This window comes from Flavobacterium indicum GPTSA100-9 = DSM 17447 (genome assembly GCF_000455605.1).
GTDB classification, from domain to species: Bacteria; Bacteroidota; Bacteroidia; order Flavobacteriales; family Flavobacteriaceae; genus Flavobacterium; species Flavobacterium indicum.
This window is the reverse complement of record NC_017025.1, coordinates 288358-403700: the sequence shown is the minus strand read 5'-3', so window position 1 is coordinate 403700 and position 115343 is coordinate 288358. Positions and strand designations below refer to the sequence as shown.

General features: G+C 32.1%; 83 protein-coding genes, 1 tRNA gene and 1 pseudogene (2 of these 85 only partly in view). 46 read left to right on the top strand and 39 right to left on the bottom strand.

The window, feature by feature from the left end:
• The 9 genes from KQS_RS01695 to KQS_RS01655 form a co-directional block, all read right to left on the bottom strand.
• Positions 1 to 216, bottom strand: the 5' portion of a protein-coding gene (locus KQS_RS01695) for a DUF4286 family protein (RefSeq protein ID WP_014387477.1). The gene continues 111 nt to the left of window position 1, outside the view; only the first 216 of its 327 coding nucleotides appear in the window; its start codon is at positions 214 to 216; the stop codon falls past the left edge of the window.
• Between the two features lie 102 nt (positions 217 to 318).
• Complete coding sequence (locus KQS_RS01690; protein WP_014387476.1) at positions 319 to 2085, bottom strand: cytochrome c oxidase subunit I; 1767 nt, start codon at positions 2083 to 2085, stop codon at positions 319 to 321.
• Between the two features lie 34 nt (positions 2086 to 2119).
• Positions 2120 to 3262, bottom strand: a complete 1143-nt coding sequence (locus KQS_RS01685) for a cytochrome c oxidase subunit II (RefSeq protein ID WP_014387475.1) — start codon at positions 3260 to 3262, stop codon at positions 2120 to 2122.
• 19 nt (positions 3263 to 3281) lie between these two features.
• On the bottom strand, positions 3282 to 4832 hold the full coding sequence (locus KQS_RS01680; RefSeq protein WP_084642269.1) for a quinol:cytochrome C oxidoreductase: 1551 nt from the start codon (positions 4830 to 4832) through the stop codon (positions 3282 to 3284).
• Between the two features lie 25 nt (positions 4833 to 4857).
• Positions 4858 to 5403 (bottom strand): c-type cytochrome, encoded by a 546-nt coding sequence (locus tag KQS_RS01675; protein WP_014387473.1) that lies wholly within the window; start codon positions 5401 to 5403, stop codon positions 4858 to 4860.
• 9 nt (positions 5404 to 5412) lie between these two features.
• Positions 5413 to 5934 carry a DUF3341 domain-containing protein gene (locus KQS_RS01670; RefSeq protein ID WP_014387472.1) on the bottom strand — a complete coding sequence of 174 codons (522 nt, stop codon included), beginning with the start codon at positions 5932 to 5934 and terminating at the stop codon, positions 5413 to 5415.
• Between the two features lie 11 nt (positions 5935 to 5945).
• On the bottom strand, positions 5946 to 7379 hold the full coding sequence (gene nrfD / locus KQS_RS01665) for an NrfD/PsrC family molybdoenzyme membrane anchor subunit (RefSeq protein ID WP_041251953.1): 1434 nt from the start codon (positions 7377 to 7379) through the stop codon (positions 5946 to 5948).
• Between the two features lie 29 nt (positions 7380 to 7408).
• Positions 7409 to 10465, bottom strand: coding sequence for a TAT-variant-translocated molybdopterin oxidoreductase (locus tag KQS_RS01660; RefSeq protein ID WP_014387470.1), 3057 nt, complete (start codon positions 10463 to 10465; stop codon positions 7409 to 7411).
• Between the two features lie 31 nt (positions 10466 to 10496).
• Positions 10497 to 11831, bottom strand: a complete 1335-nt coding sequence (locus KQS_RS01655) for a c-type cytochrome (protein ID WP_014387469.1) — start codon at positions 11829 to 11831, stop codon at positions 10497 to 10499.
• Positions 11832 to 12045: 214 nt separating this feature from the next.
• Here KQS_RS01655 and KQS_RS01650 point away from each other — a divergent pair, with 214 nt between their 5' ends.
• The gene (locus KQS_RS01650; protein ID WP_014387468.1) at positions 12046 to 12438 is read left to right on the top strand and encodes an SPOR domain-containing protein; all 393 of its coding nucleotides are present in this window, start codon (positions 12046 to 12048) and stop codon (positions 12436 to 12438) included.
• Positions 12439 to 12468: 30 nt separating this feature from the next.
• On the opposite strand, the gene KQS_RS01645 is transcribed toward KQS_RS01650, so the two are convergent.
• The 13 genes from KQS_RS01645 to rimP form a co-directional block, all read right to left on the bottom strand.
• Entirely contained in the window at positions 12469 to 13218 is a 750-nt protein-coding gene (locus KQS_RS01645) for a maleate cis-trans isomerase family protein (RefSeq protein WP_014387467.1), read from the bottom strand.
• A 1-nt stretch (position 13219) separates the two neighbouring features.
• A complete protein-coding gene (locus KQS_RS01640; RefSeq protein ID WP_014387466.1) occupies positions 13220 to 14128 on the bottom strand; it encodes a fumarylacetoacetate hydrolase family protein in 909 nt (302 codons plus the stop codon).
• 55 nt (positions 14129 to 14183) lie between these two features.
• Positions 14184 to 15296: a cupin domain-containing protein gene (locus KQS_RS01635; RefSeq protein WP_014387465.1), complete on the bottom strand. Its 1113-nt coding sequence runs from the start codon at positions 15294 to 15296 to the stop codon at positions 14184 to 14186.
• 12 nt (positions 15297 to 15308) lie between these two features.
• Complete coding sequence (locus tag KQS_RS01630; protein WP_014387464.1) at positions 15309 to 16289, bottom strand: carbon-nitrogen hydrolase family protein; 981 nt, start codon at positions 16287 to 16289, stop codon at positions 15309 to 15311.
• Positions 16290 to 16351: 62 nt separating this feature from the next.
• On the bottom strand, positions 16352 to 16771 hold the full coding sequence (locus tag KQS_RS01625; RefSeq protein ID WP_014387463.1) for an acyl-CoA thioesterase: 420 nt from the start codon (positions 16769 to 16771) through the stop codon (positions 16352 to 16354).
• Between the two features lie 21 nt (positions 16772 to 16792).
• Positions 16793 to 18376, bottom strand: a complete 1584-nt coding sequence (locus KQS_RS01620) for an FMN-binding glutamate synthase family protein (protein WP_041251952.1) — start codon at positions 18374 to 18376, stop codon at positions 16793 to 16795.
• Positions 18377 to 18443: 67 nt separating this feature from the next.
• On the bottom strand, positions 18444 to 20024 hold the full coding sequence (locus KQS_RS01615; RefSeq protein ID WP_014387461.1) for an AMP-binding protein: 1581 nt from the start codon (positions 20022 to 20024) through the stop codon (positions 18444 to 18446).
• 56 nt (positions 20025 to 20080) lie between these two features.
• Entirely contained in the window at positions 20081 to 20395 is a 315-nt protein-coding gene (locus tag KQS_RS01610) for a four helix bundle protein (RefSeq protein ID WP_014387460.1), read from the bottom strand.
• A gap of 27 nt (positions 20396 to 20422) precedes the next feature.
• A complete protein-coding gene (locus KQS_RS01605; protein WP_014387459.1) occupies positions 20423 to 22732 on the bottom strand; it encodes an oxidoreductase in 2310 nt (769 codons plus the stop codon).
• A 4-nt stretch (positions 22733 to 22736) separates the two neighbouring features.
• Positions 22737 to 23342, bottom strand: coding sequence for a flavin reductase family protein (locus tag KQS_RS01600; protein ID WP_014387458.1), 606 nt, complete (start codon positions 23340 to 23342; stop codon positions 22737 to 22739).
• A 173-nt stretch (positions 23343 to 23515) separates the two neighbouring features.
• Positions 23516 to 26425, bottom strand: a complete 2910-nt coding sequence (infB, locus tag KQS_RS01595; protein WP_014387457.1) for a translation initiation factor IF-2 — start codon at positions 26423 to 26425, stop codon at positions 23516 to 23518.
• 71 nt (positions 26426 to 26496) lie between these two features.
• On the bottom strand, positions 26497 to 27738 hold the full coding sequence (nusA, locus tag KQS_RS01590; RefSeq protein ID WP_014387456.1) for a transcription termination factor NusA: 1242 nt from the start codon (positions 27736 to 27738) through the stop codon (positions 26497 to 26499).
• An 11-nt stretch (positions 27739 to 27749) separates the two neighbouring features.
• The gene (rimP, locus tag KQS_RS01585) at positions 27750 to 28217 is read right to left on the bottom strand and encodes a ribosome assembly cofactor RimP (protein ID WP_014387455.1); all 468 of its coding nucleotides are present in this window, start codon (positions 28215 to 28217) and stop codon (positions 27750 to 27752) included.
• Positions 28218 to 28400: 183 nt separating this feature from the next.
• Here rimP and KQS_RS01580 point away from each other — a divergent pair, with 183 nt between their 5' ends.
• Positions 28401 to 29225, top strand: a complete 825-nt coding sequence (locus KQS_RS01580; RefSeq protein ID WP_014387454.1) for a universal stress protein — start codon at positions 28401 to 28403, stop codon at positions 29223 to 29225.
• A 100-nt stretch (positions 29226 to 29325) separates the two neighbouring features.
• Here KQS_RS01580 and KQS_RS01575 read toward each other — a convergent pair.
• Positions 29326 to 29396, bottom strand: a tRNA-Gln gene (locus KQS_RS01575).
• A 151-nt stretch (positions 29397 to 29547) separates the two neighbouring features.
• Between KQS_RS01575 and KQS_RS01570 the strand changes: the two genes are divergently transcribed.
• Positions 29548 to 32775, top strand: a complete 3228-nt coding sequence (locus KQS_RS01570; RefSeq protein ID WP_014387453.1) for a protein O-mannosyl-transferase family — start codon at positions 29548 to 29550, stop codon at positions 32773 to 32775.
• A gap of 41 nt (positions 32776 to 32816) precedes the next feature.
• Positions 32817 to 33440 (top strand): polysaccharide deacetylase family protein, encoded by a 624-nt coding sequence (locus KQS_RS01565; RefSeq protein WP_014387452.1) that lies wholly within the window; start codon positions 32817 to 32819, stop codon positions 33438 to 33440.
• Here the strand turns inward: KQS_RS01565 and KQS_RS01560 are convergent.
• Positions 33437 to 33733, bottom strand: coding sequence for a thioredoxin family protein (locus tag KQS_RS01560; protein WP_014387451.1), 297 nt, complete (start codon positions 33731 to 33733; stop codon positions 33437 to 33439). The genes KQS_RS01565 and KQS_RS01560 overlap by 4 nt on opposite strands.
• A gap of 75 nt (positions 33734 to 33808) precedes the next feature.
• Entirely contained in the window at positions 33809 to 35035 is a 1227-nt protein-coding gene (locus tag KQS_RS01555; protein ID WP_014387450.1) for a metallophosphoesterase, read from the bottom strand.
• A gap of 118 nt (positions 35036 to 35153) precedes the next feature.
• On the opposite strand from KQS_RS01555, the gene polA reads away from it, so the two are divergent.
• From polA to KQS_RS01525, 6 genes are all read left to right on the top strand, one after another.
• Positions 35154 to 38000, top strand: a complete 2847-nt coding sequence (polA, locus tag KQS_RS01550; protein ID WP_014387449.1) for a DNA polymerase I — start codon at positions 35154 to 35156, stop codon at positions 37998 to 38000.
• A gap of 107 nt (positions 38001 to 38107) precedes the next feature.
• Complete coding sequence (locus KQS_RS01545; RefSeq protein WP_014387448.1) at positions 38108 to 38839, top strand: nicotinamide mononucleotide transporter family protein; 732 nt, start codon at positions 38108 to 38110, stop codon at positions 38837 to 38839.
• A 10-nt stretch (positions 38840 to 38849) separates the two neighbouring features.
• Positions 38850 to 39956, top strand: a complete 1107-nt coding sequence (locus tag KQS_RS01540; protein WP_014387447.1) for a hypothetical protein — start codon at positions 38850 to 38852, stop codon at positions 39954 to 39956.
• Positions 39957 to 39963: 7 nt separating this feature from the next.
• Positions 39964 to 41274: a serine hydrolase domain-containing protein gene (locus KQS_RS01535; protein WP_014387446.1), complete on the top strand. Its 1311-nt coding sequence runs from the start codon at positions 39964 to 39966 to the stop codon at positions 41272 to 41274.
• Between the two features lie 81 nt (positions 41275 to 41355).
• Positions 41356 to 42468, top strand: coding sequence for a lipid-A-disaccharide synthase (gene lpxB / locus KQS_RS01530; protein ID WP_014387445.1), 1113 nt, complete (start codon positions 41356 to 41358; stop codon positions 42466 to 42468).
• 38 nt (positions 42469 to 42506) lie between these two features.
• Positions 42507 to 44519, top strand: coding sequence for a ComEC/Rec2 family competence protein (locus tag KQS_RS01525; RefSeq protein WP_014387444.1), 2013 nt, complete (start codon positions 42507 to 42509; stop codon positions 44517 to 44519).
• Positions 44520 to 44525: 6 nt separating this feature from the next.
• Here the strand turns inward: KQS_RS01525 and KQS_RS01520 are convergent, their stop codons facing one another.
• From KQS_RS01520 to KQS_RS01500, 5 genes are all read right to left on the bottom strand, one after another.
• Positions 44526 to 44990, bottom strand: coding sequence for a thioredoxin family protein (locus KQS_RS01520; protein WP_014387443.1), 465 nt, complete (start codon positions 44988 to 44990; stop codon positions 44526 to 44528).
• A gap of 52 nt (positions 44991 to 45042) precedes the next feature.
• The gene (locus KQS_RS01515; protein WP_014387442.1) at positions 45043 to 46554 is read right to left on the bottom strand and encodes a peptide MFS transporter; all 1512 of its coding nucleotides are present in this window, start codon (positions 46552 to 46554) and stop codon (positions 45043 to 45045) included.
• Positions 46554 to 48212 carry a peptide MFS transporter gene (locus KQS_RS01510; protein ID WP_014387441.1) on the bottom strand — a complete coding sequence of 553 codons (1659 nt, stop codon included), beginning with the start codon at positions 48210 to 48212 and terminating at the stop codon, positions 46554 to 46556. Before KQS_RS01510 ends, KQS_RS01515 begins: the two co-directional genes overlap by 1 nt.
• 78 nt (positions 48213 to 48290) lie before the next feature.
• Positions 48291 to 50009: a peptide MFS transporter gene (locus KQS_RS01505; protein WP_014387440.1), complete on the bottom strand. Its 1719-nt coding sequence runs from the start codon at positions 50007 to 50009 to the stop codon at positions 48291 to 48293.
• Between the two features lie 37 nt (positions 50010 to 50046).
• The gene (locus KQS_RS01500; protein WP_014387439.1) at positions 50047 to 52218 is read right to left on the bottom strand and encodes a S9 family peptidase; all 2172 of its coding nucleotides are present in this window, start codon (positions 52216 to 52218) and stop codon (positions 50047 to 50049) included.
• 238 nt (positions 52219 to 52456) lie between these two features.
• On the opposite strand from KQS_RS01500, the gene KQS_RS01495 reads away from it, so the two are divergent.
• From KQS_RS01495 to KQS_RS01485, 3 genes are read left to right on the top strand one after another with little or no spacing between them, the layout of a single operon-like run.
• Positions 52457 to 56779, top strand: a complete 4323-nt coding sequence (locus KQS_RS01495) for a PAS domain S-box protein (protein WP_014387438.1) — start codon at positions 52457 to 52459, stop codon at positions 56777 to 56779.
• 44 nt (positions 56780 to 56823) lie between these two features.
• Entirely contained in the window at positions 56824 to 58140 is a 1317-nt protein-coding gene (locus KQS_RS01490; protein ID WP_014387437.1) for a hydroxymethylglutaryl-CoA reductase, degradative, read from the top strand.
• Positions 58141 to 58176: 36 nt separating this feature from the next.
• Complete coding sequence (locus KQS_RS01485; RefSeq protein ID WP_014387436.1) at positions 58177 to 59094, top strand: GYDIA family GHMP kinase; 918 nt, start codon at positions 58177 to 58179, stop codon at positions 59092 to 59094.
• Here KQS_RS01485 and KQS_RS01480 read toward each other — a convergent pair.
• Positions 59087 to 59980: a CPBP family intramembrane glutamic endopeptidase gene (locus tag KQS_RS01480; protein ID WP_014387435.1), complete on the bottom strand. Its 894-nt coding sequence runs from the start codon at positions 59978 to 59980 to the stop codon at positions 59087 to 59089. The genes KQS_RS01485 and KQS_RS01480 overlap by 8 nt on opposite strands.
• A gap of 290 nt (positions 59981 to 60270) precedes the next feature.
• Here KQS_RS01480 and KQS_RS01475 point away from each other — a divergent pair, with 290 nt between their 5' ends.
• Positions 60271 to 63681 (top strand): hypothetical protein, encoded by a 3411-nt coding sequence (locus tag KQS_RS01475; protein WP_041251951.1) that lies wholly within the window; start codon positions 60271 to 60273, stop codon positions 63679 to 63681.
• Positions 63682 to 63712: 31 nt separating this feature from the next.
• Here the strand turns inward: KQS_RS01475 and KQS_RS01470 are convergent, their stop codons facing one another.
• Both KQS_RS01470 and KQS_RS01465 read right to left on the bottom strand, forming a co-directional pair.
• Positions 63713 to 65458 (bottom strand): DUF6029 family protein, encoded by a 1746-nt coding sequence (locus KQS_RS01470; RefSeq protein ID WP_014387433.1) that lies wholly within the window; start codon positions 65456 to 65458, stop codon positions 63713 to 63715.
• Positions 65458 to 65940 (bottom strand): TlpA family protein disulfide reductase, encoded by a 483-nt coding sequence (locus KQS_RS01465; RefSeq protein ID WP_014387432.1) that lies wholly within the window; start codon positions 65938 to 65940, stop codon positions 65458 to 65460. The genes KQS_RS01470 and KQS_RS01465 overlap by 1 nt, the downstream gene beginning before the upstream one ends.
• Before the next feature lie 102 nt (positions 65941 to 66042).
• Here KQS_RS01465 and KQS_RS01460 point away from each other — a divergent pair, with 102 nt between their 5' ends.
• The 3 genes from KQS_RS01460 (at position 66043) to KQS_RS01450 (ending at position 71186) form a co-directional block, all read left to right on the top strand.
• Entirely contained in the window at positions 66043 to 66873 is an 831-nt protein-coding gene (locus KQS_RS01460) for an Omp28-related outer membrane protein (protein ID WP_014387431.1), read from the top strand.
• A 97-nt stretch (positions 66874 to 66970) separates the two neighbouring features.
• A complete protein-coding gene (locus KQS_RS01455) occupies positions 66971 to 70438 on the top strand; it encodes a T9SS type B sorting domain-containing protein (RefSeq protein WP_014387430.1) in 3468 nt (1155 codons plus the stop codon).
• Between the two features lies 1 nt (position 70439).
• Positions 70440 to 71186 (top strand): enoyl-CoA hydratase/isomerase family protein, encoded by a 747-nt coding sequence (locus KQS_RS01450; RefSeq protein WP_014387429.1) that lies wholly within the window; start codon positions 70440 to 70442, stop codon positions 71184 to 71186.
• A 158-nt stretch (positions 71187 to 71344) separates the two neighbouring features.
• Here KQS_RS01450 and KQS_RS01445 read toward each other — a convergent pair whose 3' ends face one another.
• Positions 71345 to 71947, bottom strand: a complete 603-nt coding sequence (locus KQS_RS01445; protein WP_014387428.1) for a 2OG-Fe(II) oxygenase — start codon at positions 71945 to 71947, stop codon at positions 71345 to 71347.
• Between the two features lie 79 nt (positions 71948 to 72026).
• On the opposite strand from KQS_RS01445, the gene KQS_RS01440 reads away from it, so the two are divergent.
• The 22 genes from KQS_RS01440 (at position 72027) to KQS_RS01330 (ending at position 97456) form a co-directional block, all read left to right on the top strand.
• Positions 72027 to 72476 carry a 6-pyruvoyl trahydropterin synthase family protein gene (locus KQS_RS01440; RefSeq protein WP_014387427.1) on the top strand — a complete coding sequence of 150 codons (450 nt, stop codon included), beginning with the start codon at positions 72027 to 72029 and terminating at the stop codon, positions 72474 to 72476.
• A gap of 218 nt (positions 72477 to 72694) precedes the next feature.
• A complete protein-coding gene (xerA, locus tag KQS_RS01435; RefSeq protein WP_014387426.1) occupies positions 72695 to 73732 on the top strand; it encodes a site-specific tyrosine recombinase/integron integrase in 1038 nt (345 codons plus the stop codon).
• 159 nt (positions 73733 to 73891) lie between these two features.
• Positions 73892 to 76408, top strand: coding sequence for a metallophosphoesterase (locus tag KQS_RS01430; protein WP_041251949.1), 2517 nt, complete (start codon positions 73892 to 73894; stop codon positions 76406 to 76408).
• A 36-nt stretch (positions 76409 to 76444) separates the two neighbouring features.
• The gene (locus KQS_RS01425; RefSeq protein ID WP_041251948.1) at positions 76445 to 76924 is read left to right on the top strand and encodes a hypothetical protein; all 480 of its coding nucleotides are present in this window, start codon (positions 76445 to 76447) and stop codon (positions 76922 to 76924) included.
• 169 nt (positions 76925 to 77093) lie between these two features.
• The gene (locus KQS_RS01420) at positions 77094 to 79760 is read left to right on the top strand and encodes an ATP-binding protein (protein WP_014387425.1); all 2667 of its coding nucleotides are present in this window, start codon (positions 77094 to 77096) and stop codon (positions 79758 to 79760) included.
• Between the two features lie 182 nt (positions 79761 to 79942).
• Positions 79943 to 80110 carry a hypothetical protein gene (locus tag KQS_RS14290; RefSeq protein ID WP_014387424.1) on the top strand — a complete coding sequence of 56 codons (168 nt, stop codon included), beginning with the start codon at positions 79943 to 79945 and terminating at the stop codon, positions 80108 to 80110.
• A gap of 76 nt (positions 80111 to 80186) precedes the next feature.
• On the top strand, positions 80187 to 80336 hold the full coding sequence (locus tag KQS_RS14285) for a hypothetical protein (protein WP_157868379.1): 150 nt from the start codon (positions 80187 to 80189) through the stop codon (positions 80334 to 80336).
• A gap of 145 nt (positions 80337 to 80481) precedes the next feature.
• Positions 80482 to 81012 carry a hypothetical protein gene (locus KQS_RS01415; protein WP_014387423.1) on the top strand — a complete coding sequence of 177 codons (531 nt, stop codon included), beginning with the start codon at positions 80482 to 80484 and terminating at the stop codon, positions 81010 to 81012.
• A 162-nt stretch (positions 81013 to 81174) separates the two neighbouring features.
• On the top strand, positions 81175 to 82017 hold the full coding sequence (locus tag KQS_RS01410; protein WP_014387422.1) for a toxin-antitoxin system YwqK family antitoxin: 843 nt from the start codon (positions 81175 to 81177) through the stop codon (positions 82015 to 82017).
• A gap of 162 nt (positions 82018 to 82179) precedes the next feature.
• The gene (locus KQS_RS01405) at positions 82180 to 82518 is read left to right on the top strand and encodes a hypothetical protein (protein WP_014387421.1); all 339 of its coding nucleotides are present in this window, start codon (positions 82180 to 82182) and stop codon (positions 82516 to 82518) included.
• A gap of 146 nt (positions 82519 to 82664) precedes the next feature.
• Complete coding sequence (locus KQS_RS01400) at positions 82665 to 83663, top strand: hypothetical protein (RefSeq protein ID WP_014387420.1); 999 nt, start codon at positions 82665 to 82667, stop codon at positions 83661 to 83663.
• Positions 83664 to 83848: 185 nt separating this feature from the next.
• On the top strand, positions 83849 to 84511 hold the full coding sequence (locus KQS_RS01395) for an endonuclease/exonuclease/phosphatase family protein (protein ID WP_014387419.1): 663 nt from the start codon (positions 83849 to 83851) through the stop codon (positions 84509 to 84511).
• Positions 84512 to 84687: 176 nt separating this feature from the next.
• Positions 84688 to 85398, top strand: a complete 711-nt coding sequence (locus KQS_RS01390) for a hypothetical protein (RefSeq protein ID WP_014387418.1) — start codon at positions 84688 to 84690, stop codon at positions 85396 to 85398.
• A 788-nt stretch (positions 85399 to 86186) separates the two neighbouring features.
• Entirely contained in the window at positions 86187 to 86804 is a 618-nt protein-coding gene (locus KQS_RS01380; protein WP_014387416.1) for a hypothetical protein, read from the top strand.
• A gap of 14 nt (positions 86805 to 86818) precedes the next feature.
• The gene (locus KQS_RS01375) at positions 86819 to 87172 is read left to right on the top strand and encodes a hypothetical protein (RefSeq protein ID WP_157868378.1); all 354 of its coding nucleotides are present in this window, start codon (positions 86819 to 86821) and stop codon (positions 87170 to 87172) included.
• A gap of 89 nt (positions 87173 to 87261) precedes the next feature.
• Positions 87262 to 90405: a T9SS type A sorting domain-containing protein gene (locus tag KQS_RS01370; RefSeq protein WP_014387414.1), complete on the top strand. Its 3144-nt coding sequence runs from the start codon at positions 87262 to 87264 to the stop codon at positions 90403 to 90405.
• Positions 90406 to 91269: 864 nt separating this feature from the next.
• The gene (locus KQS_RS01365; protein ID WP_157868377.1) at positions 91270 to 91869 is read left to right on the top strand and encodes a hypothetical protein; all 600 of its coding nucleotides are present in this window, start codon (positions 91270 to 91272) and stop codon (positions 91867 to 91869) included.
• 262 nt (positions 91870 to 92131) lie between these two features.
• Positions 92132 to 93400 (top strand): DNA cytosine methyltransferase, encoded by a 1269-nt coding sequence (locus tag KQS_RS01355; protein ID WP_014387412.1) that lies wholly within the window; start codon positions 92132 to 92134, stop codon positions 93398 to 93400.
• The gene (locus tag KQS_RS01350; protein ID WP_014387411.1) at positions 93397 to 94473 is read left to right on the top strand and encodes an HpaII family restriction endonuclease; all 1077 of its coding nucleotides are present in this window, start codon (positions 93397 to 93399) and stop codon (positions 94471 to 94473) included. The genes KQS_RS01355 and KQS_RS01350 overlap by 4 nt, the downstream gene beginning before the upstream one ends.
• Before the next feature lie 205 nt (positions 94474 to 94678).
• A complete protein-coding gene (locus tag KQS_RS01340; RefSeq protein ID WP_014387410.1) occupies positions 94679 to 95236 on the top strand; it encodes a hypothetical protein in 558 nt (185 codons plus the stop codon).
• Between the two features lie 183 nt (positions 95237 to 95419).
• The gene (locus tag KQS_RS14280) at positions 95420 to 96883 is read left to right on the top strand and encodes a ligand-binding sensor domain-containing protein (protein WP_014387409.1); all 1464 of its coding nucleotides are present in this window, start codon (positions 95420 to 95422) and stop codon (positions 96881 to 96883) included.
• Positions 96884 to 97051: 168 nt separating this feature from the next.
• Entirely contained in the window at positions 97052 to 97456 is a 405-nt protein-coding gene (locus KQS_RS01330) for a hypothetical protein (protein ID WP_014387408.1), read from the top strand.
• Between the two features lie 152 nt (positions 97457 to 97608).
• Here the strand turns inward: KQS_RS01330 and KQS_RS01325 are convergent, their stop codons facing one another.
• Positions 97609 to 98604: an IS110 family RNA-guided transposase gene (locus tag KQS_RS01325; protein ID WP_014387407.1), complete on the bottom strand. Its 996-nt coding sequence runs from the start codon at positions 98602 to 98604 to the stop codon at positions 97609 to 97611.
• A gap of 417 nt (positions 98605 to 99021) precedes the next feature.
• On the opposite strand from KQS_RS01325, the pseudogene KQS_RS14705 reads away from it, so the two are divergent.
• From KQS_RS14705 to KQS_RS01295, 6 genes and pseudogenes are all read left to right on the top strand, one after another.
• Positions 99022 to 99264, top strand: a pseudogene (locus KQS_RS14705) (c-type cytochrome); the annotation flags it as partial.
• 160 nt (positions 99265 to 99424) lie between these two features.
• Positions 99425 to 99994 carry a hypothetical protein gene (locus KQS_RS01315; RefSeq protein WP_014387405.1) on the top strand — a complete coding sequence of 190 codons (570 nt, stop codon included), beginning with the start codon at positions 99425 to 99427 and terminating at the stop codon, positions 99992 to 99994.
• A gap of 201 nt (positions 99995 to 100195) precedes the next feature.
• On the top strand, positions 100196 to 100891 hold the full coding sequence (locus KQS_RS01310) for a CPBP family intramembrane glutamic endopeptidase (RefSeq protein WP_014387404.1): 696 nt from the start codon (positions 100196 to 100198) through the stop codon (positions 100889 to 100891).
• 642 nt (positions 100892 to 101533) lie between these two features.
• The gene (locus KQS_RS01305; RefSeq protein WP_157868376.1) at positions 101534 to 101803 is read left to right on the top strand and encodes a hypothetical protein; all 270 of its coding nucleotides are present in this window, start codon (positions 101534 to 101536) and stop codon (positions 101801 to 101803) included.
• A 45-nt stretch (positions 101804 to 101848) separates the two neighbouring features.
• Complete coding sequence (locus KQS_RS13915; protein WP_014387402.1) at positions 101849 to 102565, top strand: GLPGLI family protein; 717 nt, start codon at positions 101849 to 101851, stop codon at positions 102563 to 102565.
• Positions 102549 to 105218: a peptidase associated/transthyretin-like domain-containing protein gene (locus tag KQS_RS01295; RefSeq protein ID WP_014387401.1), complete on the top strand. Its 2670-nt coding sequence runs from the start codon at positions 102549 to 102551 to the stop codon at positions 105216 to 105218. The genes KQS_RS13915 and KQS_RS01295 overlap by 17 nt, the downstream gene beginning before the upstream one ends.
• A gap of 85 nt (positions 105219 to 105303) precedes the next feature.
• On the opposite strand, the gene KQS_RS01290 is transcribed toward KQS_RS01295, so the two are convergent.
• The 3 genes from KQS_RS01290 to KQS_RS01280 form a co-directional block, all read right to left on the bottom strand.
• Entirely contained in the window at positions 105304 to 107169 is a 1866-nt protein-coding gene (locus tag KQS_RS01290; protein ID WP_014387400.1) for an OmpA family protein, read from the bottom strand.
• 21 nt (positions 107170 to 107190) lie between these two features.
• The gene (locus KQS_RS01285) at positions 107191 to 108111 is read right to left on the bottom strand and encodes a PorP/SprF family type IX secretion system membrane protein (protein WP_014387399.1); all 921 of its coding nucleotides are present in this window, start codon (positions 108109 to 108111) and stop codon (positions 107191 to 107193) included.
• Positions 108112 to 108179: 68 nt separating this feature from the next.
• Entirely contained in the window at positions 108180 to 113870 is a 5691-nt protein-coding gene (locus KQS_RS01280; protein ID WP_014387398.1) for a choice-of-anchor L domain-containing protein, read from the bottom strand.
• Positions 113871 to 114033: 163 nt separating this feature from the next.
• Here KQS_RS01280 and KQS_RS01275 point away from each other — a divergent pair, with 163 nt between their 5' ends.
• On the top strand, positions 114034 to 114774 hold the full coding sequence (locus tag KQS_RS01275) for a UDP-2,3-diacylglucosamine diphosphatase (protein WP_014387397.1): 741 nt from the start codon (positions 114034 to 114036) through the stop codon (positions 114772 to 114774).
• Positions 114775 to 114915: 141 nt separating this feature from the next.
• Here the strand turns inward: KQS_RS01275 and KQS_RS01270 are convergent, their stop codons facing one another.
• On the bottom strand, positions 114916 to 115343 hold the final stretch of the coding sequence (locus KQS_RS01270; RefSeq protein WP_014387396.1) for an MFS transporter. It continues 829 nt past the right edge of the window; 428 of the gene's 1257 nt are visible here — the last part of the coding sequence; the start codon falls outside the window, past its right edge; it ends in the stop codon at positions 114916 to 114918.

The window sequence follows — 115343 nt, the reverse complement described above, 5'->3', positions numbered from 1 at the left end:
CGTATAATAATCCTCTAATTTTTGTTTAGAATCTGTAAAATATTGAATTGAATAAGTTGTACCGCCCATTTCTTCTTCTACTAAAACTTTTATCATTTTAGCTTTATGGAAAAGTCCCGTTGCTAACACATCATCAATATGTTTTGTTTTCATCCAATTCACCCATTTATCATGTACTGAATCATCAATATTTATGGTAACATTATATATTATCATCTCACACTTTTTTTTGCAAAGATAGACATTAAAGTTATAGTTAAAATATATAAAATGTAATGCATAAAAAAAGACCTCAAAATGAGGTCTTTTAACTATATTTTAGTGATGTAATTCTTCTTCACCTTCTTTCATTGGGACATTTTGAGGAACAAAATCATCGTCATGTCCAGGTTTACTATAATCGTAAGCCCATCTATGAACTTCAGGAATTTCACCTGGCCAGTTGCCATGGATATGTTCAACTGGAGCAGTCCACTCTAATGTATTAGATTTCCAAGGATTCATAACTGCTTTTTTACCTTTAAAGATACTGTAGAAGAAATTCCAGAAGAAAACAATTTGGAAAGCAGCACCTACTAAAGCAAATACAGTAATTAATACGTTAGTATCAGCTAATTCATCAAATAAAGGGAACGCTGAATTTGTATAATATCTTCTTGGTAAACCAGCCATACCGATAAAGTGCATTGGGAAAAATACACCATAAGCACATACTGCAGTTACCCAGAAATGAACATAACCTAACGTTTTATTCATCATTCTTCCAAACATTCTAGGGAACCAGTGGTATACACCAGCGAAGAAACCATATAAAGCAGAGATACCCATTACTAAGTGGAAGTGAGCCACAACGAAATATGTATCATGTACGTTAATATCTAACGTAGAGTCTCCTAAGATAATACCTGTTAGCCCTCCTGTAATAAAAGTTGAAACTAATCCGATTGAGAACAACATAGCAGGATTTAACTGTAAGTTACCTTTCCATAATGTTGTAATATAGTTAAACGCTTTAACAGCAGAAGGAATTGCAATTAACAAAGTTGTAAAGGTAAATACTGAACCTAAGAAAGGATTCATACCTGAAACGAACATATGGTGACCCCAAACAATTGTTGATAAAAATGCAATTGCGATAATAGAAGTTACCATGGCTCTATAACCAAAAATTGGTTTTCTAGCATTAGTAGCAATGATTTCAGAAGTAATACCTAAAGCAGGTAACAATACAATGTATACTTCAGGGTGACCTAAGAACCAGAATAAATGTTCAAATAAAACTGGAGAACCACCTTGATAATGTAAAACTTCACCTTTGATAAAAATATCAGATAAATAGAATGAAGTACCAAAACTTCTATCGAAAATTAATAACAATGCAGCAGAGAATAATACTGGGAATGAGATAACACCAATAATAGCTGTTACAAAGAAAGCCCAAACCGTTAAAGGTAAACGTGTCATGGACATACCTTTAGTTCTTAAATTAATCACTGTTACTATATAATTCAAAGACCCCATTAAAGAAGATGCAATGAAAATAGCCATTGATACTAACCATAAAGTCATACCTAAACCTGAACCTGGTATTGCTTCTGGTAATGCTGATAAAGGAGGATAAATTGTCCAACCAGCAGAAGCAGGTCCTGATTCAACGAATAGAGAAATAATCATGATAACACAAGAAACGAAGAACATCCAAAAAGATAGCATGTTCATAAATCCTGAAGCCATATCACGTGCACCAATTTGCAATGGAATTAATAAGTTACTAAAAGTACCTGATAAACCAGCTGTTAATACAAAGAATACCATTATAGTACCGTGAATTGTAACTAAAGCTAAGTAAATATCGTTTCTCATTACACCTCCTGGTGCTAATTTTTCACCTAAGAAAATTTTGAAAACTTCAAAAGATTCCTCAGGCCATGCGATTTGCATACGGAAGAATAACGATAATACAATTCCAACAATCCCCATTAATAAACCAGAGATAAGGTATTGTTTAGCAATCATTTTGTGGTCAATACTAAAAATATATTTAGTAATGAAAGTTTCTTTATGATGACCGTGATCGTGTGACATACTTTTTATATTATAATTTTAATCTTATCTAAATTTATTTTACTGCTTGAGCCATAGTTTTAGTTGAATCTACAACTACTTCTACAGGAGCTGCAGGATCAACTTTAGGAGCTGAAGCTTCTTTAACTTGTGCTGCAATAGTTTTTTGCTCTTTTACCCATTTTTTATAGTCCGCTTCAGACTCAACAATAATTTTAATTTGCATATTGTAGTGAGAAGCACCACATATTTTATTACATAACAATAAGTAATCAAATGTGTAAGGTTCTAAAGCCGGTTGCCCTTTTGCAACTAATTCAGCGCTTTTCTTAGCTCTAATTTTATTAATATCTGCAACTTTAGCAATAATTTTAGGATCATTTCTCATTTCTGCAGTTGTAATAGTAGGGGTGAATGCAAATTCAGTTACCATACCAGGCACACAGTTCATTTGCGCTCTAAAATGAGGCATATAAGCTGAGTGTAATACATCTTGAGAACGCATTCTGAAATGAATTTTCTTACCAACAGGAATATGTAATTCTGTTACTACTTTATCATCTTGAGCAGCAGGATCAGACAAATCAACTCCTAATGTATTTACATCTTTAATGTAACGTACGTTAGCTTTACCTAAAGTATTATCTTCACCAGAATATCTAGCTTCCCAACTAAACTGTTTAGCATATAATTCAATATTGATTACTTCCTCACCTTTTTCAACATTCATGATGTTGTTCCAAGTATACAAACCGTAAAGAATTAATCCAGCTAAAACAATTACCGGAATAACAGTCCAAATCATTTCTAATTTGTTGTTATCAGCAAAATATAAAGCTTTTTGACCTTCTTTACCTCTATATTTAAACGCGAAATAATGTAATAAGAATTGAGTAATAGTTTGTACAATAAAAATGATAACCATTGAAATGTACATTAAGTTATCATAATCAACACCATGTTCAGAAGCCGGAGTTCCTAATACAAAATGACCCCATTTAACTAAAGAGTAAATTGTAAAAATATAGATAAATCCAACAAAAGCAAACATTAAATAACCATTAACATTATTATCTCTATCATTTGCGATTTCTGAGTCATCAGAAGATTTTTCTGTTGTCAGGTTAAATATTTTAGATAATTGCCAAATAGCAACACCTAATAAAACTACAATTATAAGTACCAATAAACTGTTCATTTGTTTATTACTTTAAATATTAATAATGAAAATGTTTGCTTTCTTCAATATAAGGATTACCTTCTGAAACTAAAGATGTTTTAGTTAACGAAGTAAATACTACAAATATAAATAATCCTAAGAAGAATAATACTGAACTAATTTCAGACACACCAATAAACCATTGGTCACCCACAGTTGCAGGCATAATCATATTATAGAAATCTAGATAATGACCAGCTAAAATTACGATACCTGCCATTACAATAACCCAAGTTAAACGTTTGAAATCAGCGTTCATTAAAATTAATAATGGGAATAAGAAATTCATAGCAACCATTCCGAAGAAAGGTAAATTATAATTTTCAATTCTTGTAATGAAATAAGTAATTTCTTCAGGAATATCAGAGTACCACATTAACATAAATTGAGAAAACCATAAATATGTCCAGAAGATACTAATACCAAACATAAATTTAGCTAAGTCGTGAATATGACTCTTATTTACTTGAGGTAATAAACCTTTAGATTTTAAGTATAGTGTAATTAAAGTAATTACTGTAATACCACTTACAAAGAAACTTGCAAATACATACCAACCAAACAAAGTACTATACCAGTGAGGATCTACAGACATAATCCAATCCCATGACATTATAGATTCTGATACGATAAAGAATACCAAAAACGTTGCAGCAGCTTTATAATTCTTTTTAAAGAATGATAAATCTTTAGTTTCATCTAACTTAATAGAATTCTTTCTAGAAATAAATCTGTAAAGATTCCAACCAATTAAGAATATTGCAGCTCTAATTAAAAAGAATGGTACATTTAAGAAACCAGATTTTCCTTGAATTAAATGATCGTTTTTAACAACCTCTTCATCCATCCATACGAAAATATGATTATTATTTACATGAAAAGCAGCCATTAACAACAATACAAAGAAAATAATAGAACCTGGTAATAAATAACTAGAAACACCTTCCATTACTCTGAATACAATTGGAGACCAACCCGCTTGAGCAGCCCATTGAATAGCATAAAATGCTAAAGCTCCAACAGCAATCAACATAAAGAAAATACAAGCTACATATAATGCAGACCAAGGTTTATTTTGTAATTGATGTTTTACATGTTCTACATGCTCTTTATGTTCTGCAGCATGATCAACAGCAATTTCTTTAGCTTTTGTCACTACTACTTCATTATGATTAGAATCATCATTAGAAACAACTGGAGCAATTGCAACTACACTTGAATCATGAGCAACAGTTGTAGAATCAACACTTGTATGAGCTTCAGAAGCATGAAGTTTTGATGTTAAAGTATCTTTAACCTCATGTGATATAGTAGTTGCAGATGCATCTGCATTAGCATGTGATTCTTCAGCATGAGCAGTTGAACCATGTTCAGCTGTTGCATGTGCTTCATGATGACCACCTCCGTGGTGAGCTTCTTGCTCTTTTAATATTTTTTCAACATCTTCAGTTGTTTTAGGAGTAGTAAGGAAGCCGTAACCGATTCCTAAAGCTCCAACAACCATAAGGATGAAAGAAAAAGTTTTTAATTTACTTGAAAACTGGTACATATCTATTATTTTCAAAAATGTAATACTATTTTAATTCTGCTTTAAGTTTTAACACGTAATCAGCCACTTGCCATCTTTCTTCTTTTGACAATTGATTTGCGTGAGAACCCATTGAGTTTAATCCATAAGTTATAACATGGAAAATACTTCCTTCTGTGATTTCTCTATCTTTATAGTTAGGCACACCAGCAAATTTTTCTCTTTTTGCTAAGTTTCCTTTACCATCACCAGCCTCACCGTGACAAATAGCACAGTAGATATTAAATAATTCTTTACCTTTATCAGAATCAATTGTTATATCTGCAGGTCTTTTTAAAGAAGCTTTAGCTAAAGCATATCCTTCTGGTGTGTTTGGAATCTCATAAGGAGTAAAGCCACGTTTAACAGTTCCTTGAGCAGGAATTAAACCTTCTTTACCTCCAGGAAATACACTATGCTCTGAGTAAGTTTCATAAGGAACTGGCTCATACATATTTGGAAAAAACTGGTAGTTTGGTTTTGACTTATCAAAACATGAAGTAGCCAATAAAGACAAACCAGCTAATGCTAATATATTTAAAACATTTCTCATATTCTCTTACTATTTTTCAATTACTTTTACTTCAACAGCTCCAGTATTTTTGAAAAAAGAAACTAATTCTTCTTCATTACCGTGCACTCCAACTTCCATTAAGAAGTGGTCGTCTGTTGTTCTAACATCTGGATTTTCAGCTTGTTTGAAAGGCCATAATTTACTTCTAAGGAAGAAAGTAATAACCATTAAGTGAGCTGCAAAAAAGACAGTTCCTTCAAACATAACAGGCACAAAAGCTGGTAAATTTTGATAAAATGCAAAACTTGGTTTACCTCCAATGTCCTGAGGCCAATCAACAATCATAATATAGTTTAACAAATTAGCATAAATTGTGAAACCAGTAATACCATACAAGAATGCACAAATTGCTAATCTAGTTGGCGCCAATCCCATAGCTTTATCCAAGCCATGTACAGGGAAAGGAGTATAAACTTCCTCAATATGATGATGTGCAGCTCTTGTTTTTTTCACTGCATCTAGTAAAATATCATCGTCGTTATAAATAGCGTGTACTACTTTATTACTCATAATCTTAAATATTAATGATGATCGTGTCCTTCATGTCCATGAGAATCGTGGTGTTCTGGTTTAGCATCACCTCTTTCTCTTTTATAATTCTCACCAGAAGATTTTAAGATAGTCTTAACCTCTGCTTGTGCAATTACAGGGAAACTTCTTGAATATAATAAAAATAATACGAAGAAGAAACCGATAGTCCCGATATAAATACCAGCATCAACAAAAGTTGGTTGGAACATTGTCCATGAAGATGGTAAATAATCTCTGTGTAATGAAGTAACAATAATTACAAATCGTTCAAACCACATTCCGATGTTTACAACAATAGAAATAATGAAAGAAAATGCAATACTTGTTCTTAACTTTTTAGACCACATAAACTGCGGAGAGAATACATTACATGTCATCATTAACCAGTAAGACCAAGCGTAAGGACCAGTAGCTCTATTTAAGAAAGCATATTGTTCATATTCTACACCTGAATACCAAGCAACGAATAACTCAGTAATATATGCACAACCTACGATTGAACCTGTAATCATAATTACAATATTCATTAACTCGATATGTTGTATAGTAATATAATCTTCTAAATTTGATACTTTTCTCATAATAATCAACAAGGTATTAACCATTGCGAATCCAGAGAAAATTGCTCCAGCAACGAAGTAAGGAGGTAAGATTGTTGTATGCCAACCTGGAATTACTGAAGTTGCGAAGTCAAATGATACAATTGTATGTACAGAAAGTACTAATGGAGTAGCTAAACCTGCTAAAACTAAAGAAACTTCTTCAAATCTTTGCCAATCTTTAGCTCTACCAGACCAACCAAAAGATAAAATTGAATAAACACGTTTTGTAAAAGGAGTAACAGCTCTATCTCGAAGCATAGCAAAGTCAGGTAATAAACCAGTCCACCAGAAAACTAATGAAACAGATAAATACGTAGAAATTGCAAATACGTCCCATAATAATGGTGAGTTAAAGTTAACCCATAGTGATCCAAATTGATTCGGAATAGGTAATACCCAGTAACCTAACCATGGACGACCCATGTGAATAATTGGGAATAGACCCGCTTGAACTACAGAGAAAATTGTCATTGCCTCCGCAGAACGGTTAATAGCCATTCTCCATTTTTGACGGAATAATAATAATACCGCTGAAATTAATGTTCCGGCGTGACCGATACCTACCCACCAAACGAAGTTAGTGATATCCCAAGCCCAACCAATTGTTTTATTTAATCCCCATGTTCCAATACCGGTAGAAATTGTATATACCATGCAACCTAATCCCCAAAGGAATGCAGCTAATGCAATTGTAAATACAGTCCACCATTGTTTATTAGCTCTACCTTCTACAGGACGAGCAACATCTACTGTTATATCGTGATAAGATTTATCACCAATAACTAGAGGTTTTCTAATGGGTGCTTCGTAATGAGACATAATCCTTTATATTGTGTTTCTGTTATTAATTATTATTTATCATTTCTTACTTTAACGTGGTAGAATACATTTGGTTTTGTACCAATATGCTCTAATAAATGATACATTCTATCAGACTCAGCTAATTGAGCCACGGCTGATTCTTTATCATTTACATCACCAAAAATCATAGCACCAGAAGTACAAGCAGCAGAACAAGCAGTTTCAAATTCATCACTCTTCACCATTCTACCTTCTTTTTTAGCTTTCAACTTCGTAGCTTGAGTCATTTGGATACACATAGAACATTTCTCCATAACCCCTCTTGAACGCACGTTTACATCTGGATTTAATACCATACGACCTAAGTCATCATTCATATGATAATTAAATTCATCATTCTTGTTATATAAGAACCAGTTGAAACGACGAACTTTATATGGACAGTTGTTAGCACAGTAACGCGTACCAACACAACGGTTATAAGCCATATGGTTTTGACCTTCACGACCATGAGAAGTTGCCGCAACTGGACAAACAGTTTCACATGGAGCATGGTTACAATGCTGACACATTACTGGTTGGAATACAACTTGTGGATTTTCTGATGGGTCTTCCATACTTGTAAAAGTAGAAATTGAACTCATTAATCCATCTGCCGCTTCTTTTTTATCAACATCACCAGCAAAAGTTTCTTCTGAAGAATAATATCTATCGATACGTAACCAATGCATATCACGACTTCTTCTTACTTCAGATTTACCAACTACTGGTACATTATTTTCAGCATGACATGCAATTACACACGCACCACAACCAGTACAAGCATTTAAATCGATTGATAAATTAAAGTGATGACCCGTACTTCTATCAAATGAAGTCCATAAATCAACTTTAGAAGCTAAAGTTTCTTTGTGATCTAAAGAAACAACAGGAAGTGGATTATACAATTCAACTTCACCAGTTTCATTAGCTTTATTGAATACAGATAAAGTAGTATCTTTAACAATATCTCCTCTACCCATTAATGTTCTTTGTAACTGAACACAAGCAAACTCATGTTCTCCTTCAGCTAAAGTAATTGAAGCTGATTGATTTGCATTAAAATTAGAATACAACGTATAAGCATTAACCCCTACTTGCATTTCTTCTTTCATTGCTTCTTTTTTACCATATCCTAGCGAAAGACCTAATGTACCAACAGCTTGACCAGGTTGAATAAATACAGGCACTTTTTCTAAAGTTACGTTTCCTACTTTAATCGTAGCATATGAACCGTTTAATCCTCCGTTAGCAACATTAAAGTTAACTAATTTAGCAGCCTCAGCATCCTTTTTAGAAATGGTTACATAATTATCCCATGATACTCTCGTAATTGGATCTGGAAACTCTTGTAACCATGGGTTATTAGCTTGCTGTCCATCACCCATTCCAACTTTGGTATACAACACTAAATCAAGTCCATTTGATTTTGCAGCAGCTAATTTATAAGCAGAAACACTAGCATTAACACCATTAGCAGTAAGAGCACCAGCCCCTACAACAGCAAAACCATCATGTAACGCTTGATTCCAAGTTTTTCCTGCTAAATTAGAAGCAGCAAATCCTTTTAAATAATCATAATATGAAGATGGATTATCTGTCCAAGCTAATAATGCTTCTTGGAATTGTTTTGTATTGAATAATGGTCTAATAGTAGGTTGAACTAAACTATAATTAGAACGTGTAATAGTTACATCACCCCATGATTCTAAGAAATGTGAAGCAGCAGCAGCAATTTTAGATTTTTTAGCTGTTTCATCCTCTTTAGTAGAGAAAGCAACTGACATTTTTACTTTTCCTAAACCAGCTACAAATTCTTTAGAATTAGGCAAAGAATAAACTGGATTAACACCATTCATAATTAATGTATGAACTTTACCAGCATTCATTTCAGCAACCAACTGATTAACAGCTTTTGCATCACCTTTTCTAATTAATTTAGCATCTGATGGATTAAATGCCTCAGATTTTAATGCAATATTAATACCTAAAACTAATAATTGAGCATCAAAATCATCTAAACCTGTTACAACAACCCCTTTTGAACCAGAAGCTTTTAACTGCTGAGCAGCTTTTGCAACATCTTTATTATTTAAACCTGTAGCAACTGAAGAACCAGTTACTGCATTATATAATTCAACTAATGCTTGTTTTTGTTTAGCAACAGTTAAAGGAATTCTTTTATCAGCACTAGCACCAGCTAATGACATGTTAGCTTCAATTTGAATATGCTTAGACATTTTTCCATTTTTAGGAATACGTCCTTTTGCATAACCAGCATCAAAACCACCACCTTGCCAATCACCTAAGAAATCAGCACCAACAGAAACAATTGTATCTGCCTTAGAAAAATCATAATTAGCTAACGCTCTAAAACCATATACAGACTGGAATGCATCTAAAGCATTTGATTCAGAAACTGCATCATAAATAACATGCTTAACGTTACCGTACTTAGCAGTTAAATCAGCAATTAATTTATCAGTAGAAGGACTTGCCATAGTGTTCGTTAAAACTACAACACTACCTCCTTTTGCTTTAGCATCAGCCAAACTAGCTTTAACTTTAGCGTTTACATCATTCCAAGAAGCATCTTTACCCTCAATTTTTGGAGATTTTAATCTCAAATTGTCGTATAAAGAAAGTACTGAAGCGTGAACTCTTGCGTTTGCCCCAGAAACTGCACCTTGTAATTTGTTATTTTCAACTTTTATTGGACGACCTTCACGTGTTTTAATCAAAACATTTGCAAAATCAAAACCATCAGCAATTGTAGTAGCATAATAATCTGCAACACCAGGAATAATTTCTTCTGGTTGTACTACATAAGGGATTGATTTAATCACTGGACCTTCACAAGCAGCTAATGAAGCTGCAGCTGTACTGAATCCAACATATTTTAAAAAGTCACGACGTGAAGTAGACGAATTAGAAAGAGATTCTTTATCTCCTAAAAATTCATCAACTGGAATTTGTTCAACAAATTCGTTGTTTTTTAGCGTCTCAACAATAGAACTATTTTCATTTAGTTCTTCAACACTTTTCCAGTATTTTTTGTTTGATGCCATTGTATATAGTTATTAGCTTCTTAAATTAATATTAATAGTGACATTTACCACATTCTAAACCACCCATGTCAGCAGCAGTTAACTTAGTTTTGCCATATTTCTTAGACAATTGAGCGTGGATTTTCTCATAGTAACCATTATCTTCAACTTTCACATTAGTTTCTCTGTGACAGTTAACACACCATCCCATAGTTAACGGTTGATCTTGTTTCATGATTTCGAATGTTTCTACTTTACCGTGACATTTTTGACACTCAATTCCTCCCACAGTAACGTGTTGAGCGTGATTGAAATAAACAAAGTCAGGTAAGTTATGAATTCTAACCCATTTTACTGGTTTAGTTTTTCCTGTATATTTTTGTGTAGAAGGATCCCAACCTACAGCATCATATAATTTTTTGATTTCCCCAGTATAGAACTCTTTAGAATAATCAACATAAGTTGAATCCTTATCACCTTGGAATTCTGAAATGTTTTTATGACAGTTCATACAAACATTTAAAGATGGAATACCAGCATTTTTAGAAACTCTTGCAGAAGAGTGGCAATATTTACAATCAATTCCATTATCACCAGCATGAATTTTATGTGAATAGTGAATAGGCTGAATTGGCTCATACCCTTGATCCACACCTATTTGCATAAAATATCCATACATATAGTAAGCAGAAATCAACAAGAATAAGATTGCTGACACCAAAACTAAAAATTGATTTTGAGCAAATGCTTTCCAAATTGGCAATGATTTTGGTTTTTCTTCAAATTCTAAGCCTTTAGAAGCAATTACGTTTTTCAATAATTTGTTTACCGTAAACAACATGAAAACTAATACTGCTAAAACTAATGCTAAAGCACCCAAAATTACAGAATTTGACAACCCACTGTTATCTACTCCTTCAGCACCCGCAACTGCACCTGCTGGTTTAGCTGCTTCTTCTTTAGGCTGCATTGTGTATGCAATGATATTATCAATATCAGCATTTGATAACTGAGGGAAAGCCGTCATAGCTACTTTACCATTCTCCTCATAAACTTTAACAGCTTTTGCATCTCCAGACTTAATTAAGTCTGCACTGTTTTTAATCCATTTGTACAACCATTCTTTGTCATACTTATCACCAACGCCCCTTAGCGCAGGACCAGTTGCCTTCGCATCTAATTTGTGACAAGCCGCACAATTGGTATTAAACAATTCTTTTCCTTTTGCAGGATCTCCTGCTCCAGCTGCTGGAGCTGCCGCTGCATCAGCCGCAGGTGCCGGAGCAGCTGCTGGTTCTTGTGCATTTACAGCAAAAGCGAAAACTAAAGTTAACGCTAACGAGAAGAAAGTTTTTGAAAACGATTTAGGGTTACCCACCTTTTTCATATTAAAATTAATTACTAACTGATTGGTATGATTTTTGAATTATTTCACACAATACAGAAACCACACTTTTTTTAAAACTCCGACAAAAATACAACATTCGAATAATTATCAAAACCTTAAATTTATCTTAAAATGTAATTTATTTTAATTCTAAATAAGGATTATGCAAATATTCCAAAATGTTCTTATAATTTTGCTTTAAACATTATTCATTATGAAGACTTTAAAAAATAATATTCAGATTTTGCTAATTATCACAACTCTATTTATTTGGCAAAATATTTTCGCTAAAACAAGAAACATTTCCGTACAGCAGGACCCAAAAATTGATCAATTATTAGCTGAAAAGAGAAAAAATAATTCTTCTATTACCATAAATGATAAATATAAAATTCAAATTTTTTTTGGCAGCATAGAAGAATCCAAAAAAACGCTTACTAGCTTTAAGAAAGACTTTAAAAACATGGATGGAACTATCATTTTTAGCAATCCTTCATATAAAGTATGGGTAGGCAGTTTTAAATCTAAAATTGAAGCAGAAAAAGCCCTTCTTTCTATCAAGAAAAAATATCCGTCTGCCAACATTATTAATCCTAACAAAAAATAAAAAAATGCGAATCAAATGATTCGCATTTTTTTAATATTTTCCACTTAATAATTCGCCACCAATTGGTGCTTTTGCTTCCAAATTGAGTTTTTTCATCATTTCATAAGTAGTACAAATAGCAGCGGATGTAACAGGTATTCCACATGCTGCCTGAATTAAATCAATTGCTTCCAAAGAAGGCATTTGTACACAAGCAGAAGCTACTAAAACGTCCACATCTGTTAAATCTAATTGTTTGTAAATTTCTAATAAATTCAATGGATTTTGAGCTGCAACTTCTAAATTATCTGGTATTTCTAAAGCAATACTCTCTTTTACTTTTATCCCTTGATGTTCTATATAATCCACAACTTTATCAGTTAAAGGGCGCATATAAGGTGTTATGATAGAAATTTGTTTCGCTCCTAACACTTTTAAACCATTTATTAATGCACCTGCAGAGGTTACAATTGGTGTTGGAAAATCATTTGCAACCGTTTCTTGATGTAAATTCACTTCTGAAACACAATGATATCCACGACCCATACTCATAATAGCAACCAAACAAGCATAACCCATTACATCAACATGAGCATCTGATAATTCTTGGGCGCATTTTAAACTCATAGCATCCATAGCTTCTAATTCTTCCTTGGTTACTTTTTTCATTCGCATTCTACTGCTATGAAACGTAAATTGTTCGGGTAAAATGGTTTCACGTGAACGGAAAATCGCCGGTATTTCGGTTTCCATCGTAACGTTTGACGAGGGAACTATTTGTCCTATTCTGTATTTTTTCATTTTAAATTTCTTTAACTGTATTTACAATAGTACCAATTCCTTCAACAGTAGCTTCTACTACATCACCATCGAACATCCATTCTTGTGGATCTCTTCCCGCCCCTACTCCAGCAGGGGTTCCTGTTGCTATAATGTCTCCAGCTTCTAAAGTAAAAACCGTACTCAAATCTTCAATTAAATCATTGATGTTAAACAACATAAATTTCGTATTCGAATTTTGCTTCTCAATTCCGTTTACTTTTAATGATAAATTCAAATTGTGTGGATTTTCAATTTCGTCTTTTGTTACTAAAACTGGACCCATAGGTGCAAAAGTATCTTGACCTTTCGACACAATCCACTGACCTTCTCTACGACAATCTCGAGCCGAAATATCGTTGATAACCGTATAACCAAACACATAATCTAAAGCCTCTTCTTTAGCCACATATTTTCCTTTTTTACTTATAATAACCGCCAATTCACATTCCCAATCCAATTGAGAAGTCAATTTTGTATTTTTAATAATTTCTGTATTCGTTGCAGTAACCGTCGTTGGAGGTTTTGAGAAAATAATTGGTTTAGCAGGTAATTTTCCTGTAGTATCCAATGACCTAGCACTTTCAGCTACATGTTCGGTATAATTCAATCCTATACCAATGATGTTTTTTCTTGGTTTTGGTATTGGTGCTAAGAACGTTACTTCCTCCATTTCATAAGCAATTTCTTCGAAGAAGTTAGCGGGTGTTTCCGAAATTAATTCTGTTATTTCAGCAATAATTTCATATCCCATATCGATTAAATCCAACATATCATTAGGCAAAGGAAAATTAGAAATCTCTCCAAAATCTTCCATATCGATAACTTGATTGTTGTATATAAAACCTAAACGTGGTTCTGAATCTTCTATTGAATAAGTAAGTAGTTTCATATTTATGCTATTAAGACGCTAAAGCGTCAACTTTTATTATTGATAATTGAATTGGTTATTGAACTTGTTGATGTCCGTTATTTTCTTCTAATACTCTTGATTGAAACAAGCCCAAGCTTTCTATTACTGGTAAATCATTGAAATTGAATAGACAAGCATCTTCAGTTTCGGACAAATTATGATGTTCATGCCATGCCCAAGAAGGCACACAGAAAATATCACGCTCTTTCCAATCGAAACGTTTTCCATTGATAATGGTATATCCTTGTCCTTTGGCACATTGGTATACAAAAGAACCGGTATGGCGGTGAGCTTTACCTTTAAAACCTGCAGGTAATAACTGCATAGCCGCACCCATAGTTTGCATTACATGACCACCCGTTAAAGGATTGGAATATTTCATAAAAATACCATCAAATGGATTTATGTCATTTACTTTTAGTGCTTCAATAAGTGCTGGATAAACTTTAGACCATGAATATTTAAATAAAGGAGAATAAGGTTTATCCCAATGCGTTTCATTTGGCACAAGTCCGGCACAACCATACGTAATTGGACTATAATTTAATGGCTTTTCAAGCGGTTGTTTACCATCATAAACGGCATAATCATTCGCTTCCAACATATTGACCAAAGGAATATCTAAACCATCTTGCCATATACAGGTTTCACCATCTTCTTCCACACCATGTTCGTGCCAAGTTGAATTAGGAGTAATGACAAAATCATTGACTTCTAACATAATTTTATTACCATCGACAACGGTGTAACCATTTTTACCTTCCATAATAAAACGCAAAGCGGAAGCCTTGTGTTTGTGTGCCGAGGTACTTTCACCAGGTCGAGTCACTTGAATACCCGTGTAGAGTAATCCGACAGCCGCACTAATATGCTTTAATTTATCATTTACCAAATAAACCACACGTCTTCCAGCTTGTTCTGGAGTTACCAATTCCGAGGATTTCAACACCAAACTACGTAAATCATCATATTTCCAAAGCATTGGTATACAATTTGCTCGAGGTTCCCAAGGCTCAATATCGTTGGCTACTGTCCATAATGCCCCCGCACCAAGTGTTTCGAGTTCTTTATAATATGCCTTTAGTTCGTCGGAATCTTGTACACGGGCACGTCCGTAAACGTCGTCTGAATATTTATTTTCTTCCATTTTATTGGTACTTTATCTTTTATTAAACTCTTCGTGATTATCAATAAATGTAATTTTTCGCGTAGGAGCTACATTTACTCTTAAATCGAAAATATCAAATCGGTTATAATGTCCTAAGATATCATGCATTTGTTTAGGTTGAATACATTTTGATAAATCAATATCAGCATATACCATTCCTTCATCATCAATTAATGGTGTTCCTATAACAGCACCGTTAGGACCTATGAAACCAGAGAAAGCTGAACTTTTTCTATCTAACAATTCATCAACATTGGGCACATCCTTTCTTAACGCATCTTTTATTTCTTGGGAAACGGTAGAACATGAAACAATTGTGAATAATTTACCTTCAAACGAATGGGCCGCTGCACGAATTTTAATAGCTTCTGCCATATCATAATCAGGAGGTGCAACTGGTAAAGAAATATAATTAGCGATATGAATTAATTCCCCTTGAGAGAGTAGCGTGAAACGTGCCAATGTATTCGTGTTTTCTCCACAAGCCAAAGTACCGATAGGTCCAACTTCCGTATTATATACTTTTAATGAAGAACCATCACCCGAAGTCCAAGTTAACTTTTCTGCCCAAGTTGGAACTAGTTTTCTATGTTTACCGATGATTACACCTTTATTATCAATAATTAAATTTGTATTATAAATTTCACCAAAACTTTTACCTCTTTCATTTATACCCATTACAATATGGATATCATATTCTTTAGCAATTAGGCATAATTTTTTAATTTCGGGTCCGGAAACATCTACAGAATTCTTATATAATTCTTCATACCATTTACTCCCTTGAACGGGCGTCATAATCCAATTCCAATAGGGATAACCTGAAATAAACACTTCAGGGAACGCGATTAATTTTGCTCCATTGTTAGCCGCTTCTTTCACAAAAGAAATGGCTTTATCTACTGTTTTTTCAACATTTAGAAAAACTGGCGCGGTTTGTACTGTAGCGGCCTTTATTTTTTTGAATTCCATTTTTTTATAATTATAAATTGAGAATTACCAATTATGAACAAAATAAGTTACTAAACTGTAATTTATAATTGATAATTCATAATTTTTGACTTTATTACTTCAGAAAAAGCTTCTGATTTAATTTCGTTTCTATCCTCAGCAATTTTAACATTGACTAAGGTTACTTCACCTTCTAATACTGTAGTATTATTATCTTTTACGAATTGAAATCCACATAAAACTGACGAATTTCTAAGTTCTTTCACCCACAGTTTTTTAGTTATAACTTCTCCTAAACGAGCAGGAGCTTTAAATTGCACTTTTAAATCTACCGTAGGGATTCCGTTGGTCTCATGCATCTTAGAAAATGGTCTATCTAAGGCTTCTTCAAACCAATCTTCAACTAAATCATTCACCATTTCTAGGAATCGTGGATAAAAAACGATTCCGGCATAATCAATATGTTTAAATTTTATTTTTTCTTGTTTAGTAAAATAACTCATTATTTCTTGATTTAATTCTTATTAAAAAGATTCCGTGGTAGCTTTTTTCCAAAAATACAAATAGGATTTAGGAACTGAATTTTCATTCAACAAACATCCTTTTTCTAATTCTGGAAAAGTTTGAGCAAATGTTTCAACTACATTACGTTCTACTCTAGTACTCACCACATCTCTTGTTACATCATCTGGATGACTTAAACCAGCAGAAGCCATTAATTCCATGGCACTTTTAACTGTTTCTTCTTGGAATCGTGCTACACGTATACTTTTTTCTTCGGGCACCAAACCTTTTGTCAACTTAGGATCTTGTGTAGCAACGCCTGTTGGACATGTATTTGCATGACATTCTAAGGCTTGAATACACCCTAATGCAAACATCATTCCTCGAGCCGAATTGCACAAATCGGCACCAATAGACAAACACCTGATAATATCAAATCCAGAAACAACTTTTCCACTGGCTATGATTTTAATTTCCTCTTTAATACCAAATCCATTTAGGCAATCATAAACAAAAGCTAAAGCATCACGTAAAGGCATGCCCACATGATCAGAATACTCGGGTGGAGCAGCTCCGGTTCCGCCTTCACCCCCATCGACTGTGATAAAATCTAAATAAGTATTGGTTGCAACCATAGCTTTACAAATTGCAATAAATTCAGATTTATTACCAATACATATTTTAATACCAATAGGTTTACCTCCCGAATGGTTACGCAATAATTTTACAAAATCCATTAATTCTAAAGGAGTTGTAAACGCACTGTGTTTTGGAGGTGAAACAATATCATTGCCTTTAGAAACTAAACGAATCGCTGCAATTTCATCGGTCACTTTTTCCTTTGGAAGAATTCCTCCGTGACCTGGTTTAGCACCTTGTGAAAATTTAATTTCAATCATTTTCACATTTTCTAACGTTGCCCTTTTTGTAAATTCTTCAACCGAAAATTTTCCGTCTGGAGTACGCGTACTAAAATAACCGGTACCAATATTCCAAACTACATCTCCACCAGGTTCTAAATGGTACGGCGACAAACCACCTTCTCCTGTATTATGATAAAAACCTCCTATTTTAGCACCTGCATTCAAAGCAAGTATAGCATTTTTACTAAGCGAACCATAACTCATGGCACTAATATTAAACATACTAGCATTATAGGGTTTAGTACATTGTGAAGATCCAATTTTTACTTTAGGATGAGCATCAACTTCATGAAAAGGAATTGCTTTGATGCTGTGATTGATCCATTCATAACCCACGTCATAAACATTTAATTGAGTTCCAAATGGCTGGGTTGATGTTTCTTTTTTACTTCTACTGTAAACCAAAGCACGTTGCAGGCGATTAAATGGTTTTCCATCGGTATCTGTTTCAATAAAATACTGACGCATTTCTGGACCTAGAGATTCCAACAAATACCGCATTCTACCCAACAAAGGAAAATTTCTTCGAATGGTTCGTTTGGATTGATACATATCAAAAAGCCCCATTGCAATTAAAGGAAGAAAGATCAACAATAAAAAGGCAAACTTCCAGTTGACATAAATTAATATTCCAGTCAATGAAAGTAAAGTTACACTACTAATTAAAAATGCTTTTCTCATTTCTATAATCAAGATTATAATTTTAATAATGAGATTCTGAAACCCGTTCAGAACGACAAAATTGTGTTTATTTTAGTTTAAATCGTTGAATTTTTCCAGTTTCTGTTTTTGGTAAAGCTTCTACAAAATGAATAATTCGAGGATATTTATAAGGAGCCGCATTTTCTTTAAACCAATGTTGAATGTGATTTTTATGCGCATCATTTGCTTTCGCAGCATCTTTCAAAACGATATGTGCACAAACCAACATTCCTCTTTCACTGTCGGGCATCCCCACAACAGCGCACTCTAAAACATCTTCATGAGTTAAAAGCACACTTTCCACTTCTATAGCGGCAATATTGTATCCTGATGAAATAATCATATCATCTCCTCGGGCTACAAAATGAAAGTAACCCTCTTCATCTTCCTTAAAAATATCACCTGTAATATTCCAGCCGTTTTCAACATATTCCTTTTGTTTATCCTCTCTATTTAGGTACTTGCAACCTGTAATTCCTTGAACTGCCAAACGACCAGGTGTATTTTTAGCCACTTCTTTCCCGTTCTCATCAATTATTTTTGCGACATAACCTGTAATTGCTTTTCCAGTAGTTCCTGGTTTCATATTTTCTTCATTAGAAGATATAAAGATATGCAACATTTCGGTAGCACCAATTCCATCAATGATTTTGAGTCCCGTTACTTCATACCAATCTTGCCAGACTTTTAACGGCAATGTTTCCCCCGCTGATACACATTTTCTTAAGCTAGAAATATCAAAATCTTCCACTTTTGTAGTCAAAACACGCCAAGCCGTTGGTGCGGTAAAACAAATGGTAATTTTGAAATCCTGAATTGCTTTTAATAAAATATCTGGAGTTGGTTTTTCGATTAAAAAAGTAGATGCTCCAAAATAGAAAGGAAACAAAACCAAACCTCCCAAACCAAAGGTAAATCCGATAGGAGGACTACCTGTAAACACATCTTCACTGCTTGGTTGCAAAGAATACATTGGAAATGCTTCACAAATATTCAATACATCTTTATGATAATGAGCCGTCATTTTTGGCAAGCCCGTAGTTCCTGATGTAAAACCAATTAAAGCAATATCATCCGCCTTTGAATTGTAATTTATGAAATTCTTGGGTTTAGATGCCATTTTACTTTCTAAGTCACTATTTCGATAAAAGGTGGTTTTTTGCAAGTACTCACTTTTAACCAATCGCATTTCATCAGCCAAATCATGGTCGCAAATAACATGTGTAATTTCGGCACAATCAATTATTGTTTTTAATTCTTTCGCTCGTAATAAAGGCATGGTTGCTACCACAATGCCACCTGCTTTAATAATTGCAAACCAACAAGCTACCATCATGGGGTTATTGGCTGAACGCAACAAAACTCTATTCCCTGATTGTAACCCTAAATCATCAATTAAAACATGTGCGATTTGATTTGCTTTATCAAACAAATCTTGATACGTCCATGTTTCATCAAAAGTATGCATGCATATTTTAGAACCATTACCGTTTTCGATATGAAAATCTAATAATCGATAGGCACAATTAAGCTTTTCTAGACGAATGAATTGGGGTAAATCCAAAAAATTATAATTTGGTTGTAACTCTTGATTGGGTAAATTTTTATGTGCAAAATTGTCTAACATTAATTACGAATTTTAAATTATGAATTACGAATTGTTTTTTGAATAGAACCAATTATTCACAATAATTCTTCTACATCTTTTAACAAACTATCAGCTTCATCAACCGACAAATAGTTCGTATCTTTTAATAATCTAATCCAATAATGCGTTTCTCTTGCTTCTTTATATGATATAGTTAATTTTGCAAAAAAATCTTTTCCAGATTGCCCTCCAATGGCTTTTTCAATATTTACACCAATTGAAGTACCGCATCTTAAAAGCTGTTTACTTAAAATAAATTCTTTCTTTTGTTCTGATAAAAATTTAAAAACTTTTATTATTCGAACAGCAAAAGCATAACTTTTAATTTGAACGACATTGTCATTTTTCATAATTCGTAATTTTCAATTCGTAATTATTTATTTTTTATTACTCTTTGGTTTCAACGCTTTTTTCATCCCTTCCATTTGTTTTCTTTCCGAAGCTTTCAACGGATACAAATGCGATATTCCCGCTTGATAAGAAACATCAATATCATTAGCCTTAAAGTTTTCATAAGCTTGTGCGTTTCTCACAAAATAGGGATCTAGCAACAATGGTCTTCCTAGCGCAACTAAATCGGCACGTCCATTTAAAATAATAGTATTTATTTGATCAATATCTTGAATATAACCAGCAGTAATAGTAGGTATATGTATGGAATTTCGAACGGCATCAGAAAAAGGCGTTTGCCACATTCTACCCACAACTGGATTTTGATTGGCAACTGTATTTCCTGTGGAAACATTAATTACATCAGCTCCAGCCTCCTTAAACGCTTGTGCCATTACTAATACTTCATCTTCTGAAATTCCACCCTCAGCCCAATCAGCAGCAGAAATACGAACCGACATGGGTTTGTCGTTTGGAAACACAGAACGCATTTCTTTAAATACTTCTAAAGGATATTTCAATCTATTTTCAATTGTACCGCCAAATTCATCCGTTCGAATATTAGTCAAAGGAGATAAGAACGAAGCCAATAAAAATCCATGATGGGCTTGTAATTCAATCATATCAAACCCAGCTTGTTCAGCATTGATAGCTGCTTGTTTGAATTGCATTTTAACTTCAGCCATCTCTTGAACAGACATTTCTTTAGGAACCGAAAATTCTTCTTTAAAAGGTAGTGCAGAAGCAGCTACAAGTTCCCAAGGCGTATTCATGGGTTGGTTATTACCCTTCCAAGGCTCTAAAGTTGCACCCTTTCTCCCGGAATGTCCAATTTGGATTCCAATTTTAGTCTTCGAATGAGAATGCACAAATGCCGTAATTCGTTTCCATGCTTCAATTTGTTCGTGTGTATAAATTCCGGCGCAAGATTCAGTAATTCTTCCCGTTTCTGAAATAGCTGTCATTTCAGTCAAAATCAGCCCAACTCCTCCTAAAGCTCTTGACGAATAATGTTGAAAATGCCAATCATTTACTATTCCATCAACTGCTTTGTACTGTCCCATAGGCGCCATAACAATTCGGTTAGCAAATTCTAAATCTCGAAGTTTGAAAGTAGTGAAAGCGGCAGGTGTTGAATTAGATTCTGTAACTAGTTCAGAATGACAATTCATATTAAATTCTTTCAAAACTTTATCAGTAAACGATTTATCTCTTATTTGAAGATTTTCATAAGTTACTTTTTTGGAGCGAGTCATACATCCAAAGGCAAATTGGTAAAAAGGATGTTGGTTATTACGATCCATATTTTCAAACCAATCTAACGAAACTAAAGCCGCGTACTGAATCATTTCAACTGGATTTCTTCGAATTGCTTCATACTGTTGAAAAGCTGCTTGTACATTTGTAGGATTTGCAATAACCGCATCAGACAATCCAATAGCACAATCCATTGCTAATTTGGTTCCTGACCCAATAGAATAATGAGCCGTTGCTTTAGCATCACCTAATAAAACAATATTTTTATAGTACCAATTTTTATTTACCACATGTGGAAACTGTCGCCAATGCGATTTATTTGAAATCAAAGGATGACCGTCTAATTCTTCCTTAAATAATTCTTGAATTTTTGAAATAGTATCTTGTTCGTTAGTCACTTCAAACCCATGTTTTTGCCAAGTTTCATCGCTACATTCGAAAATCCAAGTACTCATTCCAGGTTCATATTGGTAACTATGAGCCACAATTACACCGTGTGGTGTAGTTCTAAAAAAATACGTGAAGGCATCTAATGGTTTCGTTGAACCCAACCAAACAAATCTATTTTTCTTCAACGTAATTTGTGTACCAAACTCTTTTTGATATTTAGTTCGAATAGCACTTCCAATTCCATCAGCGGCCAAAATAATATCCGAATCAGCAAAAACCGATTCATCTGGAATTTCAGCTTCAAAATGCAAGCTCACCCCTTCTTCCCTACATCTTTGGTGTAACAATTTCAATAGTGTTTTTCTTGAACAACCACAAAAACCGTTTCCTGCAATACTGACTTCTTCACCGTCTCGAGCAATTATGATATCATCCCAATAGGCAAAGTTGCTTCTTATTAATTCATAAGATTCCATATCGCGTTTCAGAAATTCACCTAAGGTTTCATCGGAAAAAACGACTCCAAAACCAAAACTATCATCCGGTTTATTTCGTTCATACACATCAATTTGACAATGTGGCATTGCCTTTTTGGTCAATATTGAGAAATACAGCCCGCCTGGACCTCCACCAATTACTGTTATTTTCATGTACTTAATTTCTTTTAATGGAAAATATTTCTCCTAATTTAGAATAATTTGAACCTGCTAAACGAGCTACAGGTTTATAAATATCCATGTTTATTTTTGTTCCTTCTAAGAGTACTTTTTCGTCGACATGAAAGAGTAGCACTTTACCGATTATAATGCAAGCGCCGCCATTTTTATGGTCTTCTAAAAAATAATGATGCACCATTTCACATTCTAGGGTCACTAAACATTCTTTGACACGTGGTGCTTGCACAAATACAGATGGAATAGGTGTTAATCCAGCCAAATCAAATTCACTTTCATCAGAAGGAATGGCCTGCGCAGTCGTATTCATTTTTTCCACTAAATCTTCTGTAACCATATTGACAACAAATTGTTTCGTAGCCAAAACATTATTTAGTGTATCTTTATTTTTATCTCCAGTTCGAACTGTAGAAAACATGACATGTGGAGGATCTTCTCCTACGGCATTAAAAAATGAGAAGGGAGCTAAATTATATTCACCTGTTGAACTTACAGTAGAAATCCATCCAATAGGTCTTGGTATAATTATACCGGTAAGTAATTTATAAGTATCCGAACCACATATTTTAGAGGGGTCAAATTGCATGCTGTATTGTTTTTTGTTCCTTTTCAAAAATAAAGGAAAAAAATTATAAGATGCTAATTTTTTAAGTGAATATATTATTGATTTTACAAAAATATGTTAGAATTTATAGATTTGAAATCTATAAAATAAAAAATCCCGAGAAAACTCGGGATTTACTACTTGTATTTAAAAATTTATTTCAATTTCTTTTTAACTTCAACTTCATGGAATCCTTCGATTACGTCGTATTCTTGAAGATCGTTGTAGTTTTTAATTTGAATACCACAATCGTAGCCTTTAGAAACTTCTTTTACATCATCTTTGAATCGTTTTAATGCTGCTAATTCACCCGTGTAGATAACTACACCTTCGCGAATTAAACGGATCTTAGATTTACTGAAGATTTTTCCATCAGTAATCATACATCCAGCAATTGTTCCCACTTTAGAAATTTTGAATAACTCACGAATTTCAGCAGTACCCGTAATTTCTTCTTTCATTTCAGGCGATAACATTCCTTCCATTGCATCTTTTAAGTCATCAATTGCAGCATAGATGATTGAGTAGTTTCTGATATCGATTTCCTCTTTTTCAGCCAACATTTTCGCATTTCCTTGCGGACGAACGTTAAATCCGATGATAATTGCATCTGAAGCAGAAGCTAATAATACATCTGATTCTGTAATGGCTCCAACACCTTTATGAATGATATTGATTTGAATTTCTTCTGTAGATAATTTTAAGAATGAATCTGACAATGCTTCTACCGAACCATCCACGTCACCTTTTAAGATAATGTTTAATTCTTTAAACTGACCTAAAGCAATACGACGACCAATTTCAGATAAGGTAATGTGTTTTTGTGTTCTTACCGATTGCTCACGAATCAATTGTGTACGTTTTGCAGCAATTTGTTTTGCTTCTCTTTCATCTTCATACACATTGAATTTATCTCCAGCTGTAGGCGCACCATCCAAACCTAATACAGAAACCGGTGTTGACGGACCTGCTTCTTTAATCGCATGACCACGTTCATCAAACATTGCACGGATTTTACCATGGTTTTTACCTGCTAATACATAATCACCAATTCTCAACGTACCGGCTTGAACTAAGATTGTAGACACATAACCACGACCTTTGTCTAATTGTGCTTCTACCACTGTTCCTTGTGCTGGCTTATTTGGATTCGCTTTTAATTCTAAAATTTCAGCTTCTAATAAAACTTTTTCTAATAATTCGTTAACACCCATACCCATTTTAGCAGAAATATCATGTGATTGGTATTTACCACCCCACTCTTCTACTAACAAGTTCATTGCTGCTAATTTTTCTTTAATTTTATCTGGATTTGCCGTTGGCTTATCTACTTTATTGATGGCAAAAATCATTGGAACTCCAGCAGCTTGTGCGTGACTAATTGCCTCTTTTGTTTGTGGCATGATATCGTCATCGGCAGCAATTACAATAATCGCAATATCGGTAACTTGTGCTCCACGTGCACGCATAGCCGTAAACGCCTCGTGACCCGGAGTATCTAAGAACGTAATTCTTTGACCGTTCTCTAATTTTACTGCATAGGCTCCAATATGTTGTGTAATACCCCCTGACTCACCAGCAATTACATTGGTCTTACGAATGTAATCCAATAAAGACGTTTTTCCGTGGTCAACGTGACCCATAACAGTAACGATTGGCGCTCTTGATTTTAAATCTTCTGGACGATCTTCTACAACTTCAATATTTTCTTCAATATCAGTTGTAATAAATTGTACTTCATATCCAAATTCATCCGCAACAATTGTTAATGTTTCCGCATCTAAACGTTGGTTCATAGTTACCATGATACCTAACGACATACACGTCCCGATAACTTTAGTAATTGGCACATCCATCATAGAAGCAATTTCTCCAACGGTAACGAATTCTGTTACTTTTAAGATTTTGCTTTCTAATTCTTGTTGTAATTGTTCATCTTCTGAACGCTGACGGTGTGAATCACGTTTGTCTCTTCTATATTTTGCCGCTTTAGATTTATTACCTTTTCCTTGTAATCTTTCTAAAGTTTCTTTAATTTGATTTTTAACTTCTTCTTCTGTTGGCTCTACTTTAGCCACAACTGGTTTTTGACCTTTTTTGAAACGATCATTTCCGCCAAATGGCTTTTTAAATCCACCTTGCCCTTGATTGTTCCCTTGTCCGTTTTGTCCACCTTGCCCTTGATTATTTCCTCCAGGCGTGTTACCTGTTGGCTTCGTGATTCTTTTACGTTTATTTTTGTTATTTGCACCTGCAGCACCACCATTTTGGCTGTTTGGTGCACCACCAGGTTTGTTGTTATTGTCTTTTTTAAAGTCTTCTTTTTTCTTTTTAGGCTTATTAAATTGAGACAAATCAATAGTTTGACCTGTAAAAGTTGCACCTGAAAGTTTTTGATATTGTGTTTCAATTTTTTCTTCAGCTACAGGCGCATCAGCATCCACTTTTTTAACTTCTTGCGTTGGAGGCACAATCTGTTTTTTCTCTGTAAATACAGGATTTTGAACAGGTTTATTTTCTACAACTGGTTTAGCCGTTTCAACTTTAGGTTTCTCTTCAACAACTTTAACTTGTTGTTCAACAACAGGTTTTTCTTCTATTTTTTTCTCCTCAACAACAGGAGTTTCAACTACTTTTTCTTCAACAACTTTAGCAACAATTTCTGGCTGAACTTCAGGTTTTACTTCCTCTTCAACTTTTTTAGGATTTAACTCGATTTTACCAAGCGTTTTTGGACCTGTAACTACAGCTTTTGCTTTGATAATTTCTTGTTTTTGTCTTTCCTCTTCTGCACGACGCTTTTCTTCGAGTTCCTTTTCGATTTCACGTTTTATTGCTTCTTTTTCCTTTTTCTTTTCTTCGCCTACTTCTTTAGAAGCGACTTTATTTCCTTTATCAGCCGAAAAAGTATTGCATAAGACGTCATATTCCAATTGAGATATTTTCGCGTTAGGACTATGTTCAATAGTATGACCTTTATCCTTTAGTGTTTCCACGGCTCTATCCAATGAAATATTAAATTCTTTTAAAACTTTATTAATTCGTATTGCTCTTTCTTCAGACATATATTCTATTTTGCTAAAATTTAGTTGTTGCGTTGTTGTATCTACTTCAGTAGTTATTTTGTTTTAAAGGATTAACCTTCTAATTCTTCTTTTAAAATTCTAATTACGTCTAAGATAGTTTCCTCTTCAAGATCAGTTCTTCTTACCAAATCCTGAACATCTTGATCAATGATACTTCTTGCAGTATCTAAACCAATTTTTTCAAACTCTTCAATGATCCACTCATCAATTTCGTCTGTAAACTCTCTTAATTCCACATCATCTTCTTCCTCAACTATACCTTCACGGATTACATCTAACTCATAACCTGTTAACTGGCTAGCTAATTTAATGTTTTGACCATTACGTCCAATAGCTTTAGAAACTTCTTCAATTTTTAAGAACACTTCTGCTTTTTTATTTTCTTCATCAATTTTAACTGAAGAAACTTTTGCAGGACTTAATGCTCTTGTGATGTATAATTGCGTATTTGTTGTATAATTAATTACATCAATATTTTCGTTTCCTAATTCACGTACAATTCCGTGAATACGGGCTCCTTTCATTCCCACACATGCTCCTACCGGATCAATTCTATCATCATAAGAATCTACAGCTACTTTTGCTTTTTCACCCGGAATTCTCACTACCTTTTTCACATTGATTAAACCATCAAAAACCTCAGGAATTTCTTGCTCAAATAACTTCTCCAAGAACAATGGAGACGTTCTAGACATAATAATTTGAGGTTTATTTCCTTTCAATTCAACATTCTCAATAATACCTCTAACATTTTCTCCTTTTTTAAAGAAATCATTTGGAATTTGTTTGTCTTTCGGTAAAACGATTTCATTTCCATCATCATCCATCAACACTACCATTTTAGGACGCACATGATGTACTTCTGCTGTATAAATATCACCAATTAAATCTTTAAACTGCTTGTAAAGATTTGTATTATCGTGCTCATGAATTTTTGAAATTAAATTTTGACGCAAAGCCAAAATAGCCCTTCTCCCTAAATCAATTAATTTAACTTCTTCAGAAACATCTTCTCCTACTTCAAAATCTGGCTCAATTTTTCTTGCGTCTGACAATGAAATTTCAGAATTTGGATCTTCTACTTCACCATCAGCAACAACTACACGATTTCTCCAAATTTCCATATCTCCTTTATCAGGATTAATGATAATGTCAAAATTGTCGTCTGAACCATATTTTTTCTTCAACGCATTTCTAAACACATCTTCTAAGATTACCATAAGGGTAACTCTATCTATAAGTTTATCATCTTTAAACTCTGAAAATGATTCTATTAATGCAATATTCTCCATGATACGCTATATTAAAATGATATAATTACTATTGATTCTTTAATGTCTTCATAAGGCACTTTAACCGTTTTTTCCACAGTTACTTTACCCTTCCCAATTTCTTTTGGTTCTCTAGCTTTCCATGAAAGTGTAGCACCTTCATCATCTGCTTCTGTTAAAACAGCTTCAATTTCACCTTGAGAAACCGTCTTAACTTTTAACTTCCTACCTACATTTTTTTTATATTGTCTAACAAATTTTAATGGACTTGACACTCCCGCCGAAGCCACATCGATAGAAAATTCTAAACCCTCTTGATCAAGTTGACCTTCAATCGCTCTACTTACATCAATACAATCTTGCAATGTTACACCAGTGTCGCCATCTAAAACCACATTGATTTTATTGGCTTCAGAAACCATCAAGTCTATTAAAAACAAATGTTGTTTTGTTTCTAACACACCATCTAACACACTCTTTACCTTTTCTTTAAATGTCATTCTTATAAAAAGAGGCACGCATTGCGTGCCTCATTATTTGGTTGATTACTAAATAACTGCACAAATATACAAATATTTTTTTGAATTTTTAACAAAATATTCTTTTTTAAGATTTTTACAATTAGTTTAAAATAAATTTTGTAATTTTATACTATATAATATACAAACCAAAATTAATATAATATGAAAACCATTTTAGTCCCAACGGATTTTTCAAAACACGCCGAACACGCTCTTAAAGTAGCTGCTCAAATTGCAAAGAAAAACAACGGAAAAGTAATTTTATTACACATGTTAGAATTACAACAATCGGGGAATGACGCTATTACAACCGCTCATGACATTCCTGAATTGATGTTTTTTAAAAACGCAGCAGTAAGTAAATTAGACGAATTAGTTGATTCACCATATTTAGACGGAATTGAAGTTACAAGTATAGTTCAGTTTCACATGGCTTTTCATGGAATTATTGAGAATGCAGAAAAACACAATGTTGATTTAATCGTAATGGGATCTCATGGTGCAAGCGGATTCCAAGAAATGTTCATCGGTTCAAATGCTGAAAAAGTAGTAAGAAATTCAACAATACCTGTACTAATCATCAAAAAAGACGAAGAAAACTTCAAAGTAGACAATTTAGTGTTCGCTTCTGATTTTTCAGATGAAATTAAAAAACCTTTTGCTCAAGTTATTGAATTTGCAAAAAGTTTCGATTCTCATATAAAATTAGTTAACATTACAACACCAAACAATTTCACACCATCTAGAGTGGCTGAGAAAAAAATGAATGACTTTATAGCTGATTTTAATTTTACCAATTATTCAACTCACATTTATAATGACATCAATGTAGAGAAAGGAATTTTACATTTTGCAAAAGACTCTAATTCTGATGTAATTGGAATGTGTACTCACGGAAGAAAAGGATTAGCGCATTTCTTTAACGGAAGTATTTCTGAAGATTTAGTTAATCACTCAAAAAGACCAGTGGTTACGTTTAAAATCTAACTCCCGATACAAACCAACAAAAAACTCGGCAATGCCGAGTTTTTTTTATTTCAATAACTTGTAAAAACAAAAAAACCTGAGTCAAAACTCAGGTTTTTTGTTGGTCTACTAGGACTCGAACCTAGAACGACTGAACCAAAATCAGCTGTGTTACCATTACACCATAGACCAGTAAAGATTGCAATACTTCATCATTGCGGGTGCAAATGTAATACAAATATTTTTTTCTCCAAACATTTTTTTAGAAATATTTAAAAAAAATTAATTGGTTATGTCTAGTATAAATAGTTTCTTTGTAGGGCAAAATACAATATATCAATATATGATTTCATTCAATTACAGTAAATGGAACACCCTTATGGGTTGGACTGCGTTCGCTATCGCATTGATAACCTATACCTTAACAGTTGAACCAACCATGAGTTTTTGGGATTGTGGTGAATACATTGCAACCGCAGCAAAATTGGAAGTTGGCCATCCACCAGGTGCTCCTTTATTTCAAATGATAGGCGCATTTTTTGCCATGTTTGCTTCAAACAAAGAAAATATTGCCTTAATGGTTAACATGATGTCAGTGTTTTCAAGTGCATTTACTATTTTGTTTATGTATTGGTCAATGACAAAAATTATCCGTAAAATTTCAAATCATGTAACAGAATGGGATGATAATCAAGCGAAAATAACTTTAGGTAGCGCTATGATTGCCGCGCTAAGTTTTACTTTTACCGATAGTTTTTGGTACAATGCAGTAGAGGCTGAAGTATACGCAATGGGTTCATTATTTATTGCTGTATTAGTTTGGCTTGGTTTAAAATGGGAAGAAGAATTAGACACATCTAGAGGAAACAAATGGTTAGTATTGATTTCTTTAGTAATTGGACTTTGTTTTGGTGTACACTTTTTATCAATTTTAGCTATACCGTCTATTGGATTACTTTATTTCTTTAAGAAATATAAAACCATTACAGTAAAGAGTTTTATCATTGCTAATATTATTATTGTTGCTATTTTATTGTTTATCTTCAAATTTCTTTTACCCTATACTCTTGCTTTTTTTGCAAAAACAGAAATTTTTATGGTAAACTCACTTGGATTGCCTTTTAATTCGGGAACTATATTTTCATTCTTATTGATTATTGCTTTTTTCTATTTTGGATTAAACTACACGAAGAAAAAAGGCCTTGTACAATACAACACACTACTATTATGCGTGTTATTTGTATTAATAGGGTTTTCTACTTGGATAATGCTTCCTATAAGAGCTAATTCAAACATTAATATTAACGAAAACAAGCCAAGTGATGCTGCCGAAGTTTTGGCCTACTATAATCGTGAACAATATGGTGAGCAAAAATTATTTTATGGTTCGCAATTTTCAGTAATGTATTCAGGTTTAGACGAAGAAACCCCTTATGTTGATGACAAACCAAATTACGAAAGAGATCCAAAATCAGGCAAATACATCATCACAAATAACTACAAAAATGCAAAACAGAATTACGATTCTAAACACAGTGCCTTTTTACCTAGATTATGGAGTGAAGAACACGCTAAAAATTACATGACGTTTACAAAACCATTAGAATTCAGAATTAACCCAGATGCATTTGTAGATGAAGAAACTGGTGAATTGAATGAAGCGCAAATGGGTCAAATGACTGAAATTGCATCTGATTTCAGAAAACAATTTGCAGCAGGCAAAATTGATTTAGACATGTATGATGAATTCCTTAAAACATATGGTGATTATTTAATTATTGAAAAACCCTCTTTCTCAGACAATATCAAATTTATGTTTGAATACCAATTTGGCTATATGTATTTTAGATATTTAATGTGGAACTTTGTAGGTAGACAAAATGATTTACAAGGTAATTACGAAAGTTTAGAAGGCAATTGGCTAAGTGGCATTCCGTTCATCGATAATATGCTTTTAGACAATCAGAGCGAGTTAACCGAGGACATGAAAAACAACAAAGCAAGAAATACATATTTCTTTTTACCTTTTATTCTTGCATTAATTGGAATGTATTTTCACGCTAAATATGAATGGAAATCATTCTATGTATTATTAGCATTATTCTTATTTACTGGTTTAGCGTTAAAGATTTACCTAAATGAAAGACCATTTGAACCAAGAGAAAGAGATTATGCCCTAGTTGGTTCATTCTATGTATTTGCTATGTGGATTGGCGTAGGAGTTTATGGAATTTACCAATCTGCTTTAAGATATTTATCCCCTAAAACTGCTTTTCCTGTTGTATTGGGTGTTAGTTTATTAGCATCTCCAATTTTATTAGCAAACCAAAACTGGGACGATCACGATAGAAGTGGAAAATACACAGCTGTTGCCATGGCTAAAGCCTATTTAGATTCATGCGATAAAAACGCCATATTATTTACTATTGGAGATAATGACACCTTCCCGCTTTGGTATTTACAAGAAATTGAAGGCTACAGAACAGACGTAAGAATTGTCAATACAAGTTTATTAGCGACCGATTGGTATATTGACGAAATGAAGATGAAATCTAACGAGTCTGAACCGTTACCAATTTCATTTAATCATAATGATTACGTAGGAGACAAACGAAATTATTCATTATTTATAGAAAGAACAAAAGACACTTTATTATTAAGTGAAATGTTGGATTTCTTAAAAGACGAACGTTCTAAACAAGAAATGAAAAACGGACAGTTTGTACATTATTATCCGAGTGACAATATTAAAGTCAAAATAGACCGAGCAACTATCATTAAAAATAAAGTTGTAAATCCTAAATATTACGACTCAATTGTACCTGAAATCAATTTAAGATTAAAAGGAGGAGCATTATATAAGAATCGTTTAATGATGTTAGACATTTTTAATGAAAACAACTGGAAGAGACCAATCTATTTTTCCCCAGGAAGTTTTGGAGCGGACGATTATATTTGGATGAAAGAATACCTTCAATTGGATGGAATGGTGTACAAATTAGTACCTATTAAAACCCCAATTAACGAAGAAAACCCATACGAATTAGGCTATATCGATACAGATAAGATGTACAACAACGTGATGAAGTGGTATTGGGGCAATTCAGGTAGTGACAAAATTTATCACGACCCTGAAACGCGTAAAAATGCACTTTCTTACAGAGGTAATTTATCAAGATTAACGAAAGCTTTAATTGAAGAGAAAAAATTTGATAAAGCCCAAAAAATAATTGACATAGCCATGAAAAACATGCCAATCAATTATTTTGAATATTACACTACTGTAGAACCTTTTGCTGATGGCTATTACAAAATGAATAAAAAGACAGAAGCAAGATCTATTTTAAATCAGTTAATTAAAAAGAGACAAGAAAAATTAAAATTCTTTAAGTCACAGAGTGAAAAACAAAAATCTTTCTATAGAAATGAAATCCTTAGAGAAATTGAATTGTATAGATCCTTATTGTACATTGCAAAAGACAACGAAGATATTGAATATTACAATGAACAACGTGTAAAGTTCAACAACTATAATGAATCAATGGGACATTATAAAAGAGAAAATGAATAAATTTACAAGCCATTTAGTTAATTCTAAATGGCTTTTTTACTATGATTAAAGTACCTAAATACATCCAACGCTTATTTAAACATCAAATTTGGAACATCAAAAATGATGAAAATGCTGTGTATTTAACTTTTGATGATGGCCCAATACCCTATGTTACAGAAGAAATTTTAAAAATACTAGAACAAGAAAAAGTTAAAGCTACTTTTTTTTGCATAGGCGACAACATAAAAAAACACCCCGATATCTTTCTAAAAATCATACAAGCAAAACATGCGATTGGGAATCATACTTTCAACCATTTAAAAGGATGGAACACAAAATTACAAGAATATGTTTCCAATGTCGATTTATGCCAACAAGAATTAGAACAACTAAATATTAACTCGCGTCTGTTTCGACCACCTTACGGCAAAATATCTATTAAACAATCACGTTTCTTAAGAAAGAAAGGATATAAAATAATAATGTGGGATGTACTAAGTAAAGATTACGATTGCAAAATAAATGCACAAAAATGTTTTGACAATGTAGTTAAAAACACAAGCTCAGGAAGCATAATAGTTTTTCATGACAGCTTAAAAGCACAACAAAACGTACTAAAAAGTCTACCAAAAGTTATTCAAGCGCTAAAGGCAAAAGGCTTTACTTTTAAAAAATTAAGTTAAGCTTGTTCCTGAATAATTGTGATTAAAGTATTCGCATCAAATTCACCACTTTGTCGCCATACCATTTGACCATTTTTGTAAATCATAAAAGTAGGCAAGCCTTTAATTCTTAATGCTTCGGCTAATTCCTTATTTTTATCTACATCAATTTTGATTACTCTTGCTTTATCACCTAAAGCAGCAGCAACGTGACGAATGGTTTCGTTCATTGAAATAGATTGCTCATGCCATTCTGTAAAAAAATCAATTAGAACAGGCACTTGAGCATCGATAAGTTCTCCAAATTTTGACATAAATTGAAGTATTTAATAAACAAATGTATATAATTTTTTATAAAATATACATACAAAGGTATTATTTTTAATAGTTTAAGTTAATTTTTTAGATTTTTTTAACTCAATTACGGTAATTTCAGGCATAATTCCCACTCTTCCTGGATAGGCATGAAAACCAAAACCACGATTTACATAAATAAACCTACCCATGTTTTCATACAAACCTGCCCACTGCTTGTAAATATATTGCACCGGACTCCATTTTATTACACCTGGGATTTCAATTCCAAACTGCAATCCATGTGTATGCCCTGATAAAGTTAAATGATAATGATTAGGATGCTCTTTAACTTCATATTCCCAATGGCTTGGATCATGACTCATTAATATTTTAAAATCATTTTTACTTAATCCTTCTGAAGCTTTTTTCAAATCACCTGCTTGCTTAAATTTCACACCCCAATTTTCAACACCTACTAGGGCAATTTCACTTGCCCCTTTTTTAATTTTCACATGTTCATTTAACAACAATTTGAAATCAATTTGACGATGTAAATCTTTAATATCCTCAAAGTTTTGTTGTTTTTCTGCCTTAGTTGGCCAACTCACGTATTCACCATAATCATGATTCCCTAAAACAGAAAACTTACCCAAATTAGGGTTATGAATTTTTTTAAAGGTTTCAATCCAAGGATGCATTTCAGCAGCATGGGTATTTACTATATCACCCGTAAACAAAACGATATCAGAATTTTGTTGATTTATCAAATCTATTGCATACTGTATTTTTTCAGGATTATCAAAACTTCCACTATGAACATCCGAAATATGTGTAATTTTTACTCCATCAAAATCTTCAGGTAAGTCATCAAAAGACAACGTCTGTTTAATAACTTTAAAATTATATTTACCAATAGTAATTCCATAAAGTAAGGAAGAAAAAGGTATTGCCGCTAACCCTAAAGCAATCTGACTAACAAACTTTCGCCTTTCTGGCAAGAAAGCACCTTTGTGTTCATCAACAAAATACTTTATTGCGCCTTCAAATACTCTAAAAATATCTTCTAATATTAAAATTAATGATGCAAATAACTTAGGAACATAAACCAACAAAAACAAACCAATAACAAATAACGTATATTTATTTTGCCCTTTACTTCTATCAAAAGTTGAAAATGAATAGATTAAATAAAAAAACAATACCGCAGATACAATCAAATAAATAAGCAACACCCACTTGTTTCTAGAAATAGTCTTAACAACTTGGAAGGAATATATTTCAATGATTAATAATATCAAAATAGGTAACAAACCTCTCATAATCTAATTTTTATGCAAAGTAATAGAACTTAATTTAATTAACACCTATCTATTAAATCAATTTTAACAATAGTTAATTAAACAAAGAATTGTATTTTTACTTTTTAAAACAAAACAAATGTCACAAAAACGATTATTTTTACTTGACGCCTACGCTCTAATTTTTAGAGGATATTACGCATTTATTAAAAACCCAAGAATCAATTCTAAAGGAATGGACACTTCTGCTATTATGGGGTTTATGAACTCTTTAATGGATGTTATCAGAAGAGAAAAACCCGATCATTTAGCTGTGGCATTTGACAAAGGCGGAAGTGATTATCGATTAGAAATGTTTACGGAATACAAAGCTAATCGCGATGAAACGCCAGAAGCTATTAAAATTGCCGTTCCTTACATTCAAGAATTATTACGCGCCATGCATATTCCAATTATTGAAGAAGCAGGTTATGAGGCAGATGATTTAATTGGAACTTTAGCTAAACAAGCTGAAAAACAAGGTTACAAAGTATTCATGGTTACGCCTGATAAAGATTTTGGTCAATTAGTCTCCGAAAATATTTTTATGTACCGCCCAGCTCGAATGGGCAATGATATTGAAATTTGGGGTGTTGATGAAGTAAAAGCTAAATTTGAAGTAGAACATCCATTACAAGTAATTGATTTTCTTGGCATGATGGGAGATGCGGTAGATAATATTCCAGGACTACCAGGTGTGGGTGAAAAAACAGCCAAAAAACTATTGGCCGAATTTGGTTCCATGGAAAATCTTTTAGAAAACACTGATAAATTGAAAGGTGCACTAAAAGAAAAAATAGAAGCCAATAAGGAAAAAGGAATTCTTTCCAAAAAATTAGCCACAATACTATTAGATTGCCCGGTGACTTTTAATGAAACCGATTACGAATTATCTAAACCTGATGTAGAAAAAACAGATGCTATTTTCCAAGAATTAGAATTTCGTCAAATGAAAGCACAATTTGACAAACTTTTTGGCTCAGGAAAAGAATATGATGAAATAGATACAAATGGAACGGATACAAACCTTATAACTAAAAAAGCACCCATTAAAAAAGCGCCTGAAAATCAAATGGATTTGTTTGGTTTTTCAGACGATGAAAGTGACGAACCCAAAGGACATTCTTTCTATGCTACTTTAGAAACTACAAATCATTTTTATCAAATAGTACAAGGGGAAATACCAACTCGATTGTTAATTCAAAATTTAATGACTCAAAAATCAGTTTGTTTTGACACAGAAACTACTGGAATTGACGCTTTAAATGCTGAATTAGTAGGTATGTCATTCTCCTGGGAAAAAGGAAAAGCTTTTTATGTCCCTTTTCCAGAAAATCAAGAAGAAGCACAACAACTAGCCAATAAATTTAAACCGTTTTTCGAAAATGAAGCCATTGAAAAAATTGGCCAAAACATGAAATACGATTTAAAAGTATTACGCAACTACGGTCTTGAAGTGAAAGGATCGTTGTTTGACACCATGATTGCCCACTATTTAATCAACCCAGACATGCGCCATAATATGGATGTATTGGCTGAAACCTATTTGAAATACAGTCCAAAATCTATTGAAACCTTGATAGGCAAAAAAGGGAAAGGGCAAAAATCGATGCGTGACGTGGCTTTAGAAGATATAAAAGAATATGCAGCTGAAGACGCAGACATTACCCTGCAATTAAAAGAAAATTTCCAGCCTATTTTAGAAAAAGTGGGTACTAAAAAATTGTTCGATGAAATTGAAATCCCTTTAGTTCAAGTTTTAGCCGATATGGAAGCCGAAGGCATTCGATTAGATGTTGATTTTTTAAAAGAAATGTCAAAAGAAATGGCTATTGAAATCCAATTATTGGAACAAAAAATATATGAAACTGCGGGTGAAACATTCAATTTAGCTTCTCCAAAACAATTAGGCGATATTTTATTTGATAAATTAAAAATTGGCGGTGCCAAACAAAAGAAAACGAAAACGGGACAGTATGCAACCGGAGAAGAAATATTAAGTTACTTAGCTAATGACCATGAAATTGTCCGTAATATTTTAGAATGGCGCCAAATGGTAAAATTACAAAGCACTTATATTGATGCTTTACCCAACCAAGTAGATGCTAAAACCCAACGTGTGCACACTGATTACATGCAAACTGTAGCAGCAACGGGGCGTTTAAGTTCAAATAATCCTAATTTACAAAATATCCCAATTCGAACTGAAAGAGGAAGACAAATTAGAAAAGCTTTTATTGCACGTGACGAAAATTACACTTTAGTTTCAGCTGATTACTCTCAAATAGAATTGCGAATTATTGCTGCACTTTCTGGTGAAGAGAACATGATTAAAGCCTTCCAAAATCACGAAGATATTCATAAAAGTACCGCTGCAAAGGTTTTCAACGTACCATTAGAAGAAGTAACGAAAGAACAACGTAGTCATGCTAAAACTGTAAACTTCGGAATTATTTATGGTGTTTCTGCATTTGGATTAAGTAACCAAACGAATTTATCTAGAAAAGAAAGTGCTGAATTAATTGAAGCGTACTATCAAAATTATCCTAAGTTAAAATCATTCATGAGCCATCAAGTTGATTTTGCTAGAGAACATGGATACGTAGAAACCATTTCGGGAAGAAGACGTTATTTGAAAGACATTAATTCTGCCAATGCAATTGTACGTGGTGGTGCGGAACGTAATGCCGTAAATGCACCTATACAAGGTAGCGCAGCAGATATAATCAAAATAGCGATGATTAACATCCACAAACGATTAAAACAAGAAAACTGGCAATCTAAAATGTTATTACAAGTACATGATGAATTGGTTTTTGATGTACACAACAGCGAATTAGAAAAAATCCAACCTATGATTAAACACGAAATGGAAAACGCATTTATAATGGCGGTTCCCTTGGAAGTAGAGATTGGCTTAGGTAAAGATTGGTTAGCAGCACATTAAAAAATAATTTTATAAACACAAAAAAGCCTGTAAAGCAGTTGAACTTTACAGGTTTTATTGTTTTATAACCATATTTTTTTAAATTTACTTTTATTTACATTTAAGTAATGACACTTTTGAAATCTCCAACTTTACAAAAAATAAAAACCATCACGAATAGTCAATATTTAGATTGGATTGGATTAGCAATAGTCTTGATTGGATCTGTTTCATTAGACTATCATAAAACCACTTATGATTTTAAATGGAACCACATCGAATACACCTTCCATTTAGGCATAGTTTCTATCATTAATGTTGGTTTTTCTATGATTGCAACACGTTTAGTAACTAAAAAAAATAATATAGGCAATTTCATCAGTACGTGCAACACCCTAGTAAGTGGCGCTATAGACTATCTTTTAGGCAATGTAGCTGCTGTTCTTACCTATCCCGTTTCATTTTTTGGCAATTACATCACATTTAGGTTTTGGAAAAAAAGTAAACAGCTCCGAAGTATTGATTCTATATTTTATCGCAATTTAGCTCTAGGTTTTTTATTATCTTTTTGTTTAAATTATTTAGGTTTCAAATATTTGAGCACAACACCTATTAACTGGCAATTGTATTTTGCCATTGCAATTCCTGCCGGTATTACCTTTGGTGGCACTTTTAATAACGCCCGAATGTATCCAGACAATTGGTTCTTATGGCAAATTTACAACATCACTAAATTGATTCAAAATGTACTGCAAATGAACTGGGCCAATGTTATGAAATATTCTTTTTATTTTGTGAATGCCATTTTAGGTTACATCACTTGGAACGACGATAAAAAAACAACACAAACCCCAAAATAAATTAAAATCCATGAAACAATTTTTCCTTTTTATAACGTTATTAATTTTTACCAATAGTAAAAGTGCAACAGAATATTTTGAAGGCACTATTGGTAATTCGAAAATGTATCTTTCCATTGAAACCTATGAAAACAATGAAATTGGGGGCGTTTATTTTTATGAAAAATCATTGAAAGACATTCCGCTATCTGGCAAAAAAATTAAAAACAAATACGTATTGACTTTTGGCAATTTATATGATTTAAAAAATTTTACAGAAAAATTCGAATTTGAAAAAAAAGGTACTGATTACAAAGGATTTTGGACAAACAATAAAGGGAAAAATTTAGCAATTGTATTAAAAAAATTAGACATTTCAACTTATAAGAACACCTATTTTATAAATATTAGCAACGAAATGGATTTGGTAAAAATGGCCTTTTTACAATTTAAAACAGACTCAACTTCAACCTTTAAAACACATGAATTTGAATGGCTAACAGAACTTCACGGAGCAACCCCATTTTTACGTTTAGGAAAGACTTTTAACTCACGAACACAAAATTTCATCAATAGAAAATTAGAAAAAAAACAGGTCGAAATGGCTCTATCACAATTAAGTTGTTCCGATTTTAATAACTATTCTAATGGAAACGGCATTGAATATTATGTTAAAATTAGTTACTTAGATACTAATTTATTAGGGTTTGACGTTAGTTCTTCTTGGTATTGTGGTGGCGCCCATCCCGATTTTGGCAGTGAAGGTAATTTGATTGATTTAAACACTGGTAAATTTTTTGAATTGGACGAAATCATAGCTTTTGACTCAAGTGTTACTACCGAACAAGTGGGTGGATTTGAAGCGTATGCAGAGTATAAGTCGAATTATTTTGCGCCCAAAATATATGAATTGATTAATGATGAACAACATTTTGAAAAACCAAAAGATGAAGATGATTATTGTGATTTTACCGATTTAGAACTATGGAATTTTGTTGAATGGAGTTTCACAGAAAAAGGAATAACCATAACTCCTTATTTCTACAGAGCCGCAAGAGCTTGTCAAGAACCCTTTTTAATTCCATTTGAAAAATTAAAACCTTACAAAAACAGTACTTTCCCATATAATTTTAAATAACAAAAAAATGAAAAAACTTCTTTTAATTTTTACACTTTTAACTGCTTCTCTATCCTTTAGTCAAGAGGAGAGCATTGCAAAAATTGATGAATTTTTAAATTATTTATTTGAAAACGACAAATTCATGGGGTCGTTAGTGATAAGAAAAGGAGACACCATTGTTTTTAAAAACGCTTATGGCTTTTACGAGGCCAATAGAGGATTGCGTTCCAATGGAAATACCAAGTACAAAATTGGTTCAGTTACTAAAACTTTTACAGCTACCATGATTATGCAATTAGTGGAAGCCAAAAAACTTCGATTAGAGACGAAAATTAGTCGCTTTTTTCCAAAAATTGCAATGGCTAATTACATTTCCGTTAATGATTTATTACAACAACGTTCTGGAATCATGGATTATGTAAATGCAGATGAAACCTTTAAAGAGAAACTAATAACTGGAGAATCTCGTGAAGATTTATTAGAAAGAATAGCGGATTATGAAGCTATTTTTGAACCAGGAACTAAACACATGTATAGCAATACAAATTATTACTTATTGGGTTGCATTATTGAAAACATCACCAAAAAATCGTATGCCGAAAACTTGAAAGAATTAATCGTGGATAAAATTGGTTTAAAAAACACCTATTACTCCACTGAAAAAACCGATGTTTCGAAGCGTGAAAGTTATTCGTATTTGTATAACGGAACCAATTGGGAACAATTTCCTGAATGGGATAATTCCATTGCTTTTGCTTCGGGAGGAATCACTTCAACACCAGATGATTTGACTCTTTTTATTTCGAGTTTATTCGACGGAAAATTAGTTACCAAATCGAGTGTTGATCAAATGAAAAAAATAAAAGACGGGTACGGTATGGGGTTGATGCAATTCCCATTTGGGGAACGACGCTTTTTTGGTCACAATGGAAAAATTGAAAATTTCAATGCCGTTGTGGGATATTATCCAAAAGAAAAATTGAGCATTGCCCTTATTTCTAATGCCGATGTATACAACCAAAACGACATTATGTTAGGTATTTTAAGCATGTATTACAAAATGCCCTACCCGTTTCCGGAATTCACCAAATTAGATCCCGAAGAAATTAGACCTTTGTTAGGCGTATACAGTTCAAACGATTTACCCTTACAAATTGTTGTTACAGAAAAAAATGGTGAATTAATAGCTCAAGCCACAGGACAGCCCCCGTTCCCATTGACTTATTTTAAAGACACTACATTTGTTTTTCAAAGTGCAGGGGTTGAAATTACCTTTGGTGTAGACTCCTTTGTTTTAAAACAAGCAGGAGCAAAATATAGGTATACCAAGAATTAATTTTTGATTCGCTTTCGAAAAAAAACTAACTTTGAAAACTTTCCTTTTTAGGAAGGTTTTCTTTTTTTAAATAGATTTAGAATGAAATACTACATCATAGCCGGAGAAGCTTCGGGCGATTTACACGGTTCCAATTTAATGAAAGCAATCTACCAAGAAGATGCTTCAGCAGACATTCGTTTTTGGGGTGGCGATTTAATGCAAGGAGTAGGTGGAACACTAGTAAAGCACTATCGTGACTTGGCTTTTATGGGATTTGTAGAAGTAGTTTTGAATTTAAAAACGATTTTAAATAACATTAAAATTTGCAAAGCAGACATACTTAACTTTCAACCCGATGTGATTATTTATATTGATTACCCAGGATTTAATATGCGTATTGCAGAATGGGCAAAGAAATTGGGGTATCAAAATCACTACTATATTTCTCCTCAAATTTGGGCTTGGAAAGAAGGTAGAATAAAAGCCATTAAACGCGATGTTGACTACATGTATGTCATTCTTCCATTTGAAAAAGATTTTTACGAAAAGAAACACCAATTTCCAGTAACATTCGTTGGACATCCTTTGATTGACGCTATTGCTGGAAGATCAAAAAAATCATTGGAAACCTTTAAGGCAGAAAATGAATTGGACGACAAACCCATCATTGCATTATTACCAGGAAGTAGAAAACAAGAAATTGCCAAAATGCTATCCATAATGTTATCGGTAGTTGATGATTTCAAGGAATACCAATTTGTAATTGCTGGTGCACCAAGTCAAGATTTCGCATTTTACCAGCAATTTTTAACCACTCAAAATGTAAAGTTTATCTCCAATAAAACTTATGATTTATTGAGTGTTGCCCATGCCGCATTAGTGACATCAGGCACGGCTACCTTAGAAACGGCATTGTTTAAAGTTCCCCAAGTGGTATGTTACAAAGGAAGTTGGATTTCCTATCAAATTGCCAAACGAATAATCACCCTTAAGTTCATTTCTTTAGTCAATTTAATTATGGACAAAGAAGTGGTGAAAGAGTTAATTCAAGAGGATTTAAATTCCAAAAATTTAAAAATTGAATTGAATAAAATCATACAAGGGGAAAGTAGAATTCAAATTTTAGAGGAATACAATCTTTTAGAACAAAAATTAGGTGGTACAGGAGCTAGTAAAAAAACAGCACAATTAATTTGTAGTAAATTTCAATAATAAATTTATTTTTGTAGTAAAAATAAACCATTTACTACATGAAATACGTCAAGTTCCCGATAATTCCTTTATTATTAGCCTTTATATTTGGTATACTATATGAACATTTCACAAATAGCAATTTAAAAGGACTTTCCATTAGCATTATAATAGCTGCTTTGAGCTGCTTCATTCTTTATTTATATTCAAAGAAAGAAAAAAACAATCCAATTAGTTTAGGGATTTCAATTTTAATTAGTTTTTTCATTTTAGGAGCAATTAATAAAAATTTACATTCCGACTTAAATTCAAAAAATCATTTTTCAAATTATTTAAAAGATGAGAACAATATAATTGTTGGTTTTGTAAATGAAAAACTTAAATCTACAAGTTTTTATGATAAATATATTCTTGATGTTTCACAAATAAATAAACAATTTGCAAAAGGTAAAATATTAATTTATCTTCCAAAAACAAGAATTAGTAAACTTACAATAGGGACTGAAATTCGATTATTTTCCGAAATTAAATACATTGATCCTATTACCAATCCTTATCAATTTAACTACACGCAATACCTTAACAATCAAAATATTTATTATGACATTCATTATAAAAAAGAAGATAAAATAGCGATTACAAATTGTAAAAATTGGAAGTTTTATATTAATCAATTAAAAGAAAAATTAATTTCTAGCTTCACTTATTTACACCTTAAAGAAGACAATTACAATTTATTAATGGCCCTTCTTTTTGGAGAAAGAACTACTTTATCTAAAGAATTAACAGATAATTACACCAATACTGGTGTAGTTCATATTTTAGCCATTTCGGGTTTACATATTGCTTTATTCTATGGACTCATTTTATGGTGTTCAAATCCGTTAAAAAAATACAGAAATGGTAAGTTATACCTATTTCTTCTTTCTATAAGTACATTGTGGATTTATGCATTATTGACAGGCATGTCAGCATCTGTTGTAAGAGCTGTAGTGATGTTTACTATTATTGCATATGGCACTTTAGTAAACAAACAAGTAAATATCTATAACTCTTTGGCAACTTCAGCATTACTCCTACTGCTTTGGAACCCAAATTACCTCTTTGATATTGGTTTTCAATTAAGTTATTGTGCTGTTATTGCAATCATTGCATTTCAACCTGTTGTAAACAAATATTCGTATTCTAAAAAATGGCTTGTTTTAAAAACTAAAGAGACACTTTTAATTACATTAGTAGCACAATTAGGGGTTTTACCTTTAACACTATATTATTTTGGCCAATTTCCAATTTTGTTTTTAATATCCAATGTAATAGTAATTCCATTATCTAGTTTAATTTTAATCCTTGGATTAGCAATAATTCCGCTTAATTTAATACTCCCATCAATTGGTCAATATGTTGGGATAATAATTGAATATTTAATTGATAAAATGAATCAATTTACATTTTGGATAGGACAATTTGATAGCTTCATAATTAAAAACATAGCCTTTCATGAACTATTAGTAGTTTTTTTATTTGGAATTATTTGGAGTTTACTTAATTATTTTTCAAATCCTAAAATAAAAAAAGTTACTTGGGTATTAATTTCGATACTTTCATTTCAAATTGCTTATTTAGCTATTTTTGTAAATAAAAATGAACATTCAGAATTACTTGTTTTCAATAGTTATAAAAATTCTATACTTGTATTAAAGCGCAATAAAGAAGCGACTTTTTATTCAACAGATTTCAAAAAAAACAAACAATTAATTACCAATTATTGTAGAAATAATTTCATAGTAAACAAAAAAGAAATTCCTTTAAAAAACAGCATTTATTTTCAAGAAAGAATACTTTGTATAGATTCAAATGGAATTTATAAAACAAAAATGAGTCCGAAAATTATTCTTTTAACTCAATCTCCAAAAATAAATTTAGAACGATTAATTCAAATACATCAACCCAAACAAATAATAGCAGATGGCTCTAATTATAAATCGTATATAAAGCTATGGAAAGCAACCTGTGAAAAACAAAAAATCCCTTTTCATGCCACAACAGAAAAGGGATTAATTCAGATTAAGTAAACTTAATTATGATTTATTTTTCATGATTTGATTAGCACCTTCTAACCATTTTGTAGGTCCTCCAGCCACATAACCTTGTGACCCAAAATTATTTAAATTCACCTTATTCTCTGCATTTTTTGTAGGTGTGACAAAATATAAGGTCGGAAAACCTTGTACACCAAAACTTTGAGCCAATTGTGAATTTTGTATTTTTAATGCTTCATCTTGAGGAGTTCTTCTTGGAAAATCCAATTCCACTAAAACCACATTTTCATTTGCCCATTTAGCAAACTCAGGTGTCTTTAACACTTCTTTTTGCAAACGAATACACCATCCACACCAATCAGATCCAGTAAAAAACAACAATAATGGCTTTTTTTCTTTAATAGCAATTTCAGTTGCTTTAGTCATATCAGTATGCCAAGTTAGTTCTTGTGCATTAACAGAAATTCCAAAAAATAAAATCGTAAGTAAGATAAATTTCTTCATATTCAATAAATTATAATTCAAAGATAACAAATGTTAGACCAATTTTTGCAACCTATTTAACATCTTGCATTAATTTTTTTATCAATGGAGCAATAGCAATTAAAATAACTCCAGCAATTAGGGCATAAACGGCTAATTGTAAATAACCATCAGCATAGGTTTTCAATTTCTCTAAATTATTTGCATTTTCAGAAGCTTCGGCGATACCCGCACCTAATAAACCGGCAAAATATTGTCCGTAGGCACTGGCTAAAAACCACATTCCCATGATAACCGCTTGTGTTTTTTGGGGAGATAATTTAGTCATTGCACTCATTCCGATTGGTGACAAACACAATTCTCCAAATGTTATTACAAACCAACCAAAAGTAAATAAATCTAAAGAGGTTTTCCCTGAAGCATCAGCAAAAAATTGAGTATAATAAAACACCCAAAAACCTCCAGCTAAAAACAAAAACGCCAAACCAAATTTAACCACCGTATTAGGCTCTATTTTCTTTTTTGCCATCCAAATCCAAACCATTCCAATTAGAGCTGCAAAAATGATTACAAATAAAGAATTGGCAGAATTGTTCACTCCATTAGGATCTAAAGTTATTCCTAAAACTGTATTTTTTAAGTTATTAGCTGCGAATAAACTTAATGACCCACCACTTTGTTCGAAGAATGCCCAAAAGAAAATTGAAAAAATTATAAAGACTAATGCAGCGAGTAGCTTTAAATTTTCGGTTTTAGAAAAATTCTTCATTTCATAAAACAAATACAAAATAGAAGCTGGCCCAATGATCATCATAAACCAATCTGTATAAGTTGTGTTTTCAACCATCAAAATGATAGCTGGAACAATTGCTAATGAGCCAATGAAAGTTAAAACTTCAAATGTTTTTCTTTTAGAATATTCCAAATGAGCTAATGGACTCAATCCAATTGCTCCTAAACTTTTTTGTGTTTGTGTAAAAGTTAATAAACTAATAATCATCACAACAGCAGCGAATCCGAAAGCATAATTCCAACGTAAATTTTCGGGCACAAATGAAGACCACATGTTACCATTTGCAACTGCAATACAAATATAACCTCCAATTAAAGCACCTAAATTTACTCCTGCATAAAACAACGAAAATCCGGCATCTCTCCTTGTATCACCGTCTTTATATAATTGGCCAACCATAGAGGAAATATTGGGTTTAAAAAAACCAGTTCCTACAATAGTAAAACCAATACCAATAAAGAAAAAGTTCTTGGGATCAAGTGCTAAAATGACACTTCCTACTATCATTAAAATTCCACCCCAAAAAAGAGATTTTCTTAAGCCTAATATTTTATCAGCAAAAAGCCCTCCAATAAAAGTAAACGCATACACCCAAGCCTGTGTAGCACCATATTGCAAATTCGCTGTTTTTTCATCCATTGCCAATTGGCTTACCATGAAAACAGCCAACATACCGCGCATGCCATAGAAACTAAATCGCTCCCACATTTCACTAAAGAATAAATACCACAATTGTTTAGGGTATTTTCCTTTAAAATTTTGGATTTCTTCTGTTGTAATTACTTCGTTCATTAGTTGATTCCTTTTTCACGCATTACAGCGTTTAATTTTTTTAATAAGGCAAACATTAAAAACGTGGCAAACAGTAATAATCCAAAGTTTACCCAGAAGAAATCGGCTTTGTTATCATAACTATCCCACATCGAAGCTAAAACACCCGACATTTTATTTCCAATTGATGTTGCTAAAAACCAACCACCCATCATTAAAGAGGTAATGTTAACCGGACTTAATTTTGAAACTACCGATAATCCCATTGGTGATAATAAAAGTTCTCCTATCGTAATTACACCGTAATTCGCAAACAACCACAACACACTTACTTTTTCTGAACCATTACTTCCTGCTTTAACGGCTAAAACCATAACCAATACAGATAAGGCAGAAATCAATAATCCGAATGCAATTTTTGTTGGCGTAGACGGTTCTTTTTTACGACTTCTCAAAAAAGTAAAGAAAGCTACAACTAATGGTGTTAACACAATTACCCAAAAAGGATTAATAGACTGAGTTAAATTCGATGCCCAAACCGATATTTTCTCTCCTTCTTTTGGCATTTTTTCTGGCGCAACATTTCTAAAATATAGAGGATAATTCACTTCTTTAACTACTTCTCCATTCACTTTTTGAATTCGGAATGCATTATCATAAACTGCTACTGAATCTTTTTTATACTCTAATTCTTTAGTTAATTTAATATTATCTGTTACATCTTTGGCTAAGCCCGAAACTTCTCTATCAGTGTATTTATCACCCCAGTTATTTAAAGCAGAACCATTTAATTTAAACACTGCCCAAAACAAGATAACTACAGCAAAAATAGCCAACAACGCACCAATAGGTCGTTTCTCATCATCTTTAGCACGGAAGTACAAACTCGAATAAAACAATACAACAGGAATACAAGCAAATATAAAAGCATCGGTACTGTCCGAACCAAAAATGAAAGCTTCCGGATTCGCATCGGATGCAACCCCTTTGATTAACCAACCAATAATTCCAAAAACTACTGAAGGCAATAAAATAAATAGCACTATTTTAGAAAAAGGCATATCACCAGGTTGCGTTCCTTTTTTATCTGTTTTATCGCCGTAATGTTTTGTTCCTAAAACAAAAACCAAAACACCAATAAACATTCCTACACCCGCCACCATAAAAGCAGCCGTCCATCCAAATAAATTTTCAAAAACGGCTCCAAAGAAATTACAAATGAAAGCGCCAACATTGATTCCCATGTAGAATATGTTATACCCTTCATCTTTTTGATCTTTATACTTTTCTTCAGAATAAAAATTACCAAGCAGCGTTGAAATATTGGGTTTAAAAAATCCATTACCCACAATTACTAAAGTCATGGCAACATACAATATTGATTTATCATGAATCCCCATCATCATGTATCCTACTCCCATTAAAAGACCTCCAATGATGATTGATTTTTTATAGCCCCAGTAGCGATCGGCAACTAAACCTCCAATAAAAGGCGTTAAAAATACCAACGCAATGAATGTACCATATAAATCAGAGGCCTCCTTTTCGGTCATTGCAAAACCGGTTTCTACATCTTTTAAGTAAAGTGTAAAAATTCCAATCATTAAATAATAACCAAAACGTTCCCACATTTCAGACAAAAACAAAAAAGGCAATGCTTTAGGATGATTTTTCCACATATTCTAAAAATTAAAAATTAAAAAAGCCCAGAATAAAACTTCTGGGCTTGAAAGATATGAAAATATTTTAAAACAGAATTATTTGATTCCGTGCATCATTTTCTTTAATCTTGGTGATAAAAGAGCTAAAATTATTGCTGCAATACCACACAACACTACAAATACCATAAAGAATTCATATAAATTATGGATTTCAAATCCTGCAAAAGACGTATTTGCAACAGGAATTTGTTCTTTTTCAAAAAGTGCAATTTGCTCAGCCGTTAACGTTACTTTCTTGTCTAATACATCTTGTAAATTCACGCCTAATTTTTCAGCTTTTTGGAATTTATCTCCAGTAGCCGGGATAATTGCCCCTAGAGAACCTGCTAAAGCATATCCTGCTGCATTTGAAATGAAGAAAACACCATAAAGTAACGAAGCAAAACGTTTTGGAGCCAATTTACCTACTAAAGACAATCCAATTGGCGATAAACATAATTCACCCATAGTTTGAATAAAGTACAACAACATTAACCATTTTATAGCCAATAAGCCCGAATTTCCTAGATCTTTAACGTTATGAGCAATAATAAAGTAACTTAATGCAATTAAAGCTAAACCAATGGCTTGTTTTAAAGGTGACACAGGCTCTTTTCCTTGTGCTCTTAATTTATCCCATAACAAACTGAATGGTAATGCCATCATTACTACGAAAATACCATTAAAAATCTGAACCATTGAAGGGGGCATATTCCATCCAAAAATATTTCTATCCGTTTGATTATCTGCAATAAACGTTAAGGAAGAACCTGCTTGCTCAAAAGCTGCCCAGAAGAATATAATAAAGAATGATACAATATAAATAACCCAAATTCTTTGTCTTTCTACTTTATTTTCAGCAGAACTTAAAATTAAATAAGCTAAAGCAATACCTGCAGAATAAATAAACGGATAAATAATTCCTTTTATTAATTGTCCCATTTCAACTGAAGAGAACCCAAACTCTCCAACTAATAAATATCGAAATACAAAGAAAAGTGCTGCAAAAATTCCAAAGGCAATACCTATAGCTTTACCACTGAATTTTGCAGTTTGTGCTTCTCCTTCTTCAAAATCATCATTAACATTATTTTTTGGCAATCCTCCAATTGGTCTTCCTTCCGGTGTAACAACATATTTATTTTTCAAAATAAAGAAAGTTACTGTACCAATAATCATAGCAATTGAGGCAGCTAAGAATCCCCATTTAAAAGCAAATATATCTCGAACTCCAGTAGTAGCGTCTTTAACATCACCTACGTAAGGACAAATAAACTGCCCTAAGAAAGCTCCAATGTTAATACCCATGTAGAAGATTGTAAATGCAGAATCTAATTTATCTTTGTCTTGTTTTGGATACAAACTTCCTACCATTGAAGAAATATTAGGTTTAAAGAAGCCATTTCCAAAAATGATAATGAATAGCGCAATCCACATAAACATTTTAGAACTGTCTATACTAGAATCAAAAGTAGAAGCACTAATGAATAGTAAAAACTGACCTACTGCCATTAAAGTACCTCCCAACATAATACTGTATCTATTCCCAATATATTTATCAGAGATAAACCCTCCTAAAAGAGGAGTTAAATAACATAAGGCAAGGAAACCACCATAGATAATTGCGGCGTCTGCTTCTTTTATTAATAATGAATTCACCATGAACAATGTAAGAATGGCTCTCATTCCATAGAAGTTGAAACGCTCCCACATTTCAGTTCCAAATAACACCCACAATCCTTTAGGATGTCCTTGTTTTGCTGTTGTTTCGCTCATTTAATTAGTTTTATTGATTAGTTAATAGTTTTAGTTTTTATAATTTTTCTAATATAAAATTTGTCATTTTGGTATACAATTGTAATCTTGTTTTTCCTCCAAAAATACCGTGATTTTTATCTGGATAAATGGCCCAATCGAATTGTTTATTAGCTTGTACTAATGCTTCGATCATTTTCATCGTATTTTGAACATGAACATTATCATCAGCCGTTCCATGAACTAATAAAAAGTTTCCTTTTAATTTACTTACATGATTAATTGGAGAATTGTTATCATAGCCGCTAGCATTCTCTTGTGGTGTTTGCATGTATCTTTCTGTGTAAATACTATCATAATACCTCCATGAAGTTACTGGTGCAACCGCAATAGCTGTTTTAAACACATCTGCCCCTTGGAAAATACAGTTAGATGACATAAAACCACCATAACTCCAACCCCAAATTCCAATTCGTGATGCATCTACATACGCATATTTACCTATTACTTTAGCTGCATCAATTTGATCCTCAACTTCATACTTACCTAACTCTTTGTAGGTACATTTTTTAAATGCAGCTCCTTTAAATCCGGTTCCTCTTCCATCAACACAAACTACAATATAGCCCTTTTGAGCTAACATAAAATACCAATAATCATTGGTTCCATTCCAAGTATTAGCTACTTGTTGTGAGCCTGGACCTGAATATTGGAACATTAATACCGGGTATTTTTTTGAAGCTGTAAAATCTTTAGGTTTAATCATCCACGCATTTAAGCTGTGTCCTTTTTCAGTAGTTAAAACAAAAAATTCTTTTGGACTAACATTATACTTTGCCAATTTTTCTTCAACACTTTCGTTCGATTGAATTTTCTTTATTTCTTTACCTGTTTTTGATTCATTTAAAGAATAATATGGCGCAGCTGTTGCACTAGAATATGTATTGATAAAATACTGGAAATTAGGACTAAAAACCGCATTGTTTGTTCCAGATTTTGAAGACAATCTTACTTTATCTTTTCCATCAATTTTAATAGCATAAACATCTCTATTGATAGACCCGTTTTCTACTGATTGATAATAAATCGTTTTATTTTTTTCATCGAAACCATAATAAGCAGTAACCTCCCAATTACCTTTTGTAACTTGCTTTTTTAATTTACCGTTTTGATCATAATGGTAAATATGATTGTAACCGTCTTTTTCTGAAGTCCAAATAAAACTGTTGTCTTTTAAGAATGTTAAATTATCTGTAACATCAACATAAGCAGCATCTTTTTCATTCAACACAATTCTCGTTTTACCCGTTAAAGCATCAATAAAATGTAAGTCTAAATTATTTTGATGTCTGTTTAAAACTTGTGCACTTAACGTTTGAGCATCGTTGGTCCATTTGATTCGTGGAATATAAAAATCTGTATACTTTCCTAAATCAATTTTAGCTGTCTTGTTGGTTTTTACATCAAAAATATGAAGCGAAACCTCAGCATTTTTTTCACCTGCTTTAGGGTATTTAAACACATTTTGTGTAGGATATAAACCTTCGTTATACATATCCATTGAAAATTCTGGAACATTTGTTTCATCAAACTTAATGAAAGCAATTTTCGACCCATCTGCGTTCCAATCAAATGCTTTTACAAAAGAAAATTCTTCTTCATACACCCAGTCTGTAATACCATTAATAATCGCATTTTTCTTTCCATCTTGAGTAATTTGAATAGTAGTACCTGTATTTAAATTGGTACTGTACATATTATTTTCAAATACATAAGCTATTGAATTCCCATCAGGAGAAAATGTAGGTTCTTGAATGGCTTTATCCGTGAATTTTGTTAGTTTTTTTGTAGACAAATCATACACAAAATAATCTGCTGTGAATGAATGTCTAAAGATTGGATTTGAATTGGTAGCAATTAATAATTTTTTTTCACTTTTATCAAAAGTATAACTATCAATTGACTTTAATTCGGGATGATTTTTTGTGTCGATTAAAGTCGATACTTTATTTAATGTCGCATAATCATACAAATCAATTTGCATGGTTCTTGAAGCTCGGTCAAAATTCAAAATAGTGTATTGATTTGTATTTTTCATGGCATTTAATTCATCCATGCCTTTTGTTCTAAATGCACCCGACCAAATTTCTTCTAACGTAATTTTCTGTTGAGCAACAACACTTAGTGAAGAAAAGATTAGTAAAACTAAAATTTTAATTAATGATTTCATGATTTATTTATGTAAAAAACCCCCAATTTTAGTGAAAATTTATGAGATTACCATGAAAAAAAATGAACTTTTGAATTTTGTTACATTTTTGACTATTTTTAACAAATTGTTATTTTAACTCAAATATTGAAATATTCTAAAAAAATTAATTATATTGTTGTTTTTTTTTTGCCTTCTCATGTTAAGGCAATACTAATTCAAAACAATTACAACAAAAAAACGATAAACAATTTATATTTTGAATTTAGAAGATTACTTAAGTTTGTCTGTAGATATATCCTATACTTCATGGTGGTTTATTACCGCTATGGCAGTTTTGTTGACTTATTGTATTTTCATTATTTTCCAAAAATCACTTATAAGTAACAAAGAAATTATCAAAACATTATCCAAAAACAGGATTGTTTCGGTGTATAAAAAAAATAATCTACTGTATTTTTCATTGGTTTTATTCATTACTGAAATTATTTATTTCAAAATGCACTTAACCTCAACAATTAATCTAATTCAGAAATTTACCTTTGGAACGTTTTTACTTATTTTGTTTTTTACCCATAAAAATAAGATGGTAAAAAAACATCTTAAATCCATTTTTATAGTTTTATTTATTGGCATCATATTAACTTATTTTTATAGAATTACACAACCAATAATCAGCATTATTACCATATCTGAATTAATTATTTTATTATTCTTTTCTTATAATATTTTTGAACGATTTAAAAATTATATTTTCTTTTCTATTTTCAGTTGTATTGTTTTTATCACCATGTTTGTATTTATTGATGCAAACAAAGACATCTACATCAATTTTATTAACGCCAATGTCATTATTTTAATCATTAACATTACACGTAGGATTTCGGTAATCAACACCAGTGATCAATTAATATTTAGCAACAACATTATCAATCACTCTAACACACTTACCATAGCTTGCACCAATTTAGGAGAAGTGATGTTTTGCAGTGATTCTATTAATAAAATTTTAGGATATAGATCAGATGAAGTATTAGGCAAAAAATTTTGGGAACTGACCGAAGACCGTGAATTTACTCAAAAAGACTACAACATTGTTTACCAACCTAATTCTGTCTATGTAAGAAAACTAAAAACAAAAAATGGAGAATACAAATACATTCAATGGAATGATTACAAATACTCTGAAAATCTTTATATAGCAACTGGACACGATATTACACAAAAAATAGAAGTTGAAAAAAAATACGAAAACCTAATTCAATATGCTTCAGACATCATTTTTGAAACAGATAAATTTGGCGTTTTTACATTTATCAATCCATTTGCAGTTAAAATATTAGGTTATAATGAAAATGAAATTATTGGCCAACCATTTACAACTTTTATTACAGACGATTACAAAGAAAAAGTAATCCGTTTTTTTGAAAACATAAACCCAGAACAAACTGATTTTGAAACTATTGAATTCCCAATTTTAGACAAGTTTGGAAAAAAAATCTGGCTATCTCAAAAAACAACTATTAAACGTGATGAAAAAAACAAAATCATCGGTTTTTCGGCTATAGTAAGAGATATTACCAAAACTAAAGAAATAGCCGAAATAGAAAATGAAAGAAAACAAAATTTAGAAAAATACAACATTACTCTAAATGCTTTATCTTCTAAAAATTTCAACAATTACAACACAATAGAAGATATTATTAAAGATATTTTTAAAGAAGCCTATAACAGTATTAGAGTAGATACGCTTAGTTATTGGAAAAATTATGATGATAAAATAACGCTAGAATGTATTTTAGATTATGACCATAATGAAACTACTCCAAAAAAAGGTTTTGAATTTCTAAAAATTGACTCTAAAGATTATTTCAATGCTTTAAATGAACAAACCTATATTGAAATCAACACGTTTAAAAATTATAATCCAGATTCATTTTTTATTAAAAACTATGTCAATCTTTTTAATGTAAAATCATTATTAGATTTTCCTATTTATTTACACGGAAAACTTGAAGGTATTGTTTGCCTTGAAACAAAATCTTCTGAACACGACTGGAACGATGATGAAATAAATTTTGCTAGAACTATATCGGACATCATCACTATTTCTATTGAAAGTTTTAAAAGAAAAACAGTTGAAAAACAAGCGATTTATCAAACACAAATACTTTTAGAAATTGCAAAAATTACTGAACGCTTATTAGTTAGTAACGATTTAAGTGAAATTTTTAGTAATGCCAACTCCTTTATTGGTAATACCATAAAAGCAGATAGGTTTTATTTTTATGAAAACAAAAACAACACTTTAAGCCATCGTTTTGAATGGAAAGCTTCTGACAACAAAGTTACTACAAACAATCCTGCGTTTCAGAATGTCCCACACAGTTATTATCCTGAATTTATTGAGATTTTATTAGACAATAAACCTTTTATTGTTACAAAATCAAATGTAAAAAAAGGCGCCTTGGCTGACTTTTTCGAAGAATACGGCATTCAATCAAAATTAATATTACCAATTTTTAAAAAAGATGTATTTGTAGGGTTGATTGGTTTTGATGACAATAAGAAAGAACGCGTTTGGACCGATGAAGAAATCAATTCCTTACAAATATTGGCTAACAATATTTCTTCAACTTTAGTGCGTATTGAAAACGAAAAAGTATTAAAAGAAAGTGAAGAAAAATTCAAATTATTAGCCAACAATATTCCTGCTACAGTATATCTTATCAAATTTGACGAAACCAGAAACATCGTTTTTTTAAATGACGAAGTTGAAAAATTAACCGGCTATTCTAGAAATGAAATTCTTGACAATAATTTCAAAGTTCACAATCTTTACCATCCTGAAGACAGAGAAATTGCATTAAAAACCATTCAAACCGCTTTAGAAAAAAATACTCCTTATAAAATTACTTGTCGCATCATTAAGAAAAATGGCGATGTAGTATGGATTGAAGAATACGGCGAAGGTATTTTAAAAGACAACAAAGTTGAATACATTGAAGGTGTATTAATTGATATTACTGAACGAAAAAATGCCGAAAAAGCATTGTTAGAAAAAGAACTTGCAGAAGCCTCTAACAAATCAAAATCTGATTTCTTAGCCAATATGTCGCACGAAATTAGAACACCATTAAATGGAATCATCGGATTTAGTCAATTGTTACTCAACACCGATGTTGATTTAATTCAGAAAGAATATATTTTAACCGTTAATCAATCGGCCGAATCGCTACTAGATATTGTCAACGACATCTTAGACATATCAAAAATTGAAGCTGGCAAATTAACTTTAGATCCAAGAGAAATCAACTTGTATAAAATTATTTATCAAGCTATGGATTTAATTAAATTTAATGCCAGCCAAAAGAACATCGAATTAATCGTAAACGTGCATAAAAACGTTCCATGTTCCATAAATATTGACGATATCCGCCTAAAACAAATCTTAATCAACTTATTAAGTAATGCAGTGAAGTTCACACATGAAGGTCAAATTTTACTAAATGTTTCATTACTTCAACACGATCAAATAACCAACGAAACTCATATACGATTTGAGGTAATGGACACCGGTATTGGTATTAAACCAGAAAATTCACAAAAAATATTAGAAGCTTTTTCTCAAGAAGACACCTCAACCACAAGGAATTATGGCGGCACAGGTCTTGGACTTTCTATTACGAATAGTTTATTGAAATTAATGAACAGTCAATTAAAGATAGAAAGTAGTCCCGACAAAGGAAGTTGTTTCAGTTTTGATCTTGTTTTACAGGCTAAATATTGCAAAACACATCGTAAAATCAATCACGATTTAATCAAAAAAGCGCTTATTATTGAAAAAAATCCTATTTCTGGATTGGTACTTCAAAACATATTGGAATCTTTCCAATTTGAAACCACATTACAAACAAAAAACTTCAATTACATAGAAAGCACATTTGACATTCTATTTTTAGATTATAACTCGGTTAGTAAAATAGAATTTGACAACATCATTAAGTTTCAACGTGAAAAAGGATTTTATCTTTTCATTTTACAACAGTCCATAACAAAAAACATTGATAGTTATCTAAACAACAAAGTTAAAATCCTTATTAAACCCATTAAGGTACCGACGCTTCAAAAAGAAATTAATGCTATTGCAGACAATAAAAAGGTCGATGAATTATCACATACAATTCAAATGGAAAGCCCTGCCCCTTCAGGAAAAATTAAAATTTTAATCATAGAGGACAACAAGGTTAATTTACTGTTATCCAAAACATTAATTAAAAATAAAATTTCGAATGTAGAAATCTATGAAGCCGAAAATGGCTTAGACGGATTAGAAATGTACAAACAACACAGTCCACATATCACATTAATGGATATTCAAATGCCAGTTATGAACGGTTATGAAGCTACAGAAGAGATTTTTAAAGTGAATCCAAAAGCAACCATTATCGCTTTAACAGCAGGTATTTTCACTGGTGAAAAAGAAAAATGTTTAGAAATGGGAATGGTCGATTTCTTAATCAAGCCATTAAATAAGGACATTTTTGAACAAAAATTATTAAAATGGATAAAAGCCATTTAAAAGTATAATTTTATACCTTTGCTTTTCACTAAGAAAAAGAAAAAATGCAACATAAAACCGGGTTTTCAAAACTATCAAAAGAAGAAAAAATCAATTGGATTGCTGAAACTTATTTTTCAAATCCAGCTGAAGCCAAAAACATACTTTTACAATATTGGAATTCTAATCTTGAAATACAAAAATTACACGACGAATTCATTGAAAACACAATTACCAATTTTTATTTGCCTTTAGGAGTAGCGCCTAATTTCACAATTAACGGTAAAAACTACACCATTCCTTTTGCAATTGAAGAAAGTTCGGTTGTAGCAGCAGCGAGTAAAGCAGCCAAATTTTGGGGTGCACGTGGCGGATTTAAAACTACCATTTTAGGAACCGAAAAAATTGGACAAGTTCATTTCTTATACCAAGGTGATACAACCAAATTACAACAGTATTTTGATTTCATAAAACCAACTTTGTTGGCAGACACCGATAGCATCACTAAAAACATGCAAAAAAGAGGTGGTGGTATTACCTCGTTAACATTAGTAGATAAAACTACTGAATTAGAAAATTATTATCAAATCCATGCTACTTTTGAAACGAAAGATAGCATGGGTGCGAATTTTATCAACTCATGTTTAGAACAATTTGCCAAAACCTTTAAAGATAATGCATCTTCGTTTGAAGCTTTTAATAAAGATGAAAGCAACATCTTAATTATCATGAGCATTCTGAGTAATTTTGTTCCTAATTGTGTAGTACGTGCTGAAGTTTCTTGCCCGGTTTCAGAATTAAATGAAGATAAAAATATTACACCCGAATTATTTGCCGAAAAATTCGTAACTGCAGTTAAAATAGCTGAAATTGAACCTTACCGTGCGGTTACACACAACAAAGGAATTATGAACGGAATCGATGCGGTTGTGATTGCTACAGGAAACGATTTTAGAGCAGTAGAAGCCGGCGTTCATGCCTATGCAAGCCGAAATGGCAAATACTCAAGTTTGTCTCATGCTAAAATTGAAAACGGTATTTTCACTTTTTGGTTAGATGTTCCTTTAGCTTTAGGAACTGTAGGCGGATTAACTAGTTTACATCCTTTAGTTAAATTTTCTATGGAAATGTTAGGCAATCCATCGGCTCAAGAATTAATGGAAGTGATTGCCGTTGCCGGTTTAGCTCAAAATTTTGCTGCTTTGCGTTCGTTGACTACTTCTGGTATTCAACAAGGACACATGAAAATGCACTTAAATAACATCTTGAATCAACATAAAGCGACTAAAGAAGAAAAGGAAAAAGTATTGGCTTACTTTGCTGAACAAACTGTTTCGCACAATTTAGTAGTAGATTATTTAGAAAGCTTGAGAAAAGGGTGAAAATGTAAACATATAAGTCATATTAGAATAAGCTTTATGGATAACAAACAATCCTTCTATTCCAACGGAAAATTATTAATCACAGGCGAATACGTAGTTCTTAATGGTGCCCGCGCCTTGGCTTTGCCCACTAAATTTGGACAATCCTTACATATATCACCAATAGAACAACAACAAATTACTTGGCAAAGTTTTGATCATGATGGAAGCCCATGGTTTGCAACCGAATTGCATTTTAATGACATTATAGCAAATACAGATTTTGAAGAAGAAGACCCTATTAAAAACACTTTAGTGGAGATTTTACATCAGGCATATAAACAGAACCCAAATTTTTTAGCCGCTAACGGTTTTGCTATTCAAACCGAATTGACCTTTCCTAGAAATTGGGGATTAGGTACTTCCTCAACTTTAATTAACAACATTGCACAATGGTTACAAATTGATGCTTTTCAGTTGTTGCGTGAAAGTTTTGGCGGTAGTGGTTACGACATAGCTTGTGCCCAAAACGATACCGCTATTATTTACCAATTAGAAAATGAGTTACCCAAAGTAGAACCCGTGTTGTTTTCACCACGCTTTAAAGACAACTTGTATTTTGTGTATTTAAACAAAAAACAAAACAGCCGTCATGCTATACAAAACTACATGAACAAGCAACAGTTTTTAAAACCCGAAACTAGCAAAATATCAGCAATTACAGATGAACTCATTGCTGTTAACCAATTGGAAATTACAAATCATTTATTAGAAAAACACGAAATCATTTTAAGCAACATCTTAGAATTAGAAACCGTTAAAGAACGCTTGTTCCCCGATTTTAAAGGCACCATAAAAAGTCTTGGCGCTTGGGGTGGCGATTTTGTATTAGTACTTGCAGAAAGCGACCCAACTTCTTATTTCAAAAACAAAGGTTATGAAACTATTTTGAAGTACGAGGAGATGATTATTTAGCATTACTCTTGTTTTCAAAAAACAATTTTGTTTTCAACATTGCTGTTTTAACTTCATCCTCTTTTAACACCGAACCATCTTTCTTTACAATCTTTAAAGTATATTTGGAAAAAGGCATTTTTGAATTTAATGTTTTTATATCAGGATAGTATATAACAGCATATTTAACCATATTATTTAATGTTGAGTTTTTAAATTCTATGACATTACTATCTTTAGAAATAATCGATTTATTGCTTTCAAGATAAGGGTTTCCATAATACACAACTTTACAACTATCCGTTTCAAAACTTGTACTTTTTGCTACATTAAATTGTATTCCATAAAACGTAATCAATATCAGAATTAAATTATACACTGCATGGGTGTAAATTGATTTTTTTATCCCAAAATTCAAAGCAATCCAAGCCAACATCAAACCACCAGCTAGATGTAGCAATACGAAATAAGAGTTTTTGAATACTACTACATCAGCATATTTCTGATGAACTAATGAAAAAATTGAAGCGGAAAGTACAATATAAACTGGTACGGCAACCTTTGGATTGATTTTATTAGAAAAAAGTAAAGTTATTCCTAAAGAGAAAAAAGCAACAAATAAATAAGGAAATCCATTAAACAGTAATAAACACAACGACAAATAAAGCAATATTTTACTAAAATTTTTCACTTTTTTATTGGTAGCAAAAAAACCTCTAAAAGTAATTTCCTCAAGTACAGGTGCTACAAGCACTGCAAGAATCAAATAAACAAAAAAATTAGTATCAATACTTGCTCTATTATTTTCAATTTCTTCAAATGGATATACAAAAACACCTAAAATAAAAAACAGTAGTATCAAAATTAATGACACTACTAAAATCCAATTATTTTTATTTCTATCCATAAGTTTAAAAAAAGTATCCAAAAGATTTTAGCAAATTATAACATTAATAAAATTAGTCCATTTATTTCACTCTTTTATTGAGGAGGTTACATTACAATCTTTACTTCTAGTAAATTACTCAAAAGTGTAAAGAAAATTGAAACAGCTACTGTTCACTAAACCAATTTTAATAACGTATTTTTTTACAAAAATAAAAATTGTTTATGGATTAAAAAATCTTCGCCAATTAAAATTCAACACACAATATCAGAACATTTCCACGTTTATACTTTTATCACTATTTTTGAAACATGTATAAACAGCTACTTTTATTGTTTCTCTTGTTTAGTTTTTCAGCCGCATGGGGTCAGGAAGAACTAACAGCTTACCAACAAAAGAAAGTTGTATATACCAATTCTGGAATTTTAATTGATTCCATAGCCATTAATCCGAATACGTTAAAAATTCAAACTAAAAACCAAGTTTTAGATACTACTTACTACAAGTATAATGCGGCTACAAAAAAAATCACTTTCACAAAAGAAATCACCGATACAATTGTCATTGCTTATCAACGTTTACCAAATTTTTTAACCAAAACATATACCATTTACGACCCAAAAAAAATTGTACCCAATGAAGCTGGTCAACTCATTACTTTTCAAGACAAATCAAACAAAAAAACGTCAACACTTTTCAATGGTTTACAAACTAACGGAAGTATTTCAAGAGCCGTAACCGTTGGAAATAATCAAAACACCGTTTTAAATTCCAATTTAGATTTACAAGTATCCGGAAAACTATCGGAAAACATTACGTTAAAAGCTTCTATTCAGGATAGTAATATTCCATTACAACAAGGAGGTTATTCCCAAAAACTGGATGAATTTGATCAAATTTTTATTGAATTGGCTTCTAAAAATTGGAACATTCGGGCAGGAGATTTATTTTTAGAAAACCGAAACACCTCCTTTTTAAACTTTAATAAAAAAGTACAAGGATTAAACACCCACATCAATTGGGGAAATACCAACCACAAAACCGATGTTTTTGTTGCGGCATCTTTGGTTCGTGGGCAATATTCCAGAAGTACGTTTACAGGTCAAGAAGGCAATCAAGGTCCGTATAAATTAAAGGGAACCAACGGCGAATTGTATGTATTGGTCATATCTGGTTCGGAACGTGTGTATATAAATGGAATTTTACAAGAACGCGGCGAAAACAAGGATTACATTATTGATTACAATGCCGGTGAAATTATTTTCAATGCCACAAAACCCATTACTTCAGAAATGCGAATTGTGGTAGAATACCAATTTTCGGACCGCAATTTTACTCGCTTTTTAACCTATGGTGGTGTGCAACAGGAGCGCGAAAAATTTAAAATTGGGGCTTATGTATATTCTGAAAATGATGTTAAAAACCAACCGTTACAACAATCGTTATCGGAACAACAAATTCAGGTGTTGCAAAACGCAGGAGACGACTCCACATTAATGCAAGCCTCTTCCGCCTATGTAGATTCGTATTCTGAAAATAAAATTCTGTATCAAAAAGTGTTGGTAGGCAGTACCGAGGTATTTGAATTTTCCACCGATGAAACCCAAACTTTATATCAAGTGAAGTTCACTTTGGTGGGTGCCAATCAAGGAAATTACATTTTGTCAAGCTCCAATGCCATTGGCAAAATTTACGAATACATTGCACCAGTTGGTGGTGTACCACAAGGTAATTACGAACCCATTGTTCAGTTATTTGCGCCGGTAAAATTACAAATCGCCACAGTAGTGAGCAGTTACAGCCCTACTGAAAAAACGAATATTGAATCGGAAATTGCCATCAGTAATAACGACCGAAATTTATATTCAACCTTAGACGACAGCAACAACCAAGGTATAGCTGCCAAGTTGAATGGAAAACAAAAATTTAACACTAAAAATTTAAAAATAAATACATTTGCTACTGTCAATTATGTGCAAGAAAACTTCAAACCCATTGAACGTTTGTACAACATTGAATTTAATAGAGATTGGAATATTTTAAATCCTACGGGGAATCAATCGTTAGTTATTGGTGGATTTGAATTTTTTACAACCAAAACAGATAGTATTCAATGGCTATTGAACGGTAAATACCAATTTGAAAAACTAGATTATTCCAACAATTTTTCGGGAAGTAAACAGGTATTTCAAATGTTAGCGAAGCGAAATAACTTTTTAGTTCAAACCCAAGGCAGTTACATGAAAAGTTCGGGAGAATTAAGCAAATCCGACTTTTTAAGAAACCAAACTATAGCAAAATACCATTACAAGAAAAATTATATTGGCGGAAGTTTCCGTCATGAAAACAACAAAGAATTCAGTACTAGCACACAAAATTTAACCAATATTAGTCAACGATTTACTGAATATGGTAATTTCATCGGTCGTGGCGATTCCACCAAAGTATTTACTGAAATTGGTTATTTAATTCGAAACAACGACAGTATTCAAAACGGAGTATTACAACGAGTAAATCAGTCTTTTTCGACCTATTTAAAATCGCAAATCTTAAAAAAAGACGATCAAAACCTGAGTGTTTTTATCAATTACAGAAATTTAAAATTTACGGATGGCAGAGCTAATCAACCTACTCTTAACAGTCGTTTAAATTATTCGGATAGTTATTTTGGTCAATTAGTACAAACCAACACATTTTATGAAACCTCTTCGGGTACCATTGCCCAACAAGAATTTACGTATTTAGAAGTAGAACCAGGACGTGGTGTGTATATGTGGAACGATTACAATGCTAATGGCATTCAAGAATTACAAGAATTTGAAGTAGCCACCTTCCCGGATTTGGCAAAATATGTGAAAGTATTTCTACCCAATCAGATTTTCGTTCGAACCTTTCAAAACAAATTGAGTCAATCCTTAACTTTCAATGGTTCGGTTTGGCAGAATGCTACTGGATTTAAAAAAGTACTTTCCAAATTGTACAATCAAACTTCATTAATTATTGATAAAAAAATAAAACGTGATTCCAATAATTTTGAATGGAATCCTTTTACCTATAATGAAAATGAATTAATAGGTTTAAACAAAACCCTCCGCAATAGCTTGTTCTTTAATAAAGGTAAGCAACATTATTCGGCTACTTACAACTTTACAACTACTTCAATTAAAAACTTATTGAATTTTGGCAGCCAAGAAAACACTTTAGTTTCCCATCAATTGCAATTTGCACATTTGGTAAAAAAATATTGGCTATTCCAATGGATGGCAACAACATCTAATTTAGAAAGTATTTCAGATAATTATGCAAGTAGAAATTTCACAATAAAATCTATTGAAATTAATCCAAAAATCGCTTATTTATTTTCTAAAAATGCCAGTTGGGAAGTATTTTACAAAATCAGTTCAAAAGAGAACACCTTAGGCTCATTGGAAAATTTAAAACAAAACCAATGGGGAACTTCTTTTATTTGGAATACGGAAAAAGGCTTTACAAGTAATGGAAACTTTAGTTACTACAACAACAAATTTGAAGGTAATGCAAGTTCACCTGTTGGATTTCAATTGTTAGAAGGACTGCAAGCGGGCAAAAACATGACTTGGCTTTTAAGCTTACAAAAAAACATTACTCAGTTTTTAGACATAGCCATTAATTATCAGGGAAGAAAATCTGAAACGAGCAAAACTATTCATACAGGCACGGTTCAATTACGAGCATTTTTTTAAAGAAAAAGTCCTGAATAATCAGGACTTTATATTAAAATGAAGTTGTAATTTGTAGACCAAGTCCGGTACTAGGAGGAACAAAACGACAAACACCACCAGCACAAACTAAACCACCACGTTGACGTCCATAATTCAATGCAATTCTTGTACTTCCTTTTTTATAAGCAGTACCAAAATTATAAAAATGTATATCAAATAAGTCTATTGAGTTTATTGGATGAATGGATTCATCATATCCATAATTAAACATATCCATTGCAAAAATGGACCAATTTGCATTATGATTATACTCAATTGAACCACCTAACCAATTTTTACGATCATTATTTGCCCACATGTGTTCAGCAGAAACCGTAATTGCTTTTGATTTAGGTAAGATAAAAGTAGATTCCACAAACAAGATATTTGTTTTAACTAAATAATCTTGAAAAATACCTTGAATTTGTTGATTATTGTAATATTGATTAATATAAGCAATAGATGATTTTATTTTAGGAGTTAACTTTTTAGATATTTCAATATTATAATCTGAAAAATACTTTTCTTTAGAACCTGAAAAATCTGTTTTATAATCTAATTTGGAATTACCAAACGCGTCATAATAAGCAAATTTTGCCTTTAAATTATACCATGAAGCAAGATTTAATGCAATCTTAGTACCATACTTTCCACCTAAATTAGATCCTTTTTTAAATTCATAGAACACATCAACTTGCCCACCTATTTCTCCAAACTTATTAGTATTTGTTGATTCATTCATAACCAATTGACTTTGTGACTGATACACGTATATATTTGCCAAATTTGAATGATGTTGTTTTGTTAAACTAGGTATAAAATTCAAAAATTTATCATTATAATTTAAGCTTGAACTTTGTAAAGCAGGGTAAGCTGTTGGCTTTCTTTCAGATAAAAGCATCATATTTTCTATCCTTCTCAAATTTACATCTATTCCAAATCCTTTTTTTGCAAAACCAAAATTCAACAATAATGCATTTCCAGGTTTTACAAAATCATATTTTAAAGATGCTAAATTATAAATCACGTCTTCAGTTTTGAAAACATATTCTGTATTAAAATAAAATCCTTTTCTATTAAACTCAAGTCGATTTGAAAAAACTGAAGTCAACTCATCCGCTTTTGTAAGTACTTCTTCTGGAAAAGTTTCATTTCTACCTACATAACTAAACCCATAGTTGAAATTGAAATTTTGCCAATTAAAAAGAGTTGCCAATTGCGCCTCCAAATTTAAACCGAAAATATGTCCAGCGGAAATAGCAAACCCAGTTCTTTGTCTTCCGTACAAACCTCTCAATTCTAATCCTTCAATAGGTGCGTATTTAATTCGTGCACCTCTAAGAGCATTGTTAATTCCAAGAGAGCGATCTTCCCAAGTTCGCAAAGCTAATCCACTTCCAAACTGTTCATAAAAATGACCAAGAGTTACATCTAATTTATTCGATTTATAATTAGCATAAAAAGTTCCAATATTGGTCTTTCTATATTCTGGATTAAAATTTAAGAGTGCTTCATTTACATAAGATTCTACTTGAGTTCCTACAGTAAATTTTCCATAATTTAGATTTAAAGACAAATAATTATTAGATCTAAGTGGCACAGAATCATGTTGAATTTTTCGATTTACATCATTCGTATACCATTGACCATTATGTTCATACCCTCCGAAGAATTTAAGTTTGTTTTTAATGGTATCTTGTTCTTGTCCAACAACTAGTGTTGTATTTACAAGAATTAAAGCTAAAAATAATTTTTTCATTATTTCAAAGTCTTTAATTTTTCAAATAATTCCACTTCACTGCCAGGTGTATGACCATTTTGAGTATATATAATTTCACCATTTTTCACAACAGCAATGTAAGGCGGATTTGAAATTCCTAAAGCTCTTTTAAAGTCCTGATTTGAATCATACAAAACTACATATTCCCAGCCCTTACCATTAACTAAAGGTTTAACACGTTTCACAGTTCTAGAATCATCTATTGAAACAGCAACAACTTCAACGTTTAATTCACTTTTCCAATCGGCATAAACATTTTCAATTTCATTAAGTTCTTCAATACACGGTGCGCACCAAGTTGCCCAAAAAGCAAAAACATACAATTTATCTTTTTCAGCAAAATCTTTTTCAAGACTTACATTTTTACCTTCTAAATTAGAAAGTGATAGATTAGGTAATTTTTTTTGTGCATTACAAAACGCTCCAAGCATTAGTAATACAAGCATTGTTAAATTTTTCATAATAGTAGGTTGTTTAAAATTGAGGCAAATAAAAGATTTTTTTTTTTTTAATAAAAATTTTATTGTTTATTTGTAAACCAAACTACTAAAAAACAATAATTTATGAAAAAACTACTTTTTTCTGCAATTGCAATTTCATTACTTGCATGCAGCAATGACGAAGATTCTAATTCTGGTTCTTCAAACAACAATCAAACTGAAACACCGATTGCAGGTAAATTCAAAAAAAATGTTTTAATTGAAGATTTCACTGGAACATGGTGTGGGTATTGTCCACGTGTTGCTTTTGGAATTCAAAAAGTTGAAAACGAAGGATTAGCGGCAATTCCAGTAGCTATTCACCGTGGAAGTACAAATCCAAGCTCTTCAGGTTATGATCCCTTTAATTATGAAGCAAGTGCGTTAGAATCTTACATTGGTTTAACGGGATATCCTACAGCTAAATTGAACCGTAAAATTGATTGGATTAACGAGACCTCGATTAATGAACCAAAAAATTTAATAAAACTAAATTCAGACTTAGGTTTAGCTTTAAATTCAACAGTTTCTGGAGGTAATATAAATCTTGATGTTAATATAAAATTTGATGCAAATTTAACAGGATTAAAATTAGTTGTATATGTTTTAGAGGACAACCTTATTCAAAATCAGACTAACTATACATCATACTTTGGAGGAGCAAGTACGTTAACCAATTTTGAACATGACCATGTTTTAAGAGCATGTTTAACTAATTTAGTTGATGGTGATGATTTAACAGGCACTACAGACGGTGCAACTGTTACAAAAAATTTCAATTTAGCTATTCCTAGTAATATTACAAACTCAGCTAATATGTCATTTGTTGCATTTGTTATTGATTCATCAGGAAAAGCTATAAATGTAAGATCTGCTGCTCCAAATGTGAATCAAACATTTGAAGAAAATCTTTAATCTTACATAATTTTATGTTAAAAAAAGGCACCTTTAGTGCCTTTTTTTATTTCTATAAGCTAAAAAAAGTACATTTGCGAAAATTATCACTAATTAAATGAATAAATCATATTTAATCTTCTGTTTTTTTGTTTGTCTATTTTCCTATGCTCAATTGAGTAACAAACATTGGATTCCACCATTACATGCCAGACAAGCAAATGTAGTGTCAGATCATTATTTATATATATCTACAGCAGAAACTACTCCATTTCAAGTTAATGTTACCTATGGCAATGGAACGCCAATCCCTGGGTCGCCATTTACTGTTTCACAAACGAACCCAGTAACAGTAACAATTGGGAACAGTCAACCTTCCAAAATGTTTTTAGACTTAACTGATGTTAATACAGTAGAATCAGACAAAGGATTAATATTAGAAGGAACAAAAGATTTTTATGTAAGTTTTAGAATGCGTTCCAACAATCATGCTGAAACATTAATATCAAAAGGACGCCCTGGTATAGGAACCAGTTTTAGACTTGGTGGCTTACCGCAGACATCAGGAGGTGCTCCTCGAAATTTTGTTGCAAGTGTTATGGCAACTGAAAACGGTACAACCATTAATTTATCAGACTATGATACAAGCGTAGTATTTGCTTCCGACTCAGGTAATATTACTGCGGACAGTCAGACTTTTAATTTAAATGCTGGTCAATCCATAGTATTTAGTGGTTATGCGGATACTTCAGCTAATTTATCTGGAATAATTGGAGCCTTATTAACCTCTAACAAACCAATTGCGGTCAATACTGGAAATGCTTTAGCCGGTATGACTATTACCGAAGATGGCCAAGATTTTACATTAGATCAAATTGTTTCAGCTTCTCAAATTGGAACACAATATATCTTTATCGAAGGAAATGGAAGTGAAGATGTAGAATTACCTTTAATAATAGCTAACGAAGATAACACTCAAGTTTTTGTCAACGGTAATCCCATAGCAGTAACAACTTTAAACGCTGGTGAATATTACTTAGTTCCCAACAACAATTATCAAGGGATTAATAATAAAAACATATATGTAGAAACCTCTAAACCGGTTTTTGCCTATCAGATTATTGGAGGTGCTCCTAGTAATGCTACTTCTGGTTTAAATTTTATACCTCCATTGAGTTGTTTTTTCCAGAATTCAGTTTACTTACCTGCTATTAATGAAATTGGAAGCACCTTTTACAATGCAGAATTAATGGTTTTAACTTATTCTACTTCTACTTTAACGGTAAATGGCACACCAATAAATACCGCTTTAGCAGAACCTGTTTTAGGCAATACTGATTGGGTAACGTACAGAATTTCTGGATATTCTGGAAATGTAAATGTTGTATCTACAGGTCCATTAGCCGTTGGTGTTTTTGGAGCAAGTGGAGCCGCAGGATATGCAGGTTACTATTCTGGTTTTGGAAGTGCGCCACAAGATACGGATGTTACCGTTTGTTCTTCAACTACAAAAGATTTATTTGATGCGATTGAAGGAAATCCTGGAACTGGCGGCACTTGGTCTGTTCCAGCTGGGAGTCCACCTTTAAGTGGAAATATCTACAATCCTGCCATCAATCTTCCTGGGGAATATATTTATACTTTCACTAAAGATTGTAATACTTCATTAACTACCATCTCGGTTAAAGTAAATGTGACGGTACAACAAGCGGATAACGTAGGAACTAATACAATAAAAAACACTTGTGTTAATCAAGCTAGTTTTGATTTGTTTCCTCTTTTAGGTACAGGAGTAACCACTACTGGAACATGGAGCCCAGCATTAGCGAGTGGAACTGGTATTTATAACCCTGCAGTAGATCCATCAGGAACTTATACGTACACTATTCCTGCAAATGGTGTTTGTCCTGCCTTGTCCTCAACGGTTGTGGTTAACAATTTTCCCTTGCCACAGTTAAACACAATTTCTACATTTGAGTTATGTGACGACTCCAATGATGGAAATGACACGAACGGACAAGTTGTATTTAATTTAAATTCAAAAACAGCTGAAATTTTAGGCGGACAAACAGGAATCACGGTTACTTATCATATTAGTAACAGCAACGCAATAGCTAATAGCTCACCTATTACTACCTATTATGGTGGCACTACAACAATTTATGTACGCTTAACGAACAACACAACCGGATGTTTTTCAACTACTTCTTTTGATGTTAAAGTGAATGCAAAACCTACTGTAGTGAATGAAGTGACTTTAAAACAATGTGATAATGACACCGACGCTATTTCTGATTTTAATTTAAACGAAGCTAATTTGTTGATTTCGAATCAACCGAATTTAACCTTTACTTATTTCACTTCAAGTAGCAATGCTCAAAATAACATTAGCCCTATTTCCAATGCTAATCAATACACCTCAAGTAATGGAACCGTATGGGCAAGAGTAGAAAATCAATTTGGCTGTTTTAGAGTAGCAAAAGTTAATTTAATCGTTTCGGCTACGCAAGTACCAAGTACTTTTGTTCCATACTTAATAGAAGAATGTGACGACTACATTAATGCCACAGATCCAGATGCCGATGGTTATGCTTATTTTGATTTAAATACGGCTACCAACGACCCTGTAGATGGTATTTTAGCCATTTTCCCAAGCAGTGTCAACTTAATTGTTACCTATTATCAAAGCCAAGCAGATGCATTAGCAGAACAAAATGCAATTGACACCACTACTGATTTTAGAAATACAATTCCAAATCAACAAACAATTTGGGTTCGAATTGATAGCAATTTAAACAACGACTGTGTAGGATTAGGGCCATATGTTACATTACGAGTTAATCCATTACCAGATTTCGATTTACCACAAGAAGTCGTTTTATGTGTTGACCCTGCTACAGGAGCTGGCACCTCTATTATTAATGCCGAACCTAACACACCAGGAACCTATACTTATGTTTGGAATCCGGCAAATTCCAATTCCAATCCGGCGGTATTTAATGCCTCTCAAAACGGCATTTATAGTGTAACTGTTACAAATACGGCTACTGGTTGTGTTCGACAAGACCAAATAGAAGTAAAAATATCCTCAGCACCCGTTGCTGTTTCTGCTCAATTAATTAACGAAGCATTTTCGCCCGGTTTATCAAGCATACAAGCTATTGCTTTAGGCGGTTTTGGCGATTATGAATACAGTATTGACGGCATATTTTGGCAAAATAGCCCTGTTTTTAATAATTTAGAAAACGGCACTTACATTGTTTACGCTAGAGATAAAAACGGATGTGGTGAGGTAAATTCAAACGCAATACAGACCATTTCTTACCCTAACTATTTTACGCCTAATGGCGATGGGTATAACGACACTTGGAACATTATTGGTTTAACGCCAGAATTTGAAGCCAAAATTTACATATTTGACCGATTTGGAAAATTAATAAAACAAATTAACCCATACAGTTCAAATGGATGGGACGGAACCTTTAATGGCAATTTAATGCCTTCAACCGATTATTGGTTTAGAATTGAATACAAACAAAACGGAGAAAACAAAGAATTTAAATCGCATTTTAGTTTAAAGAGATAATATGGAAGCTTTTGTAACCTCAGAAGTAAAAGACAACCTAGGAATAATCACCTTTTTTCACCCAGCCGGAAATTCATTTCCGGGTGTGCAATTACAAAAATTAGTAGACACCCTAAACGAATTAGACCAAAACAGCGCGGTTAGCGTGATTGTATTACAAAGTGAAGGCAATTCTTTTTGTGCAGGTGCTTCTTTTGATGAATTAGTTGCTATTGATAATTTAGTAGACGGCAAACAATTTTTTTCTGGTTTTGCGAATGTCATCAACGCTATGCGAAAATGCTCAAAATTGATTATAGCTAAAGTTCAAGGTAAAGCTGTGGGTGGTGGTGTTGGTATTATTTCGGCGGCGGATTATGCGATAGGAACCGAAAAAGCCGACATTAAATTATCAGAATTAACCATAGGTATTGGACCCTTTGTAATTGAACCTGCAGTAAGCAGAAAAATTGGCGCTACCGCAATGGCCGAATTAACCTTAGATGCCAGTAATTGGAAATCGGCACAATGGGCATTTGAAAAAGGCTTGTATGCCCAATTAGTTCCATTAGAAGCTTTAAATGAAACTACAGAAACTTTTGCTACCCAATTAGCCAGTTACAACCCAGAAGCCTTAGCACAAATGAAAAAAGTGTTGTGGCAAAACACCGATAACTGGAGTACTTTATTGTATGAACGAGCAGAAATATCGGGTACTTTGGTGTTGTCTGATTTTACCAAAAACGCCTTAGCCAAGTTTAAAAAATAAACGACTTTAAAAATACAAAATGCCACTTATAGCCCCGGTTGAAGTGGCATCCTTTTTTGGTGGCAAAACGAAACGTCAATCTTAAAAAATACGAGCCACCAAAAAAGATAGAACGGAAAACGGGACCGGTTAGCACCTGAAAAACTAAGCGCCTGCTCCTATCTGGTTTTTAACCAACCAGTAATACTGTATCTTTTTTGCTGCACCGGTTTGACTTCGTGCTCCAAGGTTTGGCTATCAAAAATCACTACTCTGCCTTTTTCTGGATAGACTACTACATCGCCTGAATCTTTGTAGATGACCAATTCGCCCCCATATTCCGGCAACCAATTTTCATCGTTTAAATAACAGACTAACGACAATCGACGGCGCTTATCGTTCTGAAAAACATCTAAATGGCGTTTGTAAAACGTCCCTTCGGGATACACCGCATAATGAAACTCTTTTTCATTAATACCTAAATAACACGTAGCATTGATATAGGTAATAAATTCATTGATTTTGGCAAAAAACAATTGGGCTGCAGCAGATGTATCTTGCTCGTCTAACCAAAAAATATAATCGCCCCGGATGGCATCCATTACCTTTTCATCGGCACGATTTCCAATAGCCGATTTTTTAAATTGATTGGTTTCAAACGCATCAAGCAATCCTTTTTTTAGCACATCTACTTCTGCTGTAGTAAAAAAATTATCCATAACAGCGTATTGCTGATTAACCACATCGTCAATAATTAATTCAAACGTTTCGTTACGTTCCATGCCTTTCCAATTTTAATGCAAAGATAAATGAATTTTGAGCTAAATTATTTCCTATTTTTGCATTTCAATTCCAATTAAAATGAGTAAGATTAGAATCACCAAACAGTTCAACTTTGAAACCGGACACGCCTTGTATGGTTATGATGGTAAATGTAAAAACGTACACGGACACAGCTATAAATTATCTGTGACAGTCATTGGTGAACCTATTACCAACACTGAAAATGTAAAATTTGGAATGGTAATTGACTTTGGCGATTTAAAAAAAATTGTAAAAGAAGAAGTGGTTGATATTTTTGACCATGCCACCGTTTTTAATAAAAATACACCGCACATAGAATTGGCTAAAGAATTACAAGATCGTGGCCACCATGTTATTTTAGTAGACTACCAACCCACGAGTGAAAATATGGTAATTGATTTTGCAGCCAAAATTTCGGCCCGATTACCACACAGCATTCAATTGCATTCCTTGAAACTACAAGAAACTGAGACTTCGTTTGCCGAATGGTATGCGAGTGATAATTAGGAGCACCTATTCCCGTTTTTAAACAACCCACTTCCCGTGTTACGTTGTATCTTTTTTTGTTTTAAGACTTAGAGAACACATCAATTCTTTACAAACCAGAATAGAAATAGTAACTAATTTTTTCAACAAAAAAAGGATGCCACTTCACCCGGGGCTAAACTTCCTATTTGCGTTTTTAAAAGAAAATTAATACATTTACTTTTTTATACGCCTTAAAAATGAAATGGAAAGCCCAATTAATATCCCACAAAGGGGAAGCACGAATTGCTATTTATTTTGAGAAAAATCCCGATTTAATTGCTCGAATTAAAAAATTCCCAAGCGCCCGCTGGAGTGTAACAAAAACATGTTGGCATGTTGCGGACACCAATGAAAACCGAATCAAATTTAAACTTCCATTAGCCCATACCCTACTTCCCAATAAAGAAGGGATGGATGGTATTGCAACTTTTAAACGCTATTTATTTTCCAAAAGATACAGTCAAAATACAATAGAAACCTATACCGATGCCTTACGCGCTTTTTTAACTTTTTTCAACACAAAATCAATTAAAGACATTACTAATGAGGATGTTATAACCTTTAACAACGAACACATTTTAAAAAACAAGTATTCGTCATCGTATCAAAATCAGGTTGTGAATGCCATAAAATTATTTTTTAAGATTGTACAAGAAAAAAGCATACAAATAGACCGAATACATCGTCCTAAGCGCGAAAAAAAATTACCAAAAGTATTGAGTAAAGAAGAAGTGTTTAAAATTATAGATGCTACCGAAAATTTAAAACACAAAACCTTATTGGCCTTAATCTATTCGGCAGGATTGCGAATAAGTGAAGCCTTAAACATGAAATTAACCGATATTGACAGTGAACGTATGTTAATTCATGTAAAAAATGCCAAGGGCAAAAAAGACCGTTACACTTTATTATCAGACAAAGTATTGGTTTTATTGCGTGAATATTATTTGGTTTACAAACCAACAGATTATTTATTTTACGGGCATTTTAGATCCATGTATGCAAGCAGAAGTGCCCAACTCGTTTTAAAAAATGCAGCCAAAAAAGCAGGTATTCAAAAAGACATTACTTTACACACCTTACGACACAGTTTTGCTACCCATTTATTAGAAAACGGCACCGATTTACGTTACATTCAGGACTTATTAGGTCATAGTAGCCCAAAGACTACTATGATTTACACCCATGTTAGTAACGACAGTTTAAAAAAAATCACCAATCCGTTTGATATATAAGATTTTATTGTATTTTTGAAAAAGAACAACTAAAACTATGCGCAATAAAAACCATAAAAAACTTCGCCTATCTTGCCAAAATGGAATAAAAGGTGTAGATTTATTTCGCATATAAACTAGTTACCTGCAAGGCTAAAAAACCGACAGAAACAATAAAATATGAAAATTGGAATATTACATTTAAGCGACTTACATATTCAAGAAGACGACTTAACAAATAGAATTGAAAACCTTGTTAAATCTGTAGAATATGACATTAAACAAATTTCACACCTATATTTAGTTTTCTCAGGTGACATAGTAAATTTTGGTAGGAAATCTGAATTTGAAAAAGCTAAAATCTTTGTTGTAGGACTAACAGATAGATTAAAAGAAAAATGGAAGTTGTTGAATATTAAAATCGTTGCAGTTCCGGGAAATCACGATTGTTGTTTTGACAATGAAAAGAAAACTCGAAAATCAATTTTAAATGATTGTAAAACAGATATAATTGATGAAGAAGATTATTTCATAGACGCTATGGCTGTTCAATCTGATTTTTGGGATTTTACAAATGAGGTAACAGAATTATCGGATAGAAATTTAGTATCTTACAAATATGAATTCAGACCGCATTTAGATTTTAAGGTGACTTTTCACTGTTACAATACAAGTTGGCTTACTGAAATAAACGAAAAACAAGGGTCACTTATAATTCCAGAAAATAAATTTATTGAAAATGAAAATGGCGAATATGTAATCTCTGTTTTTCATCATCCTGTAGAATGGCTTTCTGCAAATACAAAAAGAAATAATAAACAACGATTTGAAGAGCATTTAATAAATAGCTCAAATCTTGTAATTTATGGCCACGAACACGACAAAGGAAATCCTAAGGCTGTACTTCAAAAAAACAATAATGTAGTTTTTTGCGGTGGCAAAGCTTTCGATAAAAATATTATTACTGAAACAGGGTTTTGTCTTTATGAAATAGACCTAACTGACAAGTCAATAAATATTAAAACTTTCAATTTTGATGGTGAAACGTATTTAGTTGAGACAGAGGACAAACATCGGATAATTGAAAAAGTTAAACGAGAATTTATTTTAAATAAAGAATTTGAAACAAAAATCACAGAATTAAGCATCCCATTAAAACACTCAAAAAAACCAAAATTAATTTTATCCGATATATTCGTATATCCAGACCTAGAGCCATTGCTTGAAGAAGAAAATTACGTAGCTCAATATCCAAACTCCTCTGAATTAATTAAACAAGTTAAAAATGAAAACAATGTAAATATATTAATTGAGGGGGCTGACCAATCAGGTAAAACATCATTGCTCTATGTTCTTTACAAAAGGTATTATGAAATGGGGCTTACTCCAATTTATTTGAGAGGTAAATATTGTAATGAAACAGATGTCAAGAAATTAGTAAAAAAGGTTTTAAAGGAGCAATACGATAGTGAAAATGTAGATTTATTTTTCCAACTTGACAAGAAAGTACTTTTACTTGACAACTTCCATAAATCAAGTCTTAATTCAAAATATAAAAAACGATTAGTTGAATCATTCAACAATAATTTTGAAGTAATAATTGTTACATCTGACAACACCTACAGTTCAAAAAATGTAACTGAGGAAGCTACGAGCTTTAAGGACTATTTTAAATATAAGCTTTTACCGCTTGGTCACGAAAAGAGAAGTGAATTAATTGAACAATGGCTCTTGATTGGCGAAAATAAGTTGACGATTCAAGAAGAAGTAATATTAAATACTGTAAAATCAAGATTTAATGAAATCAATTCATTAATTGGCAATAGGTTGATGCCTTCATACCCAATTTTTATATTGACTCTTTTACAAAGTCTTGATGAAAATCTTCAAAATTTTTCGCAAACATCATATGCTAATATCTACCTAGTTTTAATTAAAGCAGGTCTCATTAAAGAAGGAATCAAAGATTCAGTTTTGACGAGTTTATTGAATATTCTCAAAGAACTTGCTTTTTATATGTACGGCAAGAAGAAAAGCCCTTTTAATAGAGAAGATTTTGACAGTTTTATTTTAGAATATTCAGCTAAATATTTTCGTCACAAATCATTAACAAGTGATAAAATTCTTAGTGTACTTTGCAACTCTAATATTTTGAAATATGATGATGAATACTACACTTTTTCTTACAAATACATATACTACTTCCTAATAGCCCAAAAAATTTCAACAGACATAGAAAGCTATCAAGATCTTATATATAACTTATGTAACAATATTCATTTAGAGATAAATGCCAATATTTTGATTTTTCTTTCTCACCATTCAAAGGCACAAATTCTTATAGATAGTATCGTTTTCACTAGTGAAATTCCTTTTGAGAAAGCTAATCCACTAACATTAAGTAAGGATGACACGTTTGTGCAATTTATCACTGAGTTCACCAATGAAATCAAAGATGAAATAATTGAAGATAGAAACCCAAAAGAAGAAGTAAAAAAGGAACTCAAGAAAAAAGATGCCATTGAGAGAAGGAATAGAGTTGATACAGATAACGATAATGAAGACGGTATATTACCTTCTGAGGCAATCGAAATGAATCAAGCCTTTAGAACAGTTAAAATCATCGGTCAGATTGTAAAGAATCAAAGTGGTGACTTTGAAAAGGAAAAACTTATCAAGCTTGTTGAAGCAGCCTAGAACACCATTTTTAGATTTCTTGGCTTCTATTCAGGTATGCTAGAAAAAGACAAAGAATTACTTATTGAAGCAATAGTTGAGGATATAAAGAAAAAGGAAGAAGAAAAGAAAAGTAAACGTGGCGATATAGATGTTAAGCTAATAGAAAAGACAGTAAGAAATATACTTCAATTTATTTCGTGGCGTATTTGTGTAGACAGTATGACTAATCTAATGTTTGCAGTTGGAACAAAAGGACAAAATGAATTATTTGACAGAGTTAATGTAAACATAGACACAACAGCATCCAAAATAGTAACATTTGCTATTAAAACGTTTTATGATAAAATTGACACAAAAGAATTAGAAAAATTGTTTGAAGATGTTAAGGACAATTATTTGGCTCAGTGCATTTTAAGAGAATACATTAAGAGGTACTTGTACACAAACTTTGTTGAAAGAAACAAGCGAGACAGAATTATTCAAATAGCAGGGTTTAACAAACAAAGACTGATAGGAAAAATGAAAACAAAATAAAGCCCAGCAGGTAACAGGCGTTTGGCTCAATGGCGGGTGACGTGGTTAATTGAACATTCTACCTCGCATCAACTTTTGTGGTGTATTGACAGTTTTGTGCTCCGAAATCCGCCACTGCGCCAAGCGCCAAAACGTTAACGGCAATGTTAAAGAAACGACTACCCTAATAATGAAGTCAGAAATAAAAATAATTCTAGAAGAAGGTTCTTCAAACAAAGCAAAAGGAAATTGCTTTGAAAGTTTAATTCGAAACCTTTTGGCTTTACACCAATATGATATTAGAGGAAATATCAACTATTCAGGAATGGAAATTGATCTTGTTGCCGAACATAAACACAATAAAGAAACCCTTTATGTAGAATGTAAAGCAAAAGAAAAAGTTTCGTCAGACGAATTGTCTAAATTTTCTTTTAATGTAGGCTTTAAAAAAATTGACAAAGGATATTTCTTTAGAACTCAAGAATTGGAAAGCCAAGCAGGAGCTTTACTTTCCGAAATTAAGACAAGACCAGAATACAAAAATCTAACGTTTTTTGAACCATCTGAAATTATCAAAATTTTGTCCGATGGCAAAATGATTTTTGAGCCAACTTCAGAATTAAAAAATTATCTAATTTCAAAAAGAACTCTAGCAGTAACATATTTTGGAGATTTTTTAATCTACTTAATAAATGAGTCTAATGCCCTTCCTACAAAGTTTATTGTAATAAATGCAAACGATAACAAAGTTCAAATAAACAAAGAAGTTCTTCAAAATTTAAAAAATAGCATTTTGGAGATTCAAAACTTAGAATTCATTGAACTTTCTTCCAATAAAGCTGACTATAAAGAAAAAGTAGATATAAATATTCAGATTGAATCTATTTCAGAGGTTCAAGAAAGTGAAAATTGGTATGATTATCTTCCTGCATCTTCTTCAAGAAATCATTTCGTTGGACGTGATGAAATCAGACGAGATGTTCTATCTTTTTTTAAAGAGATTGAAGACAAAAAAACTGACAAGCATATTTTCTATTTAAATGGAAAATCTGGTTGGGGAAAAAGTTCCTTAGTTTTAGAGATTAAAGGTAGAAGCCAAAACAAACATTATAAAAATAGATTTTTTACAGTTGCCATAGATACAAGAAGTGCTAATTCAGATAATTTTGTAGCACTATCTTTTAATAAGATTATTAAAGAGGCTTATGAGCAAAATTTCATACACAAAAGCATCTTTACAAAAGATTTGGAATTCACATCAAATGTTGACCTTCTTTCTTCCGAAAGTATAAAAGAACTCTTGAATTTATTAGAAGTTGAAAAAAAATATCTAGTTCTAATTTTTGACCAATTTGAAGATGTTTTTAGGAAAAAAGATTTTTTCAAAACATTTTATAAATTTCTTTCAGATGTTACAGACTTGAAACCAAATCTCATTATTGGTTTTTCTTGGAAATCAGATTTTTTAATACAAAGCGATGATTCATCCTATCATATTTGGCAACAAGCAAAAGAACAAGCAAAAGAATTTACAGTAAGTGAATTTGGAGAAAGAGAAATAGACGGTATTATAAAACAATTAGAAGGTTCTATAGGAATTGTTCCTAAAAGTATAAAAGATAGAATTAAGGAAAGTTCACAAGGACTTCCTTGGTTAACAAAAAAATTATGTATTCATATTTATGACCAAATTCAATCTGGCTTAAAAAGAGAAGAGTTGTTAGAATCAAATCTAAATATTCTCGACTTATTTAAAAAAGATGATGAAAGATTGCAAAGTGATGAATTAAGAGCTTTGAAATTAATTGCAAAAAGAGCATATGAAGGTAATTCTTTTGAAGAAACTGAAGTTGGGGAACTAATTCCTGGAAACATAATTAGCTCATTACTTCATAAGAGATTAATTATTAGATCAGGAGCTATATATAATATTTATTGGGATATTTATAGAGATTATTTGGTAACGGGAGAAATACCTATTATTGGAGAAAGTTATTTATTGCGACAAGGAGTAAATTTGTGTTTGGAGGTATTCCTACTATTTGAAAATGACAAAAGTGAATCAATTAGTTCTTTAACAGAAAAACATCCAAAAGGAATTAGTCAAGATACTTTAAACAATATTTTGATTGAACTGAGAAATATAGGCTTGATTAATAAAAATGAGGAAAATTATTATGCTGAAAAAGACATTGAAATCAGTAAGGAAGGATTTGTTGAATTCATTAGTACTAAGTTTTCTAATTACACTCCATATATTGCATTGAGGAAAATCAAAAAGTCAAAAATTGATAAAGAAGATATAATTATCATTTTAAAGCAAATTTTCAAACAAGAGTTTCAAGATAATACTTGGGACGCTTATGCAAAAAACCTAATAAGTTGGTTTAACTTATCTAATTTATCAATAAAAGAAAAACTAATTGAACCAAAAAAAGGAAGAGGTGGAATAAGTACACTAAATTTTAATGAATCTGAAAAAGACACTTTTTTACCTAGGACTTCAATCAAGGAAATGATAGAAATATTACCTCTTTTTGAATTGGATGAAAGTGTTATTAATAGTAAATTCAATAAAGACCTTCTCTTTTTAGAAATAATTGACAACACTAAGAAACTAACTGATTTCGGAAAAAAACTAATTCAAATAAAAGATCCGGACGAAACAAAAAGTATTTTAAGAAATAAATGTCTTGAGTATAAAAAATTCAAAATCCTAAAAAAGACTTTAGATTCCAATCCAAAAATTAAAGTGAAAGAGTTAGTTAAACTTATGGGAATAAATTTCTTTGATGGAAAAGAATTGAGTTCTAAGGTTATTTATGCAACGAAAGCTACAAGTTGGATTAAACAATAAACACTGCCGTTAACAAGGTATTGCCAAAAGCGGGGCTGAACGGTTTCGATTAAGCATTTGTGCAAGGTTCATTAGCAGTAATTCTATTAAACTTTAGTGCAATTAATCCCCACCTTCGGCAATACCCGTTCCGTTAACTGCAAGCTACAATCTTTGCGCTTAAACCAATCGAATTATTAAATATGGATAACGAAAATCATAAACTTCCTGAAGGTTGGACTGAAACAAAAATTTCAGAAAATCTATATGTAACTCATATTCCACAAAAGCATATAGACGAATGGAAAGTTCAACGGTGGAAAAAAAATAAAGTCACAGAAATTCTCAAAAAAAGAAGGCTTCATTATTAAGCCAGATGGACGATCTGGAACAATTTATTACGTTGAAAAAGAAAGATTATGTGAAATTGAATTCGAAATTTCTGGAGTGAGTCAATTCGACATACTTATTTATTTTGATTCTTTAAATAAATGGTCGCTACCAAATAATACCGAAATGCTTATCTCTGAAAAAAATGACATCAGAAAGGAATTAATTATTTGGCTTGAAAAAGAAAAAATTAGAGCCGAATTATAAAGCCAGCAGTTAACAGGCGTTTGGCAAGATTGCGAATTTTGTAGTAAATTCACGTTTATTTCTCGCAAGAAATTTTATCTTTAACAGAAAATAATCGGTTCCGAACTTCGCAACCTCGCCAAGCGCCGGAACGTTACCAGCAATTATGAAAAAACTGCATCTAATAATATTAATTTTTACTTTCAACTTTGGTTTATCACAAACCAATGTAGAAATTGATTCATTGCTGAATGAAATTGCAAAAATCGAAAACTCGAAAGAAATCATCAATACGAACGAAGGAAAAAAAATTATTGGATATGGCTGGAAATTATTGCCGAAATTATCTGAATTTTTTACTGACAAAACCGAAACTAATGTGAAGTCGGAATGTGTTGGCCGAAACTTAACTAAAGGTGAAATTGCAATAATCTTAGCCGACAGAATTGAAGGAATGCCTTATGCGCAAATCACTGGAATACAAAATTGTTTAGCTACATTTTGCGAAAAGAATATGAACTTCATAGAATATTATGTAGATTTTATAAAGAGTGACGGAATTGAAAAGTTTCAAGCAAAATATAACGAATGGTTAAAAAGCGACGCTAATATTGAATGGAAACCAATTTTTGACTTAAAATCAGTAAGTGAAAGAAAAAAAATAATCAAAGAGAAAAGAAAAGCTAAACAAAAATAACTGCTGGTAACAAGCGTTTGGCAAGATTGCGAATTTTGTAGTAAATACACATTTATTTCTCGCAAGAAATTTTATCTTTAACAGAAAATAATCGGTCCCGAAGCTCGCAACCTCGCCAAGCGCCGGAACGTTAGCCGTTATATTACGAAAAATCTGCAAAAAATGAATTTTCCGAAAATATTCATATTACTAATTTTACTAAATTATTGTGAAATATATTCGCAAGAAAAGGTCATTGAAAAATATGAAAACGGTAATCTAAAATTTGAAGGATACGCAAAAAACAATGTACTTGATAGTATTTACAGAGAATATTACAAAAATGGAAATATAAAAGTTGAAGGGTTTTACAAAGATTGTAAGTATGAAACTAACAGAACCAAAATTTATCATGCTGGTTGCGGAGTTGGACAAAAAACGGATAGCTTAACTTTGGGAACAAGACATGGAAAACTTAAAACATATTACGAAAATGGAAAATTGAAAAGCGTTTCAAATTTTCACTGCGGCTTACGACAAGGAAACTTTTATGTTTATTATGAAAATGGAATTATAGAAACTCAAGAGTTTTACTTTGAAGACAAACTTAAATCTTCTCAATATTATAATGAACTTGGAATTATTCAAGAAACCGAAAACATAGAATATAATTTCAAAAAAACTCGGAATTATAAAACGACACTTCATAAAGAATTTTATGAAAATGGAGATTTGAAAATAGAAAATAGAATTATCGAAGAAGAGAATGATATTGAAACTGAATATTATAAAGAGTATTATCAAAACGGCTTTTTAAAAATTGAAAAAACTCTAATTAACAATTCTAAAAATGAAGTTTACAGAGAATACTATGAAAATGGAAATGTAAAATATGAAGGTAAGTTCAAAAATGACAAACCAATTGAAAAACACTATTTTTACAAAGAAGATGGAAGAATTGACAAAATAGAAACTTGGAAAAACAACAAACTAATTCCTCTAAAAGAGTATAAATACAACGGCTAACAGGCGTTTGGCAAGATTGCGAATTTTGTAGTAAATTCACGTTTACATTTCGCAAAAAATTTATCTTTGATAGAAAATAATCGGTTCCGTAACTCGCAACCTCGCCAAGCGCCGGAACGTTAGCGGTAATTTTAAGAGACACTTCTGAAAAAAGAAAATACTATGAAACTAAAAATTTATATTCCTTTGATTATTATCATGATATTATTTTCTTCCTGTGACGAAAAGTTGAAAATAAAAGTAACTGAAAATAAAGATATCAAAATTGAACGTTACACAATAAGTACAATTACAAGTGGTCATAGATTTTGTGATATTACTAATAAACGATGGAACAAAACAGAAAGAATTTATGAAGCTGATTGGGGAGCAGGAACTGACAGTCTGTATATAAAAAATGATTCAATTCTGATTAAGGCTGACATAGAAAATGCTGTAATTTACGATTTAGCGGCAATAAAATTTGGCTACAAAATAGTTTTAATTGATATCGAAAAATAAAAACTTCCGCTAACAGGCGTTTGGCAAGATTGCGAATTTTGTAGTAAATTCAAGTTTATATTTCGCAAGAAATTTTATCTTTAGCAGAAAATAATCGGTTCCGTAGCTCGCAACCTCGCCAAGCGCCGGAACGTTATAAGCAACCTATGAGAAAAGCGTACTATAAACTTCTTCTTTTATTATTTTTTCAATTGAATTTTGCTCAAAATTTAGATTTTGAAATTGAGAAAATCTCAAAACAAATTGAAGTAAATAAGAAAATAGAAATCGATTACATAAAAATCTTAGATAGTGTTGTAAATCTAAGTAATATTACAAATCTTAAAAAGATTAATTCGACACTTTATAAAAGTACTTTAATTGAAAAACTTGAAAATAATTCGAATTCAGTTGCTTTAACTTCTTTCTATTTATTATGCGAACTGAACATATCAGATGGAAAAAAAATATTACTGGATAATTTAAATAATCAAACTCCAATAGAATTTAATTTTGATGATTTTTACATAACTAAATTGGGCGATGCATACATTCCTATTTTAATAGCAAAATTAAGAAAAAGCAATTCAGAAAATTTAACTGAGTTTGTTGAATATATTGAAAAACTAATTTTACATGATGTTAATTCAAATTCTTGTTATAAAAATGGTCTAATAAAAGAACTAGAAGAAAATATCGATAATTATGAATTAATTAGAAAAATTGCAACCGAAAAAAAGTTCCCTGAATCATTGATAAAACTTGCCAAGTATCAAAACAAAAATGATTTAAGTATAATCTTGAGTTATTTTGAAAATGAAGATACGGAAACTTATGGTTTATTAGCAATTCAAAAATTTCCAGATAGTAGTTTATATAATTTAGTAGTTAAAGTTTTCAAAAAAGAATGGAAAGATAAATATTACAATTATCCAAAATGGAGAATAATATTCAAAACTTTGACTTTTTTCCCTGACGAAAAGGAAACTTTTGATTTATTTGACAAAACAATTAAAGTGAAAAATAAGTTTAGAAAAGAAACTCTTTCGAGGAATCTTTACATTGCAATAATAAAAAATCCAAACCCAAAATTTGATAGCTATGTTGAAAAAATAAAAATTGATAAAAATAGTTATCTATTTGAGGAAGAAATGAAACTAAATTAGTAGGCTGCTTATAACAGGCGTTTGGCAAGATTGCGAATTTTGTAGTAAATTCACGTTTATTTCTCGCAAGAAATTTTATTTTTAACAGAAAATAATCGGTTCCGAAACTCGCAACCTCGCCAAGCGCCGGAACGTTAGCGGTGATTTTACGAGACACGGTAAGCATAGACAATTGACTGACAAAAATGAGAATAGCAACATGGAATTTAGAGCGACTCGACAAGAGAAAAAATCAACTCATTCTTGACAAGTTGGTTGACATAAATGCTGACATTTTAGTGCTGACAGAAACAAATTCATTAATTCAACTTGATAATTACAGTTGCATTTCAACAGACCTTTTGCCGACCGAATTTGACGGCATAAAATATAACGTTGGCGAAAACAGAGTTAGTATTTTGACAAAGTATAAGGCGGCAACTCAACACAAAACTTTTGACAGTTACACGACTGTTTGCACAGACATTGAAACTCCGATTGGACTTTTGACAGTTTACGGTTCAATTATTGGAGTTTTTGCAAACCGACAACCACGTTTCGATAACGACCTCAACGGACAACTTGCAGACTTTGAAAAGATATTTCCCGGCAGACAGGTTTGTATTGCAGGCGACTTGAACGTAACATTTTCGGGACGACCTTGGCCAAGTAATAAGGCTCGACAAATACTTTTGGACGCATTTACAACTTACGGACTAACAAATACAACCGCAAACATTGCCGACACAGTTGACCATATTATTTTAAGCAACGACTTTATAGAGAACAAGCATATAGAAATTGAAACTTGGAACACAAACAAAAAATTAAGCGACCACGTTGGACATTTATTAACTTTGACAGTATGAACATAAAAGAAAAAACCACCGCTAACATGGGTTTTGCGTCAGGCGGGCTGACGTGCAAACTTGGAGCTTTGTGCTTCAATTCAAGTTCAGTGCTGGTTGACAGTTTTGTGCTTCAAAACCCGCCCGAACGCAAAGCCCAAAAACGTTATGTGCTACTTTAAAACGACAGAAACAAAATGATAAGTCCTTCTGACAAAGAATATAGACAAACGAAACAAATTATGCTTGGAAAAGAGAATTTGAATCCAGAATTCAAACCTCTTGCTGACTTTATTGATAAAACATTTGGAGTTAGGACAATCAATATTGTGTATGACACAATTGATAGAGGGACAAGACCAAGAATTGGAATTTATTTTGAACATTATCACGAAAAGCAAAGCTTCAACGAAAACAATGGTCATGTGAATTTTGACAGCAAGAAACAGAAGTTAATTGCGGATAAATTCAAGCAGTCAATTAACGAGCAAGGTCTTATTAAAAATAAAAGACTTTTTGATTTATGGACTAAATCCGAAAAAAGTAAATATCAAACGGACAAAATATTAGTCTATTTTAGTGCATTTGAGCCGATTGCAAAAAATGAAGCAAATCAAAACATTACACAAGACCAAATTGAGCAACTTAAGGCAGAATTAAATTGTGAAGACCTTTGGGAAATTTCAAAATGCTTTTCAGGAACTACTTTCTTTTTATACACAGACGAACAAGTCAAAAGTTACGAAAACAGTGAAACTATAAAAGTTTGGGCTGACAAATATTTTGATATATTAGAAACTTATAATGAGTTTGGGTATTTCAAAAGAGAAAAGTTCAATATTCTCTTAGATAGTAAAGAAAACTTTGATAAAAATTATGAAAGTAATTGGTATTATTATTATAAATGATAATAAAAGCAGCACATAACAGCGGTTACAAGTAATGGCTAGTTCAGGAATATTCCGAAAATTCTCCGAATTTTCTAAAATAAGTTTATATTTGTTATGGCTTGGTAATGGTTTTCGCCACTACTTGTAGCCGCAAAACGTTATATGCTATGTTAAAGACACTGTAAATGTTAAGAAAGCTATTTGACAATAAGATTTTCATCAAGGGTTTTTACATATGTGGACTCTTAATTTGGACATTGGCATTATTTCATGATGCAACTGCTTACCCATTCTTAGAAAGTGCTGTTGGAATTCAATACGCATATCTATTCTGGCCCCCGACAATAGCCTTGACATTACACTTGCTAATCAATTCCAAATTGACTTGGGGACTTGTGTTTTTATGCTACAACTTACTTGTCTTTCTATACATTAAAGAATACATAATTGACGACTTTAATAGTTATCATGGTGGTGAAAAGGACTATATGAATGCAGCTACATCATACATCTTGACTGGAATTGTGACGACCATAATTTTTGTCATTGACTGGACAATATATAAAACAAGACCAAAGAATGAGAAACACAGCATATAACAGCACCTACCCAAAAGGCGGGGCTTCGTGTTCCAAAGACAGTTTGGTGGTTAATCAAACATTAGTTTTTCAAATCAAGTTTTGTTGTAAAAGTCCCGCCCTTCGGGTAGCTGCAAAACGTTACCAGTAATACCTCCAAAATTGCGCATAAATATTAATTCATAACAAAATATTACTATAATTGAAAACAATAAAAAACAACAAACTATGAAAACACTTATCTACATTTTATCCTTTATTACATTTACAGCTTGTGATAAAGACGATAACACAACAAAAGATCCAACATTTTCATTACCTCCAGAAACACAAACAGGAGCTAATACTTTTGGTGTGACCATAAATGGAAAAGTATATATTCCACGAGACCCCACTGGTGTTAGTGTGGGACCTACGGCAAAAGGTATGATTTTTTGGGGCGCACCTGACAATGTATCTTGGAATGAAATTGAAGTTGTAGATGGCGCAAGTAATACTGGTTTCCAGATGATTATACATTTACAAAATTTACAAAGCATTGGCACTTCACAATACAACTTAAAACAAAGTAATTTTCACAATCAAATTGACAGTACTCCAAATAATCATATCTATTTTAAAATTTGGGACGGTAATATTAATAATTATGCATATTACGGTTCTGTTGAAGATCAAGGAATTATTAATGTATTTAAATTCCAAGGTAGCCTAACCCAAAATTGGATATTATCAGGTAATTTTTCAGGAAAGTTTGTTCGCTACAATAATCCAAATGATTTTATAACTATAACCGATGGTAGGTTTGATTTAAATTTAAATACATTGCCAAACCATCCATTCCCTTAAAAACTAAATATATTATGAAAAATACAATTTTATATTGTTTGCTCTGTTTACTTATGCTAAATTCTTGTATTACAACAAAAGTAAATTCTACCAACAAACAAGATTATTCCGTTTTAAAAGAAAATAAATTATACATTATCAAAACTAAAAATTTAGGCACTATTAGACATTTTAAATTTATTAGTGAAACAGATGAAAATATCAAAGGTTTTTATCTAAATAAAGAATTAAATATCAATAAAAACGATATTATAAAAATCAATAAATTCAGTTTGGGAAAAACAGCTGCTCTTGTGATGCCTCCAATATTTATCATTGCAACTCTTACCTTTCTAAATTCATTTAGCAACTGGGAATATAATAAATAATAGATAAAAAAAGAGGCAACTGCAATTGCCTCTTCAAAAACGAATTAAAAATAATTATTCACAACTAAATTCTAACTCAATTCAAAATTATGAAAAAAATTCTTTTTACATTTATTTTTTGTATTCAACTATCTCATATAGTGGCACAAGAAAATCAAACCATTCAAGAAACAGAAAATTTGCCTAATTGGCCTGTTATGCTTTCCAACTTAAACACCACACAAATAACTTCGGGTGTATTGATAGACAAAGTAACCACATTTGCTAACATAATAAACTATAACACTTTCGACAGTAATATATCTAACAGCAATCACTTTGCACAAGCATTAAGTGAATTATATCGTGCATCAGACCAAACAAAGTTTATTAGTTTAACTGAACTAAAAAACAGAACTGCTACTACAACTTCAAATAATTCTGTTGATGTAGGAATTATTAATACTACTTTTCATAAACTCAATTTTAATGAAGAAAATCCTAGTGCAGGAGGAGTAACTTTCAATCAAAGTACAGGAAAATTTGTAGCTGTAGTGGGACAACCTTCCTTTATAGGTAAAAAAATAAGTATTATGTCACCTCTAAAAGAATTTATTACTGGAAGTGCATTTCAATTTAATTTTAAAAATAATCTAATCCTGAATAATACAACAACAACTATAAAAACATTAGTTGTTGATTTTATTGACGGTAGTAGTCCTGTTACTATTATTTCTAATAGTACAATTGTAGTACCAACAAAAACAGTAAATTATACAGATAGCGGTATGAAATCACTAAAATTCACTATTACCTATTCTGATAATACCACTCTGGAAACCTATGGTAAAATTTATGTGAAATACGACTCCGATTTACAAACTTTAGCTCCAAACAATACTAATTCATCTTGTTATGAACTACTAAAAGACAAAGGAACATTTACATCTACCTTACCATTTCAAGGTTATACAGAAAATTCTCCTATATATGGAAAAACGGAATATACTATATTTTATGGTTATAACAATACTGCAAAACAAATGGTAAAACCCATAATTATAGTAGATGGTTTTGATCCTAAAGACAAACGAAAAGTACAAGATTGTGATTGTGAACAAGACCCAACTTGTGTGCTAAACAATGATGATGGTGATAATGGAGTTTTTAATCCTACAAAACACGAATCACTAGAAGATTTAATGAATTATAATACTATTAATTCAACAACTGGCTTACCTCAAGTAAAGAATTTAATTTCAGAACTTCGTACAAAAGGCTATGATGTAATAGTAATAAACAATCCTACTTATACCTCTACCAATGTAGCTGGGCAATCTGTAACTGTTGATGGTGGTGCAGATTATATTGAGCGAAATGCAATGACATTGGTTTCATTTATAAAAAATTATGTCAAACCAAATCAAACATTGGCGGGTAGCAATCAACAATTAGTATTGGTTGGCCCAAGTATGGGCGGACAAATTACTCGTTTTGCACTTGCTTATATGGAGAAAAAATTTGCTGAAACTGGATTAGTAGAATGGAAACACAATGCTCGTTTATGGATAAGTGTAGATAGTCCACATTTGGGAGCAAATATTCCAGTAGGTGCTCAAGCAAATATTTGGTTTTTAGCGGATAGATTAGGAAAAGAACCTGCTAAAATTCAATATTATGAAGAATTAAACTCTGTGGCAGGAAAACAACAAATTATAAGTCAGTTTCAAAATGCGAGAGAAACAGGTTACTTAAATGGAAATAGTTTTTTTACAACTTATTACAATAACCTAAATTCTAACGGTGTAGCAGGTTCAAATGGTTATCCTGTTTCCAATACTAGTTTTAGAAAGATTGCAATGGTTAATGGTTCTTTAACAGGTAAAAAAGATGCTTCAGAACAGCAAACTTTCTTGTATATGAGAGGCTATGCAAGAGGTTTGTGGCCATTTCAAAACTCAACCGTTACACTTTTACGTTTACAAGATAACTTTATGCCAGCTTCATATCAAACTGGAACAGTTTTTAAAGGTGATGGACAAAATAGCACTTTTAATATTGGTTTTAATCATTGGTATATTGATTTTTCTCATCCAAGATACAATTTGAAAGTTAATAACAATAGTGTTAAAGGAAGTATGGACGTTGTTCCTGGTGGTTATTTTAGAACTGCAAAATATATTAGAGAAGCCGTATCTGAAGGGTTGAGTGATGCTGGTGTTAGACAAGAAACTAGAGATTATATTGAAAATCATTCTTTTATCCCAACATTTTCGGCAATTGGTCATTTAAATCCAAATCAAAATTGGGGAAATCCATTAAATACCAATTTAACTTGCCCTACTAACAAGCAAACACCATTCGATAGCTATTATGGCACGGCAAGTAATACAGAACATACTTCATTTACAAAAGAAGGTATAGATTGGCTTTTTAAAGAATTAGATGGTATTCCACAAGCTCCAAGTTTTCCAATGCAAGACAATTTACTTGTTGGTGCTGAATTAATATGTAATACTAATGTCACATATACTTTTTCAGATATTTGTAAATTACCTAGTTCTGCAACTTGGTCAGTTTCTCCTAATTTACAAATTGTTTCAACTACAGATTATTCCATTACAGTTTCACAAGTTTCAAATGGTCAAGGTACAATTACGGCAACATTTCAAAATGGTCAAACTGTAACTAAAAACGTTTGGGTAGGCAAACCATCTTTTTACCTACAATATAATTACTTTGAACCACAGCCTGTAAAATCTACTTTAGAAATGGTAAGTGATCAACCAAATTTAACTATTAACCAACAAGGTATTACAAGCACTCAATTTATTGGTATAAAAGATGGAGTTACTATTTTCGATACTCCAGGAAGTTTCTTTACTATTCGTGCAAATCCAAATAGTGTTGATAAAGTTTTTGCTTATGCAACAAATGCTTGTGGAACAACTATGGTTGAATTAGATTGGCTAAACTTATTTCGTCAATCAAACAATTCAACTGTCAAATATTATAAAGTCTTTCCTAACCCAACACATAATGTTGTTCATATTGATTTAAGAGATAATGACAATAGTCCTTCAAGTAATATTATTACTGGTGAACTTTTTGATTTAATGGGGCAATCTAAAGCTTTTGTACAATTTATGAACAATAGAGGTTCCGTTGATGTTAGAAATTTAAATGAAGGGATATATGTTCTGAAAATATATATCAATAACCAAGTAGAAAGTCATCAAATAATTGTAGAATAAAAAAAATAAAATTTAAAAAAGTAGTTATTGGCTTCGCCAATAACTACTTTTTGTTTTTTTACTATTCAAAAAAAATATAAAATTTTTGTTCATTAACTTAACTAAAACCAAAATATGTTTTCAAATTACTTAAAAAGGATATACAAAAAAACATTAGATCGAAAGAAATAAACATTCCTCAAATAGTAATTAGTACTACTGGTAACAGGCGTTTGGCAAGATTGCGAATTTTGAAGTAAATTCACGTTTATATTTCGCAAGAAATATTATCTTTAACAGAAAATACTCGATTCCGAATTTCGCAACCTCGCCAAGCGCCGGAACGTTATGGTGCATAAACCAATTCACGTTTTTAAAGCACTATTTCTTTAAATTCACTTCTCCTTTTCACAACACATTTTATATCCGAAATGAATCTCGAAACGCAACTTTACGCAAGCCAACTTATCACGTTTCTCGGTAATGAGTGTATTTCGTTTTCAGAATCTTAAGGCTTGAAATGTGTTTACGTTGTAGAATAACGAAATCGAAAATCTTTCGAATTGTAAGCGGAAAAACAAACCGAAAACTTACTTTGAGCAAGCCAACGGATCACGTTTCTCGGTAATGTGATTTTTTCGTTTTCAGAATCTTAAGGCCTGAAATGCGAAATAGAATCGGAAAATTGGAATTGAAATACTTTGTGTTCTTAACTGTATGTCGGTTTACGTACTCTAACACTCGTTTGGCGCAATGGCTCGTTTAGTTTTTATCAGAAATTTTTGTGGTTTAATCAAACTTTAATTTATATTTGTAATACTCGTTTTGGATTTCGCCACTGCGCCAAGCGAGGGAACGTTGGCAGAGATTTTAGAAAAACCGAAATTGAAAGAAAATATGAAACTTATAAACAGAATATTATTAATCGTATTTATTATTTTTTCCTGTAATGTTTCTTTTTCACAAACCAAGAAAAAAAAATATAAAAATGAAATTGAAAAACTAAATTGCGCAAAAAACTCAAACATAAGGTTAGAAAAAAGACTTGCAAACTTTCCTTATAATTTGACTTCTCAAATTAAAATTGTATCATATAAAAATAAAGAAGAAGGAATAGTAGGTGAAGATTTACAAAAATATCTAAACTTACTTGTCGCAAAAAAAGATTCTATAATTGAAAATAAATTTGATGAAATTAAAGTTCTAAACTTTGAACAAATTAATAAGCTTACCGATATAATTTATAATTATGGTTATGAAAGTGAATCTAATATTAGATCAATAACTGGTTGTTATATGCCAAGAAATGCTGTTTTATTTTACAACTCAGAAAATAAAATAATTGGTTTTATTGAAATTTGTTTTGAATGCTCAGGATATAGAACAAATGATAATAAAATAAATTTAGGGGAAGAATGTACTCAGAAATATGACTTATTAAAAGAGTTTTTTAAAAATTGCGGAATAAAATACGGAACTAATTAAAAATAAAAACCATCTGCCAACAGGCGTTTGGCAAGATTGCGAATTTTGTAGTAAATTCACGTTTATTTCTCGCAAGAAATTTTATCTTTGATAGAAAATAATCGGTTCCGAAGTTCGCAACCTCGCCAAGCGCCGGAACGTTGTGCGACACCCTAACCGAACTGACCGCAAACATTGAGCTGACAACAAAATCAGGTATAGACGAAAATCATTTCTAATAATTTTTGTATTTTAGCATCTTAAAATAATTTGAAAAATCATAATGAAATTAAAAGAGAAAATATCGCTTGAAAAAGTATTTGAAAAAGAATACAAAGTAAAACTTGTTGAACTTGAAAGCAACAAGGAAGCGGTTATTACTCATTTTTTACACAACAGCAAAAATGGTGTTTCTCAATTTTTCAAAAAAGATGCTGTAAAATACACAAAAGAAATTTTACAATACGAATACCCAAAAGAAGAAATTTCAAATATTGTTGCGGAAGAAGCATTGCAATACGGAATTTTTGACACTTTTGACATTCCATTTCCACCTGTTGAAAATCCTAAATTTAAATTTATTGACCTTTTTGCTGGAATTGGCGGTTTTCGTTTGGCAATGCAAAACCTTGGCGGAAAATGCGTTTTCACAAGTGAGTGGGACAAAGATGCCAAACGAACTTATAAAGCCAATTTTGGAGAAAGACCTTTTGGAGACATCACAAAAGAAGAAACAAAAGCATTTATTCCAGACGGTTTTGACTTGCTTTGTGCTGGTTTTCCGTGTCAAGCATTTTCAATTGCTGGAAAACGTGGAGGATTTGAAGATACAAGAGGAACGTTGTTTTTTGACGTTGCCGAAATCATCAAACGCAAACAACCAAAAGCAATTTTTCTTGAAAATGTAAAAGGTTTACGAAACCATAACGGAGGAAAAACTTTAGCCACAATTCTAAATGTTTTACGAAACGACTTAGGTTATTTTATTCCTGAACCGCAAATTATTAACGCAAAAGATTTTGGCGTTCCACAAAATAGAGAACGAATTTATATTGTTGGATTTCATCCAAGTACAAATGTTACTGAATTTAATTACCCAAAACCTTTGGACAAAAAAATAACTTTTGCAGACATCAAAGAAAAGGAAGTACCAGCAACAAAATATTTTCTTTCTACTCAATACGTTCAAACTTTGGTTAATCACAAAGCACGACACGAAGGAAAGGGAAACGGTTTTGGATATGCAATTATTTCTGACAATGAAATTGCAAATGCTGTAGTTTGTGGAGGGATGGGAAGAGAAAGAAACTTGGTTTTAGACCACAGAATTACAGATTTTACACCAACAACTCATATAAAAGGAACTGTAAATCGTGAAGGAATTCGTAAAATGACACCACGAGAATGGGCAAGATTACAAGGATTTCCTGACGAATTTATAATTCCAGTTGCTGACGCATCTGCGTATAAACAATTCGGCAACTCCGTTGCCGTTCCAGCTATTCAAGCAACTGCAAATGAAATATTAAAGCTAATCGAAGTTAAGAAATGATAACAGGAAATAAAGGAGAATGGAGCGAAGTTTATACGCTTTTAAAGGTCATTTCTGACAAACAACTTTTTGCAGGTGACAGCAATTTAAACAAAATAGAAACTTTGATTTTCCCAATAATCAAAGTACTTCGTGATGAAACTAATGGAACTTTTGAGTTCAGTTATGACAATGATTTAGTAATTGTAAAAAACGGTGAAGAAGAAATAAGAATTTCCGTTTTAGAGTTTCAAAAACAAGCTCATTTTTTGCTTACAAAACTTAAAGAAAAAACAAATGCAACTTTTTCAATTCCAGAAATTGAAAGTTTCATCAACTCTTTTGACAGCCATTCGCTGAAAGCAAAATCATCTGTAAAAAGTGATATAAGAATTGTAATTCACGACCTAAGAACTGGAACAAATCCAGAGCTTGGCTTTAGTATAAAATCACAACTTGGCGGTGCTTCTACTCTATTAAATGCAGGGAAAACCACAAATTTCATTTTTAAGATTCAAAATTTGACTTTAACTCAAAATCAAATTTCCGAGATAAACGCAATTGAAACAAGAAGCAAAATCAAGGACAGAATTGAAAAAATATCAGAATTTGGAGGAAGTCTAGAATTTCAGAAAACAGAAAGTTCAATTTTTGGAAACAATCTTATTCTTATTGATAGTGCTTTACCAAAAATAATTGCAGAAAGTTTGAAGTTATTTTATACATCAACATTTTCGACAACAATTGAACTAACAAATCAAATATCGACAACAAATCCGCTTGACTACAATTTAGAAACCAATCATCCATTTTATTCATACAAAATTAAACGTTTTCTTACAGACATTGCATTGGGAATGATGCCATCAAAAGTTTGGACAGGAGAATTAGATGCAACTGGAGGATATTTAGTTGTAAAAGAAAACGGAGAAGTTTTATGTTATCATATTTACAACCGAAATGAATTTGAAGATTATTTATATTCAAATACTAAATTAGAAACTGCAAGTAGTACTCGACACGAATTTGGGAAAGTTTATGAAGAAAACGGACAATTATATTTCAAACTTAATCTGCAAATACGTTTTAAATAAATGAATGGACAAAAGGGCGATCGCACAACAGCAGTTTGGCAAAATGGCGGGTTTAGTGCTAAATTCAACGATAGTTCTTCAATTGAACTTTTGTGCAAAACTGAACATTTGTGCTTCGATTTCCGCCACTGCGCCAAGCGAGGGAACGTTATGCGACAGCTTAGCGCAGAATCGGAGAAATCAATAACTTTATACAACAAAAAACATGAAAAAATTAATATTTATAATCACTTTACTATTTAATGTTTTATCAAATGGACAAGAAAAAAATAATGAATTTTATTATGATCATTTAAAAGAAGTACAAGGAACCGACTATGTAATAGCGTATCATTTTGGTAGATTCAAAGTTAATGATTCTAAATTCAATTCTTTAATTTTTGTTAATACTAAAACAGGTGAAAAGAATCAAGTTGATTTCCCCGAAGACACTAAAATTGGAATGCCCGAACAAATTAAAATTGATAGTTTAGATATTAATCTAATATTTGTAAGAGTAAATTCCTCTGAACAAAATACTAATAATAAAAGTTATAGTTTCAATCCATCAAAAATAATTATTTTATCAACAGATGGCAAAACAAAAACTCAATTGACAAATAATGATTTTTTTGTAAAACATTTGACTTATAACAAAAATACTGGAGCAATGGTAGTTTCTGGCTATTATGACAATAACAAAAACAACAAATTTGACGAAGAAGATAAAACTGATATAATCTTATATGATTTGAAAACTTTCAAAGTTATAAACAAAAATTAGAAAGCCGACCGCATAACAGGCGTTTGGCAAGATTGCGAATTTTGTAGTAAATTCACGTTTACGTTTCGCAAGAAATTTTATCTTTGATAGAAAATAATCGGTTCCGAAGCTCGCAACCTCGCCAAGCGCCGGAACGTTACCAGCAATATTATCTCAACAGAAACTTTAAAAAATAATTATCAAGTGAAAAAAACAATCTTAATTTTATTGACTACCTATTTCTCTTTCAATTTAAATGCTCAAAATTTGTTTCCTATAAAATTGGAAAACTGCAAAGCAGACAAATTTTGTCTTGACTGCGGTGATACTAAAGCAACATATAAAGAGAAAGATTTTGAAAAATTACAAGAACGATTAAACGAATCACTAAACCTTAAAGGTGTTAGTGGTACAGTTAAGTTTCAAGTTTTGGTTGATTCAAAAGGTAAAGGTTGTGTACTTAGTTATAATGATAAATCAAAAAGCCAAATTTCTTTAAGAATCATAGAAGAGTTAAATAATTTCAATAAATGGGTTCCGGCAATAACCAAAAATAAGAAAGAGGAGAAAGTATCAATTAATTTAATTTTTACCGTAAAGGATAATAAATTATCTGGTAAAATTGAAAGAGTTGACATGGAAGCCTTTGAAAAATCATTTGACAAACCAAATAGCCCAGAAATATTTAACAAAGACTACACCTACAAAAATGAAAATATAAAAAATTATAAAATGACCGTTTGGAATACCAAGAATTCTAAACTTTCAGACAATTCACTTGATAATATTTCTTTTGACAAAGACGGATTACTTTGGTTGGTCGTAGATAAAGGCGTTCAATCATTTAATGGTTCCGAATTTATCAATCTTGAAGCAAACAACACAAATACTAAAGTTACAGAAAGTTATTTCGCTATTGGAGTAGATAATAACAATACAAAATGGTTTGACGGATTACAAAGTATTTATAGTTATGATAAAACTTGGAATAAACATGATATCAATGAAATTGGAATTGATGGTGCATATGACATAATTAATAACCCAAAAACAGAAGAACTCTTCTTTTGTTCAGACAAAGGATTAACTATTTTCTCAAAAGGAAAATGGAAAACTATAAATAAAGAAATAGTAAAAGAATTGCCTTCAAATAGGGTGTACTATGCTAAAAAAGACTCAAAAAATAGAATCTGGATTGGAACATTTAGTGGATCAATAATGATTGATGAAAAAGGTAAAGCAACAAACTTCGAAAATACATCAACGGTACTGAAAGGAAAATGTATAACTTCAATGGATGAAGATGAAAATGGAAATATTTATTTTTCTCTTTATGAATTTGGAGATAAAAATGCGGGACAAGTAAACAGGGATGAAGGTATTGCAATATATTATACAAATGGAGCTTTCAAACAATTTACAACATCAAATTCAGGAATGCCTTTTAATCATACCAATTGTGTTCTTTACGACAAAATTGAAAAAGTTCTATGGATATCAACCGACAGAGCTGGTTTGGTAAGATATGACTTAAATAATAATTGGGAGAATTATCATAATGAAAATTCTGAAATCCCAACATCTTATATCTCTACTATGACTTTCGACAAAAATGGAAACCTATTTTTAGCAACTCGACAAGGATTGGTGAAAATTGAAAGAAAATAAATACTGCTGGTAACAGGCGTTTGGCAAGATTGCGAATTTTGTGGTAAATTCACGTTTATCTCTCGCAAGAAATTTTATCTTTGATAGAAAATAATCGGTTCCGAAGTTCGCAACCTCGCCAAGCGCCGGAACGTTATATGCAATTTTAAAAAAACGAAACGAATTCCGATGATTGAGTTGATAATCGAAGAAAATATTAAAGTCCGAATTATACAATTATCTCAAGATTTTACTTATGAAGGTTTATTGGAAGGTTACCCAAGCGACTTTATCAATAAAATGGTTTTAGAAAACAAAGAGGAACGGGCCAAAAAAATTCTTGAAATTGAAAATGTTTATTGTTTAAATCCTCAAGAAAAAAACAGACTAAGTGATAATAAATTTGAGTTACCAAGCATAACTTGTATGGCTTTGTTAAAAAGCAATCAAGTCTTCAAAGACAATAAAATGGATTTTTCTTGTTTGGGTTTAATTTGGTTTCAAGAAGATTTAGCTTTCCCAATTGACGATAAGATTATTGAACAAATTAAGAAAGTTCAATTTAAAGAATTATGTTCAGAATATGAGTTATAAAAAACTGCATATAACAGCGGTTTGGCACAATAGCTACTACTCTACTTCGGCTGAAAATCCGCTGGATTTTCAACTCGCAGTTTTCATAAGAACTTTTTTTGTAAATTAGCCGCTACTGCGCCAAGCCGCATTCCAAGATCAAATCCAAATTTTTAAGCTAAAAATTTATTCATTTCTACATAAGGCGTTCCTCTGTTAACAGTTGCGAATATTCTCGATACTATTTTGTTTCTAATTATGTTTAAAACTACCATTTTTGGTTTCCCTTCTTCTACTCTTTTTTGGTAATATATTTTAAGTTCTTTATCGTGCTGAATGGCACTTATAGCTGACATAGACAACAAACTCTTCATCTTTCGATCACTTATGGGATGGATTTTATTTCTTCCATGTATGCTCGTTCCAGATTGGTATGGATAAGGAACCAAACCGCAATAGGCTGCAAACTGCCGTGAGCTCTCAAACCGTGTATAGTTGTGTGTATGTAACAACATCTGAACAGCTAGAACCATTCCTACACCTTTAACAGTTTTAGAAAGTTTATAACTGGTAATCATTGTGTTATCTTGTTTTATAAGCTCATTCATGGCTTTTTCTGTTGATGTAATTTGCTTTTCTAAATAAGCTATATTCTCTTTTAAGATCCCAACTGAAACATCATTTACTTGGTCTAAAACTATGTCAATCATACCTTTCAAAAGATTTTTACTTGCCGTTTGTTGTTTTATTAATTGTTCCCGTAAACTCATCATACGTTGTAACTCTATTAATTTTTTGGCTGGTGGAACCGACGGAATTAACTCATCACGTCTAAGCCATGCATAATTAGCTATTTCCCATGCATCAGCTTTGTCGCTTTTGCCTCGTTTTAAACCCATAGACCTCTTGATTTCTATAGCGTTAATACAACAATAAGCATGCTTGTTTTCATAAAGAAAATAACTCAACATTAAACAATACCATCCAGTATGCTCAAAGCAAAATAGACTTTGATCTAAATTGATTTTCTGTTTCATTAGCCAAGTAATAATTTGTTTAAATCCTTTTGTATCATTACTAAACTGCTTATGAATATTGGTAGTTCTTACCATGACATCCAAGGTTAATTTTGATACATCAATACCAATGGTTTCTGTTACTTTTTTCATACATTTGTTTTTAAGTTAAATAAATCCTTGCTGTGCTATCGCCTTTAACGGGTCTAAAAACCCAACATTCCAAGTAGTACTTGCAAGTCCGAAGAGGGAAACAGGTCTTATGCGGCTTATAGGTCATTACCCTAAGAAACGTTTTAGTTCACCTGTTTCCTATTCGGAAAATTAGCTATTTATTTATTAATGCAAACTAAAGGCAGAACGTTGGCAGTAATTTTAGAAAACCGAACATCGAATGAATTCAATCAAAAAAAAACAAACCGGATTCTAATAATCTCAAGCGGACTTTTAGTAATAGTGATTGGATTTTTATATTTCCTTTATTGGCGAGAAAATAAAAATAAAGAATTTATTTGTGGAACTAAAATGCCGGAAATTGTTTGCGGAAATACTTCTTTTTCAGAAAAAACTAAAAAAGGCAAAGAGTTATTTAACATAAATTGTGCAGCTTGTCATAAACTATACATGAATATGACTGGACCAGCTTTGTCCAAAATTGACTCAACCAAACTTTGGAATTGGATGACAGAAAAAAATGAAAAAGCAGATAGTACAAAATTCAGCGAAATTAAAATTGATTATCACAAAATTATGTGGAGTAAAAATTTTGGAGATGAGCAATTAACCGAACTTTATGAATACACAAAAAACTGAATAAAAAAACTACTGCCAACAGGCGTTTGGCAAGATTGCGAATTTTGTAGTAAATTAACGTTTACATTTCGCAAGAAACTTTATCTTTGATAGAAAATAATCGGTTCCTAAGCTCGCAACCTCGCCAAGCGCCGGAACGTTAGCAGTAATTATATCAAAATTGGAAAATATAAACTTCAAAAATCGAATCATAAGTATACAACCCGAAAATGGGTTAGAACTTGATGAATCATTTCTAATTCGAATTGAACCAGAACATCACAGAGGTGGAATAAATAAAAAATCAAAGATTTTAATAACTAACACATTTGAATTTTATTGCCTAATAAATCTTAATGAACATGGTGTGAAAAGTGGTTTCAATTTTTATTTATCCGGAAATATTCCTTTTCATTTAAAAACATATTTTGAGAAAATAAATTCTGACAGTATTTTTCTAGAATTAAGTTATCAAATTTTTGAAATTGCTAAATTAAATAGATACAATGGTGTCTTTGACATTTCTTTTAAAAAGGAAAATGAATTTCAAACTCATTATATCAATTTTGATATCCTCGAAAATAATATTTTATTAAATTTTGAAAATTCTATTTTTGAAAACGAAAAAGAATTTAAAGAATGGATTAATAGCTTTTCAAATGATTTATATACTTGGATAGATTCATTAAATACAAATTATATAGATTTATTGCAAAAGGGTATTTTTAGTTTTGAAATTGAATACGATTAATAACTACTGCTAACAGGCGTTTGGCAAGATTCCGAATTTTGTAGTTAATTCACGTTTACATTTCGCAAGAAATAGTATCTTTAACAATGCCTAGGTTATAAAATGAATAGACGAAATTAACTAGTCGATTTCGAAGCTTACAAATTCGCAACACCTAAACATTATGCAGAAACATATGTACACAAAGTATAGAAAAATAAAATGCTACAATTAATAGGACTATTAGCAATTTCTTGGTTGATAATTTGGCTTTATGAAAAAGGAAATTTATCCGTTTTAGGACTAACACCAACTAAAGACAGACTTAAATATTTCACAATACTTTTTATTGTTTCTGCTCTAATTTCTGCAACAACTTTTCTTTTAAAAATATATATTGCAAAGGAACAATATACAATAGCTCAATCTTTGACGATAAAATCAGTTTGTATTGAAACTTGGTATCAGTTCAGGACAGTAATGACGGAAGAATTACTTTGTAGAGGTGTGTTACTTTATATTCTTATTAAAAAAATAGGACAACCAAAAGCTGTTATTAGTTCTTCTTTAATTTTTGCATTACTACATTGGATAAATGCAGGGGTTTGGGGCAATATTTCACAAATGATTATTGTATTTGCATTTACATTTTCAATGGGACTTTTGTTGGCTTATTCCTATGCAAGAACCTATTCAATACTCATTCCTTTTGCAATTCATTATGGTTGGAACTTGACTCAGAATTATATTTTTCCAGACACGAGTTCAACTAATCATATTTTTATACATGCTACACCACAACCTGAAGTAACAATTTCCTATTGGGCATTTTTCACTATGCTTTTACTTCCCAAAATTTTAATACTAATTGTAACTTATTTAATTATAAGAAAACACAAGAAAGTTACAATTCGATAAATACGAATACCTACACTAAACAACATTTGGACTCAATAATTACTAAGTTCGCAACTTACATTTAGCTGAAATGTTCTGCGTTAGGTTTCAAAACTCTACTTGTTTAACAGGGTGATTTAATTCAACATAAACGCCTTGGAATTATATTGAATCTAAAGGACAAAAAAATATTAATAAATTGTTTTCCAATAATTTATTCCATAAAAAATAAAATAAGAAACTAAGACTACATCAATACTTTTGGATGAATACCTCTAAAAAGATTTATTGTTTTAGCGGATTTACAACTCATATTCCAACTGTATATACAAAATACATTTGTAAAAATTAACTTTAATAATTACTATAAAGATAAATTTTTTTAAATGTATAATTTTAAGAATCTTACTTTACAGCTTTTAGATAAAAAATCAACAAAACCCTATTTTATATAAAATAAAATATAAATTTTTTCCTAAATTTTAGAATACTATTTGCTTGTATTTTCTTACTTTATTGAAAAATTATATTATTTTTGGCCTGTCAGAATCTTACAAAAAAAGAAAGGAGTAACACTAAAAATAAAAAAAGGCAGATTAGTTAATATTAATTAAAACGTGGAAATCTTCGTCCTGCCAGAAGATGGAAACTCAAATCACTACTATGAAAAATGCATATTTTTCTTTAGCATTTTTGCTATTTGGATCGTTTGCTTTAGCAAACAACAAAGACTACAAACCAAGAAACAATTCCGAGATTTTAAAAGAAAAGGTTTGTACAAAAACTTCTAAAACAACATCAGATAAAAAAAATTCGTGTACTGTAACCGTAAAAACGGCAACAAGAAACGTAACTATTACCGTTACATGTGAATGTTCAACAGGTGCTGCTTGCGAACAAGCATATGAAATTGCTTCTTTTGGGTTAAACTAAACAAGAATGCCTCACTCGAGGCATTTTAATTATTATTATTAAAAAATGAAAAAAAATATTCAATCACTACTGTTTATCTTTTTAGTAACAATTACGTATTCTCAAAACATTACAGTTGAATATGAGTACAATTTTAATTCAAATACATACAAAAACGAGTTAACAATCAATAGTTCTGGTTCGTTATGGAATTATAATGCAAGTGATCAAAAAACAATCGATGAAAATTTACTTGACCTCTTTATCATAAAAAAATATGAAGATGAAAGTATTTACATGACTGAAGAAATTTTTAGCGCTAAATTTTTGGTAAAAGACAGCTTGAATATATTTGAATGGAAATTAGAAAATGAAACTAAAGAAATTTTAGGATATCAATGTTTTTTAGCCACAACCGTTTTCAGAGGTAGAAAATATAATGCATATTATACACCTGATCTTGCATATCCAGAAGGACCTTGGAAATTTTATGGATTACCGGGTTTAATACTATCTGTTTCTTCTGAGGATAATCTTATTCAATACGAAGCTTTAAAAATTGAATTAGACAACACAAAAACAATTAACTTACAAATAAAATCAAAAGACAACTATATAACTTGGGATGAGTATAAAAAGAAATTCATACTAACATTTGACAATTACATAAAAAGGATAAAAGCAAGTGGTTCCGTAGATGATGGTTCCGATGTTACCATAAAAATATTAAGTCCCGAAATTATATATCCAAAAATTCAAGGTGGAGATGGGGTTAAGTTTTAAAAAAAACATACTGTTAATTGTTATTTTTTGCACACCCTTCTTAATTAATTCTCAAACCATTAAAGGAAAAGTTTTAAACAATGAAGGACAACCTATTCTACAGGCAACAATTATAGTAAAAGATAGTATTGCTAAGGACATTCCAAAAGAATTTGCAATCGCTAAGAATGGTGAGTACATAATTAATCTAAAAAAAAAGTATGCAACTATAATTTTAGAGACATCTTCTAATGGGTATGTAAAAAACACTTTTCAATTAGAAGAAATTAATACAAACAAAACATACATTCATGATATTATTTTAACAAAAGAAAAATCAATTGAAATTAAAGAAGTAGTGGTAGAAACTAAAAAAAAGCCCTTTCTAGTTAAAAAAGACACCGTTTCTTTTAATGTTTCAGCTTACAAAGATGGTTCAGAAAGAAAAATACAAGATATAATTAAAAAATTACCTGGCATTGAAATCAATGAAAGTTCAGGAGAAATAAAATATAAGGGAAAGTCAATTGAAACCGTAAAACTTGAAGGAGATGATTTATTTGGTTCTAATTATACTTTAGGAACAAAAAACATTAATGTAGATATGGTTGAACAAATTCAAGCGATTGAAAATTATTCAGAAAATCCGCTTTTAAAAGAAATTGAAGGCAAAGAGAAAGTAGCTTTGAATTTAAAATTAAAAAAAGGAAAAACTGATTTTTCAGGTAATCTTGATGTTGGAAATGGCTTATTCGAAGAAAAAAAAGCCGCTTTCAATAATGGATTAAATTTACTGGCTATTTCAAAAAAAATGAAGACATTTAGTACTTTAACACATAATACTATTGGTCAAAACAATTCTCCTTATGATTATTTCTCTTATAACCAAACTAATGAACAACTGAAAGAAAAGGATCTTTTTGCAAAAAAAATTATTCCTGAAAATTTATTTGTAAGCTATTTAAATGACAGTCGGATTAATAATAACAATCAATATTTTGCTAATTATAATTCAATCTTTAAAATTGGACCCAAGGTAAGTATAAAAACTAATCTGTTTTACATCAATGATAAAATAAATACAACACATAAAGACATAATTACCAATTATATAAATAACACAACTAGTACTACCATAGATTATTTTGAAACAGTTAAAAAACCAACACTATATAAAAGTGATATAGAAATGAAAATAACTACTTCTTCAAAATCATTATTGGAATACAAATTATCTTTTTTTCAGGAAAATATCATTACTCCTTCTTACGGGATAAAAAATGAAAGTAGCAGTTTTGAAACTAAATTGAAATCAAATAATTATTTTTTAAAGAATAATTTACTTTTTACACAAAAAATAAGTGAAAATAAAGCTGTTCAAACTTCAATAAACTACTCAATAAACTTTACTCCTCAGGAATTTGTTATTCAACGCATAAATAACAATTATACTCCTACTGTAGACATACAAGATAGTTCATTTAAAAAAAAGTACTTTCATGCCGTTACTACTTTTTTAGGGAGTTATAACAAATCTAAATACAGTATTGCGATTGGTGAACAATTGAATACATCACCTTTTTATTCATTATTAAGAAATCAAACTTCAAATTCCTTTTTTACAATATCAAAAAATGAATTAGAAATCAATCAAAATAGCACCTATGTATCGTATTCACATAGTTTTATACTTAACAAGTTTAAAATTACACCTAGTTTTAAATTAAATCATATTTATCAAAAAATAAAGAATGAGGATTATAATAGTCCGATTACAAAAGAAAATGTAACCCTTGAACCAAATTTATCGATTAAGTTTAAAATTAATGATAATTCAGCAATTACAACATCTATTAACAGTATAAAAACACCGATTTCTGAGGAGTATTTGTATAACAATAAAATACAAATATCTAATCGTATTACACAAACAAATACTCCTATTTTAGAAATTCAAAAAACATTAAATATAGGTGGCTTTTATATAATTAACAATTTATACAAACAATTTCAATTTAATCTTGGTTGCAACTACAGCGAAAATAGAGGAAATTACTTTTCAAAAATGTACGTCGACAATTCTATAATAGATATTTCAAATTTTTATTTAAAAGACAAAATTACTTATTTAAACACGAATATACTTATTGAGAAATATATACCTCTTTTTGAAAGTATCCTACGATTTAAAACTGATTACTCAATTTCGAACTATAAAAATGTTATAAACAATTCAGAATTAAGAAATAATAAAACAAAAATTATAGATTCAGAATTTTTTATTAAAACAGCATTTGACATAAAATTTAATTTTGAAAACTCATTCAAAATAAAACAAAGTAACTCATCAGGAAATAACAATCAGGACTTGAGTAATTTACAAATTAATAATACTTTTAAAATTATAGTAAGACCCAAGAAAAATTGGTTTGTACTTTTTTTAAGCGATTACTACATACCAAATAGTACTCATAAAGCGGATGATTATTTATTTCTTGATTCAACTTTAAAATACATTACCGGTACTAAACGGTTTGAGTTTAATTTGACGGCAAAAAATCTATTAAATAAACGTATGTATACACAAACACAAACGTCTGACTATACCGTCTCAACTACTCAATATAATTTATTAGCAAGAACTATTATTGCAAGTTTGACCTATAATTTTTAATTCTAAAAATATAAACAACAAGAGCACCCTTTTGGGTGCTCTTTTGCTTAGTATTTACTAAGAGGGTATTCTTAACTTAACTAATTTATTTTTTTACAATTAAGAACTCTGAACGTCTGTTTTGTGCATGTTCTTCTTCAGAACAGTTTGTGCAAGAAACTTTCGGTTCAGTTTCTCCCATACCTTTGCCTGAGATACGTTCTTTTGCTATACCTTTTGAGATGATGTATTGTACCGTAGCCTTAGCTCTTCGGTCGGATAATCTCAAATTGTAGCTGTCGCTTCCTCTGCTATCGGTGTGCGATTTTGCATAAATCACCATATTCGGATACTCGTGCATTACTTGTACTAACTTGTCTAACTCCTCAGCGCCTTGTGCTGTGATGTTCGACTTGTCGTACTCAAAGTAAATCGGTTGTAATATAACTTCTCTCTCGGTGATGATTGGCTTGATTGGGGTTAGTTTTACTTCTATCACTTCGCTTCCGCCTTCACTCTGTTTCATCGTAGCACTTCCTGGCTCGTATCCACTTCTTGTTGCCGTTACGCCATAGCTTTGTTCACAAGCTAATCCGTATTTCGTTGCTCCTGATTCATCGGTGTCTTGTGTGCCTACTGATTTGTTTTTAGCATCTGTTACCGTTACTTGTGCTCCAGCTAATAATTTGCCTGTTTCTGCATCCATAACTTTCACTAAAGCATCCACACCACAAATCGGATCGGCTTGGAAAATATCGTCGTTCCCTTCTCTATTACTAGAGAAGTAACCTACCTTTTTCTCTTTATTGTAGCTAAACGCAAAGTCGTCTTTCTCCGTGTTTACCGGAGCACCAACATTCTTGGTTTCTTTTGTAGTGGTGTTGTATGTAAACACATCATAGCCACCAAATCCTGGTTTACCGTTTGACGCAAAGAATAGCACATGGTCATCCGTGATATAAGGAAAACTCTCGTTCCCTTCTGAGTTGACTCCACTTCCAAGGTTCTCTGGTGTACCATAGCTATCGCCATCAACACTTACTTTCCAGATGTCTTCGCCACCCATACCGCCTGGCATGTCTGATGAAAAATACAACGTCTTACCGTCTTTGCTGATACTTGGGTTTCTAACCGAGTATTCTTTACTGTTAATAGGTAATGCTTTGGCATTTGTCCACTTATCCCCTTCCCCTTTTGTGGCTTTGTATAAGTAGATTTGTCCGTATTTTAATTTCTTTGTTTTATCCTTTTGGAATTCACTTTGGTTGAAGCTCTCACTACCGTAGTAAATCGTACTACCATCAGAGGTAATAGCCGCAGGGCCATCGTGCCATTTGGTATTCAACTCCACTACTTCCGTAGCTTGACTCAAACTTCCGTCTGTGTTTCTTGTTGCCTTATAAAGGTCTAAGTACGGTTGTTCATCCATACCGTTTTTCTTTCTTGCGGTGTTTCTAGCACTCGCAAAATAAACCTCATTGTTATTGGTTAACTGCGCACCAAAGTCGGCCTTATCACTACTCACATCCGATTTCTTGATGTTGTATAACTTACTTTGTTGTTGGAGTTGTTGCACCACATTAGGGTTATTGGTAAACGCTTTAGCTCGAGCATCGTTTGGCTGCATCTTGGCAAATTGGGCCATTTGTTTGTTACTCTCCTGCATGTTCCCTTCTGCTTTTAACATTTGGGCATAACGGTAATACACCTCCGCCTCTTGTGGGCTCTCCACGGCCTTAGCATACCACGTAACCGCTTCCTTAGTGTTAAAAACATTGTAGTAACAATCGCCAAGCTGTTTGTAAACATAAGCATCCGCTTTGCCTTTCTCTACTAATTTGGAATAAGCTTGGGCTGCATCAACATATTCTAAACGATCAAATAGCTTATCCGCGTCTTTTGTGTCCTTATTCTGTGCATAAATACTTGTTGTAAGTAACAATGCAACGGCTGATATATATAGTCTTCTCATGTCTGTTCTTCTTTGAATAGATTAAAAATAACGCGGTGAACGTGATACCTTCTTGCTGAAATTAACATCAAACAACAAGATAACCTCGTGTGATGCCGGGGTAGTCACCTTTAAATCCGATACAATATGATCGTAGGCATATCCTAATTTTAAACTCGGTGTAATAGCATAATTCACCATCGCTCCAAAACTGTCGTCTAAACGATACGTCGCGCCAATCTCAAACTTCTCCTTAAATAAAAAATTTGTCGATACATCCAACGAAGTAGGCGCATCAAACGCACTCTTCAACATGAAAAAAGGCTTGAACTTTAAACTCTCATTCAAATCAAAAACATAACCCCCTGTTAAAAAATAATGACTCACCTCACTACCATAACTCCTACCATTAAAATCTAAATGCTGGGCCTTAACCATATTAGGAACAGACAAAGCCAAGTAGTACTTATTCGTATAATAAAATAATCCCGTACCAAAATTAAAATAACTATTACTAACATTCTTAGCAAATGAATCATCGTTAGGATCTGGTAAAGTAGGCGCAATCTCCGTAAAATAATCAACATTATGCAACGTTAAACCAGCCTTTAAACCTAAAGCTAATTTATGATCTCCTCCTAAATTCAATGTATAACTGAAATCACCATAAATATTGTTCTCCTCAACAGGACCAATCTTATCGTTAATAACCGATAGACCCATACCTACATTCTTCCCAACTGGAGCATGACCAAATAAAGTCGCAGTCGTAGGCGCATCCTCTATCTCAACCCACTGCTTTCTATACAACAAACCCATAGATAATGACTCCTTACTACCTGCATAAGCCGGATTCATAACACTCATATTATACATATACTGCGTATAATGAGGATCCTGCTGAGCAAACAAATCAGAACCAAAAACCGTTAATAGTAATACTACTAAATATATTTTTCTCATAAATGTATTGTTTAAAATTAACCGCTTAGCTCTATTAAAACTAAGCAGTTAATCCTTAATTTATTCTTTTAATCCTCTTTGTTTATATAAATCCATCCCGTTTTAACCTCGCCTCCGTATAACTCTATAACATAATAATACGTACCATCAGGTAAAACTGAACCACCGTTAGACTGACCATGCCAATCATTAACATAACTCGACTTACTATAAACCTCCTTACCATATCGATTAAATATCTCAACCTTCTGAGCACTTAACTTCAAATAATCATTTAAACCATCTCCATTAGGACTTATACCTTTTTGGATAGTACATAGAACATTATCAAATAATTGAGTTACTGATGAAGCACAATGTAATCCTGAATTATCTGTTAATTGACATGTGTAAGTTCCTGGGGCATTAGCTATTATTGTAGAAGCAGTACCTAAATTCTCTCCAGAAGGACCATACCATACAAAAGTATAATCAGTTACAGTAGCAACAGAAGTGGAGATTACGAAACTACTTCCTTGACATTCACCTACAAGAGTAAATGATGGATTGGAAACAACAGTTACAGTAACACTTCCAGTTATTGATTGAACACAAGAACCTAAAATAACATTTACTAAAGTATAAGTTTTTGTACCACCTATATGATTAAAACTAGCATTTCCTGAACTATCTAACACAATAGTTTGATTTGCAGTTCCATCTGAATAAGTAACTGTTGCACCTGGAGTTCCATTTACTGTTATTACAGAATTTCCATTTTCACAAATCGTATCATTTAAACTTGTAAAAGATGCTGTAATAGGGTTATCAATTGTAATAGTAAACGAATCACTTGAAGAACAAACACCTGAACCTACATTATAAGTAATAGTATATGAACCTGGCACAACGGAATTGGTCCAAGTAACAGTTCCTGAATTATCTACAGAAATATCAGCTGGTGAGCCAATAATCGAGTAGTTTCCACCCGATGTTCCAATTAAGGTTACATTAGCTACTCCTGCACTAAAGCAGTATGGTGTACTATTGTAGCTAATATCTGCTGTTGGTGGAGCAACAACCTCTATATCAAAACTTTTAACTCCTGAACAGAATGTTATAGTACTGTATATTCTAACCCAAATAGTTTGAGGATTAGAGGTATTAACATAAGTATTTGGATTAGTAATTGCATTTAGTCCAGCAACAGCATCCGCTTGCGTTAAATGATAAGTCACAATATAATCTGTTGGATTAGGGAAATTCGCTAAAACAACTGGTGTATTTTGCGTTAAATCAAATACAGGACTTGGCGTACAGATTGTTATATCATTTGGTTCAGGAGTATTTAAAGATAAATCAGGATAGAATTCTACCACAATTGTATCTTCTCCCACACAAGCAGAACCAATATAATGCGCAACTAATTTATATTCTCCGGCAGATGTAACATTTAAAGTTGCACCTGTTTGACCTACAAGTTCTGTAAATGGTAATGTGCTGTTTGCTCTGTAATACCAAGTAAATTCATATGGTGGTGCAGTCAATCCACTATCAATCACATACGATTGTCCCGCACAAAGCGCACTATTTCCTGTAACTGTTAAATCGGCACCTAAATCAACATTACCAATATCAAATTTACTTAAGAAAACTGCACTATCAAAAGATGAATCGTTTCTATCTCCAACTACAAACTTCATATGATATGTTTGTCCAGGAATTACTGTCCCTACTGCAGACATTGGCACGGTATAACCATTAAAATTAATAGGATCTACCACATCTGGCAAACCATTTTGCGGATTTCCAGTACCATAAAATTTATCAAAGAAAGCAGGATTAACAGAAGCACAACTTGAATTATACAAATTATTTCTAATTGTAGTTACAGCTACAGGAACGGGTGGTGATGACCCTGGAATTACTGCTAAATTGGTAGTAACTCCTGTTGCTGTATTGGTTAAGAAAAAGGCAAATGCATCAGAATAATCACACTGGAATGTACCGTATTCATCTGAAGCAAAGATAAAATCAAATTTTACTTGATCTGCAATTGGCACAAAATCAAATTCCAATTTAGACGAGTTATAATAATTCGAAACCGATTGTCCTACAGACTGCATGTATGTTAACAATTGAGCATCGCCTGGCCATGTACTTGTACCTTCAGAACCAGCTGTATTTGGTCCATCACAAGTATCTGCAGAACGTGTTGCCAAAATAATACCTTCATCTAGTCCAAACGAAGAACCATTTTTATTAAAATATCCTATTCCGTTTTGTTGGCCAAAATTTGTCCCTGTAGAATAAGTAATGTTAGAAACGATTCCGCAAGGAGAGGTTACTAACACATCTGTTACCAATTGTTGAACAGTATAGGTTGTTGGCGCTGAAACCGTAGAAGAATTTTCCGCAAAAACGGGTGGCAATACTTTGTTTATACACACATTAAATGATGCTGTCTGGTTTATTGCAGTTGTAGCAGACCAAACTCTAATGTAATAAGTTTGTCCAGCGACAAATGTGTTATTATAACTAAAATTATTTACATCACAATACAATAGCGTCAACGCTCCACATGTTCCAGAATAAACAGCATGCGATAAATCGGTTGTTGAACCAACTATATTATTAAAATTAATGATATGCGCTTGAGAAGTTGCTGTAAACGAGAACCAAACATCATCATCTGCTACACCACCACATGTTGATGCCGGTACACCAGAACCAGTAGAACCAGTTATAGTACCCGGTGTAACAACCGTACAATTTAAATCATTATTAACTGGAACATTAATTGCATTTGCACAATCATCATTATTTGGTTTAGTATAAAAATTAAATCCATTAGAATAATAACTAGCATCTGATGCTGAACAAATTGCTCTAACAAAATAAGTATAAGCTGTACCTGGATTTAAACCTGTTAATACAAATGGATTTGAATTAGCAACAGTACCTGCTGTTCCAGGAGCTGGAACTGGCGAACCAATTGGCAAAGCAATTACTTCCCATTGTGTTGCACTACCATTCTCTGTCCATGACAATTGCGCGCTATTATTAGTAACCGATGTAACAGATAAATTTGTAGGTTTAGGACACGTAATTGGTGGTGTACAATATATGGTTGCATCCCATCCTGCTGCTGTTCCTGTTGCATTTGATGTAAATACAAAGGTTAAACATCCAGTTGCTGAAGTTGATGTAAATGATGGTGGTAATGTTGTTCCTGTATAAGTACCAACAATTGGAGAAGTAATTAAGTTACCATCTCTAATAACTAAGTTATCTCCAGCCGCAATATTGAATGAATTAAACACAACAGTTACAACATCTCCCACATTGTCTGGGCATATTGTTGTTACTGAATTGGCATTATTTGAATATGCTCCAGTAGCACCTCCTGTATCATAAAAATGATCTCCCGCACAGAAGTGTGGAGTAGTACAGAAATTATACGGACCCGTCCAATAACTCACGTTACCAGGACCACAAACCGCTCGAATATAAACATCATAACATGTAATTGAGTTTAATCCTGTTATTGTATATGGATTAGTCGTTACATTTATACCTGTAGATGAAGCATTTGGTGCTGGTGAACCTTGTGGTAGAGTAATCACTTCCCATTGTGTCTCAGTATTTCCAGCTGTCCATGATAAAACACCATAATTATATCCAATGATATTCGCAGCAACAGCTGTTGGCTTTGGACAAGCAATTAAATTCAACATTACATTGTCAATAGCCGCAGGTGTTTGCACTCCTGTTGCATTATTATTTCTCCACTCAAAAACCAAACGCATGGTACCTCCTGCAAAAGAAGAAATGTTTAGCGCATCATAAACCTGAGTAACCCATGTAGCGGAAGAAGAAAAATCTATTCCTACTTTTATTCTACCTGCTCCAGCTGTAATCTGTGTTCCTGGATTAGGAGTAAACGTGGTAGGAACCATCCATACTCTAAAATAATCATTCGCATTCTCTCCTATTGAACGCCAATCAAATTTTAACTCTCCTTGAATTGCTCCTGCTGGAATATTAAAATCTTTATAGGCATGAACTACTGAAGTTCCTGTAATATTATAATTGTTGGTCGCTCCATCTGTATCTGAAATATAAATGGAATGTGTACCACCATTAGCTACTGCTGTACCTAATGCCCATTTATTAGGCTGAGCAACATTTGTAGACGAAATATTTGCTAATGTCCAACCTGTAACCGTTTCAAATCCGTCTGAAAAGTTTAAGTTCGTTGCAACTTGTGGTAAAGTAAATGTAAATGGACCTGACCAAACACTAAAGTTACCATCATTACAATCCGCTCGTACATAATATTGATACACAACTCCAGAAACACCATTGTATGTCCAGCCTGTGTTAGTATTCACTGTTGTACCAGCACCTGTTGGAAGACCATAAGGAGCCATACCAACTGAAACTTGCCATGATGTAGCTCCTGATGGATTACCCCATGATAAATCTGCTGATGTAGTGGTAATATTTGTCGCTGTTAATGCACTAGGTTGTGTACAAAATACTTGTTGAATTGTTAAAGTATAACCCACGGTTTGTGATGTAGCTGATGACGAAACAATAATATAATACGTCGTTCCTGCTGTAACTGCAAATGGATTAATATTTCTAGGATTACTATTCGTATTGGCCACACCTGCTAAACATGTAGCGCCTGGTGTACCAGGACAAGCATTATAAACATGGATACTTGAATTGGCTCCTGCTGGTGTTAATGTTATAGCAATATTTCCAGAAACAGTCGGTGTATACGTATAAAACACATCATTCCCTTGCATATAATTCGTAGCACTACCACTACACGTTAAGGGTTGTAAAATATCATTAGTATCGCCAAAGTTAGACGTATTATTTGTTGTTGTATAAGGTAATGAACCCACTACAATTGGCGCCGCACAAGCCTGACCAGGAATGGTAGTAGTAAAAGTACCCGTGGCACTTGACCATTCACTTGGAAAACCTGAAGGACAAATAGCACGTACCTTAAATTTATATGCTGTACCTTGTGTTAAACCCGTAGAAACCGTATAAGGATTCGTGGTTACAGGTGTATAGTTAGGAACACCTGTAAATGCAACCGCTTGAGGCTGAACCTCAATCTCCCATTGTGTAGCACCCACAGGACCCGTCCAACCTAAAGTAGCAAACGTAGTACCAATATTAGTAGAAGTTAACGTCGCTGGTGCATTACACGCCTCAACAACATTAATATTATCAATCAACCATCTATCTCCATTCTCATTAGTACGAACAAAGGCTAAATAAACATTTTGACCCGCATAAGTACTTAACGACACTACTTTCTCCTCATACACATTAAAAGTAGTATTTAAAGTATTTTCTGTCCAAGTAGCCGTAGGTATTGTAGTAAATGCCGCTGTACCTGTCTGTGAAGTAGTAGAAATTCTAACAGAAAATGTACTTCCATCATCCCCAGCTAAAGTCGTCCTAGTATAAAAACGTAATTGACCATTGGCAGGAACTAAAAATTGTTGAGTAACCAAATATTCCTCAGCTGTAACACCAGCCGTACCTGTAACTCTTGTTAAAAAGGCAGAAGTACCTGTGCCTCCATAAGCTAATGCAGCACTCGATGTAGTATTCCAGTTAACCGTACCAACTCCGTTATCAAAGGTAGTCCAACCTGTTGGTGGAAACGTACCCGATTCAAAGTTCTGTGTTAACTGACCATAACTAATCCAAGTGATGATAAGCAAAACAATTGAGAGTAGTTTTTTCATCGTAAGATTTTTGTTTTTTATAGTTTGTTATTAATCAAATATTAACAAAAGTATATATTTAAAAATTAGGATTTTAACAAATCGTTAAAATTTAAAATATAAACGACAAAATGTTATTTTTTTATTAAATCAATTTTCTAAATTTGTTAAAAATTAGAATCCTTTGAAGAAAATATACTTTGCCTCAGACCAACATTTTGGCGCACCCACTGCTGAATTGAGTTTTCCACGAGAACAAAAATTTGTACAATGGTTAGATGCTGTAAAAATAGATGCTGAAGCTATTTTTCTTTTGGGTGATTTATTTGATTTTTGGTTTGAATACAAAACAGTTGTTCCAAAAGGATTTGTACGTGTATTAGGAAAATTAGCTGAGATTAGAGATAGTGGAATTCCCATCTATTTTTTTGTAGGCAATCATGATTTATGGATGCATGATTATTTTGAAAAAGAATTAAACATCCCTGTTTATCACAACAATCAAGAGTTTACATTTAATGCAAAAACTTTTTTAATAGGTCATGGCGACGGAAAAGGACCCGGCGACTTAGGATACAAACGCATGAAAAAAGTATTCACACATCCTTTCTCGAAATGGTTGTATCGATGGTTACATCCAGATATTGGGGTACGGCTAGCACAATATTTATCTGTTAAAAATAAATTGATATCGGGAGAAGCCGACGTTCATTTCTTAGGCGAAGACAACGAGTGGTTAATACAATATTGCAAACGAAAATTAGAAACAAAGCAGTACGACTATTTTGTATTTGGACACCGACATTTACCGATGACCATTTCTTTGAACCCCAATTCACAATACATTAATTTAGGCGATTGGATTGGCTATTTTACCTATGGTGTATTTGATGGCGTACAATTTGAGTTGAAAGAATACAAATAGTTTCAAATTTGCGTGAGGGATAGAGGCGGCATCCTTTTTTTTACTGTGCCAAAGGAAGGAAAAAAAAGATACAGCCGAAAGCCCGACCTGAAAGGGCACGCCCAAATTCAGATTAATAAAAACGGCTTAAGGTGTTGCGATTTATTCTTTTTCCAATTCTTTTTCAATATCTAAATTTCGGAATTGAGGAGAAAGTCCTCCCATAGTAATTACAACTACTAAAGTCATGATTCCTCCAAAAACAACCGCATTTACCGTACCCATTAATCGAGACGTGAGTCCGCTTTCAAATGCTCCTAATTCATTGGACGAGCCTACAAATATGGAATTTACAGAAGAAACTCTGCCTCGCATAGTATCAGGCGTGTACAACTGCAAAATTGTTTGACGAATGACTACCGAAATTCCGTCGAAAACCCCACTTAAAAACAACGCTACAACCGAAACCCAAAAATCAGTTGAAAGCCCAAACACTATTATAGACAACCCAAAAAAGAAGACGGCAACTAAAAGCTTTTTCCCTGCCTCTTTATTCAAAGGAATATATGTTGCAACTAACATAGTTAATA

Bases quoted from the DNA above. Each gene is read 5' to 3' on its own strand.
- KQS_RS01680 (WP_084642269.1), bottom strand. From the start codon at position 4,832: ATGTACCAGTTTTCAAGTAAATTAAAAACTTTTTCTTTCATCCTTATG.
- KQS_RS01485 (WP_014387436.1), top strand. From the start codon at position 58,177: ATGGATAACAAACAATCCTTCTATTCCAACGGAAAATTATTAATCACA.
- KQS_RS01490 (WP_014387437.1), top strand. From the start codon at position 56,824: ATGCAACATAAAACCGGGTTTTCAAAACTATCAAAAGAAGAAAAAATC.
- polA (WP_014387449.1), top strand. From the start codon at position 35,154: ATGTCACAAAAACGATTATTTTTACTTGACGCCTACGCTCTAATTTTT.
- KQS_RS01415 (WP_014387423.1), top strand. From the start codon at position 80,482: ATGAAAAAACTGCATCTAATAATATTAATTTTTACTTTCAACTTTGGT.
- KQS_RS01295 (WP_014387401.1), top strand. From the start codon at position 102,549: ATGGGGTTAAGTTTTAAAAAAAACATACTGTTAATTGTTATTTTTTGC.
- KQS_RS01375 (WP_157868378.1), top strand. From the start codon at position 86,819: ATGAAAAATACAATTTTATATTGTTTGCTCTGTTTACTTATGCTAAAT.
- KQS_RS01410 (WP_014387422.1), top strand. From the start codon at position 81,175: ATGAATTTTCCGAAAATATTCATATTACTAATTTTACTAAATTATTGT.
- KQS_RS01325 (WP_014387407.1), bottom strand. From the start codon at position 98,604: ATGAAAAAAGTAACAGAAACCATTGGTATTGATGTATCAAAATTAACC.
- KQS_RS01660 (WP_014387470.1), bottom strand. From the start codon at position 10,465: ATGGCATCAAACAAAAAATACTGGAAAAGTGTTGAAGAACTAAATGAA.
- KQS_RS01350 (WP_014387411.1), top strand. From the start codon at position 93,397: ATGATAACAGGAAATAAAGGAGAATGGAGCGAAGTTTATACGCTTTTA.
- KQS_RS01615 (WP_014387461.1), bottom strand. From the start codon at position 20,024: ATGTTAGACAATTTTGCACATAAAAATTTACCCAATCAAGAGTTACAA.
- KQS_RS01370 (WP_014387414.1), top strand. From the start codon at position 87,262: ATGAAAAAAATTCTTTTTACATTTATTTTTTGTATTCAACTATCTCAT.
- KQS_RS01330 (WP_014387408.1), top strand. From the start codon at position 97,052: ATGATTGAGTTGATAATCGAAGAAAATATTAAAGTCCGAATTATACAA.
- KQS_RS01455 (WP_014387430.1), top strand. From the start codon at position 66,971: ATGAATAAATCATATTTAATCTTCTGTTTTTTTGTTTGTCTATTTTCC.
- rimP (WP_014387455.1), bottom strand. From the start codon at position 28,217: ATGACATTTAAAGAAAAGGTAAAGAGTGTGTTAGATGGTGTGTTAGAA.
- KQS_RS01445 (WP_014387428.1), bottom strand. From the start codon at position 71,947: ATGGAACGTAACGAAACGTTTGAATTAATTATTGACGATGTGGTTAAT.
- KQS_RS01650 (WP_014387468.1), top strand. From the start codon at position 12,046: ATGAAGACTTTAAAAAATAATATTCAGATTTTGCTAATTATCACAACT.
- KQS_RS01610 (WP_014387460.1), bottom strand. From the start codon at position 20,395: ATGAAAAATGACAATGTCGTTCAAATTAAAAGTTATGCTTTTGCTGTT.
- KQS_RS01570 (WP_014387453.1), top strand. From the start codon at position 29,548: ATGATTTCATTCAATTACAGTAAATGGAACACCCTTATGGGTTGGACT.
- KQS_RS01460 (WP_014387431.1), top strand. From the start codon at position 66,043: ATGAAAAAACTACTTTTTTCTGCAATTGCAATTTCATTACTTGCATGC.
- KQS_RS01675 (WP_014387473.1), bottom strand. From the start codon at position 5,403: ATGAGAAATGTTTTAAATATATTAGCATTAGCTGGTTTGTCTTTATTG.
- KQS_RS01480 (WP_014387435.1), bottom strand. From the start codon at position 59,980: ATGGATAGAAATAAAAATAATTGGATTTTAGTAGTGTCATTAATTTTG.
- KQS_RS01420 (WP_014387425.1), top strand. From the start codon at position 77,094: ATGAAGTCAGAAATAAAAATAATTCTAGAAGAAGGTTCTTCAAACAAA.
- KQS_RS01450 (WP_014387429.1), top strand. From the start codon at position 70,440: ATGGAAGCTTTTGTAACCTCAGAAGTAAAAGACAACCTAGGAATAATC.
- KQS_RS01280 (WP_014387398.1), bottom strand. From the start codon at position 113,870: ATGAAAAAACTACTCTCAATTGTTTTGCTTATCATCACTTGGATTAGT.
- KQS_RS01645 (WP_014387467.1), bottom strand. From the start codon at position 13,218: ATGAAAAAATACAGAATAGGACAAATAGTTCCCTCGTCAAACGTTACG.
- KQS_RS01685 (WP_014387475.1), bottom strand. From the start codon at position 3,262: ATGAACAGTTTATTGGTACTTATAATTGTAGTTTTATTAGGTGTTGCT.
- KQS_RS01545 (WP_014387448.1), top strand. From the start codon at position 38,108: ATGACACTTTTGAAATCTCCAACTTTACAAAAAATAAAAACCATCACG.
- KQS_RS01440 (WP_014387427.1), top strand. From the start codon at position 72,027: ATGAGTAAGATTAGAATCACCAAACAGTTCAACTTTGAAACCGGACAC.
- KQS_RS01655 (WP_014387469.1), bottom strand. From the start codon at position 11,831: ATGAAAAAGGTGGGTAACCCTAAATCGTTTTCAAAAACTTTCTTCTCG.
- KQS_RS01355 (WP_014387412.1), top strand. From the start codon at position 92,132: ATGAAATTAAAAGAGAAAATATCGCTTGAAAAAGTATTTGAAAAAGAA.
- KQS_RS13915 (WP_014387402.1), top strand. From the start codon at position 101,849: ATGAAAAAAAATATTCAATCACTACTGTTTATCTTTTTAGTAACAATT.
- KQS_RS01395 (WP_014387419.1), top strand. From the start codon at position 83,849: ATGAGAATAGCAACATGGAATTTAGAGCGACTCGACAAGAGAAAAAAT.
- KQS_RS01510 (WP_014387441.1), bottom strand. From the start codon at position 48,212: ATGTGGAAAAATCATCCTAAAGCATTGCCTTTTTTGTTTTTGTCTGAA.
- KQS_RS01630 (WP_014387464.1), bottom strand. From the start codon at position 16,289: ATGGAATTCAAAAAAATAAAGGCCGCTACAGTACAAACCGCGCCAGTT.
- KQS_RS01405 (WP_014387421.1), top strand. From the start codon at position 82,180: ATGAAACTAAAAATTTATATTCCTTTGATTATTATCATGATATTATTT.
- xerA (WP_014387426.1), top strand. From the start codon at position 72,695: ATGAAATGGAAAGCCCAATTAATATCCCACAAAGGGGAAGCACGAATT.
- KQS_RS01310 (WP_014387404.1), top strand. From the start codon at position 100,196: ATGCTACAATTAATAGGACTATTAGCAATTTCTTGGTTGATAATTTGG.
- KQS_RS01430 (WP_041251949.1), top strand. From the start codon at position 73,892: ATGAAAATTGGAATATTACATTTAAGCGACTTACATATTCAAGAAGAC.
- KQS_RS01600 (WP_014387458.1), bottom strand. From the start codon at position 23,342: ATGCAATTTGACCCCTCTAAAATATGTGGTTCGGATACTTATAAATTA.
- KQS_RS01400 (WP_014387420.1), top strand. From the start codon at position 82,665: ATGAGAAAAGCGTACTATAAACTTCTTCTTTTATTATTTTTTCAATTG.
- KQS_RS01380 (WP_014387416.1), top strand. From the start codon at position 86,187: ATGAAAACACTTATCTACATTTTATCCTTTATTACATTTACAGCTTGT.
- KQS_RS01425 (WP_041251948.1), top strand. From the start codon at position 76,445: ATGCTAGAAAAAGACAAAGAATTACTTATTGAAGCAATAGTTGAGGAT.
- KQS_RS01670 (WP_014387472.1), bottom strand. From the start codon at position 5,934: ATGAGTAATAAAGTAGTACACGCTATTTATAACGACGATGATATTTTA.
- KQS_RS01305 (WP_157868376.1), top strand. From the start codon at position 101,534: ATGAAAAATGCATATTTTTCTTTAGCATTTTTGCTATTTGGATCGTTT.
- KQS_RS01640 (WP_014387466.1), bottom strand. From the start codon at position 14,128: ATGAAACTACTTACTTATTCAATAGAAGATTCAGAACCACGTTTAGGT.
- KQS_RS01580 (WP_014387454.1), top strand. From the start codon at position 28,401: ATGAAAACCATTTTAGTCCCAACGGATTTTTCAAAACACGCCGAACAC.
- KQS_RS14290 (WP_014387424.1), top strand. From the start codon at position 79,943: ATGGATAACGAAAATCATAAACTTCCTGAAGGTTGGACTGAAACAAAA.
- KQS_RS01515 (WP_014387442.1), bottom strand. From the start codon at position 46,554: ATGAACGAAGTAATTACAACAGAAGAAATCCAAAATTTTAAAGGAAAA.
- KQS_RS01560 (WP_014387451.1), bottom strand. From the start codon at position 33,733: ATGTCAAAATTTGGAGAACTTATCGATGCTCAAGTGCCTGTTCTAATT.
- lpxB (WP_014387445.1), top strand. From the start codon at position 41,356: ATGAAATACTACATCATAGCCGGAGAAGCTTCGGGCGATTTACACGGT.
- KQS_RS01470 (WP_014387433.1), bottom strand. From the start codon at position 65,458: ATGAAAAAATTATTTTTAGCTTTAATTCTTGTAAATACAACACTAGTT.
- KQS_RS01290 (WP_014387400.1), bottom strand. From the start codon at position 107,169: ATGAGAAGACTATATATATCAGCCGTTGCATTGTTACTTACAACAAGT.
- KQS_RS01285 (WP_014387399.1), bottom strand. From the start codon at position 108,111: ATGAGAAAAATATATTTAGTAGTATTACTATTAACGGTTTTTGGTTCT.
- KQS_RS01500 (WP_014387439.1), bottom strand. From the start codon at position 52,218: ATGAAATCATTAATTAAAATTTTAGTTTTACTAATCTTTTCTTCACTA.
- KQS_RS01340 (WP_014387410.1), top strand. From the start codon at position 94,679: ATGAAAAAATTAATATTTATAATCACTTTACTATTTAATGTTTTATCA.
- KQS_RS01525 (WP_014387444.1), top strand. From the start codon at position 42,507: ATGAAATACGTCAAGTTCCCGATAATTCCTTTATTATTAGCCTTTATA.
- KQS_RS01605 (WP_014387459.1), bottom strand. From the start codon at position 22,732: ATGAAAATAACAGTAATTGGTGGAGGTCCAGGCGGGCTGTATTTCTCA.
- KQS_RS01690 (WP_014387476.1), bottom strand. From the start codon at position 2,085: ATGTCACACGATCACGGTCATCATAAAGAAACTTTCATTACTAAATAT.
- KQS_RS01465 (WP_014387432.1), bottom strand. From the start codon at position 65,940: ATGAAAAATTTAACAATGCTTGTATTACTAATGCTTGGAGCGTTTTGT.
- KQS_RS01535 (WP_014387446.1), top strand. From the start codon at position 39,964: ATGAAAAAACTTCTTTTAATTTTTACACTTTTAACTGCTTCTCTATCC.
- KQS_RS01520 (WP_014387443.1), bottom strand. From the start codon at position 44,990: ATGAAGAAATTTATCTTACTTACGATTTTATTTTTTGGAATTTCTGTT.
- KQS_RS01620 (WP_041251952.1), bottom strand. From the start codon at position 18,376: ATGAGAAAAGCATTTTTAATTAGTAGTGTAACTTTACTTTCATTGACT.
- nusA (WP_014387456.1), bottom strand. From the start codon at position 27,738: ATGGAGAATATTGCATTAATAGAATCATTTTCAGAGTTTAAAGATGAT.
- infB (WP_014387457.1), bottom strand. From the start codon at position 26,425: ATGTCTGAAGAAAGAGCAATACGAATTAATAAAGTTTTAAAAGAATTT.
- KQS_RS01635 (WP_014387465.1), bottom strand. From the start codon at position 15,296: ATGGAAGAAAATAAATATTCAGACGACGTTTACGGACGTGCCCGTGTA.
- KQS_RS01565 (WP_014387452.1), top strand. From the start codon at position 32,817: ATGATTAAAGTACCTAAATACATCCAACGCTTATTTAAACATCAAATT.
- KQS_RS01625 (WP_014387463.1), bottom strand. From the start codon at position 16,771: ATGAGTTATTTTACTAAACAAGAAAAAATAAAATTTAAACATATTGAT.
- KQS_RS01555 (WP_014387450.1), bottom strand. From the start codon at position 35,035: ATGAGAGGTTTGTTACCTATTTTGATATTATTAATCATTGAAATATAT.
- KQS_RS01505 (WP_014387440.1), bottom strand. From the start codon at position 50,009: ATGAGCGAAACAACAGCAAAACAAGGACATCCTAAAGGATTGTGGGTG.
- KQS_RS01540 (WP_014387447.1), top strand. From the start codon at position 38,850: ATGAAACAATTTTTCCTTTTTATAACGTTATTAATTTTTACCAATAGT.
- KQS_RS01390 (WP_014387418.1), top strand. From the start codon at position 84,688: ATGATAAGTCCTTCTGACAAAGAATATAGACAAACGAAACAAATTATG.
- KQS_RS01475 (WP_041251951.1), top strand. From the start codon at position 60,271: ATGTATAAACAGCTACTTTTATTGTTTCTCTTGTTTAGTTTTTCAGCC.